This is a genomic window from Microbulbifer mixtoriginis (SeqCode) (assembly GCF_052467945.1).
In genome coordinates this window covers 2,897,844-3,013,186 of record NZ_CP174328.1, presented here as the reverse complement: position 1 = coordinate 3,013,186, position 115,343 = coordinate 2,897,844, and the positions used below count along the sequence as shown (strand labels likewise).

General features: G+C 52.2%; 105 protein-coding genes, 3 tRNA genes and 1 other RNA gene. 61 read left to right on the top strand and 48 right to left on the bottom strand.

What is annotated here, in order from left to right:
* The first annotated feature begins 164 nt into the window (after positions 1-164).
* Genes ACJJIJ_RS13275 through ACJJIJ_RS13265 form a run of 3 tightly spaced genes read left to right on the top strand, consistent with a single transcriptional unit; the run spans position 165 to position 2,245 of the window.
* On the top strand, positions 165-629 hold the full coding sequence (locus tag ACJJIJ_RS13275; RefSeq protein ID WP_444883998.1) for a hypothetical protein: 465 nt from the start codon (positions 165-167) through the stop codon (positions 627-629).
* Positions 630-684: 55 nt separating this feature from the next.
* Positions 685-1,926 (top strand): RHS repeat-associated core domain-containing protein, encoded by a 1,242-nt coding sequence (locus ACJJIJ_RS13270; RefSeq protein WP_444937588.1) that lies wholly within the window; start codon positions 685-687, stop codon positions 1,924-1,926.
* Position 1,927: 1 nt separating this feature from the next.
* Positions 1,928-2,245 carry a hypothetical protein gene (locus tag ACJJIJ_RS13265; protein ID WP_444884000.1) on the top strand — a complete coding sequence of 106 codons (318 nt, stop codon included), beginning with the start codon at positions 1,928-1,930 and terminating at the stop codon, positions 2,243-2,245.
* A 738-nt stretch (positions 2,246-2,983) separates the two neighbouring features.
* Here the strand turns inward: ACJJIJ_RS13265 and ACJJIJ_RS13260 are convergent.
* Positions 2,984-3,130: a hypothetical protein gene (locus ACJJIJ_RS13260; RefSeq protein ID WP_252083045.1), complete on the bottom strand. Its 147-nt coding sequence runs from the start codon at positions 3,128-3,130 to the stop codon at positions 2,984-2,986.
* Positions 3,131-3,158: 28 nt separating this feature from the next.
* On the opposite strand from ACJJIJ_RS13260, the gene ACJJIJ_RS13255 reads away from it, so the two are divergent.
* Positions 3,159-3,908: a zinc metalloprotease gene (locus tag ACJJIJ_RS13255; protein WP_444884001.1), complete on the top strand. Its 750-nt coding sequence runs from the start codon at positions 3,159-3,161 to the stop codon at positions 3,906-3,908.
* 989 nt (positions 3,909-4,897) lie between these two features.
* Here ACJJIJ_RS13255 and ACJJIJ_RS13250 read toward each other — a convergent pair.
* A complete protein-coding gene (locus ACJJIJ_RS13250; RefSeq protein ID WP_444937587.1) occupies positions 4,898-5,917 on the bottom strand; it encodes a Vgb family protein in 1,020 nt (339 codons plus the stop codon).
* Between the two features lie 406 nt (positions 5,918-6,323).
* Here ACJJIJ_RS13250 and ACJJIJ_RS13245 point away from each other — a divergent pair, with 406 nt between their 5' ends.
* The 5 genes from ACJJIJ_RS13245 (at position 6,324) to ACJJIJ_RS13225 (ending at position 12,170) form a co-directional block, all read left to right on the top strand.
* On the top strand, positions 6,324-7,505 hold the full coding sequence (locus tag ACJJIJ_RS13245) for an MFS transporter (RefSeq protein ID WP_444884004.1): 1,182 nt from the start codon (positions 6,324-6,326) through the stop codon (positions 7,503-7,505).
* On the top strand, positions 7,505-8,365 hold the full coding sequence (locus tag ACJJIJ_RS13240) for an alpha/beta fold hydrolase (protein ID WP_444884005.1): 861 nt from the start codon (positions 7,505-7,507) through the stop codon (positions 8,363-8,365). The genes ACJJIJ_RS13245 and ACJJIJ_RS13240 overlap by 1 nt, the downstream gene beginning before the upstream one ends.
* A 140-nt stretch (positions 8,366-8,505) precedes the next feature.
* A complete protein-coding gene (locus tag ACJJIJ_RS13235; protein WP_444937586.1) occupies positions 8,506-9,897 on the top strand; it encodes a S41 family peptidase in 1,392 nt (463 codons plus the stop codon).
* Positions 9,898-10,243: 346 nt separating this feature from the next.
* Positions 10,244-10,951 carry a SapC family protein gene (locus ACJJIJ_RS13230; protein ID WP_444884007.1) on the top strand — a complete coding sequence of 236 codons (708 nt, stop codon included), beginning with the start codon at positions 10,244-10,246 and terminating at the stop codon, positions 10,949-10,951.
* 151 nt (positions 10,952-11,102) lie between these two features.
* The gene (locus ACJJIJ_RS13225) at positions 11,103-12,170 is read left to right on the top strand and encodes a sulfite exporter TauE/SafE family protein (RefSeq protein WP_444937585.1); all 1,068 of its coding nucleotides are present in this window, start codon (positions 11,103-11,105) and stop codon (positions 12,168-12,170) included.
* A gap of 138 nt (positions 12,171-12,308) precedes the next feature.
* Here the strand turns inward: ACJJIJ_RS13225 and ACJJIJ_RS13220 are convergent.
* From ACJJIJ_RS13220 to ACJJIJ_RS13170, 11 genes are all read right to left on the bottom strand, one after another.
* A tRNA-Gln gene (locus ACJJIJ_RS13220) sits at positions 12,309-12,383 on the bottom strand.
* Positions 12,384-12,422: 39 nt separating this feature from the next.
* Positions 12,423-12,499, bottom strand: a tRNA-Met gene (locus ACJJIJ_RS13215).
* Positions 12,500-12,590: 91 nt separating this feature from the next.
* A complete protein-coding gene (locus tag ACJJIJ_RS13210; RefSeq protein ID WP_444937584.1) occupies positions 12,591-13,544 on the bottom strand; it encodes a DMT family transporter in 954 nt (317 codons plus the stop codon).
* Between the two features lie 63 nt (positions 13,545-13,607).
* Positions 13,608-14,699 (bottom strand): redox-regulated ATPase YchF, encoded by a 1,092-nt coding sequence (ychF, locus tag ACJJIJ_RS13205; protein ID WP_252083035.1) that lies wholly within the window; start codon positions 14,697-14,699, stop codon positions 13,608-13,610.
* Between the two features lie 205 nt (positions 14,700-14,904).
* On the bottom strand, positions 14,905-15,501 hold the full coding sequence (gene pth / locus ACJJIJ_RS13200) for an aminoacyl-tRNA hydrolase (RefSeq protein ID WP_444937583.1): 597 nt from the start codon (positions 15,499-15,501) through the stop codon (positions 14,905-14,907).
* 5 nt (positions 15,502-15,506) lie between these two features.
* Positions 15,507-16,130 (bottom strand): 50S ribosomal protein L25/general stress protein Ctc, encoded by a 624-nt coding sequence (locus ACJJIJ_RS13195; protein ID WP_252083033.1) that lies wholly within the window; start codon positions 16,128-16,130, stop codon positions 15,507-15,509.
* A gap of 188 nt (positions 16,131-16,318) precedes the next feature.
* Positions 16,319-17,248: a ribose-phosphate pyrophosphokinase gene (locus ACJJIJ_RS13190; protein WP_286037025.1), complete on the bottom strand. Its 930-nt coding sequence runs from the start codon at positions 17,246-17,248 to the stop codon at positions 16,319-16,321.
* A gap of 363 nt (positions 17,249-17,611) precedes the next feature.
* Positions 17,612-17,686: transfer RNA gene (locus ACJJIJ_RS13185), tRNA-Gln, on the bottom strand.
* A gap of 10 nt (positions 17,687-17,696) precedes the next feature.
* On the bottom strand, positions 17,697-18,599 hold the full coding sequence (gene ispE / locus ACJJIJ_RS13180) for a 4-(cytidine 5'-diphospho)-2-C-methyl-D-erythritol kinase (protein ID WP_444937582.1): 903 nt from the start codon (positions 18,597-18,599) through the stop codon (positions 17,697-17,699).
* A gap of 64 nt (positions 18,600-18,663) precedes the next feature.
* On the bottom strand, positions 18,664-19,302 hold the full coding sequence (gene lolB / locus ACJJIJ_RS13175; RefSeq protein WP_444884011.1) for a lipoprotein insertase outer membrane protein LolB: 639 nt from the start codon (positions 19,300-19,302) through the stop codon (positions 18,664-18,666).
* A complete protein-coding gene (locus ACJJIJ_RS13170) occupies positions 19,286-21,094 on the bottom strand; it encodes a tetratricopeptide repeat protein (protein ID WP_444937581.1) in 1,809 nt (602 codons plus the stop codon). The genes lolB and ACJJIJ_RS13170 overlap by 17 nt, the downstream gene beginning before the upstream one ends.
* 234 nt (positions 21,095-21,328) lie before the next feature.
* On the opposite strand from ACJJIJ_RS13170, the gene hemA reads away from it, so the two are divergent.
* From hemA to ACJJIJ_RS13150, 4 genes are read left to right on the top strand one after another with little or no spacing between them, the layout of a single operon-like run.
* Entirely contained in the window at positions 21,329-22,606 is a 1,278-nt protein-coding gene (gene hemA, locus ACJJIJ_RS13165; RefSeq protein ID WP_444884013.1) for a glutamyl-tRNA reductase, read from the top strand.
* Positions 22,603-23,685 carry a peptide chain release factor 1 gene (gene prfA / locus ACJJIJ_RS13160; RefSeq protein ID WP_252083027.1) on the top strand — a complete coding sequence of 361 codons (1,083 nt, stop codon included), beginning with the start codon at positions 22,603-22,605 and terminating at the stop codon, positions 23,683-23,685. Before hemA ends, prfA begins: the two co-directional genes overlap by 4 nt.
* 38 nt (positions 23,686-23,723) lie before the next feature.
* A complete protein-coding gene (gene prmC, locus ACJJIJ_RS13155) occupies positions 23,724-24,554 on the top strand; it encodes a peptide chain release factor N(5)-glutamine methyltransferase (RefSeq protein WP_444937580.1) in 831 nt (276 codons plus the stop codon).
* Positions 24,555-24,593: 39 nt separating this feature from the next.
* Positions 24,594-25,499 carry a cation diffusion facilitator family transporter gene (locus ACJJIJ_RS13150; RefSeq protein ID WP_252083025.1) on the top strand — a complete coding sequence of 302 codons (906 nt, stop codon included), beginning with the start codon at positions 24,594-24,596 and terminating at the stop codon, positions 25,497-25,499.
* 4 nt (positions 25,500-25,503) lie between these two features.
* On the opposite strand, the gene ACJJIJ_RS13145 is transcribed toward ACJJIJ_RS13150, so the two are convergent.
* The 3 genes from ACJJIJ_RS13145 to ACJJIJ_RS13135 all read right to left on the bottom strand — a co-directional run bounded on the left by ACJJIJ_RS13145 (position 25,504) and on the right by ACJJIJ_RS13135 (position 29,414).
* Positions 25,504-27,006: a succinylglutamate desuccinylase/aspartoacylase family protein gene (locus tag ACJJIJ_RS13145; RefSeq protein ID WP_252083024.1), complete on the bottom strand. Its 1,503-nt coding sequence runs from the start codon at positions 27,004-27,006 to the stop codon at positions 25,504-25,506.
* Positions 27,007-27,092: 86 nt separating this feature from the next.
* Entirely contained in the window at positions 27,093-28,484 is a 1,392-nt protein-coding gene (locus ACJJIJ_RS13140) for an MATE family efflux transporter (RefSeq protein WP_444937579.1), read from the bottom strand.
* Between the two features lie 216 nt (positions 28,485-28,700).
* Positions 28,701-29,414, bottom strand: a complete 714-nt coding sequence (locus ACJJIJ_RS13135) for an alpha/beta hydrolase (RefSeq protein ID WP_444884017.1) — start codon at positions 29,412-29,414, stop codon at positions 28,701-28,703.
* A 126-nt stretch (positions 29,415-29,540) separates the two neighbouring features.
* Between ACJJIJ_RS13135 and ACJJIJ_RS13130 the strand changes: the two genes are divergently transcribed.
* The 3 genes from ACJJIJ_RS13130 to ACJJIJ_RS13120 all read left to right on the top strand — a co-directional run bounded on the left by ACJJIJ_RS13130 (position 29,541) and on the right by ACJJIJ_RS13120 (position 33,136).
* On the top strand, positions 29,541-30,158 hold the full coding sequence (locus ACJJIJ_RS13130; RefSeq protein ID WP_444937578.1) for an HvfX family Cu-binding RiPP maturation protein: 618 nt from the start codon (positions 29,541-29,543) through the stop codon (positions 30,156-30,158).
* Between the two features lie 49 nt (positions 30,159-30,207).
* On the top strand, positions 30,208-31,740 hold the full coding sequence (gene rhlB, locus ACJJIJ_RS13125; protein ID WP_444937577.1) for an ATP-dependent RNA helicase RhlB: 1,533 nt from the start codon (positions 30,208-30,210) through the stop codon (positions 31,738-31,740).
* 265 nt (positions 31,741-32,005) lie between these two features.
* The gene (locus ACJJIJ_RS13120) at positions 32,006-33,136 is read left to right on the top strand and encodes a hypothetical protein (RefSeq protein ID WP_252083019.1); all 1,131 of its coding nucleotides are present in this window, start codon (positions 32,006-32,008) and stop codon (positions 33,134-33,136) included.
* A gap of 37 nt (positions 33,137-33,173) precedes the next feature.
* On the opposite strand, the gene ACJJIJ_RS13115 is transcribed toward ACJJIJ_RS13120, so the two are convergent.
* The 6 genes from ACJJIJ_RS13115 to gatC all read right to left on the bottom strand — a co-directional run bounded on the left by ACJJIJ_RS13115 (position 33,174) and on the right by gatC (position 38,923).
* Positions 33,174-34,265 carry a glycosyltransferase family 4 protein gene (locus tag ACJJIJ_RS13115; RefSeq protein WP_252083018.1) on the bottom strand — a complete coding sequence of 364 codons (1,092 nt, stop codon included), beginning with the start codon at positions 34,263-34,265 and terminating at the stop codon, positions 33,174-33,176.
* A 160-nt stretch (positions 34,266-34,425) separates the two neighbouring features.
* Positions 34,426-35,259: a sulfate transporter CysZ gene (gene cysZ / locus ACJJIJ_RS13110; protein WP_252083017.1), complete on the bottom strand. Its 834-nt coding sequence runs from the start codon at positions 35,257-35,259 to the stop codon at positions 34,426-34,428.
* 32 nt (positions 35,260-35,291) lie between these two features.
* Positions 35,292-35,591 carry a PA4642 family protein gene (locus ACJJIJ_RS13105; RefSeq protein WP_252083016.1) on the bottom strand — a complete coding sequence of 100 codons (300 nt, stop codon included), beginning with the start codon at positions 35,589-35,591 and terminating at the stop codon, positions 35,292-35,294.
* Positions 35,592-35,655: 64 nt separating this feature from the next.
* Complete coding sequence (gene gatB, locus ACJJIJ_RS13100; RefSeq protein WP_444884019.1) at positions 35,656-37,107, bottom strand: Asp-tRNA(Asn)/Glu-tRNA(Gln) amidotransferase subunit GatB; 1,452 nt, start codon at positions 37,105-37,107, stop codon at positions 35,656-35,658.
* An 11-nt stretch (positions 37,108-37,118) separates the two neighbouring features.
* On the bottom strand, positions 37,119-38,564 hold the full coding sequence (gatA, locus tag ACJJIJ_RS13095; protein ID WP_252083014.1) for an Asp-tRNA(Asn)/Glu-tRNA(Gln) amidotransferase subunit GatA: 1,446 nt from the start codon (positions 38,562-38,564) through the stop codon (positions 37,119-37,121).
* A 71-nt stretch (positions 38,565-38,635) separates the two neighbouring features.
* The gene (gatC, locus tag ACJJIJ_RS13090) at positions 38,636-38,923 is read right to left on the bottom strand and encodes an Asp-tRNA(Asn)/Glu-tRNA(Gln) amidotransferase subunit GatC (protein WP_252083013.1); all 288 of its coding nucleotides are present in this window, start codon (positions 38,921-38,923) and stop codon (positions 38,636-38,638) included.
* A 355-nt stretch (positions 38,924-39,278) separates the two neighbouring features.
* Between gatC and ACJJIJ_RS13085 the strand changes: the two genes are divergently transcribed.
* From ACJJIJ_RS13085 to msrB, 7 genes are all read left to right on the top strand, one after another.
* A complete protein-coding gene (locus tag ACJJIJ_RS13085) occupies positions 39,279-40,313 on the top strand; it encodes a rod shape-determining protein (RefSeq protein WP_444937576.1) in 1,035 nt (344 codons plus the stop codon).
* A gap of 129 nt (positions 40,314-40,442) precedes the next feature.
* Positions 40,443-41,285: a rod shape-determining protein MreC gene (mreC, locus tag ACJJIJ_RS13080; protein WP_444884021.1), complete on the top strand. Its 843-nt coding sequence runs from the start codon at positions 40,443-40,445 to the stop codon at positions 41,283-41,285.
* Positions 41,272-41,751 (top strand): rod shape-determining protein MreD, encoded by a 480-nt coding sequence (mreD, locus tag ACJJIJ_RS13075; RefSeq protein WP_252083011.1) that lies wholly within the window; start codon positions 41,272-41,274, stop codon positions 41,749-41,751. The genes mreC and mreD overlap by 14 nt, the downstream gene beginning before the upstream one ends.
* Before the next feature lie 96 nt (positions 41,752-41,847).
* A complete protein-coding gene (locus ACJJIJ_RS13070; protein WP_444937575.1) occupies positions 41,848-42,459 on the top strand; it encodes a Maf family protein in 612 nt (203 codons plus the stop codon).
* Positions 42,456-43,943 (top strand): ribonuclease G, encoded by a 1,488-nt coding sequence (rng, locus tag ACJJIJ_RS13065; RefSeq protein WP_252083009.1) that lies wholly within the window; start codon positions 42,456-42,458, stop codon positions 43,941-43,943. Before ACJJIJ_RS13070 ends, rng begins: the two co-directional genes overlap by 4 nt.
* Before the next feature lie 78 nt (positions 43,944-44,021).
* A complete protein-coding gene (locus ACJJIJ_RS13060) occupies positions 44,022-48,293 on the top strand; it encodes a YhdP family protein (RefSeq protein ID WP_444937574.1) in 4,272 nt (1,423 codons plus the stop codon).
* 108 nt (positions 48,294-48,401) lie between these two features.
* Positions 48,402-48,935, top strand: coding sequence for a peptide-methionine (R)-S-oxide reductase MsrB (msrB, locus tag ACJJIJ_RS13055; RefSeq protein WP_252083007.1), 534 nt, complete (start codon positions 48,402-48,404; stop codon positions 48,933-48,935).
* Positions 48,936-49,085: 150 nt separating this feature from the next.
* Here msrB and yjgA read toward each other — a convergent pair whose 3' ends face one another.
* From yjgA to ACJJIJ_RS12995, 12 genes are all read right to left on the bottom strand, one after another.
* Positions 49,086-49,595: a ribosome biogenesis factor YjgA gene (yjgA, locus tag ACJJIJ_RS13050; protein ID WP_252083006.1), complete on the bottom strand. Its 510-nt coding sequence runs from the start codon at positions 49,593-49,595 to the stop codon at positions 49,086-49,088.
* Positions 49,596-49,659: 64 nt separating this feature from the next.
* On the bottom strand, positions 49,660-51,027 hold the full coding sequence (gene mgtE, locus ACJJIJ_RS13045) for a magnesium transporter (RefSeq protein WP_435583621.1): 1,368 nt from the start codon (positions 51,025-51,027) through the stop codon (positions 49,660-49,662).
* A gap of 106 nt (positions 51,028-51,133) precedes the next feature.
* A complete protein-coding gene (locus ACJJIJ_RS13040) occupies positions 51,134-51,403 on the bottom strand; it encodes an HPr family phosphocarrier protein (RefSeq protein ID WP_252083005.1) in 270 nt (89 codons plus the stop codon).
* A 20-nt stretch (positions 51,404-51,423) separates the two neighbouring features.
* Positions 51,424-52,284 carry an RNase adapter RapZ gene (gene rapZ, locus ACJJIJ_RS13035; protein ID WP_252083004.1) on the bottom strand — a complete coding sequence of 287 codons (861 nt, stop codon included), beginning with the start codon at positions 52,282-52,284 and terminating at the stop codon, positions 51,424-51,426.
* A 127-nt stretch (positions 52,285-52,411) separates the two neighbouring features.
* Entirely contained in the window at positions 52,412-52,873 is a 462-nt protein-coding gene (gene ptsN, locus ACJJIJ_RS13030; RefSeq protein WP_444937573.1) for a PTS IIA-like nitrogen regulatory protein PtsN, read from the bottom strand.
* Between the two features lie 3 nt (positions 52,874-52,876).
* A complete protein-coding gene (gene hpf / locus ACJJIJ_RS13025) occupies positions 52,877-53,167 on the bottom strand; it encodes a ribosome hibernation-promoting factor, HPF/YfiA family (RefSeq protein WP_252083002.1) in 291 nt (96 codons plus the stop codon).
* A 181-nt stretch (positions 53,168-53,348) separates the two neighbouring features.
* Positions 53,349-54,794 carry an RNA polymerase factor sigma-54 gene (locus ACJJIJ_RS13020; protein ID WP_252083001.1) on the bottom strand — a complete coding sequence of 482 codons (1,446 nt, stop codon included), beginning with the start codon at positions 54,792-54,794 and terminating at the stop codon, positions 53,349-53,351.
* A gap of 193 nt (positions 54,795-54,987) precedes the next feature.
* Positions 54,988-55,713: an LPS export ABC transporter ATP-binding protein gene (lptB, locus tag ACJJIJ_RS13015; protein ID WP_444937572.1), complete on the bottom strand. Its 726-nt coding sequence runs from the start codon at positions 55,711-55,713 to the stop codon at positions 54,988-54,990.
* Between the two features lie 92 nt (positions 55,714-55,805).
* On the bottom strand, positions 55,806-56,354 hold the full coding sequence (gene lptA, locus ACJJIJ_RS13010; protein ID WP_444937571.1) for a lipopolysaccharide transport periplasmic protein LptA: 549 nt from the start codon (positions 56,352-56,354) through the stop codon (positions 55,806-55,808).
* Positions 56,341-56,907 (bottom strand): LPS export ABC transporter periplasmic protein LptC, encoded by a 567-nt coding sequence (gene lptC, locus ACJJIJ_RS13005; RefSeq protein WP_252082998.1) that lies wholly within the window; start codon positions 56,905-56,907, stop codon positions 56,341-56,343. The genes lptA and lptC overlap by 14 nt, the downstream gene beginning before the upstream one ends.
* Complete coding sequence (locus tag ACJJIJ_RS13000; protein ID WP_252082997.1) at positions 56,907-57,446, bottom strand: KdsC family phosphatase; 540 nt, start codon at positions 57,444-57,446, stop codon at positions 56,907-56,909. Before ACJJIJ_RS13000 ends, lptC begins: the two co-directional genes overlap by 1 nt.
* A gap of 62 nt (positions 57,447-57,508) precedes the next feature.
* Positions 57,509-58,480, bottom strand: coding sequence for a KpsF/GutQ family sugar-phosphate isomerase (locus tag ACJJIJ_RS12995; RefSeq protein WP_252082996.1), 972 nt, complete (start codon positions 58,478-58,480; stop codon positions 57,509-57,511).
* A gap of 414 nt (positions 58,481-58,894) precedes the next feature.
* Here ACJJIJ_RS12995 and ACJJIJ_RS12990 point away from each other — a divergent pair, with 414 nt between their 5' ends.
* The 6 genes from ACJJIJ_RS12990 to ACJJIJ_RS12965 all read left to right on the top strand — a co-directional run bounded on the left by ACJJIJ_RS12990 (position 58,895) and on the right by ACJJIJ_RS12965 (position 64,400).
* Entirely contained in the window at positions 58,895-59,548 is a 654-nt protein-coding gene (locus ACJJIJ_RS12990; RefSeq protein ID WP_252082995.1) for an MlaC/ttg2D family ABC transporter substrate-binding protein, read from the top strand.
* An 88-nt stretch (positions 59,549-59,636) separates the two neighbouring features.
* A complete protein-coding gene (locus ACJJIJ_RS12985; RefSeq protein WP_252082994.1) occupies positions 59,637-59,870 on the top strand; it encodes a BolA family protein in 234 nt (77 codons plus the stop codon).
* A 42-nt stretch (positions 59,871-59,912) separates the two neighbouring features.
* A complete protein-coding gene (gene murA, locus ACJJIJ_RS12980; protein ID WP_252082993.1) occupies positions 59,913-61,175 on the top strand; it encodes a UDP-N-acetylglucosamine 1-carboxyvinyltransferase in 1,263 nt (420 codons plus the stop codon).
* 59 nt (positions 61,176-61,234) lie between these two features.
* The gene (hisG, locus tag ACJJIJ_RS12975; RefSeq protein ID WP_444937570.1) at positions 61,235-61,870 is read left to right on the top strand and encodes an ATP phosphoribosyltransferase; all 636 of its coding nucleotides are present in this window, start codon (positions 61,235-61,237) and stop codon (positions 61,868-61,870) included.
* A 16-nt stretch (positions 61,871-61,886) separates the two neighbouring features.
* A complete protein-coding gene (hisD, locus tag ACJJIJ_RS12970; protein ID WP_444937569.1) occupies positions 61,887-63,194 on the top strand; it encodes a histidinol dehydrogenase in 1,308 nt (435 codons plus the stop codon).
* A 42-nt stretch (positions 63,195-63,236) separates the two neighbouring features.
* Positions 63,237-64,400, top strand: coding sequence for a hypothetical protein (locus ACJJIJ_RS12965; protein ID WP_444937568.1), 1,164 nt, complete (start codon positions 63,237-63,239; stop codon positions 64,398-64,400).
* Positions 64,401-64,424: 24 nt separating this feature from the next.
* Here the strand turns inward: ACJJIJ_RS12965 and ACJJIJ_RS12960 are convergent, their stop codons facing one another.
* The gene (locus tag ACJJIJ_RS12960) at positions 64,425-64,859 is read right to left on the bottom strand and encodes a nuclear transport factor 2 family protein (protein WP_252082989.1); all 435 of its coding nucleotides are present in this window, start codon (positions 64,857-64,859) and stop codon (positions 64,425-64,427) included.
* A gap of 26 nt (positions 64,860-64,885) precedes the next feature.
* A complete protein-coding gene (locus ACJJIJ_RS12955) occupies positions 64,886-66,028 on the bottom strand; it encodes a S1C family serine protease (protein ID WP_444886959.1) in 1,143 nt (380 codons plus the stop codon).
* A gap of 603 nt (positions 66,029-66,631) precedes the next feature.
* Between ACJJIJ_RS12955 and sat the strand changes: the two genes are divergently transcribed.
* Positions 66,632-67,822, top strand: coding sequence for a sulfate adenylyltransferase (gene sat, locus ACJJIJ_RS12950; RefSeq protein WP_444937567.1), 1,191 nt, complete (start codon positions 66,632-66,634; stop codon positions 67,820-67,822).
* A gap of 91 nt (positions 67,823-67,913) precedes the next feature.
* On the opposite strand, the gene ACJJIJ_RS12945 is transcribed toward sat, so the two are convergent.
* Positions 67,914-68,354: a Z-ring associated ZapG family protein gene (locus ACJJIJ_RS12945; RefSeq protein ID WP_252082986.1), complete on the bottom strand. Its 441-nt coding sequence runs from the start codon at positions 68,352-68,354 to the stop codon at positions 67,914-67,916.
* A 357-nt stretch (positions 68,355-68,711) separates the two neighbouring features.
* Here ACJJIJ_RS12945 and zapE point away from each other — a divergent pair, with 357 nt between their 5' ends.
* The 9 genes from zapE (at position 68,712) to ACJJIJ_RS12900 (ending at position 77,127) form a co-directional block, all read left to right on the top strand.
* Entirely contained in the window at positions 68,712-69,836 is a 1,125-nt protein-coding gene (gene zapE / locus ACJJIJ_RS12940) for a cell division protein ZapE (RefSeq protein ID WP_444937566.1), read from the top strand.
* Positions 69,837-69,963: 127 nt separating this feature from the next.
* A complete protein-coding gene (gene rplM, locus ACJJIJ_RS12935; RefSeq protein ID WP_152454552.1) occupies positions 69,964-70,392 on the top strand; it encodes a 50S ribosomal protein L13 in 429 nt (142 codons plus the stop codon).
* 15 nt (positions 70,393-70,407) lie between these two features.
* A complete protein-coding gene (gene rpsI, locus ACJJIJ_RS12930; protein WP_252082984.1) occupies positions 70,408-70,800 on the top strand; it encodes a 30S ribosomal protein S9 in 393 nt (130 codons plus the stop codon).
* A gap of 301 nt (positions 70,801-71,101) precedes the next feature.
* Entirely contained in the window at positions 71,102-71,701 is a 600-nt protein-coding gene (gene petA / locus ACJJIJ_RS12925) for a ubiquinol-cytochrome c reductase iron-sulfur subunit (RefSeq protein ID WP_444884041.1), read from the top strand.
* On the top strand, positions 71,698-73,899 hold the full coding sequence (locus tag ACJJIJ_RS12920) for a ubiquinol-cytochrome c reductase (RefSeq protein ID WP_444937565.1): 2,202 nt from the start codon (positions 71,698-71,700) through the stop codon (positions 73,897-73,899). Before petA ends, ACJJIJ_RS12920 begins: the two co-directional genes overlap by 4 nt.
* A 104-nt stretch (positions 73,900-74,003) precedes the next feature.
* Entirely contained in the window at positions 74,004-74,630 is a 627-nt protein-coding gene (locus ACJJIJ_RS12915; RefSeq protein ID WP_252082981.1) for a glutathione S-transferase N-terminal domain-containing protein, read from the top strand.
* A 25-nt stretch (positions 74,631-74,655) separates the two neighbouring features.
* Complete coding sequence (locus ACJJIJ_RS12910; RefSeq protein WP_252086012.1) at positions 74,656-75,051, top strand: ClpXP protease specificity-enhancing factor; 396 nt, start codon at positions 74,656-74,658, stop codon at positions 75,049-75,051.
* Positions 75,052-75,218: 167 nt separating this feature from the next.
* Entirely contained in the window at positions 75,219-76,397 is a 1,179-nt protein-coding gene (locus tag ACJJIJ_RS12905) for a GGDEF domain-containing protein (RefSeq protein WP_444937564.1), read from the top strand.
* A 106-nt stretch (positions 76,398-76,503) separates the two neighbouring features.
* The gene (locus tag ACJJIJ_RS12900; RefSeq protein WP_444889628.1) at positions 76,504-77,127 is read left to right on the top strand and encodes a Yip1 family protein; all 624 of its coding nucleotides are present in this window, start codon (positions 76,504-76,506) and stop codon (positions 77,125-77,127) included.
* 19 nt (positions 77,128-77,146) lie between these two features.
* Here the strand turns inward: ACJJIJ_RS12900 and ACJJIJ_RS12895 are convergent, their stop codons facing one another.
* Both ACJJIJ_RS12895 and ACJJIJ_RS12890 read right to left on the bottom strand, forming a co-directional pair.
* Positions 77,147-79,042, bottom strand: a complete 1,896-nt coding sequence (locus ACJJIJ_RS12895) for a M48 family metallopeptidase (protein ID WP_444937563.1) — start codon at positions 79,040-79,042, stop codon at positions 77,147-77,149.
* Positions 79,043-79,045: 3 nt separating this feature from the next.
* On the bottom strand, positions 79,046-79,642 hold the full coding sequence (locus ACJJIJ_RS12890) for a LemA family protein (protein WP_444884045.1): 597 nt from the start codon (positions 79,640-79,642) through the stop codon (positions 79,046-79,048).
* A 178-nt stretch (positions 79,643-79,820) separates the two neighbouring features.
* Between ACJJIJ_RS12890 and ACJJIJ_RS12885 the strand changes: the two genes are divergently transcribed.
* Entirely contained in the window at positions 79,821-81,011 is a 1,191-nt protein-coding gene (locus ACJJIJ_RS12885; protein ID WP_444937562.1) for a thiolase family protein, read from the top strand.
* Between the two features lie 128 nt (positions 81,012-81,139).
* Here the strand turns inward: ACJJIJ_RS12885 and ACJJIJ_RS12880 are convergent, their stop codons facing one another.
* The 4 genes from ACJJIJ_RS12880 to ACJJIJ_RS12865 all read right to left on the bottom strand — a co-directional run bounded on the left by ACJJIJ_RS12880 (position 81,140) and on the right by ACJJIJ_RS12865 (position 84,650).
* The gene (locus ACJJIJ_RS12880; RefSeq protein ID WP_252082975.1) at positions 81,140-81,730 is read right to left on the bottom strand and encodes a BON domain-containing protein; all 591 of its coding nucleotides are present in this window, start codon (positions 81,728-81,730) and stop codon (positions 81,140-81,142) included.
* Positions 81,731-81,733: 3 nt separating this feature from the next.
* A complete protein-coding gene (locus ACJJIJ_RS12875) occupies positions 81,734-82,324 on the bottom strand; it encodes an SIS domain-containing protein (RefSeq protein WP_226645585.1) in 591 nt (196 codons plus the stop codon).
* Between the two features lie 63 nt (positions 82,325-82,387).
* Positions 82,388-82,750 carry a YraN family protein gene (locus tag ACJJIJ_RS12870; RefSeq protein ID WP_252082974.1) on the bottom strand — a complete coding sequence of 121 codons (363 nt, stop codon included), beginning with the start codon at positions 82,748-82,750 and terminating at the stop codon, positions 82,388-82,390.
* A complete protein-coding gene (locus ACJJIJ_RS12865; RefSeq protein WP_444937561.1) occupies positions 82,737-84,650 on the bottom strand; it encodes a penicillin-binding protein activator in 1,914 nt (637 codons plus the stop codon). Before ACJJIJ_RS12865 ends, ACJJIJ_RS12870 begins: the two co-directional genes overlap by 14 nt.
* 39 nt (positions 84,651-84,689) lie before the next feature.
* Here ACJJIJ_RS12865 and rsmI point away from each other — a divergent pair, with 39 nt between their 5' ends.
* From rsmI to mutT, 21 genes are all read left to right on the top strand, one after another.
* Positions 84,690-85,532 carry a 16S rRNA (cytidine(1402)-2'-O)-methyltransferase gene (gene rsmI, locus ACJJIJ_RS12860; RefSeq protein ID WP_444900066.1) on the top strand — a complete coding sequence of 281 codons (843 nt, stop codon included), beginning with the start codon at positions 84,690-84,692 and terminating at the stop codon, positions 85,530-85,532.
* Between the two features lie 69 nt (positions 85,533-85,601).
* Positions 85,602-85,969: RNase P RNA component class A (gene rnpB / locus ACJJIJ_RS12855), an RNA gene on the top strand.
* Between the two features lie 465 nt (positions 85,970-86,434).
* A complete protein-coding gene (gene mraZ / locus ACJJIJ_RS12850; RefSeq protein ID WP_252082971.1) occupies positions 86,435-86,878 on the top strand; it encodes a division/cell wall cluster transcriptional repressor MraZ in 444 nt (147 codons plus the stop codon).
* A 12-nt stretch (positions 86,879-86,890) separates the two neighbouring features.
* Entirely contained in the window at positions 86,891-87,823 is a 933-nt protein-coding gene (gene rsmH / locus ACJJIJ_RS12845; protein WP_444937560.1) for a 16S rRNA (cytosine(1402)-N(4))-methyltransferase RsmH, read from the top strand.
* A gap of 4 nt (positions 87,824-87,827) precedes the next feature.
* The gene (gene ftsL, locus ACJJIJ_RS12840) at positions 87,828-88,103 is read left to right on the top strand and encodes a cell division protein FtsL (RefSeq protein WP_252082969.1); all 276 of its coding nucleotides are present in this window, start codon (positions 87,828-87,830) and stop codon (positions 88,101-88,103) included.
* A 165-nt stretch (positions 88,104-88,268) separates the two neighbouring features.
* Positions 88,269-90,029: a peptidoglycan D,D-transpeptidase FtsI family protein gene (locus tag ACJJIJ_RS12835; protein WP_444937559.1), complete on the top strand. Its 1,761-nt coding sequence runs from the start codon at positions 88,269-88,271 to the stop codon at positions 90,027-90,029.
* Positions 90,026-91,555 carry a UDP-N-acetylmuramoyl-L-alanyl-D-glutamate--2,6-diaminopimelate ligase gene (locus tag ACJJIJ_RS12830; RefSeq protein WP_444886948.1) on the top strand — a complete coding sequence of 510 codons (1,530 nt, stop codon included), beginning with the start codon at positions 90,026-90,028 and terminating at the stop codon, positions 91,553-91,555. The genes ACJJIJ_RS12835 and ACJJIJ_RS12830 overlap by 4 nt, the downstream gene beginning before the upstream one ends.
* A complete protein-coding gene (locus ACJJIJ_RS12825) occupies positions 91,552-92,931 on the top strand; it encodes a UDP-N-acetylmuramoyl-tripeptide--D-alanyl-D-alanine ligase (protein WP_444937558.1) in 1,380 nt (459 codons plus the stop codon). Before ACJJIJ_RS12830 ends, ACJJIJ_RS12825 begins: the two co-directional genes overlap by 4 nt.
* Positions 92,931-94,016, top strand: a complete 1,086-nt coding sequence (gene mraY / locus ACJJIJ_RS12820) for a phospho-N-acetylmuramoyl-pentapeptide-transferase (RefSeq protein WP_252082965.1) — start codon at positions 92,931-92,933, stop codon at positions 94,014-94,016. The genes ACJJIJ_RS12825 and mraY overlap by 1 nt, the downstream gene beginning before the upstream one ends.
* Positions 94,017-94,023: 7 nt before the next feature.
* The gene (gene murD, locus ACJJIJ_RS12815; protein WP_444937557.1) at positions 94,024-95,406 is read left to right on the top strand and encodes a UDP-N-acetylmuramoyl-L-alanine--D-glutamate ligase; all 1,383 of its coding nucleotides are present in this window, start codon (positions 94,024-94,026) and stop codon (positions 95,404-95,406) included.
* Positions 95,403-96,635: a putative lipid II flippase FtsW gene (gene ftsW, locus ACJJIJ_RS12810; protein WP_444937556.1), complete on the top strand. Its 1,233-nt coding sequence runs from the start codon at positions 95,403-95,405 to the stop codon at positions 96,633-96,635. Before murD ends, ftsW begins: the two co-directional genes overlap by 4 nt.
* Positions 96,635-97,732, top strand: a complete 1,098-nt coding sequence (murG, locus tag ACJJIJ_RS12805; RefSeq protein ID WP_444937555.1) for an undecaprenyldiphospho-muramoylpentapeptide beta-N-acetylglucosaminyltransferase — start codon at positions 96,635-96,637, stop codon at positions 97,730-97,732. Before ftsW ends, murG begins: the two co-directional genes overlap by 1 nt.
* Before the next feature lie 55 nt (positions 97,733-97,787).
* Complete coding sequence (gene murC, locus ACJJIJ_RS12800; RefSeq protein WP_435583648.1) at positions 97,788-99,230, top strand: UDP-N-acetylmuramate--L-alanine ligase; 1,443 nt, start codon at positions 97,788-97,790, stop codon at positions 99,228-99,230.
* Positions 99,231-99,236: 6 nt separating this feature from the next.
* Positions 99,237-100,043, top strand: coding sequence for a cell division protein FtsQ/DivIB (locus ACJJIJ_RS12795; RefSeq protein WP_444937554.1), 807 nt, complete (start codon positions 99,237-99,239; stop codon positions 100,041-100,043).
* A gap of 112 nt (positions 100,044-100,155) precedes the next feature.
* Positions 100,156-101,391, top strand: coding sequence for a cell division protein FtsA (ftsA, locus tag ACJJIJ_RS12790; RefSeq protein WP_252082959.1), 1,236 nt, complete (start codon positions 100,156-100,158; stop codon positions 101,389-101,391).
* Between the two features lie 88 nt (positions 101,392-101,479).
* Positions 101,480-102,739: a cell division protein FtsZ gene (ftsZ, locus tag ACJJIJ_RS12785; RefSeq protein ID WP_252082958.1), complete on the top strand. Its 1,260-nt coding sequence runs from the start codon at positions 101,480-101,482 to the stop codon at positions 102,737-102,739.
* A gap of 428 nt (positions 102,740-103,167) precedes the next feature.
* Positions 103,168-104,079 carry a UDP-3-O-acyl-N-acetylglucosamine deacetylase gene (lpxC, locus tag ACJJIJ_RS12780; RefSeq protein WP_252082957.1) on the top strand — a complete coding sequence of 304 codons (912 nt, stop codon included), beginning with the start codon at positions 103,168-103,170 and terminating at the stop codon, positions 104,077-104,079.
* A 201-nt stretch (positions 104,080-104,280) separates the two neighbouring features.
* Positions 104,281-105,216 carry a M23 family metallopeptidase gene (locus ACJJIJ_RS12775; RefSeq protein ID WP_252082956.1) on the top strand — a complete coding sequence of 312 codons (936 nt, stop codon included), beginning with the start codon at positions 104,281-104,283 and terminating at the stop codon, positions 105,214-105,216.
* Between the two features lie 162 nt (positions 105,217-105,378).
* The gene (secA, locus tag ACJJIJ_RS12770; RefSeq protein ID WP_252082955.1) at positions 105,379-108,123 is read left to right on the top strand and encodes a preprotein translocase subunit SecA; all 2,745 of its coding nucleotides are present in this window, start codon (positions 105,379-105,381) and stop codon (positions 108,121-108,123) included.
* 217 nt (positions 108,124-108,340) lie between these two features.
* Positions 108,341-109,543, top strand: coding sequence for a bifunctional glutamate N-acetyltransferase/amino-acid acetyltransferase ArgJ (gene argJ, locus ACJJIJ_RS12765; RefSeq protein ID WP_252082954.1), 1,203 nt, complete (start codon positions 108,341-108,343; stop codon positions 109,541-109,543).
* A 9-nt stretch (positions 109,544-109,552) separates the two neighbouring features.
* Positions 109,553-109,951: an 8-oxo-dGTP diphosphatase MutT gene (gene mutT, locus ACJJIJ_RS12760; protein WP_252082953.1), complete on the top strand. Its 399-nt coding sequence runs from the start codon at positions 109,553-109,555 to the stop codon at positions 109,949-109,951.
* Between the two features lie 65 nt (positions 109,952-110,016).
* Here the strand turns inward: mutT and yacG are convergent, their stop codons facing one another.
* The 5 genes from yacG to pilB all read right to left on the bottom strand — a co-directional run bounded on the left by yacG (position 110,017) and on the right by pilB (position 115,012).
* On the bottom strand, positions 110,017-110,232 hold the full coding sequence (yacG, locus tag ACJJIJ_RS12755; RefSeq protein WP_252082952.1) for a DNA gyrase inhibitor YacG: 216 nt from the start codon (positions 110,230-110,232) through the stop codon (positions 110,017-110,019).
* 73 nt (positions 110,233-110,305) lie between these two features.
* Positions 110,306-110,902 carry a dephospho-CoA kinase gene (gene coaE, locus ACJJIJ_RS12750; protein ID WP_252082951.1) on the bottom strand — a complete coding sequence of 199 codons (597 nt, stop codon included), beginning with the start codon at positions 110,900-110,902 and terminating at the stop codon, positions 110,306-110,308.
* A gap of 134 nt (positions 110,903-111,036) precedes the next feature.
* Positions 111,037-111,915 carry a prepilin peptidase gene (locus tag ACJJIJ_RS12745; RefSeq protein ID WP_444937553.1) on the bottom strand — a complete coding sequence of 293 codons (879 nt, stop codon included), beginning with the start codon at positions 111,913-111,915 and terminating at the stop codon, positions 111,037-111,039.
* A gap of 12 nt (positions 111,916-111,927) precedes the next feature.
* Entirely contained in the window at positions 111,928-113,145 is a 1,218-nt protein-coding gene (locus tag ACJJIJ_RS12740) for a type II secretion system F family protein (protein ID WP_252082949.1), read from the bottom strand.
* Positions 113,146-113,299: 154 nt separating this feature from the next.
* Positions 113,300-115,012: a type IV-A pilus assembly ATPase PilB gene (gene pilB, locus ACJJIJ_RS12735; protein ID WP_444937552.1), complete on the bottom strand. Its 1,713-nt coding sequence runs from the start codon at positions 115,010-115,012 to the stop codon at positions 113,300-113,302.
* Positions 115,013-115,343 lie beyond the last annotated feature (331 nt).

Below are 115,343 nucleotides of genomic sequence, written 5' to 3'. Positions count from 1 at the left end.
CAAAACCTACTTAGGCAGCGATACTGATCGGCTGATTAGCAATACCAAGAAAAACAATGTCTGGGCAAGGTCAACTGCCTGGAATAAGATCCGACTCAGGGCTCAATCCCTGAGTGCAGTTATTATTACGATGCCCTGGTCCGCCTGACCCAACCCCGAATGCTTTGTCCACGTTCCTACACAATATTCTTGTCGCCCCCAACTCGAAAGGCGAAGCAAATCAACAGGCCAGCGCCACTCAAGTCAAAGGCAACTGCCTCGCTTTTCGTGGTGATACCCACTACCGCTACGATATCCACGGCAACCGTATTGCCGAGCTACGCGGTAAAGGCCAAAAACTGCAAGCCCGCTACCATTACAACAGTCGCCAGCAGCTGGTGCGGGTAGAAAAGCTTAAGGTAGAAGATGGGGCAGAGCGGCTTCAACTAGAGATTCACTACCAATATGCCCCTCTAAGGCGCCTTATTAGTAAGGCTTCTAGCGATGATCAAACTGGCTTTCTTTGGGATGGTGATGTCCTCCTGCAAGAAATCAAAAGAGATCTCCAAGTTCAGCAGGATCTTAATAGCCGTACATACTACTTCGAACCGAAGACTTTCAAACCTGTTGCACTTAATGAAGATAAGTAGGTCTATTACTACCACCTAGACCACCTCGAAACCCCGGATACCCTCACCAACCAAGATGGTGAAGTGGTGTGGAGACGTTGCCTACAAGAGCTATGGCAATATCGCCGTGGCTCACGAAAACCAAATTGAACAGCCGATTCGCTTCCAAGGGCAGTACTTCGATGAAGAGACCGGGCTGCACTACAACCGGTTTAGATACTATGATTCGCGGGTGGGAGAGTTTACTCAGCAGGACCCGATTGGTTTAGTGGGGGGAATCAATTTATACCGCTATTGCTCTAATCCGATACATTGGGTTGATCCTCTTGGGCTTACTTCTAGCGAAGTAGTTTCAATTTGTCCTAAAAAAGCAGCAAGAGAACTTTCGGAAGGTAAGAAAACACAAGAAGTTTATGAAGTAAACGGGGTATGGGATGAGGAGCGTCAAGTTTTACATCATGACTTGGTTCAAGAAAAATTAAATCGTATTACAGGTCTAGGCCAATCAGTTGATGAACCAACAATATTCGCTATGCGAGGCAATTCTGGTAGTGGTAAGTCGCGTTTTGTTAACTCTGGCGGAGTGCAAGGCGTCGAAAGTATGAATGACATTGCAGTAATTAACCCTGATGAGTTCAAGAAATTACTGATTGATAACACAAAATTTCCTGTCACACATGATCAGGTACATGCTGAGAGTTCAATGCTTGCTAAACGAGTACAAGCCGAATTGTTAAAACAAAAGGATGTATTAGGAAAGCCTGTAAGCTTTATGGTAGATAAGCGTTTAGGTGATGTTGAAGATATTCAAAAGTTAGTTGATGCGGCGCAAAACACAGGAAGAAAACTTAATGTCTCTGATATGGATGCTCCGCTCGAAATCTCTTTAATCGGTGTTCTAATGCGAAAGCCTGGTGGTGAGGACCCTATAGTCCCTTTTCATGTTGTGGGAGAGACTAGTTTCAAACCAGCAAGAGAAAACAGAGAGAAGACAATAAAATTTTTTGAGGATAATCCGGAGCTTGGGGTTTACGAGCTTTATGGTACATCCCCTTCAGGAGATAAAAAGCTGGTCGCTAGAGTTGAGCAAGGTGAGTTGGATATTCTTGATCAATCTGAATACGTTAAACTTACAAGTGATCCAACTTTTGAAATGAATGAGTTGAAACATATTGAAATTGATGATGCTGAGATAGCAAGAATAACCGACCCTTTACCTGACGGAGCTTGGAAAGAGGATGTGGTTTCAACCTTATCCAAGTATAAGGGGAGAACTTGGGGTAAAGCTATTGAAGAGCATGGTGGGTTTGGAGATTGATATGAGGCTTAAAGGTGAAGCTGCAAAGCAATTTGTTGCTGAATTAAGGCGACGACACAAAAAAGAAAGGCAGGAAAGGCTGGAAAAGGCTAAGCAAAAAGCAAAATTAGATGGTAAAGAACCTTTTGATATTGATTTGGTTTTTAAGTATTTTCCAGTTTATGAACATGATAAAGAGGATATGGAAAATCCAAAAGTAATGCAGCAAAAAATAGAGGCTTTAGAGGAGCGTTACTATGTTAGCTTTCCAGACATCATGACTATAAAAGAGTTTGGTGAGAAAATGTGTGAGTTGAGAAATTGGGGGGCTTTTGATTGATTGTCTATTAGCCAGAAATTTTTATGGTGTCTGGAGGGCTCTCTGTATGTGTCCGTATCTTATAGTTCCTATTACTTGTGATCTATGGCGTGCTAAAGAGGCAGCTTAGAATGGTCATAAATTGAAGAGCTGAGATTTAGGTATGGGCAATAAAAGTATTGCCAGTACTTTATTAAGTGGTTAATTTAAATATCGGTTTACTCTGAATTGGGTAACGATGGTAAGAGTGTTACCGGTTGCCTAGATGGTGAGTAACGCTAGAAGCTGTTTTATAACTTCCTTAATGTAATTAACATGCAGGCAATATAAAAAAAGGAAGTTATAAAATGGCTTGTAGGATGTATCCCATGGATTTATATCACTTGTGAAATGGTAGTAAATATAGTTGGGTGCAGTGGTAGGTGATAATTGTCTTTTTAAAAGCGAAATTGTGTCGATTGGTACCTGTAGCAGCTGGGGCTTTAAATTGCGATTAATTTTTTAATCGTGTTTTGCCCAGGAATAATTACTTGTGAAACTATTTTTCCTGTCTTTATTGTGTTTCTGGTGTGGAAACTTCATTTGAAGTGGTCCTTGAATTTAATTCTTTTTATGCCATTTGGTTGAGCTTGCCGCCTAATTAAAGAAACCAATGTCATTATTCCTTTTTTGAGAGTTGGTACTATTGACAGTAGTTGTCTTCAGCATGGAAGGTGATCGGGCTGTCTGGGGTTGTCAATTTAATAAAAATATTAAGGTTCAAGTTATGAGAAAAGCTAATCTTTCAACTTCAATAAAAACTGCATTATCTTTATGTTTGCTAATATCACCTGCTATCAGTTTTGCTGAAAGTGATTCTTCACTTGAGCGTGCTAATGACAACGCTAAATTTAAACGTTGTGGCACTAATCACCCCTCTATTCAGGAGGCTGCTTTGAAAGAGCAGCATTTTACTGCGCTGCGCGGACAGTCTCATAGTATAAGCAGTGGAACTCATACGCTACGTCCAGCGGGTTCTGTAACTATTGATGTATATTTCCATGTTATTACTGATAACGCCAATAATGGGTCGCTACCCAGCAATGTAATTAATGCGCAAATGGCAGTACTTAATGATGCTTATGCGAGTACACCATTTACTTTCAATCTGGTTTCAACTTCAGTAACGGCTAATAATTCTTGGTATAACGTTGGATATGGTTCCTCCGCAGAGCGCGCTATGAAAAGTTCATTGCGTGTTGGTGATGCGGGAGACCTGAATATCTATGTGGCTGATATCGGCGGTGGTCTACTTGGGTGGGCAACTTTCCCAAGCAGCTATTCTTCAGATCCGCTGGATGACGGGGTAGTTATTTTAACCGGTTCTGTGCCTGGTGGCGATGCAGCACCTTACAACGAGGGCGATACTCTTACTCATGAGGTTGGCCACTGGTTAGGTTTGTATCATACCTTCCAGGGCGGCTGTGGTGGAAATGGGGATTATGTTTCCGATACTCCTGCCGAGAGGTCACCGGCTTACGGGTGTCCAGTAGGTAGGGATTCCTGTACTAGGGGGCGGAACGCAGCCGGTCTTGATCCGATTACAAATTTTATGGATTACACAGACGATAGCTGTATGTACGAATTCACAGAGGGGCAGGCTACTCGCGCAGATGAGCAAAGCAGTACCTACCGCGGTCTATAATAATTTTTTGGGGGGATTACTCCCCCCAATACACTGATAATTATGAAAAGTATCCGATTTTTTATCCTATTTGCTTTGATATCTATGAATACGGCTAACGTAACTGCCCAGAGGCTCGCTGTGCCAGGCTATGTTGCTTGTAATAGGAACCAGCTGACTTCCTGGCAGGGAGAGGTGACAAAATTAGTGCGGACAGGAAACAGCGTTAAAGTATGGATTTCCACCGATTACGACACCAAAGAATCATTAGAATTGACGATGCCTAGTTGGAAAGCACTTCTCGGTCAGTTCCGTTTACAAGGGAAAGAGTTTCTGGAGAGTGACTGGGGAAAGGTTACTGATTCACAAGCAGAACTTAGGCCTGGGATTCGAGCAGTAATTTGGTTGTGCGAGAATAAGGCCTATCCCGCTGTGATCAATTGGCAACCTCGGCCAGAGTAGGTGCCTGCATTCTTGCTTTATATGTAATCAAGATTTAATTAAATTTTTAGTACCGCCCTAATTAAGTCAAAGATATCTTCTCTGATGGTTGGTTATTTTTAAACCAAAGATTACAAGTTGTTGAAAAGTAACCCCTCAATAAGCTTTGGGAACTTACTCCTATATTGAGAGTTGTTTGTAGGGGGGGGATTTTTAAGAGAATTCAATTGCTGGAGTTCTCATCAATTAATCGATTTCTCCCGTCGTACAGAATTTTCTGCATTTCTTTTTGCGCTATGATCTACATCTACCCTGTGAACGTATTCTCGATATGGGTTGCTGGAGCTAACTGAATAGTCCTTAAGTTCAACTCCTTGCTTGAATATAAAATGAATATGTGCCTATTACTATCTGTATACCTCCTTCTGAGAAAAAAGAAGGGTGTGAGCATCGCTTGGGCTAAAACACCGTGTTGAAGGCATTAGATAGACTCCAGTTTTAGCAGGCTGCCCTCGGCGTCTCATGTTGGGAGTTTCTTCTATAAATTTATCTGTAATTTTGTAAAAGACTCATTTTTTTGGTATTCCCTGATCTAGAAATCCAGAATCGACACCGAACCAAAAGCTTCCATCTTTATTGTCAAAATACATATATCGAATGTTACCTCCGCTGGGTACAGTCGTTTGACTGACAAATTTTTGTGCTTCTGTATCAAAAGCAAAGATGATGTTAGGAATATCACCGGTGTCTGCTACCCATAGCCGGCCTTTGTTATCCATTGCGGTTCCGTAAGGGCGTGGATTTTCAGTGGGGAGCTTCCATTCTTTGAATTCTTTTGTACTGGGCGTATATCTGCCAAGATAGCCCTCTTGATAGTCCACATACCAGATATTGTTAGATGTATCGATTTCCAGCCTGCGAGGCCGAGCGTTTGGTCGGGGAATTGAGATTTCGTTTACCACCATGGTTTTAGGGTCTACCCAAGCTAGTTTATTCGTGCCAAATAGAGCAACCCAGGGGCGACCTTGTGAGTCTACCTTGATTCCATAAGGGCGTGCGTTGGCAGTTTGTGGTGTAGCTACTTTCACCTCTCCATTATTTACATCCAAAATACCTATGCGATTGCTCTGTTGGGCTGTAAACCAAATATTGCCCTCACGGTTGAATACCAGTGTATGTGGATCATTTACACCTTTAGGCATTGGGTATTGAGTGATTTTACCGGTCTCTGCATCCATACGCCCAATATGCGCATTGCGGTTGCCCGCATACCAAACCATGCCCTGCTTATCTACTATCAAGTTGTGAGGGTGGGTTCCTTCAGGGACCTCAAATTTTTTAAACGTCTGATCAGACGGAGAAAATCGACCGATGTAGTTGCCGGCCTGCCCACAGAACCAAACTTGCTGCCTGTTATCCACATGGGGGTCTCTGGGCAGTCCCTGCCAGGGGACCTTCCACTCGTTTAATTTGAGTCCGCCTGGCAGTTTATTTTCTTGTGCCGCAGTAATTAATGATGTCGACAAGAAATAAATGACGCAGATAGTGATTTTTAGTGACAGCGCAGGAAGTTTTGGGGAGATTTTCATTTGCCAATTCCAGTGATTAAGCCGTCAAGGAGAATTTATACGTATATGCCGTAGTGTGGGAAAATGGGTGATCTGAGTCCTGGTCAAAGCATAGGTGATAATTGATGCATATTGAAAATGGTTTACAGGATTAATGTTTCGCCGAAGAGTGATTTCAAACTGCTATTTAGCGATCAAGAATCTCATTGGGGCACTTGATCATATTTACGAAAGAGATACTGAAGTCTCAGAGCTCTATTTGTGTAAGTTCTAATTGACCCAGTGGGGTTTAAATGAGAAGAGCCTTGTCTTTACTACAAGGCAGAATTAATAGCTGGTTTGGTGGTGATTGGCAGTCATCTTAAGCTCAATTTACACGCCAGCGTTGTATAGCGTATATTGCTGTCCTCAGTGTAGGAGTCCCGCTATGTTACAACGCCTCCGTCGACCGGAAATTCTTCTGTTGATCCTTGCAGGCTCAATGCCACTTTCTTTTTCTGTCTGGAATACCCTCCTTAATAACTTTGTGATAGCCAAGGCTTCATTTACCGGGGCTGATATTGGCTTGCTGCAAAGTGTGCGGGAAATCCCAGGTTTCCTTGCCTTTACAGTGATCTTTGTTTTGCTGCTTATTCGTGAGCAGCGGTTGGCGCTTCTCTCACTTGTAGCAACCGGGATTGGTGTGTTGCTGACCGGTTTTTTTCCATCTCTCACAGGTTTATTACTCACGACATTATTGATGTCGATCGGTTTTCACTTCTATGAAACCCTGCAAACCTCTCTGGCTTTGCAGTGGTTTCCAAAGAAGACTTCGGCAATCTGGATGGGGCGAATGGCTGCAGCTGGCTCTTTTGCCGCATTATTGGCCTATGGGCTAGTTTGGGGCTTGATGGATTTTGGCGGGTTGGACTATTCCTGGGTTTACCTGATTGGAGGAGGGAGCACAGTTATTATTGCCCTGGTGGCCTGGATACTTTTTCCTCAATTTCCCCAGCCCCATAGCCAGAGAAAGCAGTTGGTTGTACGCAAACGTTATTGGCTTTACTACGCTCTGACAATGATGAGCGGTGCACGTCGGCAGATCTTTATTGTTTTTGCTGGTTTTTTGATGGTTGAGAAGTTTGGTTATAGCGTAGGGGAAGTTGCTGCACTTTATACCGTAAACCACCTGTTGAATTTATATATTGCCCCGAAAATTGGCCAGTTTATTGTTCGCTTTGGTGAGCGCCGAATCCTCACTCTGGAATATATTGGTTTAGCACTAGTCTTTGCTGGTTATGCATTGGTGGAGAGCGCGATGATGGCAGCTGCGCTTTATATTATCGATCATCTGTTTTTCTCTATGGCCATTGCCATCAAGACCTATTTCCAAAAGATCGTGGATGAACGTGACATCGCAGCCTCTGCAGGTGTCAGCTTTACCATTAATCATATCGCGGCGGTTATTATCCCCGTTTTGTTTGGTTTGCTATGGCTCACCTCTCCAGCGATGGTTTTCTTTGCTGGATCTTTGATGGCTTTGGTTTCTTTGGGATTGGCTCAGCTGGTACCGGAACACCCCGGACCAGGCAATGAAGCGCGCTTAGGGCAGGGTGTTGCTGCCACATAGTGGCTCTATTATTTTTTAAGTTTGGATTCTTTGATCGTTATTATGGGTTGTATATGCATCAAATCCTCCTACTCATAGTGCTTGCACTTCCGCTATATGCTTTTGCGTCGCCGGAACAGATTCCTGTGGGTGAGTACCGTATTGAATATGAGATCAAAGGATCTGGTAAGGCTATCCTGCTTTTAGAAGCGGGGGGCTCGGCTGGTATGTCTGACTGGAATCCAATCTATGACAGGCTAGCAGAGCATGCACGAGTTATACGTTACTCGCGTGTTGGCAATGGTAATTCTACAGCCATCAAGAAACATTTTAGCTCTGAGGATTATGCTCAAGGGGCCAAGGCGTTATTGGAGGCTTTGGGGGTTAAAGAGAAAGTTACTTATATTGCGCACTCCTATGGTGCTCATGTAGCCCGAACGTTTGCCGCACAGTACCCAGAAAGAATGGCAGCGTTGATGCTGATAGAGCCTTCTTCTGAGCATGATGTGGATATTATGCGATCTCTGAATCTGGAATTGGCCGAAGAGCAAATTGCTCAGGTAAAACTGGATGATATGAAGAACGGCATGTCGAATCAGTACCTGGATTTTTGGTCTAAACGCCCTTTACCTGACTATCCACAAATCCCAGATATACCCGTCACAGTAATTGCCTCAATTAAAAAGTATGACAATCCTCCTCTTCTTTTCTTTACTGATGAGGCCCGGGATAGATGGGGGGAGTTACATTCTAATTGGGCCAAAGCGTTTCCACGAGGCAAAGCTGTTTTGACTGAGAAGAGCTATCACTATCCTCAAAATGATGAGCCGGATATGGTATTAAATGAGATTCTGGCACTTATTTCCAGGACCTATAAATAGATGTTGAAGTCAAATAAAAAGCAAATGTAGCCATATTGCATTTCATATTTGACAAATTGCAGTCTTATAAAGGTGGCCTGTATTGACCATCCATCCCCTAGCCCTAAAATAGAAGTCCTTGCATCTATAGGGCTTTTATTGTGCTTAAAAAAATTATATTGGCTTTTTCTTTGACAACTTTCTCTGCAGGCATTGTATTTGCGAAGGGCATCAATAAAGTTCCAGAGAATTTATCTGATGCAGAAAAACTTTATGGTCTCTCCCTTTATTGGAGGGAAGTTAGCTACAACTTTGCTTTCTTTGATCAGGTTCCCGAGTTGGACTTTGATGCTAAATACCAGGAGTTTATTCCACGGGTTTTAGCAACACAAAACACCTATGAATATTACCGCGAGTTAAAGCGTCTCAATGCCTTTCTACAGGATGGACATACTAATATTTATTACCCAAAGGGTATGTCCTCCAGTTATGTAGACTGGCCAGCTATTCGCTTAGCTGAGACCGGACGTAAAGCAGTAATCACAGGTGTTGAGAAGGGCTTGGAGTCACATATTCCGCCGGGTTCAATTATTGTCGCAATCAATGGGCAGCCCATAGAAGCTCATTTAAAAGAACAGGTTTTGCCATATATTGCTAGCTCTACCCAGCATATTCTCTGGAATACCGCGGTTCGGGATGCTCTTGATGGAAAGCCGGGCAGCATGGTCCAGCTCACTATTGCAACCCCCGATGGGGCGACCAAGAGTATTGAGGTTAAGCGGGATGCGCGGGGTAGGAAGATCGAATATGCCTCAATTAAACAGCCCGCCTCCAACGGTGAGCTGTTTGAGTTCAAATGGCTGGAGAATGATATTGGTTATGTAGCGCTAAATGGTTTTCATGATGAGGCGATTGTTGCGCAGTTTAAATCTCACTACGATGAGATTACTAAGTCTAAAGGGCTGATTATTGATCTGCGTTTTAATGGTGGAGGTAATTCTGCTTATGCCGGAGAGATAATCTCTTATTTGGCTGATCGGAATTTACCAGGCTCTGTATGGAAAACTCCCAAACATGTTGCGGCTTATAAGGCCTGGGGCTCTTTTGCCGATCAGTTTGAAGATTTAGAAGAGTATCGGCCCTATGCAGAGGGTGCTTCGTGGGAATTTAGTGAGGACTCCGGGGATATAGTTGAGCCGAAATTGGATAGTAACCACATAGTGCCAACTTATGTACTAATTGGCCGAAATACCGCCTCTGCAGCCGAAGATTTCTTGGTGTATGCAGATTCTCTCGAGCACTTTACTACCGTCGGTGAGCCTACTTATGGCAGTACAGGTCAGCCAATGATTGTAGATCTTCCTGGAGGTGGTACTTTCAGGGTGTGTACCAAGCGGGACACTTACCCTGATGGGCGGGAGTTTGTTGGCTATGGTATCCAGCCAGATATTCTGGTGGAGCGCACCCTGGATATTGTGAGATCAGGTGAGGACAGGGTGCTGGATAGGGCTTTCATTGACTTGAAGAGCACAATCACTAGCTCAGCGCTCTGATTGCGGATTTATTGAACAATGTTGACTAACTTTCCCTACTGTTACGGGTCCCTTAAATAATTCTACTCTGATGGTTCCCTGTGCAAGCTTGGACTGTTATGCCTCACATTTCTATTATATGGCTGGAACCCAAGTCTTTGCTGGGAGAGGCATGCTCGCGGGATTTTGTCTTTAGATAATTTACTGGTGGTCGAGATTGCCTGTTGGCCCGCTTACCTGTTTAATGCTGACTTTGGTTTCCGGCGACTACAGGAAAGCGCTTGTCATCGTTTATAAGCCAATTAAGTGGTACGTTAGGGTATCTCTGAAAATTAAGTAACTATAAAAGTAGCTAGGAGTTGTACTTATGGCACAGATCAAAGCTTTGGATAAAAAGGCACACGCCAACCTGAAACTCACCCAGGACATCACTTTTGACCATGTGAGCAGCAATCATATTTTGCCGCTGGTGGTTCAGGAAATTGTTCAGGCGGCCCAGAGCTATCCGATCCTGTTCGTAAAAGACCAGAATACTGAGCAGTTTAAAGTGGTGGCTCTTACAGGCCTGCGTCCCGGTGAAAACCTGTTCTCTGGCGCTGAGGGCTGGAATGGCAGCTACATTCCTCTGCAGGTTCGCACCTACCCATTCGTGCTGGTGAAGAACCCAGAGAACACTGATCAGGCGGTACTGTGTATCGATGAAGACTCCAGTATGTTGAGTGAGTCCGCAGGCGAGGCTCTGTTTGACGGTGAGGGCGAGCAGACTGACTACCTGAAAAACCGCGCTCAGGCGGTGGTAGAAACTGCCCAGCGCGTATCTGTTACCGAGTCGTTTATCGAATTCCTGGTATCCAAAGACCTGCTGACCCAGAAGAAGCTGACTCTGCGTATTACCGAAGAAGATAAGCCCTACGATCTGACTGGTTTCTACGTGATTGACGAAGAGAAGCTGAACAAGCTGTCCGATGAAGACTTCCTGGAACTGCGCAAGCGTGGCGCTCTGCCGGCGATCTACGCTTCCATGATGTCCTCCATGCAGGTTCAGAATCTGATTCGCAAGAAGCGTCTGAACTAATCCTGTACAGCCCGGCAATTGCGGTTGCCGGGCTGCCTGCGCGCATCAGTATTACGAGATGCAGTTATCAGCAGTCATTATCCCTCCTTGATCCCGCCTTGCACTCGTACCACTATTAGCCCCTCTGACGTTTAAGTTCGCGAATAATAAAATGAAATACCTAGCGCGGCTCTCTCTCCGCTACTGGTTTGCCTGGTTGGCGTTATTTTACGGAGTCTGGCTGTTTCTCGTTATGCAGGGCAATAACTTGGCCCTAGCACTGGAGCATTGGTCCATGGCGCTTGCAATGGCGCTCGGCAGCTATGCCGCCGGTTCCACGCCCATGGGTGGAGGCACGGTGGGCTTCCCCGTGTTGGTGCTCTTATTTGATATGCCTGCCAGTCTCGGCCGCGACTTCAGTTTTGCGGTGCAGTCGATCGGTATGGTTAGTGCCAGCCTGTTTATTCTTTGTCGGCAGCAGCCGTTAGCCTGGTCGATGCTACGCGGCGCCTTGCTCGGTTCTTTATTGGCCACTCCTGCGGGCATATTGCTGTTTGCGCCGATGATTTCCGAGCTGTGGGTGAAGCTCTCTTTCGCGGTGCTTTGGGGCAGCTTTGGGATATTTCATTTGTATCGGCTCTCCGAGATCACCGACTGTGAGCACAAGGGTGATCCGCAGTGCCCAACGGATTTTCGTGTAGGTCTTCTGCTTGGGGCTTTTGCAGGCTTCTGTGTGGTCTCGGTAACCGGGGTTGGTGTGGATATGCTGGTGTACGCGGCTTTGGTGCTGCTGAGCCGTGTGGACCTGAAGGTAGCGATTCCCACCTCGGTAGTGATCATGGCCTTCTGCTCTGTACTCGGTGTGCTGGTGAAGTCGCTGGCCGGCGACTGGCAGCCAGGGGTTTTTGGTAACTGGCTGGCAGCGGCGCCGGTGGTGGCCTTGGGGGCGCCCCTTGGTGTTTTTGTTGTGAGCTTGCTGGGGCGCAAACCCACCCTGCTAATTGTGGCTCTACTGTGTGTTGTACAGCTTGTGTGGACCTGTGCGTCGGAACGGCAAGCCCTAAGCGGCCTGGGAGGACCTCTAGTGCTATTGGCGTTATTGCTGTGCTTACTGGGGTTCGAGTGGCTGCGGGTATTGGGGTTGCGCCGAGAGCGCAGCCGTGGCGCGGCAGCAAATGGGTCTGGTGCAGAGATTAAGGCAGTTGCGATAGAGGAGAGTTTGATACCGGGGGTTAAATAAGGGAGCTTGGCGAGTGCTGGCGCGCGACTGCGTGCCGGCGGCAAAGACTAGATGTTTTGCGATAAAAAATATCGGCTGCTAAGTAATCTGGCTTCGAGTGCTGCCCTGATTCGGGCCTGCGGGATAAATTCTGGAAGATGGCTGGGGCGGAAGGATTCGAACCTTCGCATGACGGGATCAAAACCCGCTGCCTTACCGCTTGGCTACGCCCCAGTTTCAAGGTTCACAAAGAATAGTCTCTGTGATTTGAAATGGTAGCAAGGGGGAGACTCGAACTCCCGACCTCAGCATTATGAGTGCTGCGCTCTAACCGGCTGAGCTACCTTGCCATTTCTTTTGTTGTCTCGGCTGTCCCGAGGGCGCGCATTATTAATCGATGGGCTGGGTGTGTCAACACTTTTTTGTATTCTTTTCAGGTAGTTAGCGATTTTTTTCATCTGGAGCCGCAGAGCCCGTGGCGCGATGCCCGGAACGGATAGCGGCGAGGGCGGAACCCAGTACCACCGCAGCGGCACCACTCCAGCTGATCCAGTTAAGCGGCTCCACCGCGATGTAATCGGGCCAGATACTGCTCACCAGGGTGCTGAACAGCAGCGTGATTACTGGTACCAGTGACAGAGTGGCACTGACACTGGAGGCTTCCCAGTGCGCCAGGGCCTTGCTAAAGGCGCCATAGGCGATCAGTGTGTTGGCGGTAAGAAATGCAAGTAGCAGCCAGTCCAGCCAGCCCAGATGGGTGACATCCAGTGGATCTGCCATGGGTAGGAAGCACAGGGTGCCAGCAATATAAATCAATACCAGCAAGTCCTGGGGTGTGGCGCGGCTGAGGATTTTCTTCTGGAAAAAGCCATATACCGCCCAGGATACCGCGGCGATCAGGATCAATCCGAGCCCCAGCAGGTAATCACTATCGGCGCCGCTCCCCAGCTCGGCGAGGCGCTGGTTGAAAAATAACAGTAGCCCCATCACCACTAGGGCCACACCGGCCCACTGTCTCGGAGAAAAGCGTTCATTAAGCCACAGAACACTGGAGATCAGCAGTAGTAGCGGGGCCAGCTGGATCACGATCTGTGCCGCACCTGGGGTGATGTGATTTAGGCCGCTGGCATAGGTGAGGTAATTCAACAGCAGCCCGGCCACGGCGAGTAGGGTGAACAGCAGCAGGCTGCGGCTGAACAGTGCCTTTAATTTCAATTGCCGTGCACGCCCGTAGTAGAGTCCCGCCAACAACGCCGCGCCAGCAAAACGATACCAGGTGGCGGTCTCAGGGCTGATGTGTTCCAAAAGGCCTTTGAGGGCGATGGGCAGGGCTGCCCACATAAAGACGGTGGTCAATGCCAAAGGCAGGCCGACTTTCCAGTTTGATTGCGCCATGGATCTTACGCCGCAGAGACAGCCTCCCCGGGGTGGGGAGGCGAAGGATAGATAGCAGGGGGATTAGACGTTGAAGCGGAAGTGAATTACGTCACCATCAGCGACAACATAATCTTTACCCTCCAGGCGCCACTTGCCTGCGTCTTTGGCTCCAGCCTCGCCATTGTGATCGACAAAGTCACTGTAGCTAATCACTTCGGCGCGGATAAAGCCTTTCTCAAAGTCCGTATGGATCTTGCCGGCGGCATTGGGTGCGGTGGCACCTAGCGGGATGGTCCAGGCGCGCACTTCCTTCACGCCGGCGGTAAAGTAGGTGTGCAGGCCAAGCAGTTGGTAACCGGCGCGGATTACACGGTTCAAGCCCGGCTCTTCCATACCCAGTTCTTCCAGGAATTCTTGCTTCTCATCGTCGTCCAGTTCGGCAATTTCCGCTTCAAGCTTGTTGCAGATGGGTACCAGTACAGCGTTCTCTTCAGCGGCGATGGCGGCAACGGCGTCCAGGTGCGGATTATTTTCGAAACCGTCTTCGTGCACGTTGGCAATGTACATGGTGGGCTTCACCGTGAGCAGGCTCAGTTCACGCAGGTCCGTCAGTTCATCTTCGGACAGGCCAAAGGAGCGTAGCGGCTTGGCTTCGTTCAGGTGTGGCAGGATTTTTTCCAGCAGCGCTTTCATCTTGATGGCGTGCTTGTCCTGCCCCTTGGCGGCGCGGGTAAAGCGTTGCAGAGCTTTCTCCACAGTGTCCAGGTCGGCGAGTGCCAGCTCGGTGTTGATTACTTCGATATCGGATACCGGGTGCACCTGATTGGCCACGTGGATGACATTGTCGTCTTCGAAACAGCGTACAACGTGAGCGATGGCATCGGTCTCGCGGATATTGGCGAGGAATTTGTTGCCCAGACCTTCGCCTTTGGAGGCACCTGCAACCAGTCCGGCGATATCGGTGAACTCCATGGTGGTTGGAATCACTTTTTGGGGCTTGACGATCTCCGCTAACTTGTCGAGGCGGGGATCCGGCACAGGTACCACACCGGCATTCGGCTCAATGGTGCAGAAGGGGAAGTTCTCTGCGTCGATTCCCGCCTTGGTCAATGCATTGAAGAGGGTGGATTTGCCCACGTTAGGCAGGCCGACAATACCGCAAGTAAAACCCATGGTGATATTTTTCCGTTTGCCTGAGGCGCGTAGCGCGCGCTCTGCTAATTGCGTTTGAAGTCCGGTAGTGATTGCGCTGGCGGGAGTCTGGGCGGGCTGGGTAGCGCGGCCTCCGAATGATCCGGGCCAGCCGGGAAAATACCGGCAATTTGGCGCAGCACACTATCGAGATTTCCGGGGCAAAAGGCAAGCCGCCCGGTGGGATCTATTTGGCGGTGTGCAGCGTTTTCATGGCTGCGCCCCAGTCGCCGCTGGCGGCGGTGGGTAGCACGTCGATCGAGTGATCGATGGCGTCAGCCAGAGTTTCCTGTTCCGCCCTGGGGGCGCGCTGAAGGACAAAGCGCGCCACTTCGCTGGCGCTACCGGGGTGGCCGATGCCGAGTCGCAGGCGCATAAAGTCCCGGTTGTTGCCCAGAGCGGCAATAATATCCCGCAAGCCATTGTGTCCGCCGTGACCGCCGCCAGCTTTCAGGCGCGCGATACCGGGGGCCAGGTCCAGCTCATCGTGAGCGACCAATATGGCTTCCGGGGGAATTTTGTAGAAGTTCGCCAGCGGGCCTACAGCCTGGCCACTGCGATTCATATAGGTGGTGGGAATCAGCAATCGGACTACCCGGTTGCCGATTCGCACACGGCCGGTGAGGCCGTGGTATTTGCTGTCGGAGCTGAGCTGAGTGCCATGGCGGCGTGCCAGTTCGACAACAAAGTCGGCACCGGCGTTATGTCTTGTCCGGTCATATTCCGGCCCGGGGTTGCCCAGGCCGACAATCAACTGGATCGGAGTATCCGGTGCCGCAGCCAAGGTGATTACTCTTCGCCTTCGCCAGCTTCTTCGGCTTCAGCTTCAACAGCGCCGCGAGGCTTGTGAATAGAAGCTACAACCAGGTTGTGGTCTTCGCCGTGGCTCAGATCCGCAGACTCAACACCTTCCGGCAGTTTCAGGTCGGAGATGTGCAGGATGCCATCCAGTTCCAGGTCCGCCAGGTCCACTTCGATGAACTCGGGCAGTTTACCGGCAGGAGCATTTACTTCCAGCTCGGTCAGGGTGTGAGAAACGATGCCGCCGGCCTTAACGCCTTTACAGGTTTCTTCGTTGAGGAAGTGCAGGGGCACTTTCACATGTACTTTGGTGCTGGCGGAAACGCGCTGGAAGTCAATGTGCAGAAGCAGCTGCTTTGCAGGGTGACGTTGCAGATCGCGCAGAATAACTTTCTCTTCTTTGCCGTCGACGTCGATGGTCAGCATGGAGGAGAAGAAAGCTTCGTTTTCCAGGGCCTTGAACAGGTCCTTTTGCAGCAGGGATACGGATTGCGGCTCAACTTCGCCACCGTAAACGATGCCGGGTACACGGCCTTCCAGGCGACGCAGGCGGCGGCTCGCACCTTTCCCTTCATCGCTGCGGGCAATGGCGTTCAGTTTGATATCAGACATGGGTAAAACCTCGGGTTGTCTGTCCAGAGAGACCTGCGACCGGACCGCTCTGGCGTTAGTGTAAATTGGGCGCTTGCCCAGAAGTAATAGCCCGGCAGTGCCGGGCGGGCGCGTATTCTACGGGAATCAGTCCCAAACGCAAAGTGCCCCGCTGCTGCGGGGCACTTTTCTATTTGCCGATGGAGTCCTTAGCGGAACATCGCAGAGAGGGATTCCTCATTGCTGATACGGCGCATGGACTCGGCCAGCATGGCAGATAAGGTCAGCTGGCGAATTTTTGGAGCCTTTTCCATTTTGTCACCCAGGGGGATGGAGTCGGTAACCACCAGCTCATCCAGAACGGAGTTGTTCAGGTTGCTGATGGCATTGCCGGACAGTACTGGGTGGGTACAGTAGGCGACAACTTTCTCGGCGCCGTGTTCTTTCAGGGCGTTGGCGGCGTTGCACAAAGTGCCAGCGGTGTCGACCATATCGTCTACCAGCAGGCAGGTGCGGCCACTAACTTCACCGATGATGTTCATCACTTCGGCAACGTTGGCGGCGGGGCGGCGTTTGTCGATGATGGCTAGGTCGCAGTCGAGGCTCTTGGCCACGGCGCGGGCACGAACAACACCGCCAATATCGGGGGATACCACAACTAGGTTCTGGTACTTCTGGCGCTCGATATCGTCGAGCAACACGGAAGAGCCGTAAACGTTATCCACAGGCACATCGAAGAAGCCCTGAATCTGCTCGGCGTGCAGATCGACAGTCAGCACGCGGTCGATACCCACGCTCACCATCATATCGGCAACCACTTTTGCGGAAATTGGGACACGCTGGGAGCGCACGCGACGGTCCTGGCGGGCGTAGCCGAAGTAGGGAACCACTGCGGTAACGCGGCCGGCTGAGGCGCGGCGCAGGGCGTCAACCAGTAGGATTAGCTCCATCAGGTTTCGATTGGTGGGCTGGCAGGTGGATTGCACTACGAAAACGTCGCGACCGCGCACGTTGTCGGTAATTTCAACTGCAATCTCGCCGTCGGAGAAGCGCTTGACCGTGGCTTCGCCCAGGGGGATCGCCATATGGTCGACAATTTTCTGCGCCAGTTCCGGGTTTGCGTTGCCGGTGAAGACCATTAAGTCAGCCACTGCGAGTTCCTTTAATTCTGTCTTGAAGTGAGTTGAAGTGTAGATGCCGGCATAATTTGCTAGCAGTTAGGATGCGATAGCACCACTTTTTATAGGGGGCGATAGAGCGGATAGCGAAGCTGTTAAATGTGCTGGCCGTGGCTCCTGGTCACCCAGGTGGTTGCTTTGATATTCGGAAAGCCTCCGGGTCGACGGCAGGGAGTTGCATGCAAAACTGCCTTCGACATTATTCTTTAGAATTCGGGGGTAGGCTTTTTGTAGCCCGCTACGAGTGGCCTCGGCCGGTTGGGTCAGTGTCGACTGAAACATGTCGGAACCGGTTTTTGCTGGTGCCACTGTATAAAAGGAAAATGGCTGGGGCGGAAGGATTCGAACCTTCGCATGACGGGATCAAAACCCGCTGCCTTACCGCTTGGCTACGCCCCAGTATCTTTCCTCAATTGCTTGAGGTTAATTTCGCGAGCTGCTGATGTGTCGGTGAAATCTGTACACCGGCCGCAACAAAACCCTGCCATTTTCGCGGTAGCCTGGCAAGTGCCGATCGGGCTGCTTGCTCAGTTTCGAAGGCGGCAAAAACGCAACCTCCGGTGCCGGTGAGTTGTGCTGGCGCAAATTGCTGCAGCCACTCTCGGGCATCGCGAACTTCAGGGTAGAGACTCTCAACAAGTTCCTGGCAGTCGTTACCGGAAAAAGCTTCCAGTTTTTTACTGCTGAGTGGCGTTTCATTGAGCTGCCCCTCGCGAAGGGCCGCTAATGTAATTGCGTCGGAATCTCTTGTCAAACGGGAATCGGAAAAAATTTTTGCGGTACTCACCTGGCAACCGGGAGCAAGGACTAAATAGTGGTGTTTTTCTGTGCAAAGTGGTGTGAGTTTTTCTCCAACACCTTCGGCCCAGGCGGTTTGCCCTCGCACAAATACTGGAATATCTGCGCCGAGTTGCCGGCCAAGCTCGGCGAGGGTATCGATGGATAGATGGCACTGCCACAGATAGTTGAGACCGAGCAGAGTAGTGGCTGCGTCGCTACTGCCGCCGCCGATACCGCCACCGTGTGGCAACTTTTTACTCAGGCGGATATCTGCACCGGGAAGCGATTTATTCTGCCACTGTACATTTTTGCGTAGCAATAGAGCTGCGCGGTAAACCAGGTTGTCCTGCTCGGGAACATCAAAAGCGCCTGCATCCACACGGATAATGCCGTCGTCCCGCAGGGAGAACTCAAGACTGTCGCCGTAATCGAGTATTTGAAAGAGGGTTTGTAGTTCGTGGTAACCGTCGGGGCGACGGCCGAGTATACGCAGAATCAGGTTGAGTTTTGCGGGGGCGGGTAAGGTTAGCATGCGGGAATGTTGGGCCGGTTAATTCTGTTGGGCGCATCATACCCGCATGCCGGGGCTTCGGCATTTAAAAAGCCCAGTCCTTAATTACCAGAGTGACTTGTACCGGCCCGGCGGCACCGTTGGTCTGGGCTTTAATACGTGTGGGAAGTAGGTAAGGGCCGTTTTGGCGATAATCGCTGAACCGCAACGACCAGCCGGATTGTTGCAGGCTCTGTAGCTCGCCCTGGCCGTTGTGTTTTTCAGCGCCTCTTGGACCGGGCGCGGGAAGACCGCGTACCCAGTAGAACATTTCCCTTGCGGGCAGTGGCCAGCCCAGAGTTTGCTGAGTGAGTTGGGCGGCATCGCGGGCGACTACCGGCGCTTCATTGCCGCGCACCAGACTGACACCGCCAGCGGAACCGGAAATTATCGTGGTACCAGCACCCAAGGGGCCGCTTAGGTGAATACGAAAATTTTGCGGGCCACTCTGTTGCCAGGTCAAATTGGCACTGCCGTTATCTGCCGGAGAGCGCACGCCGAGTTTTCCTTTGATAGTCCACTGTTTGAGCTGGGCTACCGAAGTGGGGGCCGCAGTTTCGCCGGGGGGCTCCTGAGCAACGGGCTCTTTGGTCTTTTGGCCAGCACACGCGGAGATCAGCAGAGTCAGTGCTGTTGCCAGGAGAAAATAAAACTTACGGGTAGCGGCGTCAGTTGTCGGATACATGTTGTTCCAGTGTTTCTTTGATTTGCAATCGTTTCATCGCAGCCGGAATAATTTTGCTCTCTGGATTGGCGGCCAGCCCATCGTTCCAGACTTTGAGGGCCGCTTCGCGATCCCCCTGGACCCAGAGTACCTCACCCAAGTGGGCAGAGATTTCGTGATCCGGCAGTTTTTCCAGGGCTTTGCGCAAATATTTTTCCGCGTCGCGATAATTCCCCAGACGGTACTGCACCCAGCCCATACTGTCGATAATGGCTGGATCCTCCGGTTCCAGCTCCAGAGCCCGGCTGATAAGTTGCAGGGCCTCCTGGCGGCGGGCCTCATCGTCGATCAGCTTGTAGCCCAGTGCGTTTAATACCGTGGCGTTATCCGGGTCGCGTTCCAGTAGTGTACGCAGGTCCTTCTCAAACGCTGCGGCATTGCCCAGCTGGTCGTTGAGCAGGGCGCGGCTATACATCAGGCGGCCGCTGTTATTCAGTTTAGAAATGGCCTGGTCTGCCACTTGTAGGGCCATCTGTGGCTCACCATTCCTGCGCAGCAGTTCGACCTCCATCAGGAAAAAATGTTCTACCTGTCCGGGGTGCCGCTCTCGCAACTTGGCAAACCACAGGTTGTTCTCACGGTGTTTACCGCTGGCTGCGAGTAGCTTGGTGCCCTTGGTGATGGCCTCCACGTAATCGTTGCCGGGTTGCACTTGTTGGAAGTGAGCGGCGGCAGTGTCGTTGTCACCCCGCTTTTGCGCGAGTCCGCCCAAGTAAAAGTGTGCTGCCGATTCGTGTTGTTTTAGTTCCAGTAGGCGGTCGAGTAGGGGTTTGGCTTCACCGAGCTGGTTGGTTTCATAGTGAATCAACGCCAGGGATAAAATCAGGTTGCCGTCCTCTGGACGCTGTTTGACTAATTCGGCGAATTGTTGGCGAGCAAGATTGAGGTCTTCGCGAATAAGCAGGCGCGCGTATTGTAGGCGCAGGCGGGTTTCATCTGGATAAATTTTGACTAAATTTTCCAATAACTGAATGGCTTCGTTGCGCCTATCCAAGTCCACCAAAAGATGGCTTTGTAGCAGCGGTGCATCGATTTGTTCGGGGTGTTGTTCCTGAATGTGGCGTACCAGTGCGAGGGCGCGCCTGTACTGCTTCGCATCACGCAATACCATGGCATAGGCCATAACGACTTCCTCGTTATTGGGGTAAACCCCAGCCAGCCGGGCAAATTCTGCACGAAGTTGTTCATCGAGTTGTTGGTGGCCGATGGCGGTGGCTGCGAGGGATTGCATCGGTGCTTTGCCGCCGAGAGCGAGCGCTCTCTCAGCGTGTTTCATGGCCTCTAAAAACTCTCCAGACAAGGTGAGCTCTGCGGTCAGTGCCAGTTGGGCATCCGCATTGTCCGGCTCCAGCTCAGCCCACAACTGTGCCGAACGCAGTGCGGCCTGACGCGCATTGAGAAAGCGTGCGATGCGGGTTGCACGCGCTGCCACGCCTGCATCTTTAGTAACTTCAGCCTGGTGGTAGTAGTTGGCCAGGGCCACATCGTACTGTTCGCGTATACCGGCGACTTCGGCTACCAACAGTGTGTAAAACGTATCTATGGGGAAGCTGCGCGCTGCATCCTCCCCGGCGGCGGCCGCCCCTTCATCGCGGTGCTGCTCCCGAGCTGAAGGCTCGGTTTCCTCATTGGTTGCCGTTTCAGGCGGTATTTGGGCGCAGGCACTCAGTAGGTAGACGAAGGATAGGCAGAGCGCACCGAGTGATAGAGTTTGGTTTTTGAGGAGGGGGAGCGGACGATGGGGTGGAAGCATAGATCGTATCCATACATGGCTGCTACTGGGATGCAGTGTCAGAGTGGCGTGTTTTAAACGTTTATCGCCATATAATTCTAGCCGTGAATCCGCTTCTGGAGCGCGGGCCCTGGGCCGGTTATTCAAATCAGCGCATAATTAAACCGCCTCATCAGCTTGCAAGCAAAGCGGTGGCCCGTGAAAATGCGCCCCGAATGCGGATGACGCGCCTCTAGATTTAGCCGACGGAATTCTATGCCAATTGTTACCCTGGGGATCAACCACGACAGTGCGCCAATCGAGGTGCGCGAACGGGTCGCTTTTGCACCCGAGGTGATGTCCGGTGCCCTGGGGGATGCGCGCAAGGCGCTCGACTGCCGGGAACTCGCCATTCTTTCCACCTGTAATCGCACCGAAATCTACGGCAATGTGGAGGCGGAGCCGCTGCTGCAGTGGCTGGCCGAGTACCATCAGGTACCGCTGGAGCAGCTGCGAGGTTGCAGCTATATCCACAGTGGTGAGGCGGCGGTGCGCCATATGATGCGCGTCGCCTGTGGGCTCGATTCACTGGTCCTTGGGGAGCCGCAAATTCTTGGCCAGATCAAGTCCGCCTATGCGGTGGCGCGGGAGTCTGGCAGTGTCGGCAGCGAGTTGCACCGGGTTTTCCAACGGGTATTTACCGTGGCGAAAAAGGTGCGCACAGAGACGGCGATTGGTGAAAACCCCGTCTCTGTTGCCTATGCGGCAGTATCCTTGGCTTCGCGTATTTTTACCGACTTGAAGCAACAGACTGCGCTGCTGATCGGTGCCGGTGAGACGGTGGAACTGGTGGCGCGCCACCTGTTAGATCAGGGCATTAAGCAGCTGATCGTGGCTAATCGGACTCTGAGTCGCGCGCAGTCTTTGGCGGAAAATTTCGGTGCTGAAGCGATACTGTTGGCAGATATTCCCGAGCACTTGTCCCGCGCCGATATCGTGATCAGCTCCACCGCCAGTCAGCTGCCGATTTTAGGGAAGGGGGCGGTGGAATCCGCGCTGCGCAAGCGCCGTCACAGCCCCATGTTTATGGTGGATATCGCGGTGCCACGGGATATTGAAACCGAGGTCGGCGAACTGGACGATGTCTACCTGTACAGTGTTGACGATCTGCGCGGCGTGATCGATGAGGGGATGCGCTCCCGCGAACGCGCCGCTGAGGCCGCCGGGGAAATTGTAGATAGCGCTGCGGCGGAATTTACCAAAGAGGGGCGTGCTCTCGGAGCGGTGGACACGATTCGCAGCTACCGCCAGCGCGCACAGCAGATAAGTGGCACCGAACTTGAGCGGGTACTGCTGCAGCTCGATAAGGGCGATGACCCCAGGCGTCTGCTGGAGCAGCTGGCCCGTTCACTGACCAACAAATTGATCCATGCTCCCACGATCAGCCTGAAAAAAGCGACTGCGGATGGCGATCTGGAGCGGCTGCGTATCGCCCGCGAAGTGGTGGGGCTCGATGATCTCGCCGATACCGAATTAGAGAAAAAACAGAAATGAAAGAATCCCTATTGAACAAGCTGGAGAATCTGCAGGAGCGCCACGAAGAAGTTTCCGCGCTGCTTGGTGACGCCAGCATAATTTCCGATCAGGATCAGTTCCGTGAGCTATCGCGGGAGTACTCCGAGCTGGAAGAAGTGGTCAAGTGTTACGGCCGTTACAAACAGCTGAAAGAGGATATGGCTGCGGCGCGGGAAATGCTTGGCGAGAGCGACCCCGAGATGCGTGAAATGGCCCAGGAGGAGCTGCGTGAGGCAGAGGTCCAGGTGGAGCCCATGGAGCGCGAGCTGCAAACCCTGCTGCTGCCCCGGGACCCCAATGACCGCAAGAATGTCTTCCTGGAAATTCGCGCTGGCACCGGCGGTGACGAAGCGGCGATCTTTTCCGGCGATCTTTTCCGTATGTACTCGCGTTATGCCGAAAAACAGGGCTGGCGTATTGAAATTGTCAGTGAGAATGCTGGCGAGCACGGCGGTTACAAAGAGATTATCACCCGTGTGGCCGGTGAAGATGTTTACGCCAGGCTGAAGTTTGAATCCGGTGCACACCGTGTGCAACGAGTGCCGGAAACTGAATCCCAGGGGCGTATTCACACTTCCGCCTGTACCGTGGCGGTAATGCCGGAGCCAGACGAGCGCGATGCGATCGAGATCAATAAGGCCGATCTGCGTGTGGATACCTACCGCGCTTCGGGAGCTGGTGGTCAGCACGTCAATAAAACCGACTCCGCTGTGCGCCTGACGCACCTACCCACCGGCATCGTGGTGGAGTGTCAGGACGAGCGTTCCCAGCATAAAAACAAGGCCAAGGCGATGGCACTATTACAGGCCAAGCTTTCCAGCGAGCAGGAGGCGGCTGCTGCACAGGAGATCTCTGATGCCCGTCGTAGCCTGGTGGGTAGCGGCGATCGTTCCGAGCGCATTCGCACCTACAACTACCCCCAGGGGCGTGTAACCGATCACCGTATCGGTCTGACCTTGTACAAGCTCGATGAAGTGATGCAGGGTGCCCTGGAAGAGGTGATTGAGCCGCTGCGTACCGAACACCAGGCGGATCAGCTGGCGGCGATGGGACAGTAGTTGCCGTGTTGTATGGCGATATTGGGTAGCGTTTTCCTATGAGCAGTGTGAAGGATAATCTCGCCCGTAGTATTGAACTTATCGACAGTGAGTCAGCGCGACTCGACGTAGAGGTCCTGTTGGCACATATTCTCGGTCGTGAGCGCAGCTGGCTGTATACCTGGCCGGAGTACGAGCTGAGCACGAGTGAGCAGAGTGAGTTCGATGGACTGCTGACGCGTCGTAAAGATGGTGAACCTGTGGCTCACCTGACCGGTGAGCGGGAGTTTTGGTCTCTCACCTTGAGGGTCGATACCTCTACATTAATTCCCCGCCCGGATACCGAACTGCTGGTGGAAGCCGCGCTGGAACTCTGCCCTCAAGAGAAATTGCGCGCACTCGACCTGGGTACTGGTAGCGGGGCAATTGCCCTGGCATTGGCCTCGGAAAAACCGGGATGGCAGATTATTGCGGCGGAGAAGTCTCCCGCTGCCCTGGCGTTAGCGGAGGATAACCGCAGGCGCCTCGGTTTCACCAATGTGCAGATCCTGGAAAGTGATTGGTTTGCCCAGTTGCCGCCCCAGCAATTTGGCCTGATCGTCAGTAATCCCCCCTATATCGATGCAGCGGATCCTCATCTGGCCCAGGGCGATGTGCGTTTCGAGCCACACTCTGCGCTAGTGGCTGAGCGCCATGGGCTGGCGGATATTGAAGAAATCGCCAATTGCGCGGGAAGTTTTCTGCAAGACGGCGGCTGGCTGATGGTAGAGCACGGTTGGCAGCAGGCAGAATCCGTATGGGAAATTTTTATTGCTGCCGGTTACAGAGCGGTGGAGAGTCGCAAAGACTATTCCGGCTGGGAGCGCATAACCCTGGGGCGAAAAAACTAGCCGGGCGGGTATTACTAGGATTTAAAAGGGAGGGAGCTCATGCACGATCACGTTCACCATCGCAATGGAAATGGCGCCCTCCGCCCGCTAATTATTGCTCTGATTCTGACGCTTAGTTTTTCAATTGTTGAGGCCATCGGTGGATGGCTGTCGGGCTCCCTGGCGCTACTCGGGGATGCCGCCCACATGCTCACGGATACTTTTGCCCTGGCACTGGGTGCTATTGCTGCGGTGCTGGCAAAAAAGCCCGCAGACCGTGAATTGTCGTTTGGCTGGGGGCGTGCGGAAGTATTGGCAGCAGTGACGAATGGCCTGATTATGTTGCTGATTGTTGTGGGAATCTCCTTTATGGCGATCAACCGCCTGCGCAACCCCCAACCGGTGCACGGCAGTACGGTGATGTTGATAGCTGCGGCGGGCCTGTTGATCAATATTCTGGCGGCTTGGGTGCTACTGCGTGGCGAGCGCACGCTCAATATTCGCGGCGCATTGCTTCATGTGATGGGGGATATGCTCGGCTCAGTAGCCGCCCTGGCTTCGGGTGCGGTGATTTACTTTACTGGCTGGGTGCCGATTGATCCGCTGTTATCGCTGTTGATCTGTTTTCTGATTTTGATTTCTTGTGTGCGTCTGCTGCGTGATGCGGTGGATGTGCTAATGGAGCGTGTTCCTCGGGAATTGAGCCTGCCAGTTGTGGGGGAAGCCCTGGCCGCGGAGGTAGGTGTGCGCTCAGTACACGATCTGCATATCTGGCGTCTGGATTCCAGCACCATCTCTCTGTCGGCACACATTGTGGTGGATGATTTAAGTGCTTGGCCCGCGGTGTTGGAGCGCTTGAGGAGGACCCTGACCAAGCGCTTTGATATCGAGCATATCACTTTACAACCGGAGCCCCTGGAGCAGCCCAGCCCAAGGGTTATCGATAAAGTGAGTGGCCCGCAGTAGCGGGCTAGTCCTCGTCCCCTTGGAGGTCCGCGGCGCTATTGTCGGATACTCTTGTTTTTTGGGCATCTGGAGATTGGGGTTTTTGTGCAGCCGTCTCTTCTGGGATGACCTCTTCGGGCGGGCTGATTTGTTCCTGCGGAGCCTGGATACCGATGTGGTAGGCGGCGAAGCCAGGTTGCACCACCTGATCCAGCGCCATGCCGAGAATACGGCCGTTGTGCTGCGAGCGAATTTCTGTGCGCACATTGGTGATGGGATTGGTCACTGTGCCCAGTAGATCTCCCTTGCGCACAAACTCTCCCAACTGAACCTCACTAAAAATAATGCCGCCAGTGGAGGCCCGCTGCCAGGTGGAGTTGTAGTATACGGGCTCGGGATCACCCCATAGGCGGAACTTGCTCACCATACCCAGTTGGTTAAGCAGGGTGCGAATCCCTTTCACACTGTGGCTAACGGAGCGCTCGTCCAGCACCATCGGCGCGCCGGCTTCCAGGGTTACGGTGGGGATACCCGCATCCACCGCGGCGCGACGCAGGGTACCTTTGGCCCCGGCGCTGTGGAGTACCACAGTGGAGCCAAAACCCTTGGTCATTTTCACGATTCTGGGGTTGGTGAGGTCGCCGCGTAACTGCGGCAGGTTGGTGCGGTAAAAAGAGCCTGTGTGCAGGTCTACCACTGCATTGCAGTGGCTGATGACTTCGTGGAAAAAGGAGTTGGCAATCCGTGAGGCAGAGGAGCCATTAGGGTCTCCGGGGAAGTGCCTGTTCAGGTCGCGGCGGTCGGTGAGGTAGCGTGAGCTGCGGTGGAAGCCCTGCAGATTAACGATAGGCACGCCGATTACCGCGCCACTTAACTGTTCAGCATCGAGGTCGTACATGACCCTGCGCACCGTTTCTACGCCGTTTAATTCATCTCCATGGACCGCTGCGGTCAGGCAAAGTACCGGTCCCGGTTTGGCACCGTTGACAACCAGGACGGCGGTGGGGCTGTAGACACCCTCAAAGTGTTGACTGGGAGACCAGGCCAGGCGGGTGGAGGTTGCCGGGGTTACCTCGGCACCGAGCAAGCGCAGGGGTTTGGCCTTTTCCACTTCTATAGAAATATTGCCGGTAGGGGATGATTCTGGCTGAGTGGATGTATCTACTGTAGGCCTGGTTTGCGGCTCTTTATTTGAAGGCGGTGCTTCCAGTTCATTGATGGGCTGGTCTAACTGCAGATTTTCCGCCTGGGGCAGTGATTTCTGAGGGGGGGCTTCCCCATTGGCCTGCGTATCAATAATTGGTTCCGCGGCGCCAGTGGGTGGGCCCAGCTCGGTAATCACCGGCTGGTCCAATTGCAAGTTTTCCGCCTTTGAGATGACGCCTTCCTGCTCTTTTTCCTGTGCCTTCACGTTGGGTTTTTCTTGCTCGCCGATGGTGGCACTCACTGCCCAGGCCTGGGCTGAGGCCAAAATCAGGGCAAGGCTCAACAGGCGCCGGGGCCTGCTGGGGAAAAGGCGCGGGATCATTGGGTAACTCCGATTAACTGCTTGTGCGGGCGGTGCCGGTTATTATTGTTGCCCGGCACGCTTGGAGACTTGGAGCGCCAGTATAGTCAAAGCGTTCCCTGGGAATGTGAACCAACCTGTATTCCCCAGGTTTTGGCAATGGCTTTGCGGCTGGTTCGGCGCAGTCGAAGCGCCAATAGGATCGAGGCGGTGCCCAGGCCGATACAGACACCAGTCCAATAGCCATAAACGCCCCAGAAGTTTTCGCCCAGCCAATAGGCGCTGGAGAGCCCTACCAGCCAGTAAGAGAACAGCTGTATATACATGGGAACGCGGGTGTCTTTATAACCTCGCAGTGCTCCCCAGGCCATGGCTTGAGCGGCGTCTACAAATTGGTAGGCGGCACAGAGCAGTAGTAGGTTGGTTGCCACTGCGATAATTTCCGCATTGTTGGTATAAGCCTGCACAAACAGGTGGCGAAAGGTGATCAGTAGTACACCTGTTCCGAGGGCATACACGACGCCACTACCAATCCCCACCTTGCCGGCAAACAGTGCCCGCTTGGGGCGCTTCTGGCCGAGTAAGTGAGCCGTACGGATGCTCAGGGCCTGGGCTAGAGCCAGGGCTACCAGGTAAAAAATCGAGCCGATACTCATGCCGATTTGATGCGCTGCCACTATGGCTGCGCCATAGGGAGCGAGCAGAATCGTCAAGCTGGCAAAAAATGTGACCTCACTGGCAGCGCCGACACATACTGGCAGCCCTACAGCCAAAAGATGTTTCAAAATGGGCCAGTTGGGCCTGGGCGGTATCAGTTTTAGCTTGAGTTGGTGGTATACCGGATCTGTGGCGGCATGCCAAAACAGGGCGATAGCAATCAGGGTGCTTACCGCTGCGGTTGCCCAGCCACAGCCGGCACCGCCCATAGCTGGTATAGGGCCGGCGCCAAATACAAAGAGAATGTCCAGGGGGATATTGAGCAGGGCGGCGGCCAGATAAATACGCATGACTGGGCGCACCTGTCCCATACCCTCACAATAGCCGCGCAGTGCGGTTCCGAGGGCAAAGGGTAGGGTGCCTACCGTGAGTGCCAGGATATAACCCTGTAAAACCTGTCGAACAGGCTCCTCGGTTTTGATCCACTGGCTCCACACAGGCACGGCGAGCAGGGCGAGTAGCACTAATATGCCGCCGATCAAGCCAATCCAGAGAGCTTGGTGTAACTGGGCAGCACAACCTTCCTCATCGCGACTTCCGCGCAAGTGGGCAACAACCGGGGATACTGCAGCGAGCAGGCCGATCAGGGTAACTGCGCATACAGCCCAAATACTTGAGCCCAGCGCCAAGCCGGCCAGGTCTACCTCCCCAGCGTTACCGGCGACAATGGTATCCACAACGCCCATGCTCACCACTGCCAAGTTACTGACTACTAAGGGCCCCCCCAGAGTGGTGAGGTGGGAGAGTTCGGTGGAGATGGCGCGTCGATAAATCTTGAGCAAGGGAAAAACCAAGTTTATTAAGGCAGAGCCTGTCGATGATTTTGGTATATCAGCCAAGTTCAGCCGGGGCTGGGCAGAAAATGTTATTGAGGCAGTCGGTTGTGCCAAATGATCTTTAAAGCAGAGCGGGGGAGCTGGATGGGAGCTGACAGCAAGAATTTCCCGTCGCCATAAAGGCGGAATATTCTACGGCTAAATCATGTTTTCTCCCAGCGGCTACAGAGGAATTTCCTGCAATAATCTGGCGACTTTGTGCGGTGTGAGAAAGATACAACCGTGGCTGACGGCAACTTCTCGGTAGTGCCAGCCGAGAATCTTTTGCGCGCGCTCACCGCTTACATTGGCTGGGGGGTAGTAGGGCTTGGTGCAGCGAATAAAAGTACAGCTCGGTCCTTGCTCGGGTGGGAGTCTCATTTGGATGGGATCCAAATAAGTTTTCACGGGGTGAGGGGTCATACGCCGGCGCAGCCAATTTTGAACATCCTGCTTCTTAATTCCCATTTGCGCCGGATCTATCGGTAAAAAACAGCGGGTGCCGTGAATTTCTTTTGCCTCTGCCAGGCGTTGTGTGAGGATATCTTGCGGTAGTTGTTCGGCAAAAGCGTGATCGGGATTGGGAATGGCACCATCCAGGTAAACGAGATGGCGAATGCGCTCGGGAAGTGCGTCAGCGGTGCCGGCGGCCGCCATGCCCCCAAAGCTGTGCCCCACTAAAATCACCCGGTTTAATTCCTCAAATTCGATTACGTTCACCAGGTCTTGGATAAAGGTATCCATACCTATTGTGGGTGAAAGTAAATGATGTCTCTCTCCCAGGCCTGTCTGGGTGGGGGTGAATACCCGGTGTCCGTTGGCAGTCAGCAGCCTGGCTACGGGGCCCCAGCACCATCCCCCGAGAAATAGGCCATGAACCAGTACGTAGGTATTCACTATGCATTTACTCCATTCCGCGATTCGGAAGAACAAGCTTAGTTGGAGGCAGTGTAAGAGATGCCTGGGCCGCTCGACTAAAGTGAACACATATACTGAAAAGAGAGTGAAAAGGATGGTTCTGTTATGAATACCCTGGGTCGTTGGTATGGCTGCTTTGTGCATTGGGTGCAGAAAATCGACTGGCTCGGGCCTCTGGCACTACGGATTTATTTGGCGCCGATTTTTATTTTGGCGGGCCTCAATAAAATGGGGGATATCAGTAGTGTGGCCGCTTGGTTTGGTAACCCCGACTGGGGTCTTGGCCTGCCGGCACCACTGTTTATGGCTTGGGCAGCGGCATTGACGGAGTTTTTTGGTGGTATTGCCATCCTACTGGGGTTTGCCACTAGGTTGGTGGCGATCCCCTTAATGTTTGTGATGGCGGTGGCGGCGTTTACCGCACACTGGGAGAATGGGTGGTCAGCCCTGCCTGATAAAACTCTGGTTGCTCCTTGGGAGTGGCGCGAGGACCTGATTGATGAAGCCATCACTCGCAAAGAGAAGGCTATAGAACTCCTAAAAGAGCACGGCAACTATGAGTGGTTATCCGAGAAGGGTAGTTTTACTGTTCTGAAGAACGGCATAGAGTTTTCTGCGACCTACTTCATTATGTTGTTGGCACTGTTATGTAGTGGGGCGGGGCGCTTCTTTAGTATTGATTATTGGCTGTGCCGCCACTGTAGTGGGCGAGAATCCACCTAGAGTGGTGGTATACTCGCCGATTATTTGAACATTTGAGCGAGTATTTCACTTGATAGGAAAGTTGTTCCGCCGTTCCTCCTCCTCTGAGGAGAAGACTCCCCGCCAGGGAGACGAGCACTCCCAGCAGCGTAAAAGTGGCCAGAATCCCTCTAAAAAGCCTCGTGGGGGCCAAAAAGCCGAGGGGAAGTCTGGCCAGAGCGAGGGAGGTTCGCGCCGGAGCGGCGGCAAAAGTTCCCAGAGGGGACGTCAGCGTTCTCGCTCTCCTAAGGCGGAGGCCTCGGCAACGCCCTGGTCCTTGGGTGATTTCAAGGTTCCAGAGCAAGAGGGCAAGGTCCGCTTCCATGACTTGGGCCTGCCGCCGGAGCTAATGCGCGGTATTCACGACCTGGGTTTCCAGTACTGCTCGCCAATCCAGGGCCATTCTCTACCTCACACCCTGAATGGCCACGACCTGGTGGGCAAGGCCCAGACAGGCACTGGCAAGACCGCAGCTTTCCTAATTACGGTCATTGATGATCTGTTGCGTCATCCCTTTGATGGTGAGCGCTACGCCGGTGAAGCCCGCGCCCTGGTCATCGCTCCCACTCGCGAGTTGGTAATGCAGATCGCCGATGATGCCAAGTCGTTGTGCAAATACACCGACTTGGAAATCCATACCCTGGTGGGGGGGATGGATTACGATAAGCAACAGCGCAATCTGAATGAGCGATTAGTGGATATTCTAGTGGCGACACCGGGGCGCCTGTTGGATTTTGTCGGCAACCGCGATTGCTTCCTGGATCAAGTGGAAGTGCTGGTGATCGACGAGGCCGACCGCATGCTGGATATGGGCTTTATTCCCCAGGTTCGTAGGATTGTACGCCAGACACCTCGCAAGACTCATCGCCAAACCATGTTTTTCTCTGCCACCTTCACCCCCGAAGTCGATGACTTAGTGGAGCAATGGACCGAAGAGCCGGTAGTGGTAGAAATTGAACCTGAACGGGTTGCTACCGATTCCGTCGAGCAGCATGTCTATCTGGCCGCTAGTGAGGAGAAGTACGCACTCCTCTACAATATTTTGCAGCGAGATGAGGTGGACAGCCTGATTGTCTTTGCCAACCGCCGCGACCAGTGTCGCCGCTTGCATGAACACCTGCTCGCCCACGGCATTTCCGCCGGTCTACTCTCCGGCGAAGTGGCACAGAACAAGCGTGTACGCACTCTCGACGACTTCAAGTCGGGTAAAACCAAGGTGTTGGTAGCCACGGATGTCGCCGGGCGCGGTATCCATATCGATGGCATTAGTCATGTGGTGAACTTCACGCTTCCTGAAGAGCCTGAGGATTACGTTCATCGCATCGGCCGCACCGGTCGTGCTGGCAAGACTGGAACATCGATCAGCTTTGCCTGTGAAGATGATGCTATGCGTCTGGAGCCGATCGAGCAGTTACTGGGACAGAAGCTCAAATGTGAAGTCCCACCCGAAGAGCTACTACAGGAGCCCCCGAGAGTCGAAGTGCGTCGCAGTGGTGGTGATAGGGACCATCGTGGAGGGCACGGTAACCGTCGCGGTGGTGGCCGGGGGCGTTCTCGCCATTGACTCCATTTAAGCTAATAGGCCGCTAAAGGCCTATTGGCGTTTCTAGTAATTGGAAACATACCTTATCTACTCAATAAGTAATGAGTGCATCAGTTTTTGCCTTTTTCCCTCTTCTGACCTCCCTTTTCTATCCTTGAACTACACTGGTATAGATTTTTCCTGTTGTTGGGATTTTCACTCCGTGGGCTGCCTCATTTGTTCAGATGTTTGACGCAGCCTTGCATTCGGATGTTTTTTTACCTATGTAAAATCAAAAAGTATTCGAATGCGAACTCTCTTCCTTCATATCGGTTTTCATAAAACTGGCTCTAGTGCACTGCAGCTTGCTCTAAAACAATCCACCAAACTATTAAGTTCAAAAGGTATAGAGTTTCTTTCCTTGGGGAAAAAGGGGAGTTCCTCTCGTACTGTCGATTTCCAGAAAAAAAATGGTCGAATGTCCTATCGTCTGAACCGGCGGCTTAGTGACTTACTGGCATCAAGTCGCGGTGATAATGTCGTTGTGTCTGCGGAGCACCTTTGTTTTCTGCATACGTTTGAAGATATTGACAGTCTCTACAAGGAGTGTCGAAGATTTTTTGACCGCTGCCAAGTCGTTGTTTATTTGCGACGGCAGGATTTACAGGCATTCTCATTTAAAAGGCAGGCTGCACGGGCGGCAGCACCTGATGTCAGCCCCTCCAGCTTGTTATTTGGGCATTGCGAAGGTGCTTTCCCACATCTCAATACTGACTTAATGGTGTATTTTGACTATTTTTCAAAGTTAAAAATATGGGCTGCAGTTTTTGGGGGAACTGCCCTGAATGTGCGGGATTTCTCTGCTGAGTTCTTGCGTGAAGGCGATGTGGTTAGTGATTTTTGCTCATTGCTTGGAGTGAATTTTTGCATCCCATCTGTTCGTGTGAATGAGGGAGTCGGTCGAAAGGAATTTCTGTTAACTAATAAGCTAATAGAGCTTGGCGTTTCTAAGTCGGAGATTAAAAAAATCAAGCCGATGATGAGGTTGGAAGTTTCAGAGCCTTTCCCTGCAAAAGTTGAGGCAGAGCGCTTCTTTAGACGATTTGAGTGCTGTAATAAATCGCTTAATAGTCATTTCCTCAAACATTCTTCGGGTTTGGCATTTAGTGATGATTTTTCTGGATATCCCGAAGAGGGAAATGACTATTTAACCCTGCAGGATTTATCCTCTTGGTTACCGCAGATTCTATCTGCCGGTGTGAGGCATCCCCAACAGTTGCGCGATGCTCTGTTAAGAGAGTCTCTGCAAAGCCTGATGGGAGAGTACCTCGAAAACCCATTGTTATTACGTGAGCTTGAAGGAATTATGAGATGCTTGTCCCCCGTAATTAAGGATAAGCCAGTTGATGTGCCCCGGTTGTGGTCTCTTCGCAGCTGATTTCTACTAAAAGTGCTTTCTTATACCAGCTGGTTTTCTATTTGCGAGTCAACTGTTTATAGTGAGTGAGTACTTGGTTGGCAACTTTCTCCCAGCTGAATTTCTCTTGTACCACGGCAAGCGCGGCATTCCCCATGCGATTATTCAAATTTCGGTCATTCATTAGTTGCTTAATGGCTCCTTGTAGATCTTCCACAGAGCCAGGCCTTGTCAAAATGCCTGTAATGCCATCGTTGACAATATAAGGCGTGCCGCCAACATTTGAGGCTATCAGGGGGAGTCCCGAGGCCATTGCCTCCAGGCCGGCGATACTCATTCCCTCCATAAAAGAAGGCAGCGAAGAGGCGTTTGCGGCGCGGTAAATGTTTGACATCTCCTTGTTGCTGACATTACCGAGAAAGTGTGCGTGTCCTGAGCTTATTTTATCTTTTAGTAACTCTTTAATTTCTGCTGACTCTTTACCCTCGCCAGCAACAACCAGATATAGTTGGGGGTCATCAATCGCTGCAACTGCCGCAGCCAAAAAACGCACACCTTTTACCCGTTCGAGTCGGCAGCCGATAGCAATAACATAAGCACTTTCTGGAATCGATAATTGTTCTCTGAGGGAGGATTCTCCCGGATGAAATACAGAAGTATCTACACCATTACAGGTAAAGCTTATCGGTTTTTGGTAACCCGTTTCTCTAGTGTTGGCAATAAGGGTTTCACTGACAGCAAGTATGCTAGAAGTAATATCCAATTGTTTGCGCATCTTCTTGAGCGCTTTCTTCCCTTTTTGTGCTCTTTTGACAAATGAGGAGGTGTGATTGGTGAAAATAACGGGAACATCTAGCCCCTTGCAGGCATTTAAAGGACGCATGCCGTGCACATGCACAATGTCAACTTTACGTTCACGTACTTGTTGGTGAATTTTTCTGCGTAATAGCCAGTCGTAGAGTAGGTGACTGTCTGGCAACTTCAGGCGCTCAACAGTTACATCGTCAAAGCAGTCAGTTTCGGGAGTGTTCTCATAAGGCTTTCTGGTCAGTACGTGTACTGAGTGATTAAGCTTGGCAAGCGCTCTAGAGAGTTCGAGCACATGAGTCTGAACCCCACCGATGGAGGGTGGGAATTCATTGGTAATCATTAGGATATTCATTAACGCTTGTACTAATAATTAGGTGGGTGAGTAACTGCCTAGCCAGTGTGATGCATTTTTAGTGAGAAGCAGACTCATTCTGCCACTCACTGGAGTCAAAGAAGCATTCATCTAGAGATCAAGAGACAGACAATTACCTTGTTTCTATCTAGGCTGGGTATTGGTGAGAGTTTGTGCCAGGATCTCCCTCCCTGCGCAGTCGCTCTACCCAGAGTGCGGTACCCCCTGCCACTGCCGCAGGCATTACGAAGATATTCAAAATGGGCACCATCTTGGCCAGCATTACGCTTCCACCAAAGGCGAGGCTGGTTAGTTTGCGCCTGCGTAGTACGCTCTTTAGTTCGTCAAAAGGACGCTGGTGGTTATCGAGAGGGTAGTCAACGTATTGTATTGCCATACACCAGGCACCCCAAACTGCAGCTAATACGGCAGGGATAATTATGGTCCAGCTGGTTACTGTGGATATCAGAAAAATGATCACTCCCCAGAAAATAAAATAACCTAACTTGCGCAGTTCCCGTCCCAGTGTACGCCATACCATCTGTATCATTGGTTCAGCAGGAGGTGCTTTACCGGTGAGAAGTTCTTCAACTTTCTCGGCCAGAAGGCCATTAAAAGGAGCCGCAATAATATTGGTGATTATCCCAAACAAATAGCCATAGGCGAGGAAAAATAAAAACAACACCAGAATTGCAATGATCCAGGCGAGCCAACGAAAAACGCTGGCGGTCCAGGCGGCACCTTTGGCCATCACGGCTTCCCACCAGGACATATTGGTAGTGTCCACTGGGGTGTGTGACAGCAGACTGCTGATAAACTCACTGAGACCACCGAGCTGGGTAATCATGATGCCGCTGATCACGATAAATAACACTAGGTTGATCAGCAGGGGGACCAGGATAAAGGGGCGTAGTTCACGCTTGGTTAATAGGCGGGCGCCGCGCATTAGCGCGTCAATACCATGGACTGGATTTGAAGTCATAAAGTTACCTCTCGCAGGTGCGCGGCGGCCAATCAGTGTTTAGCACCGGCGGCTTTTAGTATTTCTATGTACTCGCTGCTCTGGCGGTGTTCACTAATGCGGGTTAATAAGGTTTTTCCATCCGGATCCATACTGTTGAGGTCATGACCTTCGGCGAGAAATAGTTGTACAAAAGTGGCAAAACTCTCCGCTTTCATACTGCGGTAGGCGCGTTCAAGTAAATGGAAATCCCGGTTGGTATTTTTTGGTGCTTCCCCCACCAGAAAACCGGCAATTCGCTCCTCGTCAAATACTTCACCGAGGACTTTTTGTTTGTCTTTTTTTAGGCTCAAAATCTTTTCCTTAGTTAAGTGAAAGAAGCCAGGTAGATTGAACCTGGCCGCAGGTTAAAAAGGTTTAAAGGAGAGCGTCGAGCTTATCCTTGAGGATCTTGTTGATCATCTGTGGATTCGCCTGACCCTTCGAGGCTTTCATGATTTGGCCGACAAAATAGCCCATCATCTTGGGCCGCTTGGATTCGTCGGCTTTGCAGTAGTTATCTACTTGTGCGCTGCTGGCAGCAATAACTGTCTCTACCATCTCTTCAATGGCACCGGTATCAGATACCTGCTTGAGACCACGCTTTTCGATAACTTCATCCGCACTACCCTCTCCCTGTGCAATAGCTTCAAAAACCTGTTTGGCAATCTTGCTAGAGATGGTGTTGTCTTTGATACGCATGATTAAGCCCGCGAGTTGCTGGGCGCTAACCGGGGAATCCTGTATAGAGATTTCCTGACGGTTCAGCAGTGCGGCTAACTCACCGGTAATCCAGTTAGCGGTGAGTTTTGGTTCCCCGCAGGATTTGCATACTGTTTCAAAGTAGTCGGCGCTGGCGCGCTCCTGAGTGAGTTGGTCAGCGTCGTAGGCAGATAAGCCGTACTCTGACTGGAAGCGCTCGGCTTTGGCATCGGGCAGCTCAGGAAGTAGTTCATGCAGTTGCTCGACATAGTTATCGGTGAGTACTACGGGTAGTAGGTCTGGGCAGGGGAAATAGCGATAGTCATTGGCAACTTCTTTACTGCGCATGGAGCGGGTTTCATTTTTATCCGCGTCGTACAGTCGGGTTTCCTGCACTATGCTGCCACCATCTTCGAGAATATCGATCTGACGCTCGGCTTCAACTTTGATAGCTCGCTCAACAAAGCGGAAGGAGTTGATGTTTTTAAGCTCGGTGCGAGTGCCCAGCTTTTCCTCTCCCTTTAATCGCACAGAGACGTTGGCATCACAGCGGAGAGAGCCTTGAGACATATCTCCATCGGAGATGCCCAGATAGGTGACGATACTGTGGATTTTTTTCAGGTAGGCAACCGCTTCGGCAGCGCTGCGCATATCGGGCTCTGAGACAATTTCTATCAGAGGTGTGCCCGCGCGGTTTAAATCGATTCCAGACATGCCGTGGAAGTCTTCATGCAAGGATTTGCCCGCATCTTCTTCTAGGTGGGCGTGGTGCAAGCGTACTTTTTTACTACTGCCATCCTCTAGATGAATTTCAACTTCGCCAGCCCCAACGATAGGTTGCTCCAACTGGGTTGTCTGGTAGCCTTTGGGGAGATCTGGGTAAAAATAGTTTTTACGCTCAAAAACAGAGCGTTTACTAATATCCGCATTCATCGCTAGGCCAAACATAACCGCGTAACGAAAGGCTTCCTCATTAGGGACAGGCAGGGTACCGGGCATGGCCAAGTCAACGGCGCAGGCCTGGCTATTCGGTGCCGCACCGAAACGGGTACTAGCGCCAGAAAAAAGTTTGGATTGGGTGGATAACTGCACGTGAATTTCCAGCCCGATAACGATTTCCCATTCCACGATAGATCTCCTTATACGGCGCTGGCTTGGTGCCAGTCGGTAACCTGTTGGTATTGATGCGCAACATTGAGCATGCGGGATTCGTCCAGATAGTTACCGGTAATCTGAAGCCCTACAGGCAAATTATTTACCAATCCACAGGGGATAGACATGCCTGGTAGGCCCGCCAAATTGGTCGCGATGGTATAGATATCTTCCAGGTACATGGCTACCGGATCAGCCCCCTTGGCTCCCAACTCAAACGCTGGGGAGGGTGTGGTGGGCCCCATAATTACGTCGACTTTTTCAAAGGCCTGTACAAAATCCTGCTTGATCAGTCGGCGCACCTGCTGGGCCTTATTGTAATAAGCATCGTAATAGCCAGCGGATAGCGCGTAGGAGCCAACCAGAATGCGGCGCTGGACTTCTTCGCCAAAGCCCTCACCGCGGGAGCGCATATATAAATCTCGCAAATCTTTGGGGTTTTCACAGCGATGGCCATAGCGCACCCCATCGAAGCGGGATAGGTTGGCGGAGGCCTCGGCTGGGGCTATGACGTAGTAAGCGGGAATAGCCAACTCAGTATGTGGCAGACTGATATCCACCAGCTCGGCCCCGAGTTTTTCAAACTCCTTAAGGGCATCTTGTACGCGGGCGGCTGTTTCAGCATTCAAGCCTTCCCCAAAGTATTCTTTAGGGACTCCGATTTTGAGGCCGGCGATAGAGTCGCTCAGTCCCGCGGTGAAGTCTTCATGCGGACGGTTCAGGCTGGTGGAATCTTTTGGGTCGTGGCTGACCATAGCAGACAACAGATAAGCGGCATCCTCAGCATTGCGTGCAATAGGGCCTGCCTGATCCAAGCTGGAAGCATAGGCGACAATACCCCAGCGGGATACACGGCCGTATGTAGGTTTAAGGCCGGTGGTATTGGTCAATGCGGCGGGTTGTCGAATGGAGCCGCCGGTATCTGTGGCCGTGGCTCCAGGTACTAGCAGCGCCGCTACTGCTGCAGCGGAACCTCCGGATGAGCCGCCCGGTACACAACGGGTATTCCAGGGGTTTTTTACTGGGCCGTAATAGCTGCTTTCGTTGGAGGAGCCCATGGCGAACTCATCCATATTGGTTTTGCCCAGAGTTACGGTGCCGGCGCCGTTGAGGTTTTCCACTATGGTGGCATCGTAAGGCGGAATAAAATTGTCCAACATCTTTGAAGCACAACTGGTGCGTATGCCATTGGTGCAGATGATGTCTTTATGAGCAACTGGCACTCCGCACAGGGTGGGTGCTTCGCCTTTGGCAATACGTTGATCGGCGGCTTCGGCCTGCGATAGGGCGAGTTCTTCGGTTACGGTAATAAAGCTGTTATAGCTGCTGTCTAGTTGTTGGATTCGTGCAAGTAGATGGCGAGTTAACTCCATACTGGAGAATGCCTTGCTCTGCAGGCCGCGGATCATCTCGGCGATAGTAAGCTGGTGCATGTTATTCCCTTAAAGGCTTTGGGCGGGCTCAGGGCGAAATCGAATAATTGGGTGCTTGCCTGGGGGCCTGTTCAGTCGATGACTTTGGGGACTAGATAAAGCCCTTCTTCAGATTGGGGGGCCAAGTTCAGGAAACTCTGGTGCTGGTCAGTCTCTGTTACCTTGTCGGCTCGCAGGGTCTGCACTTCATCAAGTGGGTGCGCCATGGGTACGACCCCATCGGTGTTGACGGCCTGTAACTGGTCCACCAGTTGAAGAATATCGCCGAGGCGGCCGCTGACTTCCTCAATGGTTTCTTCGGATATGGCGATGCGAGCGAGTTCCGCCAGCTTCTCTACGGTTTGCGTATCCACAGCCATGGCAATAGAGCTCCTCCGGCTTCAGTTGCGAATCTGGGTTGCTCCGTATAAGGACGGGGCAGGGCCGGCAAATTTAGCACAATAGGCCGCTATTCTCACCGGCTCAGCTGTAGGGGGAAATCTGCAATCGATTAGCCGGGCTTCAGCCTTGCCCTGAACCGGTGCCGTTGTTAGAGTTTGCTCAATCCTGCCGGGCGCTCAGAGACTCCGGCGTATTGCGTAAATTCCGATTCGAAATGCGGCTCGGAACTCAGAATTATTTGCGCGGACTAACTAGGATTTGTATCCATAAAATAAGCCGCGCCCGCAGTGCCCGATCTGGGGGCTGACAATTAGTACAAGGTAATCGAATTCCATGTTTAAACGTTTGCGGGGCATGTTCTCCAGTGACCTCTCCATTGACCTGGGAACCGCCAATACGCTGATTTACGTTCGCGATCGCGGCGTAGTACTCGACGAGCCCTCTGTCGTCGCAATCCGTCACTACAATGGCCAGAAAATCGTTGAGGCAGTTGGAGTGGAAGCCAAACGTATGCTCGGCCGCACCCCCGGTAATATCACAGCGATTCGCCCACTGAAGGACGGGGTGATTGCCGATTTCCAAGTGACTGAAAAAATGTTGCAGCACTTTATCAAGAAAGTGCATGAAAACAGCTGGATGCGCCCAAGTCCCCGTGTGCTGGTATGCGTACCCTGTCAGTCCACCGAAGTGGAGCGTCGTGCAATTCGCGAATCTGCTTTGGGTGCCGGTGCCCGCGAAGTATCCCTGATCGAAGAGCCGATGGTGGCGGCGATTGGTGCTGGCCTGAACGTGGAGGAGGCCAGCGGTTCAATGGTGGTGGATATCGGTGGTGGTACGACTGAGATTGCTATTATCTCCCTCAATGGCGTGGTCTACTCCGACTCTGTGCGCATTGGTGGCGACCGTTTTGATGAAGCCATCGTCAACTATGTACGCCGCAACTACGGTAGCGTAATCGGTGATGCTACTGCTGAGCGTATTAAGGAAGAAATTGGCTGTGCCTACGCGGGCAGTGAAGTTCGTGAGATCGATGTACGCGGCCGAAACTTGGCGGAAGGGGTGCCCCGTAGTTTTACCTTGAATTCCGATGAAATTCTTGAGGCCTTACAAGAGCCGCTAACTGGTATTGTACAAGCGGTGAAAAGTGCCCTTGAGCAATCTCCCCCCGAGCTGGCTTCGGATATCGCTGAGCGCGGCATGGTATTAACCGGCGGTGGAGCCTTGCTGCGGGACCTGGATCGCCTGCTGATGGAGGAGTCAGGTCTGCCAGTGATCGTTGCTGATGACCCCCTTACCTGTGTTGCCCGCGGTGGTGGCAAGGCCCTGGATATGTTGGATCGCAGCCGTTTGTACCTGATGTCCAACTGAGTGGATTGAAGCTGGCGGGTTTTCCTAACAATTAGTGAGGTAGCCCTGCCGGCGGTTAGTTTCACGTTTCAGTGACATCCGATATATTGTGAGATCAATAATCATTGACCTGTACAAAGGTGGCTGCCCTTGAAACCGCTTTTTACCCGCGGCCCCTCCCCTGAGTTCCGCCTTCTATTATTGGTGCCGCTAGCAATCGCCTTGATTGTTGCAGACCACTACACCAATTGGTTCCAGTCTACTCGCGAGCGTCTTTCTGGTGTTACAGCGCCTCTTTACTGGATCACTGGTGCTCCAGAGCGTGTTGGCGATTGGGCTGGGGAGCAGTTTCGTTCCCGCGAGGAGCTGCTTGAAGAAAATGACCGTCTCAAGCGTCAAGTATTGCTGTTGGAGCAGCGCAGCCAATTATTGGCTGCGGTCAAGGCGGAAAATACGCGTTTGAAGGAGCTGATGAATTCGGCAGAAATGGTTGATGACCGAGTGCTGGTGGCCCAGGTTATCGGTGTCTCACCGGATCCCCTTGAGCATGTGCTGTTGATCGATAAAGGGCGCGATCATGGTATTGATGTGGGCACACCGGTGATGGATGCGAGTGGTTTGCTCGGGCAGGTGATTGAGGCTGGGGATGCGTTCAGCCGGATTCTCCTGATCACTGATTCCAGCCACGCAATTCCTGTCCAAGTGTTACGCAACAGTATGCGTGCCGTCGTTGAGGGCACCGGTGACCTCTATCGCCTCAAGCTCAGGCATCTTGCGAATACCAGCGATATCCGCGAGGGTGATCTGCTACTCAGTTCCGGTCTCGGTGGACGTTTTCCCGCAGGCTACCCAGTGGGCGAGGTTATGTCGATCTCCCGAGACCCGGGTCAACCATTTGCCGAGGCGGAAGTGCTCCCGCGCGGGCGTATGAGTCGCAGCCGCTTTGTTTTGGCGGTAATCGGGAGTGGGGGGCAGGGCCTTGCAAGCGAATAATCGCTGGTTTATCACGCTCACGCTCTTTCTCTCGATGTTACTTGTGGTTATGCCTTTACCACAGCAGTGGCTGTGGTTCCGACCAGCGTTTCCGGCCCTATTGGTTATTTTCTGGGTTACTCGTATGCCTCAGGCCTTGGGCGTTGGTTTTGCCTGGCTGGTGGGTATCCTGGAAGATCTGATCAGCGGAGCCAGTCTCGGTACCCATGCATTGGCTCTGGCAGTTTTGGCCTATTTCAGCCTATTAACCTACCAGCGTACCAGGGCCTTTAATCCAGCTCAGCAGCTTCTATGGGTGTTTGTTTTGGTGGGTATCCACCAGGTTGTGGGTAACTGGGTACATGGTTTGGAGGGAAAAACTGTTCCCGGCCTGACTTTCTTATGGCCGGCACTCACCACGGCCCTGCTATGGCCTTGGGTTGCTCCGCTATTGCATCGCCTCTGCAGTCGGCTGCAGGTTCGTTGAGCGTCTCGTCAGTCTGTAAATCAATGTAAAATTCTGATCATTTTTCGATCAGTATCGCTATAATCAGCCGCTGGCCCACAGGGAATATGTAGTACAGTGACAATTATCACCTCTTCGAACCGTCTTCTTCTTGCTTCGGGGTCGCCACGTCGAGCCGAATTGCTGGAGCAAATAGGCGTTGTGTTTTCCCAATGCCCGCCCTCGGTGCCTGAGCAGAAAGAAGCTTTAGAGACTCCCCAAGAATATATTCAGCGCTTGGCGCAGGAAAAATCTGTGGCTGGGTTATTGGCGACACCAGAACAGGCCGGGCTCTGGGCCCTGGGGGCCGATACAGTCGTACTTTGTGGTGAGCGTCTCCTGGAGAAACCGCGGGATTTTACTGACTTTGAGTCCATGATGTCGGCCCTATCGGGCAGAGAGCATTCTGTGCTGACTGCGATTTGTCTTCGCAGTCAGCACAGGCAATTCAGCTGTCTGGTGGAAACCCGGGTGCGCTTTCGCCAGTTATCAGTCCAGAGTATTCAAGACTATTGGCACACCGGTGAGCCCGCCGATAAAGCTGGAGGATACGGTATTCAGGGAATGGGAGCCGCGTTAGTGGAGTCTATCAGCGGCAGTTATAGCAATGTGGTTGGCCTGCCCTTGGAGGCGTTAGTTCCGATGCTGGAACAGGCCGGGATTTCTTACTGGCAGGAGGCCAAGTCTTGAGTGAAGAATTGCTGATCAATGTTGCCCCAACAGAGACCCGAGTGGCACTGGTAGAAAATGGTGTGCTACAGGAGGTCTACCTGGAGCGCAGTGCGCGTCGGGGCATTGTTGGCAATATCTATAAGGGCAAGGTGATTCGGGTATTGCCGGGGATGCAGGCGGCTTTTGTGGATATTGGCCTGGAGCGCGCCGGGTTTATCCATGCCTCTGATATCGCCCCCCTGGATGATGATGGGATGGAGTCCAGGGATGCTGAAGTTGCTGATATTCGCGCTCTTGTGCGGGAGGGGCAGCCCCTGGTCGTTCAGGTAGTAAAAGATCCTATTAGCAGTAAAGGCGCGAGACTGACCACCCACTTGTCAGTATCTGCCCGCTATCTCGTCTATATGCCGCAAACCCGTCATATCGGGATCTCCAATCGCATCGAGGATGAGGGCGAGCGCGAGCGCTTGCGTCAGCTGGTGGAGGCCGCCTCGTCACGTCTCGCCGAAGATGGCCTTTCCGCTGATGGAGGCTTTATTTTGCGCACCGTGGCTGAGGGTGTTAGCGAGGAGGAGTTGCTACGGGATATCCCCTTTCTTTACAAACTTTGGGGGGAGTTGGAGCAGCGCATCAAGGAGCGGGTAGTGCCCTCTGTAATTTACGAGGATTTGCCGCTATTTATGCGTGCCCTACGTGATCTTGCGCGCCCTTATACCGAGAAGATTCGTATAGACTCCCGCGAGGCGCACGGTCGCGCGGCAGAATTTGCAGGCAAGTATGCACCAGAAATAGCTGGACGACTCGAGCACTACCCCGGTGAGCGTCCCCTGTTTGATCTGTATGGGGTTGAGGAGGAAATTCGCCGCGCCCTACAGCATAAGGTGACGCTAAAGTCCGGGGGGTATTTAATTGTCGAGCAAACCGAGGCGATGAGTACTATTGACGTCAATACCGGCGCATTTGTAGGTCATCGCAACCTGGAAGAGACTATCTTCAAGACGAATTTGGAGGCGGCAACGGCAATCGCCCGCCAGCTGCGCCTGCGCAACCTCGGGGGAATCATCATTATCGATTTTATCGACATGAAAGACCCTGAGCATCAACGTCAGGTATTGCGCACCCTGGAGAAGGCTCTCGAGCGGGATCACGCTAAGTCGAGTATTACCGGGGTTTCCGAACTCGGTTTGGTAGAGATGACCCGCAAGCGCACGCGGGAATCTCTAGGGCAAATCCTGTGCGAGCCCTGCCCTGTGTGCGAGGGGCGCGGCACTTTAAAGAGTGCGGAAACAGTTTGCTTTGAGATCTTCCGGGAAATTATCCGTGAGGCGCGCGCCTACGATAGTGAAAAAATCATGGTTTTGGCCAGTCAGGTGGTAATCGATCTGCTGCTGGATGAAGAGTCGGCGAATGTCGCCGATCTGGAGGAATTTATTCGCAGGCCCATACAGTTCCAAGTAGAGCCCATTTACAATCAGGAGCAGTACGACATTGTTCTTGTGTAAATCATTATTAGCCTCCTCGCAGTTTTTCGATGCTGGTCGTTGCGATGCCTACGACAGCACCGTGGAAGAGTGGGGGTGATGATGATCTTATTGCGCTGGCTTGCGCGAAAGTTTTGGCTGTTATCGGTAAGCTTGGTGATTGCCCTGGCAATCCTTGTACAAACCGGGCGCCTGCTATCGCCTCAAGTTGAGGAATATCGCCCGCAGATCAGCCGCTGGCTCAGCGGTCAGCTGGGGGTTCCGGTACAGATGGATCGTATCTCCTTGCGCTGGGAAGCTCTGCAAGTCTCATTACAGCTCGATGGCCTACGCCTTGGGCAGAAGGGCGAGTTGCGTATGGGACACGGCCTGTTCCAACTGGATTTGCTCGCCAGCCTATGGAGTCGTGAGTTGGTGTGGAAAGATCTGCAAATGCATGCCTTTTCGGCTGGACTCAGCCGAGATGAGCAGGGCGAGTGGCGTCTGGACGGCTTCCCCGATATCTCCCTAAAGCCTGACGGCAGGGTTGTGTCCAATCCCAAGGCAGCGGACCCGGCACAACTTTTCCAGTTGAGCCCCAAGGTCTGGATTAGCGATGCGGCAATCACTGTCAGGCTGCCTGATGAGCAGGTTGCCGAGCTCAACTTGCCACAAATTTCTCTGGAAAACCGAGGTGATTTTCATCGTCTTACGGCCCGCGCTTTTATCTCCCGCGAAGGCGAAGAGCAGGCTAGCAACACTGAGACTCTCCGCCTGGTGCTGGAGGGGCGTGGTAACCCGCGCAATAAAAAACAATTTTCACTGCGAGGTTATATGCAGCTTAATGAGCTGCTGTTGGACCAGGATATTGTGTCACTACTCCATCAGTTGACCCCGCTACCCGACCGATTTCATTGGAATGGGCGCAAGTGGGCGGATGGACGCCTGTGGCTGCACAGCGATGCGAGCAGTGGTTATCGGTTGGTCGGACGAGTAGACCTTGCTCAGGTATCAAACTTGGATCAGCCAGAAGAGGCGCCGGAGAAAAGCAGTCAGGGTAAAAGTCAGCATGAAAGTAGTGATCTGGTACAAAACAGAGATCACATAATGGCACCTTTACGGGCGCTTTCTGGAGATATTTCTGGTCGCTGGCTGCCCGGTGAACATTGGCGTTTGGCTTTACAGGATACCCAAATCGATTGGCAGGGCTTGCAGATGCCGCCGCTAAACCTGCAGGTTAGTAACGACCTTCAGGGAGTAGCACTGTCCGCAGATGCGATCGATTTAGCGGGATGGAGCGATATTCTCACTCGGTTGGATGTTTTGCAGGGTGCTGCAGGCGAGTGGTTGACGTCCCTGAAGCCTTCGGGCCAGTTGCGACGCTTGCAGCTGCGCAAAGAAGCGCAAGGTGCGGTGAGCCTGAGTGCCAATTTGCACAATATCAGCACGCAGGCATTCCGCGGTGCGCCATCAGTGGCCGGCTTGAGTGGCTACATGGAGTTTGCCGGTAACGATGGCCGGGTGGAATTGGATGGCTCGAACTTGCAAGCAGGGTTTCCAAATCTTTACTCCGAGGCATTCTCTTTTGAGCAAGCCAGCGGTACTTTGGCCTGGAGCCTTAGTAAGGATTCGAATGAAATCAATGTCTTCTCTGGCCCTTTGCTATTAGATGGAAATCTGGGCGAAGTTCGCGGGCAGTTTTTGTTGTCCCTGCCTTTCCGTCCTCAGAGCCGTCCAACGGATTTACTCCTGTCGCTTTCTCTGCGTGATGCGGATGTTGGCGTTCAAGAGAAGCTGGTGCCTACAAATGTCAGTGAAGACTTGCGCAGTTGGTTGAATGAGGGGCTGGGCAACGGAAATCCTGGTCGGGTTGAGACTGCCGCATTTATTTACCGTGGCAGCAGTTATCGCAAAAATGGCAAGGATGAGTCTCTACGTGCGCTGGGGGCTCACAATAAGCGTCAAACAGTACAGTTGGTTGCAGACTTTTCTGGCGCCAATCTTAAGTATGCCGACGAATGGCCTAAGGTTCAGTCTGTTGATGGCCTACTCAGGCTGGATGATGGCAATGTTTCTGTCAGCGCAGACAAGGCCCGTGTTTGGGGAGTGGATGCGCATAAAGTTTTAGTGGAAGTAACCCCACAAAGAGATAAAGGCTCACGTCTGGATGTGACCGCCCAGCTTCAGGGGCCGGCTGCTGATGGTTTGCGCTTGTTGCGCGAATCCCCATTGCGCAAACAGCTCGGCAATGCTTTTGATGAGTGGTTGTTGTCGGGAGATATTCGCGGGCAGCTGAACCTCACTCAGCCCCTGGGTGGCGCTTCAGTATCACCAGCTCAAAGAGTTGAATTGCAGTTGAGTCGTGGTGATTTACAGCTGCAAAATCTGCGCTTGCATGCTGAGGCTCTGGCTGGTGATGTCATTTTTGACAGCGATACTGGCCTCGAAGGTACTAAACTGAAAGGTCAGCTCTGGGGGCGGCCAATAAATGCGAGCATCCGTCATATAGGTGATGCCGATGCGCGCGATACACAGGTGGTCGTGGATGGCAGTGCCAGTACTGAGTCGATCTATAGCTGGAGCCAGCGTCCTGAGCTGAGATGGCTTGAAGGTACCATGGGTTACCAGGCACTTATTACTATCCCAGCAAAATCCAAAGAGGCTCCCTATGCTGCAGTTTTCGAGCTGACCTCAAATCTTGCTGGTGTGGCGGTAAACCTTCCGGAGCCCCTGGCTAAGCCCTCTGAAAGTAAAACGAATTTTGTATTGCGAGCTCCCATTGGTGATCAGGGCAGCTTATTTCACCTGAACTACGGTGAGCACCTGCAAGGGCAGTTTTGGCTGGTGGACGGAGCTCTTGAGCGAGCGGCTATTGCGCTCAATGCCGAGGCAAAATTACCTGAAGAAAGAGGGGTGAGTATCCTTGGCGACATTTCCAATGTTGATTTACCCCGCTGGGAAAAGCTATTGGGCGTTTACCAAGATGACTCATCGGTTGTCGAAGAGTCATCCGCTCGGCCCGAACAAGCACTATCACTGCTTCATAAGGTGCAAGCAAGCAACCTGGATGGCCTGACTGCACTTCCCCAAAGTGGACAGACAACTGACAATGTTTCCAGTCCACTGCCGATTAGTCTCGACCTAAGCACGGATAGCCTGCAATTGGGCACAGTGGCTATTGAGCATATTCATGTCACTGGTGGAGGAGTGGGTTCAAAGTGGCAGTTAGATTTTGATAGTGAAATGGCGGCGGGAAGACTTTCGGGAACGCTCGGTGGGCAAAAACCTCTGCGTTTAAAGTTGGCGCATTTACGCCTTCCTGCTCCTGAAGAAAGGCAGACTATTTCCGGCGCTACATTGGCTGAGCAGCCCTTTGCGGAAGAGTTGTTGGACCCCTGGGCAGATTTTAATTTTCAGACGCTGCCAGCTCTGGATTTCAGCACGGAAAGCCTGCGAGTGGGGGGTGAGGAGCTCGGGCGCTGGTCTTTTGAAGTTCGGCCATCCGAAGACCGCCTGGTTCTAAGCGATATTCGCGGTAGTGTCCGCGGGTTTCATCTGCAGGGACGTGGTGGTGGTGAAAAAGCCTTGGGAGCGCAATTGATGTGGATGCGCGATGCGGAGGGCAATAATTCCTCTCAATTTATTGGGCGCCTGGCAGCCGATGATCTCGCTGATATTCAGCGTGAGATGGGGCATGAACCGCTTATTGAAAGTAAGTCTGCGACCTTTGATACAGCCTTGCGCTGGGATGGGTCTCCGGCCATGGCCAAGGGTAGTTTGCTCTCCGGAGATTTGAAAATAGATATTCGTGATGGCCGCTTCCTTCGTTCCACCGGTACTGCTGGCTCAACGGTCTTGCGGTTGTTATCGCTGTTTAATTTCGATACCTGGGCGCGCCGCTTGCGCTTGGATTTCTCCGACCTTTATAAGAGTGGTATGGCATTCGACCGGGTGCGAGGAGAGGTCGTGTTTGAAGGGGATGGGCAATTGTTGATTGCAGTGCCTATTCAGGTTGAGGGGCCAACCAGTGAGCTGCAGATGGCGGGAAGGGTCAATTTATTGCGGGAAGATTTGGATTTGACCCTGGTGGCGACTTTGCCAGTAAGTAACAACCTAGCCCTGGTTGCCGCTCTTGCTGGGGGATTGCCGGCTGCGGCAGGCGTTTATCTCATTAGTAAAGCGTTTAAAAAGCAGGTGAAGAAGATGGCCAGTGTGAGTTATCGCATCAGCGGTGACTGGGCTGCCCCTCAAATGCGTTTTGAGAGACTCTTTGATGGAGATGGTGCAGAGCGTCAGGGGGCCGCCTCTGAGGCTGCTGGGAAACAGGCAAAACCGGATCGGGGAATCAGTCGTGCACCAACGCCTCTTTTGGCGGATGAAGCGGGCTCTTAGCCTGTTTATTGGGAGGATACACTTCCAGAAAGAGCTCACAATTGCATGTGCATCTAGTTCTCTATCCTATTAGGTAGGTATAACTGAGTGAGGACAGGAGTTTGCAAGATGGTGAGGTCCCCGGCCTTATGGCCCCTGTTGGTGTTTGCCCTGGTTCTATCGGCCTGCTCTGAGGCTGATGACCAAAGAATCCAGAATATGACAGTGGCGGAAGCCAAATCACGTATAGCCGAAGGCAAAGGGCTAGAGCAGATCCCCAAGTCGGTATGGAAGCAGCTACTCCCCGAGGACCGTTACAAGGTTCTCTGGCAGGGAGATACGGAGCGGGCTTTTAGTGGCAAATTGTTATACAACGAAAAAGAAGGTGTTTATGTCACCGCAGGCTGCCGTCTGCCGGTTTTTAGTTCAAAGCACAAGTTTAAATCGGGTACTGGTTGGCCCAGCTTTTGGGATGTGGCCTATCCGCAGAATATCGTATTAAAGGATGATTTCAGTTGGGGGCTCAGGCGCACAGAGGTATTGTCCAAATGTGGAGAGCACCTGGGGCATGTGTTTAAGGATGGTCCACCACCGACAAACCTACGGTATTGCTTGAACTCGCTGGCCTTGGATTTTGAGCCGGCCGGGGATGTCAAACAATAATCGCTAGATCTCATACTATCTTTGTCTGATTTTTGGTTTGAGCGAGTCTCTTTTGTAGTTTTAATTGATGCAATTTGGCTTTGGTATAAGTCAATGGAGTTTATGGGCGGAGCAGGGCCGCCCGTGTGATATGCGCTGGGTGAATGAGAACTACTGTGATGCCTGAATAAAGAAATCACGCAGGTAGCGGAACAGCTTGCGCTGATTGCTGGGTGGTTTGCTGTTTTTGATCTCGCGCAGGGAGTCGCGTACCAATTGCCGTAAATGCTGATGGTCTATCTGAGGGTACTGGTCAAAAAAGGTACCCTGGGCACTATTACCTTCTTCGAGTAGGCGTCTGCGCCAGTCTTCGGCCATTTTGTCGAAGCGCAGGTGCTGCTGGTCTCGCTCTTTAAATTTATTCAGCACGGCTTCTATCGCTTCGTGATCTGCACTGCGCATCAGCTTGCCAATATATTGCATTTGGCGACGGCGAGCCTCGTTGGACTTGATTCGTCCCAAGGTGTCTATTGCCTCGCGCATATCCTCATCAATGGGCACCTCGGCGAGCTGGGCTTTAGATAGTTCGGTTAATTGCTTCCCCAGGGCCTGCAGCTCGTGCATCTCCTGTTTTACCTGCGTTTTGCTCTTGGGCAGGTCTTCATCGTCGTATTCGTACATCTTCAGTTCCGTATAAAAGTTCCGGATTGTACCGGCTCTGTTTGAGCGGGGAGTGTATTGCCTTTCAGCCAAAATACCAGGTGGCGAGGCCAAGGAAGGACATGAACCCCACCACATCGGTGACGGTTGTCAGTGCGACACTACCGGCTAATGCTGGATCGATTTTTATTGCCCGCAATACAACCGGTAAGATTGCTCCTGCCATCGCTGCCACAATCAAATTGATTACCATGGCCGCAACAATAATGACCGCAATGGTAATGTCGTCAAACCAGAGTGCAGCGATTAGCCCCATCACCAGAGACCAAAGCAGGGCATTAAGGCATGCAGAGCCGAGCTCCCGCGAGAGTAGCCAACTGAGGTTACTTTTGCCAATCTGGCCCAGAGCCATACCCCTGATCACCACGGTGAGTGTCTGGCTGCCGGCCACCCCCCCCATACTTGCGACAATCGGCATCAATACCGCCAGGGCAACGACCTTTTCCAGCGTATTCTGGAACAGACTGATTACCCATGAGGCGAGAAGGGCTGTGAGCAGATTGATACCGAGCCAGAGGGCGCGCCTGCGCGCAGTGCGCCTTACCGGAGCAAAGGTGTCCTCTTCTTCATCGAGGCCCGCCATACTCATCAGGGAGTGGTCGGCGTCTTCGCGAATAACATCGACGATATCGTCGATTGTAATTCGACCCAGCAGGCGGTTGTGTTCATCCACTACTGGTGCGGTGATCCAGTCATACTTTTCAAACAACCGGGCCACCTCTGTATCGCGCATATCGGCGGGAATTGGCTCCACATCAGTATTGACGACCTCGCGTACCGTGACAGAGGGGTCTGTAGTGAGAAGCTTTGAAAGCGGTAGCAGCCCGATATATTGGCCACGTCGGTTGACTACAAATAAGCTATCTGTGGATTCCGGCAGCTGCTCATGGCGGCGCAGGTAGCGCAGCACCACATCCAAGCTTAAGTTGGGGCGCACCGAGATAGTATCGGTGTCCATTAAGCCGCCAGCGGTATTCTCATCGTAAGCGAGTACGCTTTCCACCCGCAGGCGGTCGGTTTCGCTCATTGCTGAGAGGACTTCAGAGACGACGCGTTCGGGGAGCTGCTGAAGGATATCCGCGATATCGTCCGCATCCAGCCCCTCCATAATCTCCACCATCTCCTCGGTATCCATGGTATCGAGGATTTGACTGCGCACTTCATCGGTGAGCTCTTGCAGTACCTCACCTTCGACATCCCGATCGATCAGATTCCACAGAACCTGGCGAATACGCGGGGGGGAGCTTTCCAATAGCTGCGCAATACTCTGCGGGGTCAGGGTTTTGAGCATGCGCCGGACTTCCTGCCCGGTGCCACTATCGAGGGCGGCGAACAACTCGCTGAGCTGGTTTTGCGCGCGGAACTTGATTTCGGCTTGGGGTGGGCTGGACACGATAAATCCTTACTGCTCAGCGGTGTTTAGGGAGTAGAGACCATAAGAAAGTCGCGGCGTTATTACGCCATGGCGGACTCTATCCAGAGCCGCTCGCCTTTGCAAATTACTCGGCTTCTCCAAAGCGCTCTGAGACGAGAGTGCTGATAGCTCCGAGTGCGTCACTCTCATCACGGCCCTCAACCTCCAGCTCCAACTCTGTGCCCTGCCCGGCGGCAAGTAACATAAGTGCCATAACACTCTTGCCATCCACCGATCTATCGCCACAGTGCACTTTGATGTTGGAGGAAAAGCGGGCAGAGGTTTGGGCAAACTTACTGGCTGCGCGAGCGTGCAGCCCGAGCTTGTTAATGATGGTGAGGCGCTGTTTTTGCATAGGTAGCGGATTTGTATGGACTATCTCTGTTGCTCGCGGTGACGGACTTGAATATTGCCAAATTTGTGGAGAAAAGTGCGTGCCAGTTGTTCAACCATATAAACTGAGCGGTGTCTTCCTCCGGTGCAGCCAATGGAGATACAGGTGTAGCTGCGATTGCTCTCTTGGAAAGAGGGTAGCCAGTTCTCTAAGAAACCGGTGATATCTGCTTCCATCTTGTTAGTTTTGGGGTGGGAGCGTAAAAATTCGGCTACTTCATGGTCCAACCCGGTTTTTTTCCTAAGATTGGGTTCCCAGTAGGGATTTGGTAAGCAGCGTAAGTCGAACATCAGGTCGGCATCCACTGGCACCCCATATTTAAAGCCGAAAGACTGGAAAAGTATTGCCATCCCTTCCGAATGTCCGCCCACCACGCGGCTTCTAATCAGCTCCCGTAACTCGTGCAAACCGAGGCTACTGGTATCTATCACCATATCCGCTATGGCTGAGACGGGTGTTAGCAGCTCTCTTTCTTGTTTCAAGGCTTCGAGTAAGTGGGTGCAATCATTGCTCAGGGGGTGTTTGCGGCGGGTCTCGCTGAAGCGTTGTACCAGTACAGGTTCGCGGGCGTCCAGGTAGATTACATCACACTCTACGCCGGTACTGCGCAGGGCTTCAATAACACGGGGGGCCTGTTTGATATCCTGCCAGAGGTTGCGAGCGTCTATTCCCAGGGCAAGGGGGGTGTCCCCTTTAGTCGTTTGCTGCTCAGCCCGCTTGATGAGTTCGGGTAGTAGGCTAATCGGCAGATTGTCGATGCAGTTAAAGCCCGCATCTTCGAGCAGTTGAAGTGCGGAGCTTTTACCAGAGCCGGAGCGGCCGCTGATGATAATCAAGCGCATGGGGACCCCCTCTTTTTAGCTCTTTATACCATTTAATCGTTAATTAAATGGTGTTTATATTCCTGGCGGTAATTTATAAGTCGTGACTCTGGAATCGGATTACCAGGATATGAGCGCAAAGCTAGAATCAGGCTGCTGCGGCTGAGTCTATAGCTAGGGCATAGAGTGCGTCGCTAGTGTCAGCCTGCCTCAACTTGTCCCGGACCTGGCTGTTAGAGAAGAGCGCAGCGATTTCTGCCAGTGTATCTAGATGTTGTTGTTCCGAATCTTCAGGAACCAGCAAGACAAAGAGCAGATCGACAGGCTGTCGGTCGATAGCGTCGAAATCTATGGCGGGTTCTATAGTGCAAAGTACGCCAATGGGGTGCTCACATCCAGGAAGACGGCAGTGGGGGATAGCCACACCTTCGCCAATTCCTGTGGAGCCTAGACGCTCGCGCGCGATCAGTTGGTTGAATATGATGTCAGAGTCATGCTGTGGATATTGTTCGGCTACAGCCTGGGCGATATTGAGCAGCAATTTCTTTTTGCTGCTCCCCGCCAGATGGCAAAGGCTGAGGCGGGGAGAGAGTAAAGCTTCCAGTGTCATAGTTCAGCGGTGGTTCTGCAACTTCTCTTTGTGTTTTTTCAGTTGGCGGTCCAGCTTGTCTGTAAGCGAATCAATGGCCGCATACATGTCCTTGTCTTCCGAACCCGCGCAAAGGTCGTGACCATTGATATGTACCCGGGCTTCGGCTTTCTGGATCAGCTTGTCTATGGATAGGATGACTTGCGCGTTGGTTATATTGTCATAATGCCTTGAGAGCTTTTCCAGCTTGTTCTCACAGTAGCTGCGCATTGGCGAGGTAACGTCGACGTGGTGACCACTAATATTGATCTGCATGGATTTCTCCTTACCAGGTGCATCACATTACGGCGAGCCTCCTTTCGGGTCGCAACCCTACTAGGAAGTGGCCCAGAATGGAAGGATACACTCAAAGTTTGGAGTTCGGTTGCGAAGGTGTAGTAATTTGTGCCAGGTTATGACTTGGCCTACCTCATGAGTCGAAACCCAAGCGGCCCCTTCAGACCAAGCGTTTTCGCTCGCTGGAGGAGGGAATTCCCATTGACTCGCGGTATTTCGCCACAGTGCGGCGGGCTACTTTAATACCTTGTTTATCGAGCTCTAGGGTAATTTTGTTATCTGAGAGCGGCTTGCGCGGGGTCTCTGCGTCAATCAGCTTGCGGATCAGTGCACGGATAGCAGTTGAAGAGGCATCCTCACCGGAGTCTGTGCTGACGTGGCTCGAAAAGAAATACTTGAGCTCAAACACGCCGCGAGGCGTGAGCATGTACTTCTGGGTGGTCACCCTAGATATGGTCGATTCATGCATGCCAATAGATTCAGCAACATCTGCCAGCACCATAGGTCGCATGGCTTCCGGACCTTCCTCAAAAAAACCTTGCTGCTTTTCGACAATACAGTTGGCTACTTTCAGTAAAGTCTCGTGGCGACTCTGCAGGCTTTTCATAAACCAGCGTGCTTCTTGCAGGTGATCCCGCAAAAAATTGTTATCTCTGGAGTTGTCGGCACGCTTGACCAGGGAGGCGTAGTGGTCATTGATACGGATCTTTGGGGTGATCTCTGCATTCAATTCTACGTGCCAGCGAAGGGTTTTGCGGGAAACGACAATATCTGGAATTACATAGTCCGGCTCTTGCCCACCATAGCTCTCTCCCGGACTGGGGTTTAAGGTCTGGATTAGGCGAATGGCCTCGCCTAGCTGGGCTTCAGTGAGTCGTGTGCGTCGACTCAACTGGCGAAAATCCCTTTTGCCAAGTAAGTCCAAGTGTTTCTCAATAATGTTTTGCGCTTGGCTTAGCCAAGGGGTATTTCGCGGCAACTGCTGCAGTTGTAATTGCAGGCATTCTTTGAGATCCCGAGCCCCGCAGCCAGCGGGATCAAACTGCTGAATAGCCTTCAGAACCGCGAGCACCTCATCTTCATCGATCGATAAAGAGGTGGCGACATCCTGCACAGAAGTACCAAGGAGGCCGCTGGGGGCTATGCCATCAATTAAGTTTTCACCGATCCATTTATCCTGCTCAGATAAGGGGGTCAAGTTCAGCTGCCAGCGTAGATGATCCTGAAGGCCGATGGAGGTGGAGTTACGCTCATAGCTGGAGGAATCTAACTCGTGGCTGCCGCTGTTATTGGTGTAGATATCATCCCAGCGCGAGTCGACGGGCAGCTCATCAGGAATTGCCTGGTCCCAGTCCCCCTCGGCCAGTTCGCGCTCTTCTACCGGCTGTGTTGTGTTTTCCGGTGTTTGTTCAGACTGTGGCTGATTTTCATCCACCTTGACGGATTGCTCTTCGCTATCCGCTTCCAGCATTGGGTTGTTGTCCAGTGCTGCCTGGACCTCCTGCTGCAGATCGAGTGTGGAGAGTTGCAGTAGGCGAATTGCTTGCTGCAACTGGGGGGTCATGGTCAGCTGTGTGCCGAGCTTGAGCTGGAGAGACTGCTTCATAGTGGAGCGCCGCAGGCCGATAAGACAGGGTGTCGATCAAATTGTCCTAAGATGGCGCAGACTACCCCTCTCTTCAATCTATTACAAGCAATAAGCGTGCCGGTCCTGGCATGATAGCTGGTGCTATGTTTCCAGAATTATGATTATTCCCGTCTTAAGTGAAGAATTTAAGGACAGAAATTGGTGGTTAGCCTCAAATAGTGAATTCGTGTCCCAAATAAACTTCGCGCACCTGTTGGTTGGCGAGAACCTCATCCGGCGTGCCTGCAGCGATGATATGACCTTCACTGACAATGTAAGCGGTCTCACAGATATCCAGCGTTTCGCGAACATTATGGTTTGTGATTAGTACGCCAATATCGCGATCACGCAGGTGGCGGATTATCTCCTTGATATCGTTCACCGATATGGGGTCTACCCCAGCAAAGGGCTCGTCCAACAGGACGAAGCCGGGGTTGGTGGCCAGAGCGCGGGCAATCTCAACTCGGCGTCGTTCTCCACCAGAGAGGGCCATACCCAGGCTTTGCGCGATATGGGTTATATTAAATTCCTCAAGTAGTGCTTGGGCCTGTTGTTGCCGCTCGTCTCTTGAGAGGTCCTTGCGGGTTTCAAGGATTGCTAAGATATTGTCTTTTACCGTCAAGCGGCGAAATACAGAGGCTTCTTGGGGGAGATAACCGATACCTTTGCGTGCGCGTCCGTGCATGGATAGCCGGGTTATATCCTCATCGTCGATCATCACCCTGCCAGCGTCGGCCTGCACCAGCCCGGCAATCATATAAAAGCAGGTTGTTTTGCCGGCACCGTTGGGGCCGAGGAGGCCGACAACCTGTCCACTGGAAACACTGACGGTGACATCCTGGACAACTTTTCTTTTTTTATACTGTTTCGCGAGATGTAACGCTTTGAGCGTTGGCATAGTGTGTACCGAATCTATCCATGCCGCGGGCAGAGTGATGCCCGCTGGTGCAATAATATTTGTTACTTATGATGAGGTATTAAGTAGAGGGTTTACTGGCCTTGATTATCATTGGCGTCTTGCGAGCTCTCTTTCTTCTCGGGTTTCCAGGTCATCTCTACACGCCCTTTCCCAGTTTGGCCCTTGGCGCTCATTTGCTCGGTAGTGAGGTCGTAGTCAATTTTTTCCGCTGTCAGTGTGTTGCCTTCCCGGTCAACATGGGCTTTACCGGTTAGTTGCAACTCCTCAGAGCCCACTTGATATACAATGCGTTGGGCTCTGGCTTTTACGGGGTTCTCGCCCTGGAGGATCTTTTGCTGGAAATGTGCGGGTTTGCCCACGGCCACTACACGACTAATCTCCTTTTCTGGAGTGAAATAAACCTCAACGCGGTCTGCCCGTATTTTTAAAGAGCCCTGAGTTATAACAACATTATTGCTATATACCACCAAGTTATTATTTAGACCTGCATTCATTGCATCAGAGCTGATATTGATCCGCTGTTGGCGGTCCTCAGGCAGTGCAAAAGCTGATGAGGCTGTGAGCAGGAGCGCTGCGATGGTGGAGACTTTTAACAGGTGGTGGTAATTAGTCAGTGTCATAGATGCTCTTTACATCGGATAGGATTTCCATCCGGTCTTCATTCAAGTAAGCGCGCATGCCTTTGCCGGTGGTGCGGTTTGGGCCAGAGCTTATAGTAACAACTTTGTCTGTCTCGGCGAATTCCTTCGCGGGGAGAATCGTAATACTGGATGTTTCCAATTTGATGCCACCTGGGGTGGGTAGTTCATCAATTTCTACATCGCCACTCAGGACTACTCGTTCACCGCGATTGTGTGCCACCCCTTCTCGGGACTCGGTACGCCATTTAGGCTGGTCATCTTGGTAAAAAACCATGCGAGGTTCGGTCAGGTCTGCCCGGTCACGGCGTTTAAACTGGTAGTAGGTTATCTGGTCCGCGTCCACGCGATAGGCTAGATTTCCTTCCTCATTAAAGTGGCGTGTTTTGGCATTTCGGATGATTAGCTCTGCCGCTTTGTCATGCTGCTGGGGGGTAGGTCGAACCCCCAGCAGCTGATCAGGTGGGCTCTCTGAAAGCCACAGGCCAACACTGATTAGCGATATTACTAATAGCAGCGGTAGCCAGGTGCGCATTATTTCTCTCCAATGTAGGGGGCGAGGGCAGAATCAAATGTTCCCTGGGCCAGCATAATTCGATCACAAGCTTCGCGCACTGCACCTTCACCACCGCAGGCTCGAGTTACCCACAGGGCACGTTCCATGACTGGAGAAGCTGCATTGGGAGGAGCTATGGGGCAGCCGATACGGGTCATAACCAGTAGGTCAGGATAGTCGTCGCCAATATAGGCGATATCTTCCAGGCGGCATGACTCGTCGGACAAGAGTTCCTGCAGTGCAGTAAATTTGTCCTCGCGCCCTTGGATCAGTTTAGTGATGCCAAGATCGTGAGCGCGGCGTTCCACTACTGAGCTGCGTCGCCCTGTAATAATGGCTACTCGAACCCCGGAATTTTGCAGCATTTTAATGCCGTGCCCATCGAGTGTATTGAAGGTCTTCAGCTCATTGCCGTTATTGTCGAAATAGAGCTTGCCATCGGTGAGGACGCCATCTACATCCAATACCAACCAGCGTACCTTCTGCAGTGCAGAGTTTATTTTTTCTTCTGAAACCACCAGGTTAATCCTTCCGAAATGTCTGTGAGGTGCTAATTTGCGCCGTCATTTATTTGATTATCTCAGATTACGCCGGCGCGTAATATATCGTGCATATGTAAAACACCTACGGGGTGGTGGGCTTTATCCTCCACGACGAGTGCGGTGATTTTGTAGTCTTCCATAATTCGCAGTGCTTCAGCAGCCAGGGTTTCGGCAGATACCGTTTTGGGAAGGCGGCTCATCACTTGATCCATTGTGGCCTTACCCAGCTCGATTTTGTGGTCGATCACTCGTCGTAGATCCCCGTCGGTGAACACACCGAGCAGCTCACCTTTGGAATCGACAATAGTGGTCATACCAAACCCTTTACTGGTCATTTCTAGTAGGGCCTTAGATAGCAAAGTATCGGGTTGGACCTGGGGTAACTCCTCTCCTGCGTGCATAACATCTTCAACCTTGAGTAACAGACGTCTACCGAGGGCTCCTCCTGGATGGGAAAATGCGAAATCTTCAGCTGTAAAGCCTCTCGCTTCCAGTAGGGCTACAGCTAGAGCATCACCCATAACCAGTGTGACAGTGGTTGATGAGGTTGGTGCTAGATTAAGAGGGCAGGCTTCCGTTTGCACCGAAATATCCAGGTTTACCTCTGCAGCTTGTGCTAATGGCGAATCCGTCTTCCCTGTCATGCTGATCATGGGGATACCCAGGCGTTTCAGTAATGGCAGTAGAGTAAGTACCTCTGCGGAAGAGCCTGAATTAGAGATAGATATCACTAAGTCGTCGCGAGTGATCATTCCCAGGTCGCCATGGCTCGCTTCCCCTGGATGAACGAAAAAACTTGGGGTGCCAGTACTGGCAAGGGTGGCCGCTATTTTGCGTCCGATATGCCCTGATTTACCCATGCCAGTTACGATGGTACGTCCGGGGCACTGTAGGATCATCTCGCAGGCGCGCTGGAAGTCGCCGTTGATCCGGTGTTCCAGTGCGGCAACAGCTTCCGTTTCCATTCGCACGGTGCGCTGCCCGGCCTGCAATATCAAATCCTGGGTCATTGGGTGCCTCTGAATTACTGACTTCTAATTTAAGAGTTTCTAATTTTATAAGGTAAAAAAGTGATGACTTATCTTCGTCCGGTTTTATGGTGAGCCCTTTGAGCGTTAGGGGGCAGACTTTATCAACTATGTTTGACGCAGTTGTCCCTGCGATTGTCGTGCTAATCTAAATACGAACACCCAACAGGCACGTATGGAAACCGGTCGCCTGCCGGAGTGTCAAATGACACGCTCGTACACTGCCACACCACCGGGCGCGGTCATGGTATAGTCTGCCGCCGCTGCTGTCAGCTATGTCACTCAGCGGATGAACGACAAATTCCCATTTACTGGGACTGATTGCCAGCAGCTTCGTCATGGCACTTATTTACGCTGTGTGCGTCCAAGGAATGATTTGCTAATTGGAGAGTATTTGTGAATACATCATTTTGGATTGGTCGGTACGGTTTTTCCCGGTGGCTAAGATTTGTACTTTGCGCAGTATTGGTATCTGCTGTGGTCCCCGCTGCAAATGCCGATCAAAACCCCTATGTAATGATTGAAGGGGTTTCCCAAAAACTGTTGAGTGTGATTCGCTCAAATGCCCAATATGCCAACTCTGATCCGCAGAGATATTACAGCGCTATTGAGGGGGTCCTGACGCCGGTTGTGGATTTTGATTTTATCGCGCGCGGTGTTATGGGGCGTTATGCCAAACAGGCGACTGCATCCCAGCGCTCCCGTTTTTCCAGTGCTTTTCGTCGAGATCTGGTGGCAACATTTGCTCGGGGTGTAGCAAATTTTGGCGACCTCGATGTGAAAGTGGTCAACCCGGGAACTTTGCCCAGTGGGAACCGGGTTAATGTTTTACAGGAAGTGCGCAGCAAAGAGGGTATTACCAAAGTTTCTTATACTCTGGTGCGTAACCGCGCGGGAGAGTGGAAGCTGATTAACGTTATCTTAAATGGCGTTAATTTGGGTAAAACTTTCCGCAGTCAGTTTTCTCAATCTATGCAGTCTTATGGGGATATCGACAAGGTAATCTCCAACTGGTCCGCAGGACAGGATGTTGCCGATAAAGTGAGCTAGTCGGCGAACTTCAGGGTGCGCAGCTGCGCACCCTTCATGATTCAAGTACACTTGCGTGATGTTTTTTTAACTAACGCAAATCCCACCTATGCAACCAGATGAAATCAAAACCCTCATTGAGGGTCATATCCCCGAGAGTAATGTCGAGGTCTCCTTTGAAGGTAGCCACCTAATGGTGACTGTGGTGAGCAGCGCCTTTGAAGGCCTAAGCCGCTTGAAAAAGCAACAGCTAGTTTATGCGGCGCTAAATGACAAAATTGCCGACGGCACTTTACACGCCGTGCAAATGCAGACCCTTACTCCAGAAGAAGCCAGTCGATAACCTGTTGCCTGTATTTAGGCGACTCCCGAAATACGAGACCGAATGGATAAGTTAATAATAGAGGGTGGTAGCCCAGTTTCCGGCACCCTGCGAATTTCTGGTGCGAAGAATTCCGCTTTGCCAATTTTGGCCGCAGCACTTTTGGCCGATGGTCCGGTACATATTCATAACCTGCCACACCTTAATGACATCACCACGATGATCACCCTGCTGCGCTGTATGGGGTGTGATGTCACAATTGATGAGAAGCTGGGTGTTGAAATAGACCCCCGTTCGGTCAACGATCTGACGGCGCCCTACGAGCTGGTGAAAACCATGCGCGCCTCTATTTTGGTTTTGGGCCCGCTATTGGCCCGCCACGGCGTAGCTAATGTCTCTTTCCCTGGCGGCTGTGCGATCGGCAGTCGTCCGGTGGATATCCACCTGAAAGGGCTGGAGGCGATGGGTGCAGAAATAACCATTGACGGGGGTTTTATCCGGGCCCGCTCCAATGGCCGCCTTAAAGGCGCCAATATCGTTATGGAGAAGGTTACTGTCGGTGGTACAGAAAACCTGCTGATGGCGGCAGTTTTGGCAGAGGGCACCACGGTGTTGCACAATGCCGCGCGCGAACCTGAGATCGTCGACCTGGCAGAATTCCTAATTGCCATGGGAGCACAGATAGAGGGTGTTGGCACTGACACTATGCGCATCCACGGCGTCCCCAAGTTGACCCCTTGCACCTTTACCGTTATGCCGGATCGCATCGAAACTGGCACTTTTCTTGCCGCTGCGGCAGCAGCTCGTGGCAAGGTTCGGCTTCTGCATACTCGTGCGGACATCCTCGATGCGGTATTAGTGAAGTTTGAGGAGGCTGGCGCACACCTGAGCTGTGGTGATGACTGGATTGAGTTGGATATGAAGGGCAACCGCCCTAAGGCGGTGAGTTTCCGCACCGCACCTTACCCAGCTTTCCCCACCGACATGCAGTCGCAGTTTACCGCTATGAATGCCGTAGCTGAGGGTAAAGGCGCTGTGGTGGAGACTATTTTTGAGAATCGACTGATCCAGGTTCATGAGTTGAACCGTATGGGTGCTGATATCACCCTTGAGGGTAATACGGCTTTCGTCACAGGTGTTGAGAAGCTTAAAGGAGCACCCGTGATGGCCTCGGATTTACGCGCTTCGGCAAGCCTGGTGATTGCGGGTATGGTTGCTGAGGGCACTACCACAGTCGACCGTATCTACCATATAGACCGGGGTTATGAATGTATTGAGGAAAAATTACAGCAACTGGGGGCGAGTATTCGCCGAGTACCTGGTTAGCAAGTTGAGACGGCCGCCCCTTAGGTCGGGGCGGCTCTCGAAGAAGAGCCGGCTTAATAATGACTATGCAAATCACCATCGCCTTGACCAAGGGGCGTATCCTGCAAGAAACCTTACCTTTGCTCGCAGCGGCGGGTCTGGAACCACTTGAAGACCTAGGGAAAAGCCGCAAGCTGATTTTCCCCACCAACTGCGAGGGGGTGCGTCTGCTTCTCTTGCGTGGTGTCGATGTTCCCACGTATGTGCAGCATGGCGCTGCGGATATGGGGGTTGCTGGTAAAGATACTCTGCTGGAACATCATGCCGACGGTATTTATGAACCTCTTGATCTCGGTATTGCGCGCTGTCGTCTGATGACCGCAGGGGTGAAGGGGGCGGTTCTGCCGACGGGGCGGATAAAAGTGGCAACAAAATTTGTTGAGAGCGCCAAGCGACATTACGCTGCTCAAGGGCGGCAGGCGGACATTATTAAGCTGTATGGCGCAATGGAGTTAGCTCCATTGATGGATCTTGCCGATGAAATTGTAGATATAGTCGATAGTGGCAATACCTTAAAAGCCAATGGCCTTGAAGCTCGTGAAATGATTGCGCATATCAGTAGCCGCTTGATTGTCAATAAGGCCGCCATGAAGATGAAGTATCAGCCAATCAGTGAGCTGATTGAAAAATTGTCGACAGCTGTCGCGCAGAACTAGAAGATTTTTAGACGTTATGACTCGCAAGTTTATTGGTCGGCTAAGTGCCGTTGACACGGATTTTGATGGGCAATTAAAGCAGTTGCTCGCTTGGGAGGCGGTGGCCAATAAACAGGTCGAGGAGATAGTTGCAGAAATTCTGCAGCAGGTGCGCAATCGAGGGGATGCTGCGGTTATTGAATATACCAACCGTTTTGATCGCCGTAATCTTATTGGAGCAGAAGACTTTTGTTTAACTCCACAAGCGCTGACTGAGGCTCTTGCCCGTATTGGAGTTGAGGAGCGTGAGGCCCTTGAAGTCTCCGCCCGGCGCGTACGTGAATACCATGAACACCAAAAGCAGGGCTCCTGGCGCTATACCGAGGCAGACGGCACAGTACTGGGTCAGCAGATTACTCCAATGGAGCGTGTTGGCATTTATGTACCTGGGGGTAAAGCCAGTTACCCTTCATCGGTATTAATGAATGCTATTCCGGCAAAGGTTGCTGGCGTGGATTCAGTGGCTATGGTGGTTCCGGCTCCCGAGGGCGAGATCAGTGATTTGGTTCTGGCCGCGGCAGCGATTGCCGAAGTGGATCAAATGTTCACTATTGGTGGTGCACAGGCGGTGGCCGCACTGGCTTATGGCACCGAAACGATTGCCTCGGTAGATAAGATCGTTGGCCCCGGTAATATCTTTGTGGCTAGTGCCAAGCGCGCGGTCTTTGGCCATGTGGCAATAGACATGATCGCCGGGCCCTCGGAAATACTTGTTATTTGTGATGGGGCCACCGATCCAGATTGGATCGCGATGGATCTGCTGTCCCAGGCCGAACACGATGAGCAGGCGCAGGCGATTCTGCTATGCCCTGACGCAGAATTTCTCGATGCGGTGGAGTCATCCCTTGAAAGGCAGCTGGCAGAGTTGCCTCGCGCAACAATAGCAGCCAAGTCACTAATGGATCGCGGTGCTCTGATTCTGGTGGACTCTCTTGAGCAGGCAATAAAAATCTCTAATCGTATTGCTCCCGAACATTTGGAAGTTTCTGTGGCTGATCCTGAATCTTTGTTGCCGCAAATTCGCCATGCCGGTGCGATTTTCCTGGGCCGCTATACTGCAGAAGCTCTGGGGGACTATTGCGCGGGGCCCAACCATGTGCTGCCTACCAGTGGTACCGCAAGATTCTCCTCACCCCTGGGTGTTTACGATTTTCAGAAACGCAGTTCGATTATTTATTGTTCCCCACAAGGTGCCGATCAGCTTGGTCGTGTAGCTGCCACCCTCGCTTGTGGTGAAGGGTTGGAAGCCCATGCTCGCTCTGCCACCTTTCGGATCAAGAAATAAACGAATACCTTATCGCGGTAACTGGCACCAGTAAGGCACATCATGCGTAAATTACTTCTGTGTTTAGTCGCCCTTATCCTGGTTGGTTGTGTGACGGCTGATGAATATAGCGTTGAAAAATATTCAGGGTTTGAGCAGAGCCTTCCCGCCCTATCCCTATTCGCCAAGATGCCTGGTGAGGATTTTGAACGGCGCTGTAACGACTATTCCGAAAGTTCTCTGCTCAAATATTGTCAGTATGGTGTAGTGGACTACACGGAACTATTGGGGCAGCTGGAAGCCTCCACGGCCTTTAGTTCTGTGTACTCTGGTAACGACGATATTCCTTACCAATTACTGGTAACTTCTGCCGGTTATTCTGAGGAGGGGATAGAGGATATCGGTGAGGCGGTTATAGCAGGTGCCACTTTGATGTTGGCTCCTATGCGTACCACGCAGGATATCCATATCGATGCAATCCTGACTTGGCACGGCCTACCCTTGAAGCGTTATCAATTAGAGTTTCCGTTCACAACGAAAATAAGCCTGTTTACTTCTCCGCTTGCCGCAAAGCGAGATTTAGCCAAAGTGGTAGCAGGGGAGCTGATAGCTTTACTGCAGGAAGATAGGGTTATGGCTCCAGAATATCTCTATCAATCCATTGGAGCGAGTGACTACCACTCGGCTCTGAATTTGCCGGAGTCTGTCGGTGAGTATGTGAGCAACCCCCTTGTGCTTGCTAGCCACCCGTTATTTGGGGCTCAAACGCGCTACGTGCACCGTCAGTTTCAGTTCGATTCTGTAGATGTTTTTGTCTACCCAATCCCCAATTGGGAGTGGGGAGATCTGAAGCAGGCGCAGGTTGAGGAGCTGGATAGGGTTCGCCAGGAACTTGAGCTGGTCGAGAGGGAAGCTCAGTGGCAGGTGTTGGATCTCAGCGAGGAGGCTTCAGAAATATGGCGCGTACAGGGGCAGGACATGCCCGTGACCAGGCTTTCCGGTTATTTCCTCGCCGCAGATGGGGAGCGCTTTGATACCCATACCTATTTATTTGTACGCAAGGATAAATTTATTAAGGTGCGAGCTTCTTTTTCCGGGGAGGGGAGAAGCAGGGAGGAGGTAGAGACTTTTGCTAGGGGGCTAATTGCCCAGGCGAATGTACCCAGTGAATCCCGATTTATGGCTAATGTTCGCGAGAATTGGCGGGAAAAGCGGGCCGGGGACTAGCCTGGCCCACGCAATATCCTATTTCTACTGGCTTCCTTCTCTGGGAATTTGGGTTGCCTGCCAGGCGATTACAAACCAGTCTCCCTGGCGTTTCACAAAAGTGCCTGTATTTAAATAATAGTTTTTCTTTCCTTTGACACTATCGTTGGCGACTAATTTGAAAGCTACTACTGCCGTATCTCCAAGTAGGCGAATATCGATATCCTCTGCGGCGTAGTTCACTGTTATGGGCTCATCGCCAGCTGTCTCCATGCCCTGCATGATTTTTGCTTTGCCAAATCGCTTTCCCGCGGAGCTGGTATAGACAAGGTCATCAGCCCAAAAGCGCTGATGGGCCTCGGCACTGCTGGCAGCATTATCGATAAAATAATGTAGTAGTTTTTGGAGTTCCTCTTTGTCATCGGCCCAGCATTGCCCGGCAACAAGAATCGCGAGGATGGTAAGGATGATTGTGCGCATAGGTTGTCTCCCTGTTCCCCGGCAGGCTATTCCACAGGGGTTGTTGTATCTGGTTTGACTGACACGGTAGCTTCCACGGTATGAGACTGCCCCTCTCGAGTAAAGGTAATGGAGATGGTGTCTCCAGGACGCAGGGTTGCCATGGTGGCCTCACCTTGCTTTCCGTCGCCAATGGGGAGTCCATCGATATGGGTGATCACATCTCCAGGTTTGAGTCCGGCGTTATGAGCTGGGCTCTCATTGTAGATGGCAGTAATCATGACGCCGCCGGTGGAGAGGAGATTGAATTCCTTAGCCATCTGCGGGCTGATTGCGCTGGCTTCGATGCCTAGCCAGCCGGGTACAACGCGGCCGTAAGCAATAATGTCCTGCATTACTTTAAAAGCGATATTGGCGGGAATGGCGAAGCTGATCCCGCCGGAGTAGCCGGACTGGTTGAGAATAGAAGTGTTAATGCCGAGCAGGCGCCCGCGAGAGTCCACCAATGCGCCACCGGAGTTACCCGGATTCACGGCAGCGTCAGTTTGCAAGAAATTCTGTAGGTGGCTTCCGGTGCCGGAGTTTTCCAAGTGGCGTCCCTTGGCGCTAATGATGCCTTGGGTGACCGTCTGGCCAACCCCAAAAGGGTTGCCAATAGCCAGAACTACATCGCCTACTTGAGCGGATTCGGGCTCACCAACTGAGATAGAAGTTAGGTTGTCGAGTTCGATTTTCAAAACGGCCAAGTCAAAGTCGGCATCGCTACCGACCATGCGAGCCTGTGCCTCGCGGCCATCGGCGAGCAAGATGACAATAGCGTCTGCCTGGTCGACCACATGGTGGTTGGTGAGAATATAGCCGTTGTCACTGACAATAACCCCAGAACCAAGGTTCGACTGCATGCGTTCCCTCTGTGGGACGTTCATATTGTCGAACAAACGGCGAAAAAGGGGGTCATTAAACAGTGGGTGTTGCCGCTGTGGTAGTGCCATGCGGGTATAAATGTTAACTACAGCGGGACCAGCCATATTGACTGCTTGGGCATAGGAAACCGGCCCCTGCCAATCCTCCTGGGGAGGTGTAGGGTTTGTGCCGCGCAACTGCGGAAATATGACCAATAGTAGTGCGGCCATAGCCAAACCTATCAGGGCAGGCAGGGCCCAATCCTGTAAAAAGCGATTTTGGGACACTCGAGACTCCTCATTTGCGCTGATTATACACACCTCTCGCTGGGGATTCGCCGAGTACAGCCTTGCTGCAGTTTCGGTGATTGGTTCAGGGTGAGTTAGGGGGCTGCGAGGAGTTTTCTATCCCCCTAGTGACTATTGAGGGTGCGTTAGTGGGGGTATTTAAAAGATCAGCATCAATGACTTCTGTTTAGAAGCCTTCAAGGCAGTCCATTCATATGCTTGCCAGTGTTTATAGTTACCCTGTGCTCCCCAGAAGGCTTATTGAGCTTGATCGGGGGGGTAAGCTGACTTTTCTCGCCCCAGTTCTTATATCTATGCCCTATTGATGTTGACAGCCCCAAACGGATATTCGGGGATATTTTCCCAGTGTTTATTTCCTGGCTAGATTACCCGCAGCCTTTACTTCGAATATATGTACGATCTTTTAAAAATTGTGTTTTGGTAGAGCATCAATTCCTTAGAGCATTATTGTTGTTTGGTGGGCTATAGGGGGAGCTATACTCCCCCACTCTGTATAGGTTTGACATTGGTCAGCCTTTATAGATGCGTATAATGGCCAGCCGATAATTGACTAACCGGCAAATTTTGTATTTGGAGACCAAAATGTCCTTAGTTCGTCCCCACGGCAGTGTTGAGCTGCAGCCTCGCTTTGTTTATGACAGCGAGCGGCATCACCAGCTGATGCATGAGGCGGAGTCGTTGCCCTCTATTGTGGTTAGCTCTGCCGCTGCTGCTAATGCAGTCATGCTGGGAGCGGGCTATTTCAACCCCTTACACGGTTATATGAACTTGGCCGATGCGCTGAGTGTTGCTGCCACCTTGCGCACAGTCGACGGCCTCTTTTGGCCTGTGCCGGTGTTGAATGTTGTTGAAGACACCAGTGCTATTGAGGGGGCATCTCGAATCGCTTTGCGGGACCCGAATGTTGAGGGTAACCCGGTGCTGGCGATCATGGATGTGGAATTGATTGAAACCGTATCCGATGAGCAGATGGATGCTATGGCCGAGCAGGTCTTTGGCACCCTGGATGATAAGCATCCCGGTGTAGCCACCTTTAAATCCGCTGGTCGCCAGTTAATTTCTGGCCCTATCGAAGTACTGAACTTTAGTTATTTTATTAACGACTTCCCGGATACCTTCCGCACAGCGGTAGAAATTCGCAATGAATTTGCCGAGCGTGGTTGGAGCAAAGTGGTGGCCTTCCAAACCCGCAACCCTATGCATCGCGCCCATGAAGAGTTGTGTAAGATGGCTCTTGAAGCGGTAGAGGCAGATGGTGTCCTGATTCATATGTTGCTGGGGCAGTTAAAGCCCGGTGATATCCCCGCGCCGGTACGCGATGCCTCGATTCGCAAGATGGTCGAGCTCTACTTCCCTGCTAATACCGTAATGGTGACCGGTTACGGTTTTGACATGCTCTATGCTGGTCCTCGCGAAGCCGTGCTGCACGCGTTGTTCCGCCAGAACTGTGGTTGTAGCCACCTGATTGTAGGTCGAGATCACGCTGGTGTTGGAGATTACTACGGTGCCTTCGATGCGCAGACTATTTTCGATGAGAAGGTACCTGAGGGTGCTTTGGAAATCGAAATCTTCCGAGCCGATCACACGGCCTACTCAAAGAAGCTCAATAAAGTTGTGATGATGCGTGATGTACCAGATCACACTAAGGAAGACTTTATTCTGCTGTCTGGAACCAAGGTACGTGAAATGCTGGGGGATGGCATTGCGCCGCCTCCGGAGTTCTCCCGCCCGGAAGTGGCGCAGATCCTGATGGATTATTATCAGAGTCTGTAAGTTTACAACTTAATGAAAAAGGCGGGATATCCCGCCTTTTTCGATTTTACACCGTTGCGAAAAATAGAGCTTATTGGGTTCTTGTTACTTGTTAGCTGCCTGCGTGGGCCTCTTTCTCCAGGCCATAATCTTCATCGAGGGTGCCTTTGGCGCCGGGCTCTTTCGGTGCCCAGTCTTTCGGTGGTTCCATCTCTTGAAGTTGCTTGTCGTCTTCTTTCAGTTTGCCGCTACCGGCTTCAAGCATTTGTCGGCCTATATCCTGGTTGGAGAGGCGTAAAGCGCTATTGGATAGATACTCGTGAACGTCTTTGTAACTTTCGGTCAGGTTGTGAACCAGCTGAGAAGTTTGGTCAAAGTGTTCATTGACCTGTAGCTGGAAATCCTCGAGCTTGCTATTGGCCTCTCGCAGGCGCTGTTCCAGCTCTTGGGTGCGGTCAATACTGGAGCGCCCGCGAATCGCCAGGTAGGCTAAAAAAGCACCCAGCGTCATTCCGAGAATGCCAACTAAAATTAATACCGATGTAGAGTGCACTTCCTACCTCCCGAACTTGCTCTTATATGGCACTGGCGATCCCTGGTGCATGATTATGGATGGCGGTTATTTGGACCGCGATACTGTCTGAGGCCCTGGATGGTCAACGTTAAGTGACTGTCGCCCAATGTTAGCGGGCCCAGTATACGCGATTATTAATCTGACAATTAAGGTTGTTAGTTATTTGCGACACGCCAATTTACCGCCAGTTCCGAATTGCCGGTATAGGCTGGCGAATCGGACGCGGGTAGGACTTGGCTGGGTTCGCCGATGCTGTACCTTTGTCGCCTAGGCGGCTTTGTGGTGAATTTGGTAGAGTGCGCGCCTGTGATTTAGCTGTTGAAGAAATTTTCATCTATGTTGCCCGCCAAACCTCTCTTACTTTCCCCTCTTGAGCGCTATGAGAATGACCTACAGCGCCCTGAATTTTTGGAGGACTCGTCCCAGAGGGCAGCGGTTCAGGAGCTGCAAGATCTGCACCTGCGCCTGGTGGCAAGGGTTGAGCGAGGGTTTCTTGCCGGGCTAGTCTCACGTCTGCGCGGCGCCGATGTTGGGCCTGAGCGCGGGCTCTACTTCTGGGGTGGGGTGGGGCGCGGTAAAACCTATCTGATGGATGCCTTTTATGAGTCCCTGCCGTTTGAGCAGAAGCAGCGCACCCATTTCCACAGGTTTATGCGCCAGGTTCACCAGGATCTGAAGGAGTATGCCGGGGAGAAAAACCCGCTGGAAAAGGTAGCTGACAAGATTGCGCGAAGGGCGCGTGTGCTCTGTTTTGATGAGTTCTTTGTCTCAGATATCGCTGACGCTATGATCCTGGCGGGCCTTTTGGATGCCTTGTTCCGCCGTGGGGTGGCTCTAGTGGCCACCTCTAATATCGTGCCGGAAGGGCTCTATAAAGATGGTCTACAGCGAGCCCGTTTTCTGCCAGCTATAGAACTCCTTCAGCAACACACCAAGGTGGTGAATGTCGATGGTGGCACCGACTACCGGCTGCGCACCCTGGAGTTACTGGAGCTATACCATGCTCCACTCGACAGAGCGGCAGACGAAAACCTGTCCAACAGTTTCTCCCGTCTGATCGTGGATGGTTGTGAGGTGCGCAGTGATGTCGACTTGCAGGTTGAGGGGCGTCCTATCCGCGCACTGAAGGTGGCAGATGATGTTGCCTGGTTCAATTTTACAGATCTGTGCGATGGTCCTCGCTCACAAAATGACTATATAGAGTTGGCCCGGGAATTTCATACAGTGCTGTTGGCGGCGGTACCGAAGTTTGATGAGCGCATGGATGCCCAGGCGCGCCGCTTTATCAATTTGGTAGATGAATTCTACGATCGCTGCGTCAAGTTGGTGATCTCTGCAGAGGTACTGGCCGAAGAGTTATATGGAGGGCAGCACCTGCGTTTTGAGTTTGAGCGCACGGTCAGCCGGTTATTGGAAATGCAGTCCAGGGAGTACCTGGAGAGGGCGCATCGCCCGGAATAGCCTCGCTTGCCGAGAAGGGTGGGCGCCCCAGAAATCGCTTGAAAAGCGAGCACTCCTTTTGTACTATCCGCGCTCTTTTGTGGGACGGCCCCTAAAACCAGGGGGTCATATTACAGGTGTTTATAACATGAAGACATACAGTGCCAAGCCAGAAGCGGTAAAACGCGACTGGTACATTGTTGACGCTGCGGACAAGACCCTCGGCCGTATTTCTGCCGAGATCGCACACCGCCTGCGTGGCAAGCACAAGCCTGAATACACGCCCCACGTGGACACTGGTGATTACATTATTGTGATCAATGCCGAGAAGGTTCGCGTGACCGGCAATAAGGCCAAAGACAAGATCTACCACAGCCATTCCGGCTACCCCGGTGGTCTCAAGTCCATCAGCTTTGAAAAGCTGATCGAGAAAGCGCCCGAGCGTACCATTCAAAGCGCCGTTAAAGGCATGCTGCCGAAGGGTCCTCTGGGTCGCGCCATGTTCAAGAAGCTGAAAGTATACGGCGGTAGTGAACATCCTCACGCGGCACAACAGCCGATTGAACTGGCGATCTAAACGGGAAGAAATCTGATGGCAACTACTCAATACTACGGTACCGGCCGCCGCAAGACCTCCACCGCTCGTGTATTTATCGTGCCCGGTGAAGGAAAGATCAGCGTAAATGGTCGCGACCTGGACGAATACTTTGGCCGCCAGGTAGCTCGCATGATCGTGCGTCAGCCGCTGGAAAAAGTAGACATGGTCGAGAAATTCGACATCATCGCAACTGTAAAAGGTGGTGGTTCCTTTGGCCAGGCGGGTGCAATCCGTCACGGCCTGACCCGCGCCCTGATGCAGTACGATGAGGAGCTGCGTCAACCGCTGCGCGCCGCTGGTTTTGTTACCCGCGACGCCCGTGAGGTTGAGCGTAAGAAAGTGGGTCTGCGCAAAGCGCGTAAGAAGCCGCAATTCTCCAAGCGTTAAGCTTTCTTTTGGGCCCGGCAATTGCCGGGCTTTTTTCTATCCGGTAGTTGTGACTTTGAATACCCATTTGGGAATTGTTCAATTTCTCGCAATTTCACCGCGCAATTCCAGGCGTTCCCCAGGTCTTTGCCTTGTATCAAAATGGCATTTTCTTTAACATTGCGCGGATTTGTATCCGCTTGATTTGTGGGGTTTATTCGCGCGGGCAATCTGCCGGAGCGGGACTTCTTTCAAGACTTTTTGGGTTTGGGCCAGCGCATTTCCGGTCTGTCCGGGATCGCTGTGATGGGAGAACTACGTCATGAGTGATGACGGTGTAAATGTAGGACGGCGCCGTTTTTTAACCGCTGCTACCTCTGTAGTTGGTGGTGCGGGTGCGGTTGGGGTGGCCGTGCCTTTCGTCGCTTCCTGGAAACCGAGTGCCAAGGCGAAAGCTGCGGGCGCTCCGGTTAAGTACAACATTAGCAAACTTGAGCCGGGTCAGATGGTCACCGTTGAGTGGCGCGGCAAGCCGGTATATGTGGTCCGTCGTACTGACGAGATTTTACAGGACCTGGAAAAGGTGGAGCCGCTATTGCGAGACCCCAATTCCGAAGAGTCTATCCAGCCGGCTTATGTAAACCCGGAAAACCGCTCTATCAAGCCGAAGTTGTTGGTTCTGGTTGGTCTGTGTACTCACCTGGGCTGTGCGCCTATGTACCGTCCCGAAGTCGGTGCTGCCGACCTGGGTGGTGACGAATGGATGGGCGGTTTCTTCTGTCCCTGCCACGGTTCTAAATACGATATGGCTGGCCGTGTATACGCCGGTGTTCCGGCGCCTACCAATCTGGAGGTTCCGCCTTATTCCTATGAGAGCGATGCTGTAATCGTGATTGGTGTAGACCAGGAGGGCGCTGCATGAAATGGCTAGCAAATTTCGGTGACTGGGTTGATCAGCGTCTGCCGATCTACCAGGCCTGGGATAAGCATATGGGCAAGTACTATGCGCCCAAAAACTTTAACCTCTGGTACTTCTTCGGCGTATTCTCCCTGCTCGTACTGGTCAACCAGTTGTTGACCGGTATTTGGCTGGTAATGAGTTTTAACCCCTCTGCAGAGGGCGCCTTTGCCTCCGTTGAATACATCATGCGCGATGTGGAGTGGGGCTGGTTGATACGCTATCTCCACTCGACAGGTGCGTCTGCCTTCTTCGTGGTGGTGTATTTGCATATGTTCCGCGGTCTGATGTACGGCTCTTATAAGCCGCCCCGCGAGCTGGTGTGGATCTTCGGTATGTGTATCTACCTGGTGCTAATGGCCGAAGCCTTTATGGGTTACGTACTGCCCTGGGGTCAGATGTCCTACTGGGGTGCCCAGGTGATCGTGTCCCTGTTTGGTGCGATACCCGGTATCGGTGACAGCCTGGTGGAGTGGATTCGTGGTGATTACCTGATTTCAGGTATTACCCTGACCCGATTCTTCTCTCTGCACGTCATTGCGTTGCCGTTGGTGCTTGTATTGTTGGTGGTATTGCACATTCTGGCGCTGCACGAAGTGGGCTCTAACAACCCAGACGGTATCGAGATCAAGAAGAACAAGGACGAGAACGGTATCCCCAAAGACGGCGTGCCTTTCCACCCCTATTACTCTGTTCACGACCTGGTAGGTATTGCAGTATTCCTGTTTATCTTCGCCACCGTTGTGTTCTTCTTCCCAGAAATGGGCGGTTTCTTCTTGGAGTATGCTAACTTCGAAGAGGCAAACCCGCTGAAGACACCGCCACATATTGCTCCGGTTTGGTACTTCACACCGTTCTACGCCATCCTGCGTGCGGTAACTATGGATATCGGCCCGCTTACCGCCAAGTTCCTTGGCTTAGTAGCGATGGGGGCGGCTATTGCGGTGTTGTTTGTACTGCCCTGGCTGGATAAGAGTCCTGTGCGCTCCATCCGCTACAAGGGTTGGTTGCCTAAGGCGTTGCTGTTGGTATTTGCTGCAGTATTCATCATCCTGGGTTACCTGGGGGTTAAATCTCCTACTCCGGATCGCAACTTCCTGTCTCAGGTCGCGACTCTGTTCTACTTCGCCTTCTTCCTGACCATGCCGGTCTGGACGAATCCGAAGAGCAAAAAAGGCATTGGTTCCTGGGTTGTAAGCATCGGCTTCGGTGTGCTGTTCCTGTGGATGGCCGTTGCCAATCTCTCTGTGAATACTTTCATGGCTGTGGTAACCCTTCTACTGGCTGGCTTCTTTGCCGCTCTGCCGTGGATTACTAACCGCGATGACGTATATCCGGAGCCTGAGCGTGTAACCAGCCCGTCTGGCGCCAAGACTTTCGGTATCCTGTTTATTGGTATCGTGGTTGTCGGACTGCTGACCCTTATCCCGATTAAGGCGGTAGGTGCCGAGTCCAGTGTTGAGCTGGACCACATCAATATCGACCTACAGGACAAGCCGTCTCTGCAGCGCGGTGCCAAGTACTTCGTCAACTACTGCATGGGTTGTCACAGTGCCAACTATTCCCGCTGGGAGCGCGTTGCCACCGATCTGGATATCCCCAATGAGTTGATGATGCAGAACCTGGTTCTGGGCAACGATAAGATTGGTAATCTGATGGAGATCTCCATGCGTCCGGATGACTCCAAGGTGTGGTTCGGTGCCACACCTCCGGACCTGACGCTGGTGGCCCGCTCCCGCTCCCCAGAATGGCTCTACACTTATCTCCGCAGTTTCTACAAGGATGACAGCCGGGCTACCGGTGTGAACAACCTGGTATTCCCCAGTGTCGCTATGCCCCATGTTTTGATGGAGCTGCAGGGTTTGCCGGAATGTGCCCCGGGTCCTAAGCGCGACCACGGCAAGATTGTGCGCGATGAGTTGGGCAACCCCATTATGGATGCCGATTGTGGCAGCCTGAAAGTCGGTAGTGTGAAGGGCTCCATGAATCCTGAAGAGTTCGACCAAGCTATGTATGACTTGGTTAACTTTATGGAGTACATTGCTGAGCCTATGGCTGAAGATCGCAAGCGCATTGGTTTCTACGTGCTGGCGTTTATTTTTGTATTCTTTATCTTCGCCTGGCTGTTGAACCGCGAGTACTGGAAAGACATACACCACTAAGTTTCGCCGGTTTCTCTTTGATGGGTGGTGGAGTTGCTCCGCCACCCTTTTATATTTTGAAAAGGTTGGCGCTCGCCGACCAACTAGTTTGAGGTAGATTGAACATGGGTGTGCCTACCAACAAGCGCTCCTCGATGACCTTCTTTTCCGATGGTCGCAGTCACTACAGCCACCGCGTGCGCATTGTGCTTGCAGAAAAGGGAGTTTCCGTCGACATCATTGATGTTGATCCCGATGATAAACCAGCCGAGCTCGCTGACCTCAATCCCTATAATTCTTTGCCCACCCTGGTAGATCGCGATTTAGTATTGTTCGAAACCAAGGTAATGATGGAATATCTGGACGAGCGTTTCCCGCATCCGCCGTTGCTGCCTGTGTATCCGGTTGCCCGTGCACAGAGCCGCCAGATTATGCACCGCATCGAGCGTGACTGGTGCCCGCTGGTAGATAAAATCTTGGCCGGCGGCAAAGATGTAGCTTCTGCGCGTAAAGAGCTGCGCGATAGCTTCGTTGGTATTGCGCCGATGTTTACCGAGTTGCCCTATTTCTTTAATGAAGAGTTCTCTCTGGTCGATTGCTGCATGGCCCCGCTGCTGTGGCGTCTTGAGCAGTTTGAAGTCAGTTTGCCTAAAACCAAGCAGGTTAAGCCGTTGCTGGATTATATGGATCGCCTATTTGCTCGCGAAGCCTTCCAGCAGAGCCTGACTGAGTACGAACGGGAAATGCGTTGAGGACACTTTTGTGAGTAAGCCGGCTATGACATCCAATCGCCCTTACATTTTACGGGCGTTCTATGAGTGGATAACCGATAACCGGTGCACTCCCTATATTCTGGTGGATACCCATTTGTCTGGAGTCTTGGTGCCTCAACAGCATGTTAACGACGACGGCCAGATTGTGCTGAATGTCTCGGAAAGTGCTGTGGTTGGCCTGACCATGGATAACTATGCGATCAGATTTAATGCGCGTTTTGGTGGCGTGCCTACCGATATACAAGTCCCGGTAGGGGCGGTTATCGGTATCTATGCCCGTGAAAATGGGCAGGGCATGGTGTTCGAGCCTGAAGAGACCCCGGAACCGCCGGAGCCGACACCGCCTACCAGTTTAGGCAAAAAGTCGGTGAAAAAGCCCTCTTTAAGGGTGGTGAAGTAGTCGCATCAGGATTTCGAAGGGGGCTGTTTTGCCCCCTTTGTTGTTTTTACTCTAGCTTATCTTCGCTCCTCTCTTTTTCTGTGAGTTATTTCTGAGAATACGTGCTTGCTAGTTGCGTAAAATTGCCTGTTATTTTTTAGTTCCTATTCATCACCATGCCGTCGTATTTGCAGTGGCTGCGTTTTAGCTGGATACCTGGGCTGCTTCTGGGTTTACCGCTTGTCCAATACTTACCCTGGCTTGATTTGGCCTTTCTGCACAATGCCCAGCTGCCATTTCTCCTGTTGGTAGGGGCGCTGCTACTCAGTTTTTTTTATCACTCCAGCCGGGTTGGTTTGGCCGCATTGCTGCTGATGGCTTTCTATGGGGCGACTCGCCTGGACTGGTTATTGGGGTGGGAGCAGGACCTACCCATTTACCTGGGGTTGATAGCTCTCAATCTGATGCTATTTAGTTGTAGCCGCGATCGTAGTATCTGGGGCTATTTGGGTGGTGTCTGGCTATTGGCGCTTCTTGGGCAGGGGATGGGGCTCTTTTGGATGCAACAGAACTTTGGTCCACTGTTGCAGCAGTTCTCGTTGCCACACTTGCCGGCTTGGTCGTTTGCCTTTGAATCGTTCACCTCCCCGCTACCACTTTTGGCCTGTATGGCGGCTTCAATGGGGGCATTCGCTCTATTGATCCTTTACCCAGGACCAACGGCCATGGGGTTGCTAAGTTGCAACCTGCTTATGCTTTATGGGGTCTGGAGTGGGATGCCCTTGATTCCTCTGATGTCTGTAGCGGGCTTACTTCTTCTAACTTCGTTGCTTGGGAGTAGTTATGAGTTGGCTTTTCGCGATGAATTGACCGGGGTTAAGTCTCGGAGGGCGTTTCGCTATCAAATGCTTACACCGGGGTGGCACTATTGCATTGCGATGATTGATATCGATCATTTTAAAAAGCTGAACGACCGCTTTGGGCATCAGCTTGGAGATCAGGTGTTGCGGATGGTGGCTACCCAAATCGCCAGATATGCACCGGGGCAATTATTTCGCTACGGTGGTGAGGAATTTGTGTTGCTGATACCGGGGCGTGACCGGGAAGCGGCAGAGAAACAGCTGGAATTTATGCGGGAGGAAATTGCCTCTTACCCTATGCATCTGCGCTCAGGAAAACGTAGCTCTGGGAATAAATTTTGGCGTTCTGAGAACCGTACGGGCCAGCAAGTCAAGGTAACCGTTAGTATCGGCCTTGCCCAGAAAAGCAGGAGATTGAGAAGGGCTGAGGAGATTCTAAAAGCTGCGGACCAGGCACTTTATAAAGCTAAGCGCAGTGGTCGAAATCGCATGAGTATCCACCTTTGATATAAATCAACCTGATTTGAAAGTGGCGCTTAATTTCTTATTTGCATTGGTTATTTTCGCGCCGACCCCCGATACTGCAAAGCAGGGTATTAAAGGGAGAATAAGCGTGCGGTTACTCAGTCACACTATTGGTATTTTGACCAACCCAGAGAAAGAGTGGAAGGCTATACGGGCGGACAGGCATTCTTTCTTCCAGGTGTTCATGACCCATGTGCCATTTCTAGCTTTGATACCTACAGTTGCCGGTTATTTTGGTGTAACTAGGGTCGGGTTTGAAGTAGGCGGGCACTTGGCGAAGCTGACCCCTGAGAGTGCGGCGGTTTTATCAATCGTTACCTATTTTGCTCTTTTGGTTGGTGTTTATTTCCTAGGGGAATTTATCAACTGGATGGCCAGGTCCTATGGGGTCGAGGGGGATGAGCCCACTAGGCACTATGAAGGTACAGCACTCGCCGTTTTTATCACCACACCGATTTTTCTTGCCAGCATTGTCGTGCTTTTCCCACACCCCTGGTTGACCATGGCTGCGGTCGGAATTGCGGGTATGTATTCCATCTATCTGGTGTTTGCAGGCATCCCCATTTTGATGAATATGAATAAAGAGCGGGCCTTCCTTTATGCTTGCGCAGTGTTGACCGTGGCCTTGGTGTTGATGGTCACAGTGCTAATCACCTCCGTTATTTTATGGAGTGTGGGCATAGGCCCAATCTATCAGCACCACGCGCCTTAAGAGTAAATAATTTGCCAGGCTAGTTTTCTTTTAATACTAGGGGCGGCATAGGGCAATCCAGGCTGTCCGCTACCGCTCTGAGCAACTCAATCTCTTCCGCCTTGATAATGCCATTGTGGTTTAGAGTGTAAACCAAAGCTTTTAGCAGTAAGGGCTTTTCTAAAGGCTTCATTTGACTGGCTATAGCGATCGCTTTGTCCAGATGCTGCAGATCGATATCTTTGCGGCTTGGCAGCGGGGTGACCTCTAGCTGTAAAAACTTTAGCCCCTGCTCGTAGGCGCGTTTTGCCGGTAGGTACTCGCTATTACCCGCATGGGCAATGGCTGCGATCAGGAAACGAGATGCATCGGTACCAGCGCCTTTCTTGTTGGAAAGACGCTGCCGATCGGGACTCTCTTCCATGGCGTGCATCAATACTCGATACAGGGCCCACTCCCAGATCTCAATCTTTCCATCGCTGCGCAATAGTTTAATCAGGTTTCTCTTGAATACCTGGTATTGCTGTGGAACCAGTACTTTGAGTGCGGGTACGCAGAGATCTAAAAGCGGCAGGCGCGCATTGTCGGGCAGGGCTTTTAGTTGTGGAGCTAACCTGTGCATTTCTCTTACTACCGCGGGATGGGCGATTTTCTTCAATAGCACCATCTGGGCCTCGCGCTCGCTCTCCCCGCTGTGCAGCAGCAGATGATAAATCAGGGCACGAGCGATGAAGGGGTCGTGAGCAGCCTGCAGGATAGCGGAGGGGATAGATTCCAGTAGCTGACGGCCGTATTGCACTTGTTGTGCACTGGGGCAGGCAATACTGTTGTCCACCGCTTCCAGGGCGACCTGGAAGGGGGCTGAGTCGACGAAACGGATAGTTGACTCGGAATTTGTTTCTTTAGTTTGCGTTTGTGCAGTGGAGCTTCGCTCATTGAGGTAGAGGCCATTCCAGCTAGGTTCTAGCCGCGCTATGCGTTTACTCAGGGGAGGGTGGCTGGCGAACAGGTTGAAAAATGAGCGCTTTAGGCCACTGCTAAAAAACATATGACTGAACTCAGCCGCTCTGCCACTGCTGAGGTTTGAGCCAGTGCTGTAGCCGCCAATTTTTTTGAGGGCGTTGGCAATACCTGCGTTGTTGCGGGTGAACTGGACCGCAGAGGCGTCTGCAAGATATTCCCGTTGCCGACTCACAGCGGATTTGATTAGGTTGCCGAGTAATGTGCCTGCATAGCCCAACATCATCAGGGCTAGGCCCAAAGCAAACAGGGGTATACGGCCGCGGTTATTACTGCTGTTGGGGTAGATGCAGCGCACCAGCCAGTGACCCAGCAGGCCGATAATCAATATGCCGTTCAGTAGGCCGACGATACGGATATTCAGACGTGTGTCGCCATTGAGGATATGGCTGAACTCATGCGCCACCACGCCCTGCAGCTCGTCTCGGTTGAGATTTTCAATGCAGCCGCGTGTAAGACCGATCACCGCATCGCAGGGCTTGTAGCCAGCGGCGAATGCATTGATGGCTTGATCTTCAATCAGGTAAACATCCGGCACCGGGGTGCCGGATGCGATGGCCATCTCCTCCACCACATTCAGGGCGCGCTGTTCGGCAGGGCCCTGAGGGGCGATATTGAGTTTGCGCCCGCCCAGCGACTCCGCCACCACTTTACCGCCGGCGGCCAGCTGCTGCAGTTTGTAAAAGCTGCCCAGGGCCACGATAGTCACAATGGTAAGTGCTATGTAGCCCACTGTCTGCCAGCCGAGCAGTTGCTCGATCGCCAGTGGGGAAAAAGCCTGGCCGCGGGAATACGAAACCACAGCGGCAGCCACCAAGGTGGTCAATCCAACCAGCAGAATTAACGCCAACGTAAAGAGTCCGACTAACAAGCCGCTGTTGCGCCTGGCCTTATCCTGGTACTCGAAGAAGTTCATCGCTTAAAACTCAATTCGTGGCGCTACCTGGATGGCTTCGCTGTCGGCAAACTCCAGTAAGCGGCCGTCGGCGCGGTGACCAAAGAATCCCGCCAGTAGAACGGGGGGAAAGCTCTGTTTGTAAATGTTGTAATTGGTGACTGCGTCGTTAAAGGCTTGGCGGGCAAAGGCAACCTTATTTTCGGTGCTGCTCAGCTCCTCGTTGAGCTGCATCATATTCTGGTTGGCCTTTAGATCTGGATAGGCCTCCATAACAGCATTGAAGCGGCCCAGAGCGCTGTTTAGGGCACTTTCAGCACGGCCGAGGTTGTCGATCGCGCTGGCGTTGGAAGGGCTGGCTGCCGCGGCCTTCAGGTCGCTAATGGCGGTGTTGCGTGCACTGACCACCGCTTCAAGGGTATCCCTCTCATGCTGCAAGTAGCCCCTGGCGGTTTCCACCAGGTTGGGGATTAGATCGTGGCGGCGCTTAAGCTGCACCTCAATCTGAGCGAAGGCATTCTCGTTGCGATTTTTTAGGGATACCAGCCGGTTGAAGATGCCGATCCCGTAGAACAACAGTGCGGCCAAAACAACCAGAACGACGATGCTTGAAATCTCCATAATCCCCTCGCCACTTTTTCTTGTGATTGGCGTCGATAGTAACATGCCCCGGTGGCGATCGAGACGTATTGCCCCGGGGTTCTGGCGGAACGGGGTATGGCTTCGGCTATAATGCCGCGACATTAAAAACAATTGCCGCCACGACAGGGATGGCGGCGCTGAACTGGGAGCAGACAGAATGAGCGATGTAACCTCAGATCCAGTAGTGATCGTTGGAATGGCACGCACCCCAATGGGTGCTATGCAGGGGAGCCTGTCGGCGTTGAGCGCGCCGCAGCTGGGCGCCGCGGCCATTCGCGCGGCGCTGGAAGACGCCGGCGTGTCTCCTGCCGATGTCGATGAAGTACTGATGGGCTGTGTGCTTCCGGCCGGTGTCGGGCAGGCGCCTGCCCGTCAGGCTTCCCTGGCTGCGGGTATTCCCGAAGGCACGCCCACTACCACAGTTAATAAGGTCTGCGGCTCCGGTATGAAGACCGTGATGATGGCCCGCGACGCGCTACTCTTGGGTGAAGGCAAAGTCATCGTTGCCGGCGGTATGGAGAGCATGAGTAATGCCCCATACCTGCTGGCCAAAGCTCGCTCCGGCATGCGCTTGGGGCACGGCGAGGTCAAGGATTCAATGTTTCTTGACGGCCTGGAAAACGCGGCAGATGGCAAGTTGATGGGCACCTTTGCCGAGAGCACGGCCGAAAAATATGGCTTTACCCGTGAGGAGCAGGATGCTTTCGCACTGGAATCCCTGGCTCGGGCTCAGGCAGCCATCGAGAGTGGCAGTTTCGCTCGTGAGATCGCCCCAGTGACCATCGCTTCTCGTAAGGGTGATGTAAAGGTTGATACTGATGAGGCCCCCGGCAATGCCCGCCCAGATAAGATTCCCCAGCTGAAGCCGGCCTTCCGCAAGGATGGTACTGTCACCGCGGCCAACTCCAGCTCTATTTCTGACGGCGCCGCCGCCCTGGTGCTGATGCGCAAGAGCGAAGCGGAAAAGCGCGGTCTCAAAGTGTTGGCGGTGATCAAGGCTCAGGCTCAGTTTGCCCGCGAGCCCGAGTGGTTCACCATCGCTCCGGTGGGCGCGATGCACAAGCTGATGGAAAACTCCGGTTGGTCCGTCAGTGATGTAGACCTGTTTGAAATCAATGAGGCCTTTGCTGTGGTGACCATGTCGGCCATGCGCGAGCTAGATTTGCCCTGGGAGAAGGTCAATGTGAATGGCGGCGCCTGTGCATTGGGGCATCCCCTGGGCGCGAGCGGTGCCCGCATCCTGACCACCCTGCTGGCGGCGATGGAAAAGCGCGATGTGAAAAAAGGGGTGGCGAGCCTCTGCATCGGTGGCGGTGAGGCCACAGCAGTAGCGATTGAGCGGGTATAGGTCCCGCGCGATAGTTAGAAATAAAAAACGGAGGCTTTTGCCTCCGTTTTTTTGCGCTTGTTCTTTTTGACCGATATCACCAGGCTCTTATTAAGGCCTAGCTGCAGTAGCGCGCAGTGGATGTGTTGTTAGTTGATATATTCCACCGCTTTCACCACTTTCTGAACCCCGCCAATCGAGCGGGTGAGGTCAGCAGCGCGCTCGGCCTCGGCTGGGGTGAGCAGTCCCATCAGGTAAACTACTCCGTTTTCCGTCACGACTTTAATGCGCGCACCATCAATTTCTTTGTGAGCGAGTAAGTTGGTTTTTACTTTGGTGGTCAGCCAGGTATCGCTGGTGGAGGCTAGAAAAGTAACTTTACCGCGAACCTGAGTTTCATTGTAAACCTGGCGAACATTTTGTACTTGGCTGGCAGTGCGCCCGGCGAGTAGGCGCAGTTCCTGATCGGGCACCTGTCCAGTGAGTAGCACGACTCCGTTAAAGGAGGTCACATCGATATTTGAGGTCTTCAGATCCGGGTGTGCCTTATTGATATTGACCGTCACTATCGTTTCGATTCTCTCGTCATCGATATAGGTGCCCAGTGAGCGTTTGCCGGGATCTTGTTGAATGGGGCCATCGTGGGTGGCCTCCATAACGGTGCTACAGCCACCGAGTAATGCGGTTGCGGCAAGGGCAGAGAGAAGGCGTTTTCCCAAGGAAAGTTGGTTTTTTTTCATGGTTCAGTCCTCGTAGCCACCAAAAAGGCTGCTGTCGATTAGATCACACAGGCAAAAAATAGTCAGAAGGTGCACCTGGTGTACCTCTGCTGCGACATCAGAAGGCACTCGCAGTTCAATATCGTGTGTGTCTAGCAGGGCTGCACAATCGCCACCGTCGCCACCGGTCAGCGCCAGTATGCCCATATCGCGATCTCGTGCAGCGCGCATGGCTTGAACGAGATTTGAGTCGCGACCATCACTGCTGATAATTACCAAAAGGTCGCCGGGTTGTCCCAGTGCGCGCACTGGGTGCGCAAAGGTATCGGCGCTGCCGTGATTTTGCGCAACGGTGCCCATGGAGACGCCGTCACTGTTAAGGGCCATGGCGGGCAGGCCTGGGCGCTCGCGCTGGAACCCCCCGGTAAGTTGAGAGCAAAAACTCTGTGCCAGGGCGCCGCTGACCCCATTGCCGCAGAGCAGCACCTTGCTCTCTGCCAGCAGTGTGTGCACCACCATCTCACTGGCTTCCGCAATCAGGGGCGCCAGTATCTCACCGGCGTTCATGGTGGCTTCCAGGCTGTGGTGAAAAAGGGTTACGACTCGCTGTTCCATTGTGTCCTTAATACTGGCGAACTGGGGTTCGCCATACTTGGCAAGGTAAATCTCGGTTTTGCCTCAAGCTTCGAAGGCGTTTTTAATCCACTGAATGTTTTGCGCATCGCCCTCTATAGCAAGGACATCGAAGCGGCAGGGACAGTCCAGTTTGTGTTGTTGCAAATAGCCGTGAGCAGTGGCGAGCAGTTTCTGTTGCTTGCGAATATCTACACTGGCTCCGGCCCCGCCGAAACGGTTGTTGCGGCGGAAGCGCACCTCCACAAACACTACAGTATCGCTTTCACGGGCGATAAGGTCTATCTCTCCGTGTCGACTTCGGTAATTTCGTTCGATCAGGGTGAGTCCGGCACGCTGTAAATAGCGTGCCGCGGCGCCCTCCATGTGGGCGCCGATACTGCCTGCGGAGCCTTTAAAAAGTTTCACTATTATCCGCTTGCAGGCTGGGTTGCCGCGCTGGCATCGGGGGTTCTATGGTTGTAATCGGTACCGGCACACCTTTTTCAATTTGAGCCCACATCTGCTCGCGCACTATGCGTCCGTCGGTGCTTAGGCTCAGTGCGCCGGTGAGGCCGTGTACTTTTTGGTCTGGGAATTGGCGCAACATTGGCAGACGCGGGTAGAGGCGGAAAGCATCTGCGCCCAGAGCGTAAAGGCGGGCGAATGCTGCCTGCGGGGCTACCTGCTCTTCGATTTTCCGTTTGGTTTCACTGTCTTCAAACAGCCAGGGCAGTGCGGTAAAGCGCACGCCATTGATATCGCGATCGCGATTTGGGTTAGCCTGGCCGGCAAAAACATGTGAGGTCGCATAAACCGGCAGGTCTCCAGCATAGAAGTAGGTCAACATGGGGTTGAGCTGTCGTGCCTGCTGCGGCAGGGCGGTAACAAAGATCATGTCGACATCACCGCGTCGGCGTGGGGTGAACTCCAGTGGCGCCGACAGGCGTCCCTGGAGTGCCTTCTTGCGTGCCTTACTGTCGGGAATGAGTAGGACATCGCTGACCAGGTCAGAAAATTTGCTGTTATTAGTGAAGGTTTCATTGATGCTTACGGAGCCGCCAAGTTGCTGCCATTCCTCCACGAACGTTTCGGCACCACGCTGTCCCCAGCTGCTATTGGTGCTCAAAACCATCGCTTGGCGATGTCCTTGGCGATAGGCGTGGCGAGCAATCTGGCGAGCTTCATCCTCAACTGCCAGTCCAAATTGGACTAGGTCGCCAGTAAGTCGGCCCCTGTCGCCATAGTTCAGCGCGAGTGTGGGGACGGGTAACTTTTCAGTGGCCAGTAAATTAGCGACCTTACTTTTATCGAGTGGGCCGACAATAAACTGCGCTCCCGCATCTACAGCATTTTGATAAATCTCCTCGAAAGGTTGCTCGGTACCGGTGTCGTACACCAATACCCGAGGCGTTGCTGCACCAGCTTTTAAGGCGGTGTAGTGGGCGGCCATAAAACCATCGCGAATCGCGCGGCCGGCACTGCCCAGTGAGCCACTGATAGGCAGTAATAAGGCAATATTATCTGCCCGCTGCGCAGCTAGGCGTTCCAGTAGTTGCAGTGCCTCGGGTGGGTGGGAATTGGCACTGTGTGCTGGCCAGCGCTCCCGCCAGCGGCTCAGTGCGGTGAGTTGAGAGCTGATATCGGCCTGGGTATCGCGCCCCAGCAGGGCGAGCTGATACCAGCCGCGCATCTGGGTATCGCTGCTACTGTTAACGCGCTGCTGAAGTTCGCTGGAGGGCAGCTGGGTCAGCAGCTGCCAGAAACCGTTGTTGTTCTCGGTGATGCTTTCATCAGATTGGGCCAGGTAGGAAATCTCGCGGCGCTCAGATATAGCGCTATCCAAGTCTCCCAAAAGCCCCCATAGGTCGGCACGCAGGTTTCGCAACGGCAGGGCGGTATCGCGGGGTAGTTGCCTCCAGACGCTGTCGAGGCGCGTCGAGGTTGCTAGGTCTAAAGCCTCGAAGAAATCGTCATTATCAACCAGTAGATGGCCGTAAACCTGGGCGTAGCTGGCAAACAGAGTGTCGTCGAGCTGCTCGGGAATTATTAGGGTTACTGCGTCTTTGGCCGTCTCTTTGTCGCCCAGCTCGTATAGAATAGCTGCCGCTTGCAGACGCTGTTGGTCCCTAGTGGGTGCCGGCAGGGTATTTGCGCGGCGAAGCAGCCGCAGGGCATCACTGCGGCTGACTTGGTGGTTTGCCGGATAGGAGGGCTGGTAGCCCCCTGGCCGTGAGGCTGGAGTCTGGCAGGCAGCTAAGGCCAGTGTCAGGGCGGCGGCTGCCACGCTGGTGATCACAGTAGAGGTACGCCGGGAAGAGGCGAACATATTCTTCTCCCGCAATATTTATATTTGGAGTGAACAGCTATGGGGCCGGATCAGGCGCTGCTATATATTGTTGCTACGCCCATCGGTAATTTGGCCGATATGGTACCGCGAGCGATTGAAGTTCTACAATGCGCCGATCTGGTTGCGGCAGAGGACACACGTCACAGTCAGAGACTCTTTTCCCATTTCAATATCGATACGCCGCTAATGGCCTATCACGATCATTCCGATGGCAAGCGTACGGGACAGATACTACAGCGCCTGGAGCAAGGGCAAACGGTGGCGCTGATCTCCGATGCCGGTACCCCACTAATCTCCGACCCCGGCTATCGTCTGGTGCGCGAGGCGCGAGAAAAGGGTATTCGCGTGGTGCCAATCCCGGGTGCCTGTGCCTTTGTCGCCGCACTGAGTGCTGCCGGCTTACCCAGTGACCGATTTAGCTTTGAGGGTTTTCTACCCGCTAAATCCGGCCCCCGTGAGCGAGCATTACAGGAGTTGGCATCAGACAGTCGAACTCTGGTTTTCTATGAGGCGCCCCATCGGGTCGCAGATACCTTGCAGGCGATGGCAGAGATTTTTGGCGCTGAGCGCGAAGCGGTCATAGCGCGGGAGGTGAGCAAGGCCTTCGAGACATTCCAGTTGATGCCTTTGGGTGAGTTGGTAAATTGGGTGCGTTCCGACAGTAATCAGCAGCGAGGAGAGATTGTATTGTTGGTGCGTGGTGCTGAGCGTCGCCACGACAACGAGCTGGATGGAGAGGCGCAGCGAGTGATGACTCTGTTGCTGGCCGAGTTACCACCGAAAAAGGCCGCCGCTATTGCTGCGGAGATTACCGGTGTTAAAAAGAAGGCTCTGTATAACTGGAGCCTGGAGCAAAAATAAGGCGCTGTCTTTCGCGGTTCAGGGAAAATGCCTGTTGCATTCCGGCTGTCGCCTCATTACTCTTCGCCGCGAGCTGGCCGGGCAATCGCTGTCGCCTTGTGCGATGGAGGAAAGTCCGGGCTCCATAGGGTGGAACGCCAGGTAACGCCTGGGGGGCGCGAGCCTACGGAAAGTGCAGCAGAGAGTAGACCGCCGATGGCTTCCCTCGATTTTGGTCTGGGGAAGCACAGGTAAGGGTGAAAGGGTGCGGTAAGAGCGCACCGCGCGGCTGGTAACAGTCCGCGGCACGGTAAACCCCGTTCGGAGCAAGACCAAATAGGCCCTCTATAGGTGTGACCCGCACTGAGGGCGGGTAGGTCGCTTGAGGTGTCTGGTGACAGGCATCCCAGATGAATGGTTGTCCTCGACAGAACCCGGCTTACAGGCCAGCTCACACATTTCTAAAGCCCGGCATTCGCCGGGCTTTTTATTTTGTTCCCTCTAGCTTGGCATAGTCTTTGGCGGAGAATGGAACGGATGTACCTCTGTTTTTGATCGTGGCGCGCTTACTGGTGCTGTGGCGGCTAGTTTAATATGGTTGACTATTTTGTAAGTGGGCGCTCACTCCATTTTGTTACTTTGTGACAGTGATTTATATGTCATTACTCCCATCTTTGCTGTAGACCCCGATTTTACTGGGGCTTATGCGGACTTTGCGGTCGATTTCCTTGACTTTGCGTCGACCAGTTTTATAGTGTCGAGAGTGGGTAAAAGTGGAAATTCGTGGAACTTTGTGGTTTATTCGTCGCCGGTAAGTGGGCATTTACACAGTGCGGCGTAAGTTTAAATTTTTCCCGCTATCGGCCTGCTGGATGAAGGGGCCTTCCGCGACAATCGCCTAGCAGAGCGAGTGAACTCACAAAGTGTATTTAGGCAGCCATGCAATCAATATGGACGCCAAGGGGCGTCTGGCGATACCGGCGAAGGTCCGCGACCGCTTGCTGGAGGAGTGCGCTGGTAGCCTGGTGATCACAGCTCATACAGAGGAGCGTTGCCTGCTGGTCTATCCGGCGCCGCAGTGGCAGCAAATATTGCCTAAAGTCGAGGCTCTTCCCAGCTTTAATAAGGTGGCGCGCCGGGCCCAGCGATTACTGATTGGTTATGCCTGTGAGCTGCAGGTTGATGGCAATGGCCGCGTTTTGATCCCTCCCACTCTGCGCGAATATGCGGGGCTGGAGAAAAAGCTGATGCTCGTGGGGCAGGGCAAGAAATTAGAACTTTGGAGCGAGGAACGATGGATGTCCTGGCTCGATAATAGTGACGACGAGGAGGGAATGCCCGAGGAAATGGCTTCCCTTTCTTTATAAGGAGTACACCGAGTGTCTCAAGAATTGCATCGCAGTGTGTTGTTGCGCGAGGCCGTGGACGCTCTGGTGACTGACACCGAAGGTTTCTATGTGGATGGGACCTTCGGGCGCGGTGGACACAGCGCTGCGATCCTCGAACAACTGGGCCCCAAGGGGCAATTGTTGGCTGTGGATAAAGACCCCCAGGCGATTGACTATGCGCAGCAGCGTTTTGCTGCTGAGCCGCGCTTTTCAATTTGGCACGGCTCCTTTGCCGATATGGATCTCGCTGTTGGCGAGAGGGCGGGAAGTGTTAACGGAATCCTGTTGGACTTAGGGGTTTCATCGCCCCAGTTGGATCAGGCTGAGCGCGGCTTTAGCTTTATGCAGGACGGGCCGCTGGATATGCGTATGGATACTAGCCGGGGTATCAGCGCAGCGCAGTGGGTGAATACCGAGGCCGAGGATGAGATGGTCCGGGTGTTTAAAGAATATGGCGAGGAGCGTTTCGCGCGGCGAATGGCTGCAGCCATCGTTCGCCGTCGCACTGAAAAGCCCTTCGAGCGAACTTTGGATTTGGCTGAGGTAGTGAAGGCAGCCAATCCAGCTTGGGAAAAGGGTAAGCACCCGGCTACTCGAGTCTTCCAGGCTATTCGCATTCATGTGAATGGTGAGCTGAACGACCTGCAGAGTACGTTGGAGAAGTCTCTGCAGTTGCTCGCGCCGGGAGGCCGGTTGGTGATTATCAGCTTCCACTCTCTGGAAGATCGTATGGTTAAGCGCTTTATCCGGGAAAAGGAACGCGGGCCAAGATTGCCCCGCGGGCTTCCGGTGATGGATAGCGAGATCTCTAAACCCCTGCGTTCAGTGGGCAAAGCGGTCAAGGCTAATACCATTGAGGTGGATGAAAACCTGCGCTCGCGCAGTGCGGTGATGCGGGTTGCCGAAAAGCAGGGTGGGTGCTGATTCTGTGCCTATACGGTCGTTTCTTGGCATTGCTGTGCTCTGGGTAGGTGCAATTGCCTCGGCGTTGGCAGTGGTGTATTCGACTCAGCGCAGCAGAGAATTGACCGCAGAGCTAGGCCGCGCACAAAAGACCCGCGATGAATTGCGTTATGAGCAGGAGCGCCTGCTGCTTGAGCGGGGGGCCTGGTCTGCCTATAGCCGTGTGGAGAAAGTGGCCCGGGAAGAATTAAAAATGCGCATGCCGAGCCCTTCAGAGCAGATCTTGGTGCCAGTGGAGTGATTGGCTTGGTCGGAGTGTAGGCGGCTCTTTTAGGCAGTGTACACCGGAAATTGACTTAATAAGCATAAGAAAATTTGTTTATCGATGCGCTGTCGGGGTACCGGTTAAATCGCCCCGCTGAGAGGTTTGTCCTCAGGATGACAATATAACGCCAATTGGAAAATTATGGGCGCAGTAAAGAAAAAGCAAGTTCAACCGGGAATCGCTCGCTGGCGCTTTGTGCTGGTAGCGGTTCTGTTGTGCCTGCTCGCCCTGGCACTGGTGTCTCACTTGGCGCGGTTACAGGTGGTTCCTGCAGCGGAACGGGGATATCGCTTCCTGCAGGATCAAGGGCGCGCGCGCACCATCCGTACCGAGGAGATAGCCGCCTATCGGGGTTCCATTGTCGATCGCAACGGAGAGCTGTTAGCGGTTAGCACCCCGGTGCACAGCCTCTGGGCCAATCCCAAATTATTGCGCGAGAGCAGTCCCGAACAGGTAAAGCAACTGGCTAAGACGCTGAGGTTAAAGTCGGATAAGTTGACCGCGCGCCTGGAAAAATACCGCAATAAGGAATTTATGTATCTGCGTCGCCACCTGACCCCAGAGCAGGCGGAGCGGGTCTTGTCTCTCGATTTGCCCGGTGTCTATAGCAAAAAGGAATACCGCCGCTTCTATCCCGCCGGCGAGGTGGTTGCGCAGCTATTGGGCTTTACCAATATCGACGATCGCGGTCAGGAGGGCATTGAGCTTGCTTACGATAACTGGTTGTCCGGAGAGCCAGGTGCGCAGCAGGTGGTTAAGGACCTGAAAGGTCGTACGGTGCAAGAGCTGGCTATTCAGAGAGAGGCTCAACCCGGTCAGGAGTTGCGCCTCTCGATTGATATGCGTCTGCAATACCTCGCCTATCGGGAATTAAAAAGTGCTGTGGCAGAAAATGGTGCCGCTTCCGGTTTTATGGTGATTTTGGATATCCACAGTGGCGATGTCCTCGCCATGGCTAACCAGCCCTCATTTAACCCCAATAACCGCAAGGGAGTTAGGGCGGCGGCCATGCGCAATCGTGCCCTGATTGATCAGTTTGAGCCGGGCTCTACGGTAAAGCCTTTGACGGTATTGGCGGCGCTGGAGACAGGTCGCTACAAGCCCCATACCCAAATAGATACAAGCCCGGGTTATATCCGCGTGCCCGGTAAAACTTTGGTGGATCCGGTCAACTACGGCAAGTTGGATCTAACCAGCATTATCACCAAGTCGAGTCAGGTGGGTATTACAAAAATTGCCTTGGATTTGGAACCAAATACGCTTCGAGAACTCTTTTACCGCCTGGGTTTGGGGGAGGCGGTTGGCAGTGGTTTTCCTGGTGAGACGCCGGGAATCCTACCTAGCCGCAGCCGCTGGCACCCAATCGAGCGGGCTAATTTTGCCTTCGGCTACGGTTTAACCGTGAATGGGGTGCAATTGGCCCAGGCCTACAGCGTGTTGGCTAACGGTGGGCTTAAACGTCCGGTTTCCCTGATTCTATCTGACGATAAGCCCGATTCTGAGGCGCAGCGGGTAGTCGAAGGGCCGCTCGTTAAGGATGTGAGTGCCATGCTGGAGACCGTAATTGGCAGCCGCGGCACTGGCCGTCAAGCCGCTGTAGAGGGTTACCGAGTGGCGGGCAAGACTGGCACTGTTCACAAGGTTGGTAGTGGTGGTTATGCCGATAATCGCTACCGCTCAGTATTTGCGGGATTTATTCCCGCAGACAAGCCGCGCCTTGCCGCGGTTGTAGTAATAGACGATCCCAGCCAGGCGAAGTACTACGGCGGTGAAGTGGCAGCGCCGGTATTTGGCGCTGTGATGGCTGGGGCTATGCGCCTGCTGCAAGTACCGCCAGAGCTTAAAGAGCCGGCGGAACGGCAGTTAGCCGCGCAGTTAACCGGAAGGGGTTCAAAGTCGTGACTCAGCGCGAACAATCATTTATCTCCCTGCAGGAATTGGTGCCCGGATACGCGAGCATACCCGATGTACCTGTTAGTGGTGTAGCTTTGGATAGCCGCAAGGTGAAAGCTGGCGATGCTTTTATGGCGTTGCGCGGCTCTGTCGTGGATGGGCGGGAATATATTGATGCCGCAATAGAAGCTGGCGCCGCCGTAGTGTTGGCCGATGGGGACAAACTGGAATGTAAAACCCACAAGGATATCCTTGTGGTTACCGTACCCGGGCTTGCTAAGCGGGTGGGGGAAATAGCCGCGCGCTTCCACGATAATCCCAGCGGAAAAATGCATTTGGTGGGAGTGACCGGCACCAATGGTAAAACTACCTGCGCTTATCTCACCTCCCAGTTATTGGCTCGGCATTTTGGCAGCGCTGCCCTGATCGGTACCATTGGCAATGGCATATGGAATCACGGGGTGATTGAGCTGCATGAGACGGGTCTCACAACTCCTGATCCTGTGCGGCTACAGGAGGACTTTGCTGATTTTTGCCGACGCGGAGTAGGTGCTGCGGCGATGGAGGTTTCCTCCCATGCCCTGTCACAGGGCAGAGTACATGGTCTTATTTTTGATACCGCAATTTTTACCAATCTTTCCCGCGACCACCTGGATTATCACGGCAATATGGCAGCCTACGGGGCTGCCAAAGAGAAATTATTTGGCCTGCCAAAATTAAAGCGCGGCATTATAAATCTGGATGACCCTTTCGGCGCTCAACTGGCGGAGCGTTGCAGATTGCGCGGGTTGCGTGTATTGACCTATGGCTTGCAGGCGGGCGACCTGCATGTGACAGATTTACGTCGTCATGAAAAAGGCTTTTCTGTCCAGCTCAGCTCTCCCTGGGGGAGTGGTGAACTCAATGCATCGCTGATTGGCGATTTCAATATTTATAACGCACTTGCAGTTATCGCTGCTGCTGCTTCGGCGGGCATGCCGTTCGAGGAAATTCTCACGGTTTTTCCCTCTATTCAGGGGGTACCCGGTCGTATGGAGCGGGTTCAAGTCGAAGGTGTCTATGAAGTGGGAGTGTTGGTCGATTACGCCCATACTCCAGATGCATTGCGAGCGGCGTTGGCCGCTGCACGCCCTTATTGCCGTGGGAAATTGTGGTGTGTATTTGGCTGTGGCGGAGATCGTGATACTGGCAAGCGCGCTTCAATGGGGCGTATAGCTTCGGAAATGGCCGATCGGGCCATTGTTACCAGCGACAATCCCCGCAGTGAAGAGCCGCAAAAAATTATCGACGATATCCTCGAAGGTGCTGCCAGTAATATTGAAGTAGAAATTGATCGGGCCAAGGCTATTGGCCAGGCAGTGGCTGCGGCACAGCCGGGAGATATAGTGCTGATCGCTGGTAAGGGCCATGAGAATTACCAGATTATCGGCAGCGAAAAAATTCATTTTTGCGATCGCGAGCAGGCAGCTTCTGCGTTGCTTCGGCGTATGGGTAAGCCCCTCAAGGTTGAAGGGATGAAGGGGGAAGCCCAGTGATTGGGTCGTTATCTCTTAAGCAACTGCAAGAGCGCTTCGGTGGTGAGTTGATCAATGGCTCGGTCGAATTTTCTGAGGTGTGCACAGATACTCGTAAATTAAACCCCCAAGCATTGTTTGTTGCATTGGTTGGTGACAATTTCGATGCTCATGATTTTGTCGGAGAGCTTGATGGTCAGGCACTTGGCTTAGTTGTTGATCGGGAGGTTCGGGGTTGTAGCCTGCCTCAGTGGCGGGTGAAAGATACTACCGTAGCACTCGGACAAATTGGTCTGCTGTGTCGTGAGAAATTCTCTGGTCCAGTAATTGCGATTACTGGTTCCTGTGGCAAGACCACGGTTAAGGAAATGCTATCGGCGATTTTTTCCCAACGCCACACACCTTGTGTGACTGCAGGCAACCTAAACAACCAGTACGGTCTGCCGATAACCCTTTTCGGCCTCAGTGAAGAGCACGATGTACTGATTTTGGAGATGGGGGCGAATGGACCTGACGATATTGCTTATCTGTGTAGTATCGGCAAGCCACAAGTGAGTGCCGTCAATAATGTTATGCCCGCTCATGTTGAAGGGTTTGGTTCTATTGACGCCATCGCCAAAGCTAAAGGTCAAATTTATACAGGGTTGGATGTCGGTGGAACCGCAATTATCAATGCCGATGATAATTACGCAGACTATTGGCGCGGGCGAATGCCCGAAGGTGTGCGCACTTTAGAGGTGGGGCTTGCCAGCCAATGTGAAATCTTTGCGGAAAATATTGTCCTGAATAATAGTGGCTGTGCCGGATTTGACCTAGTGATTGAAGGGCTTAGCTACCCGTTGCAGCTTCAGCTACTTGGAGAGCATAACGTGCACAACGCTCTAGTAGCGGCAGCCTGTGCTTTTGCCGCGGGGATATCGGCAAAAGAAATTGTTCAGGGGCTATCAAGCCTGAGAGGTGTCAGCGGTCGCTTGCAGGAGCAGCGCGGTATTTGTGGAGCCACAGTTATCGACGATAGCTATAACGCGAATCCGGGTTCTGTGGGTGCGGCTATTGAGCTATTGGCACAACGACAAGGAAAACGAATCCTGGTGCTTGGGGACATGGCGGAGTTGGGGCCGGATGCTGAGGATATGCATCGCGATGTAGGTGATCTGGCGCGAGAGCGTGGGCTTGATGCGCTGTTTACCCTGGGACCATTAGGCACTGCTGCCAGCTTGGCATTTAGCCATGGGGGCAATGAGCCCCTGCAGAATTATCGGGAGCGGGAGCCGTTGATCGCGGCTCTGACCCATGAATTAGATAACAACACCACTGTTTTGGTGAAGGGTTCTCGTAGTGCCCGTATGGAACTGGTTGCTCAGGCCCTGCTTGGCAACAGCAGAGGGGAGTCGTAATGCTGCTTTGGCTGGCGGAATTATTACAACAACATGTGAGCACCTTTTCGGTGTTCAATTATTTAACTGTCCGCGCAATTCTTGCGGCCCTTACCGCACTGGGGATTTCCCTGATTGTTGGACCACGTATGATCAACTGGCTGAACCATTTACAAGTGGGTCAGGCGATTCGCGACGATGGCCCTGAAACACATTTGAGTAAATCCGGTACGCCCACTATGGGCGGCACCCTGATTCTCGCCTCGATCTTTGCTTCGGCGCTGCTATGGTCGGATCTTGGTAATCGCTATGTGTGGGTCACATTACTGGTGACCTTTGTCTTCGGCGCGGTAGGTTTTGTCGATGACTATAAAAAAGTTGTACACAAGAACCCCCGTGGCCTCATCGCGCGCTGGAAATATTTTTGGCAGTCCATTGCCGGTTTAGGGGCGGCCATATATTTATTTATGAGTGCGACCAGCCCGGCGGAAACCCAGTTCTTTGTGCCTTTCTTTAAAGACGTCGCTATTAATCTTGGGCCCGTCACCTTTATTTTGCTGACCTATTTTGTAGTGGTGGGTTCCAGTAATGCGGTTAATCTGACCGATGGTCTTGATGGCCTGGCAATTATGCCTACGGTGATGGTAGGCGGGGCACTGGGAATTATTGCTTATTTATCTGGACATGCGGAATTTGCCGATTATCTACATATTCCTGCGATTGCTGGTGCGGGGGAACTCGCCGTATTTTGTGCCGCTCTGTGCGGTGCAGGCTTAGGGTTCCTATGGTTTAACACCTATCCGGCGCAGGTGTTTATGGGGGATGTAGGTGCCCTGGCCTTGGGTGCGGCACTGGGCATCATTGCGGTGATCACTCGCCACGAGATTGTGCTGTTTATTATGGGAGGCGTGTTTGTGATGGAAACTGTTTCAGTCATCCTGCAGGTTGCGTCCTTCAAGTTGACGGGTAAGCGTATTTTCCGCATGGCCCCGTTGCATCACCATTTTGAATTGAAAGGTTGGCCCGAACCGAGGGTAATCGTGCGCTTCTGGATTATCACGGTAATTCTGGTTCTGGCTGGACTGGCAACACTGAAACTCCGATAAAAATACAATGAGCCTGATCGCGACTTCCTCGCAGCATAAAGTGGTAATTGGACTGGGCGCTACCGGGCAATCGGTGGTGCGCTACCTGCTGCGTCATGGTCATACCCCGGTGGTGGTGGATAGCCGTGATAACCCTCCAGGGCTTGCGGCTTTTCAGGAGGAGTTTCCTCGGGTCGTGGTGGAAACCGGCCCGCTACGTCCAGACACTTTACTTGCGGCCAGTTTAATTATTGTCAGCCCAGGTGTGCCCTTGGCGGAGCCGGTTTTGCAAAAGGCCGTTGCCGAGGGTATTCCGGTTGTTGGTGATATTGAATTATTTGCCCAGGCTTTACTGCGAAAGCAGTCTAAAGCGAAATTGGGCGCGATTACTGGTTCTAACGGCAAAAGCACGGTCACGACACTACTTGGCAGAATGGCTGAAGCCGCCAACATTTCTGTGCGGGTGGGTGGCAATATTGGCGTACCGGTGCTCGATTTATTGGATGACCCCTTACCGGAGTTGTTTGTACTGGAGCTTTCCAGTTTCCAATTGGAGACAACTTATTCCCTCACTCCAACAGTAGCGACTGTTTTGAATATGAGTGCGGACCATATGGACCGCTATCCCAGTATGTTGGAGTATCACCGGGCGAAGCAACGGATTTATCGTGGTGCAGAAGTATTTGTGGTTAATCGCGAAGACCCCCTGAGCCAGGGACCTCTGTCGCGAGAGCGGCGTGAGTGGACTTTCGGCCTTGATCGACCGGACTTGAAACAGTTTGGTGTGTGCTTATCTGGGGAGCGTGAGTGGTTGGCTCAAGGAAGTGAGAAGTTATTGCCGGTCGATGAGCTGGCGATGGTGGGCAAGCATAATATTGCCAACGCCCTGGCTGCATTGGCTATGGGTAGTGTAGTGGGACTGCCCATGGCGGCAATGCTGTCGGTGCTGCGTAGTTTTCCTGGCTTGGCACATCGCTGTGAGCGCGTGGCGGATTTACATGGCGTAACTTATGTCAACGACTCTAAGGGCACTAATGTAGGTGCAACTCAGGCCGCGTTGGATGGATTGGCGACCTCAACCCGTAAAATAGTTTTAATCGCAGGTGGAGATGGTAAAGGCGCAGACTTTTCCGCATTGAAGAAAAGCGTAGGCTCCTTGCGTGCAGTGGTTTCAATCGGTGTTGATGGCGACAAAATTGCCAGCGTGTTTGCCGGTCAGTGCAGGACACTCAATGCTGATTCCATGGCAGATGCAGTCAATAAGGCCCGAACTTTGGCGCATAGCGGAGACTACGTGTTGCTCTCCCCGGCGTGTGCCAGCTTTGATATGTATCGCAATTTTGAAGCGCGTGGTGAAGACTTTCGCAATATTGTAGCGGCGCTGTGTGAGTGCTCACAGGAGGGGCAATGAGTGAATTGCCCTCCCTAAATAGCAGGCGTGATTTTCTCGATGCTCTTTTACCTTTTAGCGTTTTGGCGCTGGTGAGCATTGGCGTTGTGATGGTGGCTTCAGCGTCGATCGCTTTTGCTACAGATATTTATGCAGACCCTTGGTATTTCCTGAAGCGTCACTTGGTATTCTTGTTAATTGGGGCAATTGCGGCGTTATTGGTGAGCCAGATCCCATTGGCTATTTGGTCGCGCCTATCTTGGCCGCTGCTACTGTTTTCCTGTCTGCTTTTAATCGTGGTATTGGTGCCAGGTATTGGTCGAGAGGTAAATGGTAGTCGACGCTGGTTGGTGTTTGCGGGAATTACTATCCAACCTGCAGAAGTGGCGAAGTTTTGCATGCTGGTATTTTTTGCCAGTTTTCTAACCCGGCGCAGCAAGCAATTACACCACTGGAGCAGCTTTATGGTACCGGTGGTTATTCTCACGATGGTTGCTTTTTTACTGTTATTGCAACCGGACTTCGGCTCTGTGGTAGTACTTTCCGGCACAGTGCTGGCGATGGTGTTTTTGGGTGGTGCACGCTTACCCCACACGTTTTTACTCGTGGCGGCAGCGGCTTGCGGTTTGGCCTTGATGGCGCTGATGAGCCCCTATCGTTTGCAGCGCCTGCTAACGTTTCTAGACCCCTGGGGAGACCAGTTTGCCAGTGGCTATCAGTTGACCCAATCGCTTATCGCTTTTGGTCGTGGTGAATGGTTTGGCGTGGGGTTGGGTAATAGCGTGCAAAAACTGTTTTATCTGCCCGAGGCCCATACCGACTTTATTTTTGCCATCCTCGCCGAGGAGTGGGGCATGTTTGGCGGCTTGGTTGTTGTTGGGCTTTTTGTGCTCCTGACCTGTTCGTTATTGCGTTTGGTCCGTGAAGGCCTGGCGCAACAAAAATTTTTTGCGGCTTTACTGGCATTTGGTATGGCAATACAGATTGCTGGCCAGGCTTTTGTGAATATGGGAGTGGCTTCAGGGTTGTTACCGACTAAGGGGCTGACCCTGCCGTTTGTCAGTTCCGGTGGTAGTAGTTTGATTATTTGCTGTGCCCTATTGGGGTTGGCTTTGAGGATTCGCACTGAATTGCGAGGGCAATTTGGGCAAGCCGGGGATAGTGAGGAAAGTCCTGGTTTGTTTGGGAAGTTGCCAATTTTTGCCCGGCGCCGCACCAGTGCTGGCGTTGGTAGTGGGGAAGTAGTCTGATGTCCCATGAAGAAAAAATTTTCGCCAATAAGAAGTTTTTACTGATGGCCGGAGGTACCGGTGGCCATGTATTTCCAGCACTGGCAGTGGCAAAAGCCTTGCAGGAGCGCGGTGCCAGTGTTGAGTGGCTGGGTACACAGCGCGGTATCGAAGCGCGTTTAATTCCCGAGGCGAATATTCCACTGCACTGTATTCGTGTGGAGGGTGTGCGTGGCAAAGGCAAATTGGCCCTGTTCAAGGCACCTCTGCAGGTTTTGCGCGCGGTGGTCCAAGCCCGTGCCGTGGTAAGGGCAGTAGCACCAGATGCGGTGCTCGGGTTCGGTGGTTTTGCCACCGGTCCCGGTGGTGTAGCAGCACGACTCAGTGGAATTCCCCTGATTATTCACGAGCAGAATGCGGTTGCCGGCACCACTAACCGCCTGCTTGCTCGAATCGCGAGTAGGGTATTGGAGGCTTTTCCCAGTGGTTTGCCTGGTGCTAAGCAGGTTGGCAATCCGGTACGCACTGAGATTGCGAGTTTGCCTGAGCCGCAACAGCGTATCGGAAATGAGGCACCACTGCGCCTGCTGGTGCTCGGTGGCAGTCTCGGCGCTGTGGCAATTAATGAGCTGGTGCCAAAAGCTGTGGCTCTTTTGCCGTTATCCCTACGGCCGAAAGTGGTTCATCAGGCGGGTGAACGTCATGCAGCGTTGGCCCAAGAAGCTTATAAGGCTGCGGGAGTAGAGGCAGAGGTTGTACCTTTTATTGCGAATATGGCCGATGCCTATAGCGTTGCAGATTTGATCATTTGTCGCTCCGGGGCGCTAACTGTGTCGGAAATCGCTGCCGCTGGTGTGGGCGCAATTATGGTGCCTTTTCCCTTTGCGATTGACGATCATCAGACACGCAATGGCGAGTGGTTACAGAATGCCGGTGGTGCTGTGGTAGTTCAGCAGAACACCATGGATGCACAGAGTCTGTCAGAATTATTGCAGAAGCTTCTCTCAGACCCTCAAGCGTTGCTTGCGATGGCGAAAGCTGCGCGCAGTGTGGCAAAAATTGATGCAACCGAGCAGGTAGTAGGTGCCTGCGCTGAACAGCTGGCTCTTGTCAGATAGCAAATAAAAAATGAGTGGATCAAGGTTGGAAAGTATGGCTTCTGAGCGTGCCAATATGGAAAAAAGTTATGCTGTACCGACGATGCGCCGCATTCGTCGCATCCACTTTATCGGTGTGGGTGGTGCAGGCATGAGCGGCATTGCCGAAGTACTGCAGAATCAGGGTTACGAGGTTTCTGGTTCCGATTTGCGCGAATCAGCTGTAACAGACCGTCTGCAAAAGCTCGGTGTTAGGGTTGAAATTGGACACAGTTCGGAAAATATCCGCGGTGTCGATGTGGTTGTTAACTCTTCGGCCGTGCATGACGACAATCCAGAGTTGGTCGCCGCCCACGAAAACCGAATTCCGGTGGTGCGCCGTGCGGAAATGCTCGGGGAACTGATGCGTTATCGCTATGGTATTGCCGTGGCGGGTACACACGGAAAGACTACAACTACCAGCCTGATAGCCTCGATTTTTGCTGCGGATAAAAAAGATCCGACGTTTGTGATTGGCGGTTTGGTCAATTCGGCAGGTGCCAATGCGGCATTGGGCGAAAGTCGTTATCTAATTGCCGAGGCAGATGAAAGTGATGCATCTTTTATTCATCTGCAACCGATGGTGACGGTGATCACGAATATTGATGCGGACCATATGGAAACCTATGGTGGGGACTTTGAAAAGGTCAAACAGATCTTTATTGATTTTGTCCATAACCTGCCTTTTTATGGCCTTGCTGTGGTCTGTGGCGATGATGCCAATGTGCAGGAAGTAATTCCCAAGTTTTCCCGGCCGGTGCTGACTTATGGGTTTGCTGAGGGCAATGATTTCCGCATTGTCGAGGTTAAACAGGAGCCGTTGCGAAGCCATTTTAAAGTGCAGCGCCCGGCGGGTGATCTGCTTGAGGTCTCGGTAAATACTCCTGGTATCCACAATGTATTGAATGCTACTGCGGCAATTGCTGTCGCTACCGATGAGGGTATCGGTGATGAAGCTATTCAAAAGGGATTACAAGGTTTTCAAGGAGTCGGTCGTCGCTTCCAAATTTATGGAGATTTCTCTATTAGTGACGACAGTAACGCAGAAAAAGTGATGCTGGTGGACGATTATGGCCACCACCCAAGGGAAGTGGCAGCAACCATCAGGACTGTACGCGACGGCTGGTCCGATCGGCGCTTAGTGATGGTTTACCAACCGCATCGCTATACCCGAACCCGAGATCTGTTTGAGGATTTTGTTCAGGTGCTGTCCGAGGTGGACAAATTAATTTTGCTGGATGTTTACAGTGCTGGGGAGGCACCGATAGCCGGCGCGGATGGGCGGACTTTGGCTCGTAGCCTGCGCAATCGAGGCCAGGTCGATCCCATTTTTGTCGAAACCGTTGATCAGGTTCCCCCGATCCTGGCTGATCTACTGGAACCCGGCGATGTGGTTCTGACTCAGGGCGCGGGTAATGTTGGGGCTCTTTCACAGAGGTTGGCGGAATGGCGTCTGGGTGAGAAAGACCTCGAGGCTTGAGTGGTAGTGAGGTCTGCACAGAAAAAAAATACAGGGACTCAGCGGGCCCCGGTTCGTGGTGCCAGCCCTCTCAAAGAGAGAGAGAAGCGGGGATTCCACTGGCGCCCCTGGTTATTTACCAGTGTCTTTATGTTCTTGCTTGGTGGGCTGCTTAGTGGGGGCTACTGGTTGTGGCAGCACCTACCGGCGATTCAGCTCAGTCGAGTTGATGCACTGGAGCAAGTTGAGGTTCGCGGAACCTTTAATGCTGTAACTGAAGAGCAGATTAAAGAAATTTTACTGCCGTATTTGCAAGCGGGTTTTTTTTCTGTTGATATCCGCGCGATGCGCGCAGCATTGCTGGAGAAACCGTGGATTACCAAGGTTTCCATAAGTCGCCGCTGGCCCAAAGGCGTTGTTGTTGAAGTCAGCGAGGCGCAGCCACTTGCCATCTGGGGCCGTGATCGTTTGTTGGTTGCTAGTGGTGCACTGCTGCCACGGCCGAAACAAATGCAGGTGGGTACACTACCCGAGCTCGCCGGGGATGAAGAGTTGGTTGGGCAAATTATGTCCCAATACCAAGCGCTTGCGGGGCTTTTGACTACGCGGGATATGGAAGTGAAGCGCTTGTCATTTGATGACCTTAGTGGCTGGCATCTGGAGTTGATGTCGGGAATTGAATTAAAACTCGGTCATGAGGCACTGCTGGAGCGTGTTAACCGCTTTCTCACTTTGAGCCGCGGGTTACTTGCTCCTTATTTGCAAAAAGTAGCCGAGGTAGATACTCGTTACGGTAACGCGGTAGCGGTTCAGTGGAAGAACGAGCAAGAGTAAACAGGGACGCGGCAGTAGCCGCTGTGGAAAGATAAAGTTTAAAAGCGAAGGCGCTGATCCGGTTGATAATGAAAGGAAAGCCGGGGTATGGCCTAGCGAGGTTGGAACAAAAATGACACAAGTATCCGATCAGCGCATGATTGTTGGGCTGGATATCGGCACCTCCAAGGTGGTTGCCATCGTTGGTGAGGTATCTGCTAACGGGGACCTCAATATTGTTGGTATTGGCTCCCATCGCTCCACCGGGATGAAAAAAGGTGTGGTGGTAAACATTGAATCCACCGTGCAATCTATTCAGCGTGCGGTGGAGGAAGCAGAACTCATGGCGGGGTGTGAAATTCACTCTGTGTATGCCGGTATCGCGGGCAGCCATATTCGCAGTCTCAATTCTCACGGCATTGTGGCTATTAAAGATCGTGAAGTAACCCAACAGGATTTGGATCGGGTAATTGATGCAGCTCGTGCAGTTGCTATACCCGCGGATCAGAAAATTTTACATACGCTGCCGCAAGAATACCTGATCGACAACCAGGAGGGGGTAAAAGAGCCTCTGGGGATGTCTGGTGTGCGCCTCGAAGCAAAGGTGCATTTAGTCAGTGGTGCCGTCAATGCGGCACAAAATATTGAGAAGTGTATCCGCCGCTGTGGTCTTGAAGTGGAGGATGTCATTCTCGAACAGCTGGCTTCCAGTTACGCAGTACTGACTGAAGATGAGAAAGAGCTCGGAGTATGTATGGTGGATATCGGTGGGGGCACCACCGATATTGCTGTATTTACCGGTGGCTCAATTCGTCATACTGGAGTGATTCCCATCGCTGGGGATCAGGTGACTAACGATATTGCGATGGCATTGCGTACCCCGACACCGCACGCCGAAGATTTAAAAATAAAATATGCCTGTGCTCTTGCAAAACTTGCGCGGGAAGGTGAAACCATAAAAGTACCGAGTGTCGGAGATCGGGAGCCCCGGGATTTGTCCCGTCAGGCCCTGGCTGAAGTAGTCGAGCCGCGCTATGACGAGCTGTTTACTCTGGTGCAGGCGGAATTGCGCCGCAGTGGATTTGAAGATCTGTGCGCAGCAGGAGTGGTTTTAACAGGAGGCTCTTCAAAAATGGAGGGTGCGGTAGAGCTGGCTGAGGAAATTTTCCATATGCCGGTACGTCTCGCAGTGCCTCAAGGAATTTCTGGATTGAGCGATATCGTGAGCAATCCAATTTACTCCACCGGAGTTGGATTATTGATGTACGCAATGCAGCAGGAAGAGGCTGCAGAGGGAAAAACTCAGCCCGTGCGTAACGATAATCAGTGGTGGGACAAAGTAAAGCACTGGTTTCGTGGAAATTTGTAATAGCATGCAACCAGAATTAGCCGTCCCATAAGGGATTTTTTTTAGGCGTGGCTGTAAAATTCGACATGAGCAAGAAAGGGGAACAGCGATGTTCGAGCTAGTTGATAGCGTACAGGATAAACCTGTCATCAAGGTAATAGGAGTCGGCGGCGGCGGTGGCAATGCTGTTAAGCATATGATTGCCAGCGACGTGGAGGGCGTAGACTTTATCTGCGCGAACACTGACGCTCAGGCGCTGAAAGATATTGAAGCGCAAACTATCCTTCAGCTTGGTAATACGATTACCCGTGGACTAGGTGCTGGGGCCAATCCCGATATCGGTCGTCAGTCCGCTCTGGAAGACCGCGATCGCATCGCTGAAGTCTTGGGCGGTGCTGATATGGTGTTTATTACCGCTGGTATGGGGGGCGGCACTGGTACCGGTGGAGCGCCGATTGTAGCCGAGATTGCCAAAGAGCTCGGTATTCTCACCGTGGCTGTTGTTACTCGCCCGTTCAAAATTGAAGGCCGCAAGCGCACTGTCGTAGCCGAAGAGGGTATTCTCGAGCTGCGCGACAAAGTGGATTCCCTGATTACTATCCCTAACGATCGCCTGCTGGAAGTATTGGGTAGCAAAATCACCATGAAGTCTGCCTATAAAGAGGCTGATAACGTGTTACTCGGAGCGGTGCAGGGTATTGCCGATCTGATGATCCGCCCCGGCATTATGAATGTGGACTTCGCCGATGTACGCACGGTGATGTCTGAAATGGGTATGGCGATGATGGGCTCTGGCTCTGCCATTGGCGAGAATCGCGCTCGTGAAGCGGCGGAGAAGGCTGTACGCAGTCCGCTGTTGGATAACGTTAACCTTGCTGGTGCACGCGGTATTTTGGTCAACATCATTACCGGCAGTGAAGAAGCTGGCTGTCAGGAGTTGACCCTGGGTGAATACTCCGAAGTGGGTGAGATCGTGCAAGAGATCGCCTCTGATGAGGCCACAGTGGTTATTGGTACGGCGGTGGATGATAAGCTGGGTGATGAAATGCGGGTGACTGTAGTAGCCGCTGGCCTGGGTGAGGGAACTCCTGCGGCTCGCCCAGCTAAAGTGGTAGATAACACACGTCGTCCAGAAGTGCGTGAATCCCGCGATGTTCGCGAGACTCGAGACATGCGTGAGAGCCGGGATATGCGCGATATGCGTGAAAGCCACGGTGCCGCAGGGCTAGTCTCTCGTGAGAGCGCGGCCGACACCCGTCCAAGGGTGGATGTAGAGCGTCCCAAGCGCCCCGCTCCGTCGCTCAGTTCTGCTGATGCCGATATGGAATATTTGGATATTCCGGCCTTCCTGCGCCGCCAGGCAGACTGAGAGTAGCCGCCGCAGAGGCAGTACACTGCTCATGTCCACCCAGCTTATTGTTGGGTGTCGCCTCTGCGGGGCGGCTTATCGCAGAATTTTGTATTTGATATCACTTTTGGTATTGCTAGATCAGAAGTTTGCCCAGTTCCATAAGACCTGCTATCAGAGTTACTCTCTGCTATGAGGGGCAAGGAAATAGGCAAGTAAGAGTTTAATTAACAATTTTTTACAGTGATCCCGGCGCTCATGGTCTTAAAATGCTGTCTCAGCGACTGAGATGTGGCGCTCCAATCTTTATTTAAACTATCCTTAGAAGGACGGTGGCGGTGTGTTAAGTTGACCACACGCCCACAATTGGTATTGGCGTCGCAATTGTGCTAATATCGGCGGCTTGCTGCGCGTTTTGCGTAGACCACCGACTGGGAAAAGATAGTTTCATGATCAAACAGCGCACGCTTAAAAATGCTATTCGCGCCACTGGCGTAGGTCTGCACACTGGCAAAAAGGTCATCCTGACCTTGAAGCCGGCTCCCGTAGACACCGGCATCGTGTTCCGTCGAACGGACTTGGACCCGGTGGTCGAAATTGAAGCCCGCGCAGAGAATGTGGGCGATACGCTACTTTCCACTACCCTGGTCAAGGGCGATGTTCGTATCGCTACCGTGGAGCATTTGCTCTCAGCGATGGCGGGCCTGGGTATCGACAATGCGATTGTCGAACTATCCGCTCAGGAAGTACCGATTATGGACGGCAGTGCCGGTCCTTTTGTGTTCCTGATCCAGTCCGCTGGTATTCAGGAGCAATCTGCGCCGAAGAAATTCCTGCGTATTAAGAAGCCGATTACCGTGGAAGAGGGCGATAAAGTAGCCAGCTTCCTGCCTTTTAATGGTTTCAAGGTCTCCTTTACCATCGACTTTGACCACCCGGTATTCCAGGGGCGTAACCTAACCTCTTCCGTGGACTTCTCCAGTACTTCTTTTGTGAAAGAGGTGAGTCGTGCGCGTACATTTGGATTTATGCACGAAATTGAGTACCTGCGCTCTAAGGGTTTGGTTCAGGGTGGTTCTGTGGATAACGCCATCGTGATTGACCAGTATCGCATTCTGAATGAAGGTGGATTGCGTTACGAAGACGAATTTGTGAAACATAAAATTCTCGATGCCATTGGCGACCTTTATCTTCTGGGTACCAGCCTGATCGGTGAGTTCAAAGCCTTTAAATCCGGCCACTCCTTGAACAATAAGTCTCTGCGTCATTTGATGACCCAAAAGGACGCATGGGAGATGGTGACATTCGAGGGAGAGCAGGAGGCTCCAATCTCCTACGTTAAGCCAATACTGGCAGTTTAAACTCTCAATAAAAAAGCCGGCATTATATTGCCGGCTTTTTTACGTGACAGATTCGCCAGAGAGGGTTGGGGTAATTCTGGTAACCTTGTTTCCCTTTGGGTATTTGGATGGCCGGTCTTTTAGTGTGAGGTATTGCACTGGAGCCTCGTCTCACTTACAGAGACAGCAAAATTACAAGATATCGGACTTCTCCTGCTTGTTATGAAAGTAATTCTGGTCAATGAGCGCGGTGCAACCCGCAGCTTCAACTTTGGTGGGCTGAGCAAGGCGCTATTGAGCTTGTGCCTCTTGGGCCTCCCGGTTGGTGCCTTCTTCCTGGGTGCCAATCTTCCCGTGACCAAAACGGATTTATTTGATGCGCGTACAGCCAAGGCTTGGGAGCGCGCTTTACGTAAGCAGCAGCAGGAAATTGAGGAGGCCGATCGCGAGGCTCACGAGCAACTTGCTGCGCTCACGGTAAAACTGGCTGAATTGCAGGCGCGCCTTACCCGATTGGATGCTGTGGGTGAGCGCCTAACCGCAGCGGCCAATCTCGATCAGGGCGAGTTTGAGTTTAGCGCTGTGCCTGCAGTGGGTGGTCCGGAAGATCCCGGCATCGCCGGAGCTTCAGATTTACCCTATCAACCCCCCGAGTTTCTCGAAGTGATTGGTGACTTGTCTCACAAAGTAGATGATCGCCAAATGCAGCTCAATACGCTCGAGTCCCTGATGGCAAACCTGCAGCTCGAGGATGAGCAATTTATTGCCGGGCGCCCGATCACCAAAGGCTGGATGTCCTCGCGCTATGGTTATCGCACCGACCCTTTCACAGGGCGCCGCACTTGGCATAAAGGTGTGGACTTTGCCGGTAAGATGGGGTCAGACGTAGTATCTGTAGCCGCCGGTGTTGTTACCTGGGCTGATGAGCGTCACGGCTACGGACATATGGTGGAAATCAATCATGGTAATGGTTATTCCACCCGCTACGGCCATAACAGTGAACTCAATGTTGGGCTCGGTGATGTAGTTAAGAAGGGGCAGGTGATTGCCCAAATGGGGTCCAGTGGGCGCTCCACTGGTCCCCATGTACACTTTGAGATCTTTAAGAACAATCGCACGGTCGACCCGGCCAGCTATATCCGCCGTACAGGCAGATAACAACTATCCTTCCTTTACGCGTATTTGCTGGCAGCTTGGCATAAGAGTTGCCAGCGCTTACGCCTTCCTGTTTACTTGCACCCCTCGCATAAAGGAGTATCGGTGCAATATCTGCCCAGCATTAGCGCCGATAGCGCACATAAGATAAGTGGTTTCTAGATAATGATTGGCAAACTGATTAAATCGGTCTTTGGTACAAAAAATGACCGCGAGCTGAAGCGCATGCGACGCGTCGTGGAAAAAGTCAACGCGCTGGAAGAGGATTTCCAGAAGCTGGATGATGCAGCTCTTCGTGCCAAAACAGAAGAGTTTAAAAAGCGTATTGCAGATGGGGAAACTCTAGACCAGCTGCTGCCGGAAGCTTTCGCTGCAGTGCGTGAAGCGGGTCGGCGCACAATGGGCATGCGTCACTTCGATGTACAGCTAATCGGCGGTATGACTCTACATGAAGGTCGTATCGCTGAAATGCGTACCGGTGAAGGTAAGACTCTGGTAGCGACCTTACCGGCTTATTTGAACGCGCTCGAAGGCAAGGGCGTGCACATTGTTACGGTCAACGATTACTTGGCATCCCGCGACGCCAATTGGATGCGCCCAGTCTATGAATTTCTCGGGCTGACTGTTGGGGTGATTATCTCCCAGCAGCACCCGGACGATAAAAAGGCCGCCTATCAAGCCGATATTACTTACGGCACCAACAACGAATTTGGTTTTGATTATCTGCGTGACAATATGGTGTTACGCAAGGAAGATCGTACCCAGCGCCCACAAAACTTCGCCATCGTGGATGAGGTGGACTCAATCCTTATCGATGAGGCGCGTACCCCGCTGATTATTTCTGGTGCGGCGGAAGATTCCTCTCACCTTTACTTGGCCATGAATAAGCTGATTCCACAGCTGGAGCGTGCCGAAGAAGGTGGTGATGGACACTACACCGTAGACGAGAAGACCCGCCAGGTAGAGCTGACCGAGCAGGGGCATCAGTTGGTGGAAGAACTGCTGTCTCGCAGCGGCTTGATGAAAGAAGATCAATCTCTCTACGCCCCTGGTAACCTGGGCCTGCTGCACCATGTGCATGCCGCATTGCGTGCCCAGGTACTGTTTAACCGGGACGTGGACTATATCGTGCAAAACGGTCAGGTTGTCCTGATCGATGAGCACACCGGCCGTACTATGCCGGGCCGTCGTCTCTCCGAGGGGTTGCATCAGGCGCTGGAAGCCAAGGAGAATGTTCAGATCCAGTCTGAAAGTCAGACGCTAGCCTCCACTACCTTCCAGAATTTATTCCGTTTCTATCCAAAGCTCTCTGGTATGACAGGTACCGCAGACACTGAAGCGTTTGAATTCCAGCAGATTTATGGTCTGGATGTGGTAGTAATCCCCACTAATAAGAATATTCAGCGGGATGACCTCAACGACCTGGTCTACCTGAGTAAAGAAGAAAAAATGGATGCCATTATCGAGGATATTAAGTTTTGCCGTGATAAGCAGGCACCGATCCTCGTAGGTACCGCCTCTATCGAGACTTCTGAAGAGATGTCGCGCATGTTGCAAAAGGCAGGCATCAAGCATCAGGTACTAAATGCCAAATACCATGAACGTGAAGCACAAATAATTGCTCAGGCTGGCCGTCCCGGTACTGTCACCATTGCAACCAATATGGCCGGTCGCGGTACTGATATCGTGCTGGGTGGTAACTGGGAGGCTGAGGCCGAGGCGCTCACTCAGGAGAAAGGTAGTGACTTGAGTGAGGCCGAAGTGGCCAAGGTGAAGGAGCAGTGGAAGAAGCGCCACGAACAGGTGATCGAGGCTGGCGGCTTACATATTATCGGCACCGAACGTCACGAGTCGCGTCGTATCGACAACCAGCTGCGCGGCCGTGCCGGGCGTCAGGGTGACCCGGGTGTAACCCGTTTCTACTTGTCTCTGGAAGATAATCTAATGCGTATCTTCGCCTCCGATAGGGTGAAGAACTTTATGCAGATGCTGGGAATGGAGCGCGGGGAGGCTATTGAGCACCGCATGGTCTCCAATGCGATTGAAAAAGCCCAGCGTCGCGTTGAAGGGCGTAACTTCGATATTCGCAAGCAGCTGCTGGAATATGATGATGTGGCTAATGATCAGCGCCAAGTGATTTACAGCCAGCGCAATGAGCTGCTAGAAGCCGGTCAGATCAGCGATACCATCAACGCTATTCGCGAAGATGTTGTGAATGAAATTATCTCCGCTTCTGTACCGCCACAGAGTGTTGAGGAGCAGTGGGATATCCCGGCACTGGAACAGCAGTTGGCCGGTGAACTGGGCATTGAGCTGCCTATTCAGAAATGGTTGGATGAGGACCGCAATCTGCACGAGGAGACGCTGCGCGAGAAGGTTGTTGCCGAAGCTCAAGCCGCTTACGCTACCAAGGTGGAGCGTATCAGTGAATCTTCTGGCGATGCCAATCTGATGCCGACAGTGGAGCGTCAGATCATGCTGCAAGTGCTGGATCAGCTATGGAAGGAACACCTCTCCAGCATGGACCACCTGCGAGCGGGTATTGGTTTGCGTGCCTACGCCAACAAGAACCCTAAGCAGGAGTTCAAACGCGAGTCTTTCCACCTTTTCCAGAGTATGCTGGAAAACCTCAAGCACGAGGTGGTACGTATCCTGGCCCATGTGGAACCTATGACCCGCGAGCAAATGGACGAGTTGGAGCAGCGCCGCCTGGAAGAGCAGCGTAAGCAGCAGCTGGAGCTTCAGCATGCCGAGGCCTCGGCGCTTCCTGAAAGTCAGCCGCAGCAGCAGGCGGCACCTGTGCCAGAGCGCCGTGGACCCAAGGTTGGCCGTAATGACCCATGCCCCTGCGGTTCTGGCAAGAAATACAAGCAGTGCCACGGTAAGCTGGCATCCTCTACCCAGAGCTAAGGCCTTCAGACTGTAGTGTTTAAGTTAGAAAATACCCCGCTATATGCGGGGTATTTTTTTGCCTGACAAGAAAATATTCTGCGGAATTTATATTTTTACCCGCATTAAGTGCGGATAATTGTTGATTCGAAAGAGGTAGGATCTAATAATGGCGCTTTTCTACCTACAGCTAGCTTTAACTAACTAGAGCCGAAGCCGGTGCTAGAGTCGAACAGATATGCCTGAATCATTACTTCCTCCCGTAAAAGGGATTCGCCTTGCCAGTGTTCCAGCCAAGATCAAAGATTGGTCCCGTGATGACCTGTTGTTAATAGAGGTCGCCGAGGGTGCATCGGTCTCGGCCACCTTCACCCAGAACAGCTTCTGCGCCGCGCCGGTAATGGTAGCCAAAGAGCATATCGCACAGGGGAATATCCGCGCCTTGCTGGTTAATGCGGGTAATGCCAATGCGGCTACAGGCGCACGTGGTCTAAGCGACGCCAGAGCCTGCTGTTCAGCAGTAGCTGCAGCGATGAATGTTCGAGCAGAGCAGGTATTGCCATTCAGCACTGGGGTGATTGGTGAGCACCTACCTTTGCAGCGTTTATTGGATGCTATCCCCAGCGCTGCTGCAGAGCTAATCGAAAGCGGGTGGGAGCGGGCAGCAAAAGCCATCATGACTACGGATACCCGTCCGAAAAAAGCCCAGCGCCTCCTAAAAATTGGCAGTGAAGAAGTTACAGTGGTGGGAATCGCCAAAGGATCCGGCATGATTCAGCCAAATATGGCGACCATGCTGGCCTATGTCGCCACCGATGCCTGCATCGCCCAGCCTTTACTGGATCAAATGGTGAAGGAGGCCGTAAATGTCTCCTTTAATCGCGTAAGTGTAGATGGCGATACCTCTACCAATGATGCCTGTGTACTCATTGCCAGTGGAGTAAAAGGCAAGCCTATCCATTCCCCTGCTGATGAAGGTTATAGCGCATTGATGGAAGCTATTACCCAGGTGCATATTGAGCTGGCCCAGGATGTGGTTCGGGATGGTGAGGGGGCCAACAAATTTGTCACGATTCAGGTGGAAGGTGCAGAGAGTAGTGAAGAAGCTCTTAAAGTTGCTTTCGAAGTGGGTAACTCCCCTCTGGTAAAGACTGCACTTTACGCTTCAGACCCCAACTGGGGGCGTCTGGTGATGGCTGTTGGCAATGCAATAACTCATAGTCTGGATACTGAAAAGGTCAATATTTACCTGGATACTGTGCAGGTAGTACAGGCCGGAGGTCGCGCGGTGGACTATCGGGAAGAGTTAGGCGAGCAGGTGTTTTCTCAGCCTGAATTCACCATTCGTATAGAGCTGGGCCGTGGCAACGCCAGTGAGTATATCTGGACCTGTGACTTCTCCCACGAGTATGTCACCATCAACGCTGAATATCGCACCTGAGGAGTTGTTGTGAGCCGTGTTATTCATGTTGCTGTTGGTGTAGTCCGTCGCAGCGATGGCAAAATTTTAATTGCCCGCCGCCCCGATCACTTGCATATGGGCGGGCGCTGGGAATTTCCTGGTGGCAAGGTGGAGTCCGGGGAAAGCGTACAGCAGGCCCTGACCCGTGAGCTACTTGAGGAAGTGGCAATTGAGGTTGATCAGCTACAGCCCTTGGTGGAAATCCAGCATGAGTATGCGGAAAAGACCGTACTTCTCGATACCTGGCAGGTAACGGCATTTTCCGGTGAGGCTCAGGGGCGTGAGGGGCAGGAGACCGCCTGGGTGGCGGTACAGGAACTAAACAATTATCAGTTCCCAGATGCCAACCAGGCGATTATTGAGGCTATCAAGGCTGTGGAAGTTTAAATCGAGCACGCCTATGTAAAGTCTTGGCAGAGTCTTATGCATAGGCTGCAATCATAGATCTCGACTTAATGGCGCTGCTTGCCCGGGTCTAGGTCATCACTCAAAACGTCATCATAAATAGACTCGCCTGGTATCTTGTGCCCCTCGCTGGCCCACTCGCCAAGATCAATTAATTTGCAACGTTCGCTGCAAAAAGGTTTAAAGGGAAACTTATCGCTCCACTCTATCGGCTTTTTACAGGTGGGGCAGTTTAGGCTTGGGGCTTCTTTTGGCTTGGGCATATTAGGTTTGGTACAGCTTCTTCGATGTTTGGGGTAGTCTCGGGGTCTATTATTTTACATTAGTAGAGTCGTGCTAAGACTTCGCTAATTGCAAATATTTCTGATGCAAAGCTTGTACCTGGCTGCGTAACTCCGTCAATCCTATAGAATTGTCCAGTACATCATCAGCCTTGGCCAGGCGGTCCTGTCGGTTAAGCTGTGCCGCCATAATTTTGCGTATTTGTTCTGGGTGATTTTCATCTCTACTGCTGGCCCTCTCCAGCTGTAAGCTTTCCGGCAAATCTACCACGCAGATTCTATCTACCAGCTGATATTGGCCGGATTCGATCAATAGTGGTGACTCCAGTATCGCGTAAGAGCTAAAACTCTGTTCCAGCGAGGTAATGATTTCCTCGCGTATCAAAGGGTGCAATAGCTTTTCCAGCCAGGCCCGCTCTTCATCATGATCAAACACTAAGGCACGCAGTTGCGCTCGATCCAACTCACCATTTTCTAGTAATACATTTGTGCCAAAGTGTCGGGCTATCTGCTCCAGCGCAGGTCTGCCAGGTTGTACCACTACCCTTGCGGCCCAGTCAGCGTCCACCACGTGAATGCCCAGCTCGCGAAAGTACCCCGCGGCGGCGGACTTGCCACTGCCGATACCTCCAGTTAAGCCTACTCGAAACAATGGCTTGTCTCCCTGCAATTAAAAGTTTGGAGCTAAAAACAAGAAACCCGGCCAATGAGTGGCCGGGTTAATGGTAATTCACTTGCCTCAGATGGGCTAATCGGGTCCTGGAAGTAGCTGGTATGGCTGGCTACCTATAGGCCGGAAAAGCTCAGGTACCAATCAACAATCTGCTCACCCCATAGCATAGCAATCCAGCCTGCACCGGCCAGATAAGGACCAAAGGCAATCGGTAGACTGCGATCCCGTCCAACCGCCAGGCTCCAGGAAATACCTGCTATAGCACCAACTCCGGCAGAGAGCAGAATTACCAGAGGCAGCATCTGCCAGCCAAACCAGGCCCCGATAGCTGCGAGTATCTTGAAGTCCCCAGCTCCCATACCTTCCTTGCCGGTAACCAGCTTAAAGATATGAAACACCAGCCACAAAGAAAGATAGCCCGCGATAGCTCCAATAACGGCATCTTGCAGTGGAACAAAAATACCCCAAAGGTTTATCAGTAAGCCGCCCCAGAGCAACGGCAGGGTAATGCTGTCTGGTAATAACTGCTTATCGAAGTCGATACCAGTAAGTGCGACTAAAGCCCAAGTAAAGACACAGCCCGCCAGCGCCTGCCAAGTAAAGCCCAGCTGCCAAACCACTACGGCGGTGAGAATTCCAGTAGCCAACTCAATCAAAGGGTAGCGTTTGGAAATCGGCGTGCCACAGGAGCTACATTTACCGCGCAAAAATAGATAGCTGATGACAGGAATATTTTGCCAGGGCTTAATTTCAGTTTTGCATTTAGGGCAGTGGGAGTGTGGCAACACCAGGTTGAACGGTTTATTCAGCTCCTCTTGCTCGGCCTTGTTAGGCTTTGAGTCAAAATAGCTATAAAAATCCCGTTTGTATTCCCGCTCCATCATTACAGGCAGGCGCAGGATAACGACATTGAGGAAGCTGCCTATAAGTAAGCCTAAAATAAAGGTACTACTAATAAGTAGCGCTGGATATAAAGATAAATACTCAAACATCTTTTTAATTATTTATTTTATTACTTGGCCCATTTGGAATATAGGTAGGTACATGGCTATCAATAGCCCCCCGACCAGTACCCCGAGGATAGACATAATCATTGGTTCAAGAAGTGTGGTTAAGTTATCTACATCATTGTCTACTGCTTCTTCATAGAAAGTGGCGGCCTTACTCAGCATTTCATCTAGCGCTCCTGATTCTTCGCCGATGGATGTCATTTGGACAAGCATTACAGGATATAGTCCGGACTGGCGCATGGCGGCATTTAGTGGGATGCCCGTAGCAACAGAGTCACGAATTTTGAGTGTTGCCTCTTCATAAATATAATTGCCTGTTGCCCCAGCTACTGATCGCAATGCGTCGATGAGGGGGACACCGGCTGCAAAGGTTGTAGAAAGAGTTCGAGCAAAACGAGCAGCAATAGAGTTGTAAGTTATTTTGCCAATAATTGGTAGCTTTAAAGCTAGCTTTCCAAAAAAACGATCAACTGTTTTATTTCTCTTTTTTGCTTCGAGGATGCCGCCAACTGTAAGGGTAGTGCCAATTAAGGCAATGAACCAATAAGCCTGCATCCACTCAGAAATACCAACTACAAACTGGGTAAATGCAGGGAGCTCTGCTCCGAAACTTTCAAAAGTATCTGCAAATTGTGGTACGACCTTGATAAGAAGTATAGAGGTAACAATAACTGCTACGACGATAACCGCTAGCGGATAAGTCATCGCTTTTTTAATTTTTGCTTTTAGGGCTTCGGTCTTTTCCTTATACGTGGCGATGCGGTCGAGCATCACTTCTAAGGCGCCCGATTGCTCTCCTGAGGCGACTAAGTTGCAAAATAAATCATCAAAAAAGAGAGGATGCTTACGAAGGGCATCAGCGAATGCGGTACCAGAGGCCACATCGTCACGGATCTTTAAAATTAGTTCCCTAACCCCTTCGTTGTCTAAGCCATCGGCAACGATCTCAAAGCTTTGTACAAGAGGCACCCCTGCTTTCATCATTGTGGCTAGCTGCCGAGTAAATAGGGCGATATCTGCAGGTTTTACCTTCTTCTTGCCACCACCAAATAATGGTTTGGGCTTTTTCTGTACACGGTTGGCTATAATGCCCTGCTTACGCAGTTGCGCCTTAACTAGTGCGGGGCTGGTACCGCTTATCTCACCTTGAACCTTAGCCCCTTTGCTATCTACACCTTTATAGATATATGCGACTGCTGCGGCATTGGCCATACTTTTTATCCTGATTCTTTCATTCGTTGGCTGGTCTGACGCCATGCCTAGTATCTATTTACTCTGGGAACTCCAGAAGCTCAGAGGTAATCTGAGCACGGTAGTTTGATAACATCACCGGGGACTTTAACTTCAAGAGGTTAGCTGTACGAGTTTAATCTTTGGTTACTCGGTTGGCTTCCTCCAGGCTGGTAATGCCCATTACCACTTTGCGCAATGCAGAAGTCCTTAGATTATTAAAACCCTCTTTGCGCGCCTGATCGGCGATCTGAATGGAATTGCCGCCCTCCATTATAATTCTGGAGATGCCATCAGTGATGCGAACCACTTCATACACACCCACGCGGCCCTTGTAGCCTTTTGAGCAGTGCTCGCAGCCAACAGGCTGGTAAATGGCCCAGTCGTTCCTTGGAATATTCACTGCAGAGAAACCCTCGGCTTCCAAGACCTCACTGGGAAGAGTAGTCGCCTTTTTGCATTCATTACACAAACGCCTCGCCAAGCGCTGGGCGATAATAACACTGACGGAAGTCGCAATATTAAAAGTGGGAACCCCCATATTCATCAGGCGCGTAAGGGTTTCTGGAGCTGAGTTGGTATGCAGGGTTGAGAGTACCAGGTGCCCAGTTTGCGCTGCTTTGATAGCAATTTCTGCGGTTTCCAAATCCCTAATCTCTCCTACCATGACGATATCAGGGTCTTGTCGCAGGAAAGAGCGCAGGGCTTCAGCGAAATTTAGCCCAACTTTGCTGGAGACATTAACCTGATTGATCCCTTCCAGGTTGATTTCTACCGGGTCTTCAGCGGTAGAAATGTTGAGCTCAGGAGTGTTGAGAATATTGAGGCCGGTGTATAGAGAAACTGTTTTACCTGAACCAGTGGGGCCGGTAACCAGGATCATCCCTTGGGGTTGTGCCAGGGCATCCATGTAGATCTTTTTTTGTTCCTCTTCATAGCCGAGGGCATCAATTCCCATTTTTGCTGAAGAGGGGTCGAGAATCCGTAAAACAATCTTTTCTCCCCATAGGGTTGGCAAACTGTTTACCCGGAAGTCGATAGCCTTGGTCTTGGACAGCTTCATTTTAATCCGGCCGTCCTGGGGCACTCGCCGTTCCGAGATATCCATCTTGGACATCACTTTCAAGCGGGCAGATAGGCGTGTTGCTAACTGAATCGGAGGCCTGGCAATTTCATGCAATACGCCATCGGTGCGAAAACGAACCCGATAAGATTTTTCGTAGGGTTCAAAGTGAATATCGGAGGCACCAGTGCGAATTGCATCTAGAAGAACCTTATTGACAAACCTTACAACGGGCGCTTCATCCCCACCCGGTTCGCTTTCATCGTCGGATTCAGATTCGCTTTCGCCTACATTGAGGGAGTCTAGCTCTTCATCATCGATACCCTTCAGGCCTCCCCCGATATCTTGGCTATCAGAGAGGTAGCTTTCAATAGCCTTTCCCAGCTTATCGGTTTCTACTAAAACCGCATCAGTACTGAGGCCAGTATTAAAATTGATCTCGTCCAACCCTGACAGGTTGGTGGGGTCTGCGACAGCGATAAATAAGCGATTACCACGCCTATAGAGGGGGAGCGTAAAATGTTTGCTGATTAATTTTTCGTCGATGATACCCTTGGGGATCATCTCGAAATTGTAACTGCCAAAATCAAATAACGGTGTGCCGAAGGCTTGGGAAGCAATATTGGCGAGCTCCCGGCTTTTTACTAGCTTGGCTTCTACCGCATGTTGGGCGAAACTCTGGCCTGAACGATGGGCAGCCTTAAGTGCAGAAATTGCTGTGGCTTCGTCGAGAATTCCATCTGCTACCAAGCGTTTTGCCAGGCCGTTAAGGGAGGGGCTAGTCATGGGTGAAACCGCTGCTGTTACTGAGTACTCGCGTGAACGAGAGATCTTGTTTGTTTTTTGAGCTGACGATATTTAAGTCAAATGAGCTAAGAGTGAAGCAAATATAGCGAATAAAGTTAATGGAGCCAATAAAGGTATAAGAAGAGACTTGCACAGTATTGTCAGCGTCTAAAGGTGACACTTTTTGTCAGATACTTGAGTAGGGCGTCAATAAGTTTTGATGGCACATTATTAAAATTGAGTGGCATTACTTGTTGGTAAGGTTGTTTGTATAAAGGCTGGAGTCATGTCTTGCCAAACTTGGCACGAACCTTGTATCTTGTCTGGCGAC

Excerpts from the sequence above, each read along its gene's own strand:
- ACJJIJ_RS12885 (WP_444937562.1), top strand. The coding sequence starts at position 79,821 with ATGAGCGATGTAACCTCAGATCCAGTAGTGATCGTTGGAATGGCACGC.
- msrB (WP_252083007.1), top strand. The coding sequence starts at position 48,402 with ATGGTGAGGTCCCCGGCCTTATGGCCCCTGTTGGTGTTTGCCCTGGTT.
- mraY (WP_252082965.1), top strand. The coding sequence starts at position 92,931 with ATGCTGCTTTGGCTGGCGGAATTATTACAACAACATGTGAGCACCTTT.
- zapE (WP_444937566.1), top strand. The coding sequence starts at position 68,712 with ATGTTGCCCGCCAAACCTCTCTTACTTTCCCCTCTTGAGCGCTATGAG.
- ftsW (WP_444937556.1), top strand. The coding sequence starts at position 95,403 with ATGAGTGAATTGCCCTCCCTAAATAGCAGGCGTGATTTTCTCGATGCT.
- cysZ (WP_252083017.1), bottom strand. The coding sequence starts at position 35,259 with ATGACTTCAAATCCAGTCCATGGTATTGACGCGCTAATGCGCGGCGCC.
- ACJJIJ_RS12745 (WP_444937553.1), bottom strand. The coding sequence starts at position 111,915 with ATGTTTGAGTATTTATCTTTATATCCAGCGCTACTTATTAGTAGTACC.
- ACJJIJ_RS12920 (WP_444937565.1), top strand. The coding sequence starts at position 71,698 with ATGAAATGGCTAGCAAATTTCGGTGACTGGGTTGATCAGCGTCTGCCG.
- ACJJIJ_RS13225 (WP_444937585.1), top strand. The coding sequence starts at position 11,103 with ATGAAATACCTAGCGCGGCTCTCTCTCCGCTACTGGTTTGCCTGGTTG.
- ACJJIJ_RS13120 (WP_252083019.1), top strand. The coding sequence starts at position 32,006 with ATGCGAACTCTCTTCCTTCATATCGGTTTTCATAAAACTGGCTCTAGT.
- gatA (WP_252083014.1), bottom strand. The coding sequence starts at position 38,564 with ATGCACCAGCTTACTATCGCCGAGATGATCCGCGGCCTGCAGAGCAAG.
- ACJJIJ_RS13060 (WP_444937574.1), top strand. The coding sequence starts at position 44,022 with ATGATGATCTTATTGCGCTGGCTTGCGCGAAAGTTTTGGCTGTTATCG.
- prfA (WP_252083027.1), top strand. The coding sequence starts at position 22,603 with ATGAAAGAATCCCTATTGAACAAGCTGGAGAATCTGCAGGAGCGCCAC.
- rsmI (WP_444900066.1), top strand. The coding sequence starts at position 84,690 with ATGGGGCCGGATCAGGCGCTGCTATATATTGTTGCTACGCCCATCGGT.
- ACJJIJ_RS12910 (WP_252086012.1), top strand. The coding sequence starts at position 74,656 with ATGACATCCAATCGCCCTTACATTTTACGGGCGTTCTATGAGTGGATA.
- ftsZ (WP_252082958.1), top strand. The coding sequence starts at position 101,480 with ATGTTCGAGCTAGTTGATAGCGTACAGGATAAACCTGTCATCAAGGTA.
- ACJJIJ_RS12890 (WP_444884045.1), bottom strand. The coding sequence starts at position 79,642 with ATGGAGATTTCAAGCATCGTCGTTCTGGTTGTTTTGGCCGCACTGTTG.
- ACJJIJ_RS13150 (WP_252083025.1), top strand. The coding sequence starts at position 24,594 with ATGCACGATCACGTTCACCATCGCAATGGAAATGGCGCCCTCCGCCCG.
- pilB (WP_444937552.1), bottom strand. The coding sequence starts at position 115,012 with ATGACTAGCCCCTCCCTTAACGGCCTGGCAAAACGCTTGGTAGCAGAT.
- gatC (WP_252083013.1), bottom strand. The coding sequence starts at position 38,923 with ATGGCTGTGGATACGCAAACCGTAGAGAAGCTGGCGGAACTCGCTCGC.
- lpxC (WP_252082957.1), top strand. The coding sequence starts at position 103,168 with ATGATCAAACAGCGCACGCTTAAAAATGCTATTCGCGCCACTGGCGTA.
- hpf (WP_252083002.1), bottom strand. The coding sequence starts at position 53,167 with ATGCAGATCAATATTAGTGGTCACCACGTCGACGTTACCTCGCCAATG.
- lptB (WP_444937572.1), bottom strand. The coding sequence starts at position 55,713 with ATGCCAACGCTCAAAGCGTTACATCTCGCGAAACAGTATAAAAAAAGA.
- ychF (WP_252083035.1), bottom strand. The coding sequence starts at position 14,699 with ATGGGTTTTACTTGCGGTATTGTCGGCCTGCCTAACGTGGGCAAATCC.
- yacG (WP_252082952.1), bottom strand. The coding sequence starts at position 110,232 with ATGCCCAAGCCAAAAGAAGCCCCAAGCCTAAACTGCCCCACCTGTAAA.
- yjgA (WP_252083006.1), bottom strand. The coding sequence starts at position 49,595 with ATGTACGAATACGACGATGAAGACCTGCCCAAGAGCAAAACGCAGGTA.
- rapZ (WP_252083004.1), bottom strand. The coding sequence starts at position 52,284 with ATGCGCTTGATTATCATCAGCGGCCGCTCCGGCTCTGGTAAAAGCTCC.
- murC (WP_435583648.1), top strand. The coding sequence starts at position 97,788 with ATGGAAAAAAGTTATGCTGTACCGACGATGCGCCGCATTCGTCGCATC.
- ACJJIJ_RS13040 (WP_252083005.1), bottom strand. The coding sequence starts at position 51,403 with ATGCAAAAACAGCGCCTCACCATCATTAACAAGCTCGGGCTGCACGCT.
- ACJJIJ_RS12965 (WP_444937568.1), top strand. The coding sequence starts at position 63,237 with ATGCGTAAATTACTTCTGTGTTTAGTCGCCCTTATCCTGGTTGGTTGT.
- ACJJIJ_RS12915 (WP_252082981.1), top strand. The coding sequence starts at position 74,004 with ATGGGTGTGCCTACCAACAAGCGCTCCTCGATGACCTTCTTTTCCGAT.
- sat (WP_444937567.1), top strand. The coding sequence starts at position 66,632 with ATGTCCTTAGTTCGTCCCCACGGCAGTGTTGAGCTGCAGCCTCGCTTT.
- hisD (WP_444937569.1), top strand. The coding sequence starts at position 61,887 with ATGACTCGCAAGTTTATTGGTCGGCTAAGTGCCGTTGACACGGATTTT.
- ACJJIJ_RS13270 (WP_444937588.1), top strand. The coding sequence starts at position 685 with ATGGTGAAGTGGTGTGGAGACGTTGCCTACAAGAGCTATGGCAATATC.
- lptC (WP_252082998.1), bottom strand. The coding sequence starts at position 56,907 with ATGCGCACCTGGCTACCGCTGCTATTAGTAATATCGCTAATCAGTGTT.
- argJ (WP_252082954.1), top strand. The coding sequence starts at position 108,341 with ATGCCTGAATCATTACTTCCTCCCGTAAAAGGGATTCGCCTTGCCAGT.
- ACJJIJ_RS12895 (WP_444937563.1), bottom strand. The coding sequence starts at position 79,042 with ATGAACTTCTTCGAGTACCAGGATAAGGCCAGGCGCAACAGCGGCTTG.
- ACJJIJ_RS13115 (WP_252083018.1), bottom strand. The coding sequence starts at position 34,265 with ATGATTACCAATGAATTCCCACCCTCCATCGGTGGGGTTCAGACTCAT.
- ACJJIJ_RS12880 (WP_252082975.1), bottom strand. The coding sequence starts at position 81,730 with ATGAAAAAAAACCAACTTTCCTTGGGAAAACGCCTTCTCTCTGCCCTT.
- ACJJIJ_RS12995 (WP_252082996.1), bottom strand. The coding sequence starts at position 58,480 with ATGACCCAGGATTTGATATTGCAGGCCGGGCAGCGCACCGTGCGAATG.
- prmC (WP_444937580.1), top strand. The coding sequence starts at position 23,724 with ATGAGCAGTGTGAAGGATAATCTCGCCCGTAGTATTGAACTTATCGAC.
- lptA (WP_444937571.1), bottom strand. The coding sequence starts at position 56,354 with ATGACACTGACTAATTACCACCACCTGTTAAAAGTCTCCACCATCGCA.
- ACJJIJ_RS12960 (WP_252082989.1), bottom strand. The coding sequence starts at position 64,859 with ATGCGCACAATCATCCTTACCATCCTCGCGATTCTTGTTGCCGGGCAA.
- ACJJIJ_RS13195 (WP_252083033.1), bottom strand. The coding sequence starts at position 16,130 with ATGTCTGATATCAAACTGAACGCCATTGCCCGCAGCGATGAAGGGAAA.
- lolB (WP_444884011.1), bottom strand. The coding sequence starts at position 19,302 with ATGTATCCGACAACTGACGCCGCTACCCGTAAGTTTTATTTTCTCCTG.
- secA (WP_252082955.1), top strand. The coding sequence starts at position 105,379 with ATGATTGGCAAACTGATTAAATCGGTCTTTGGTACAAAAAATGACCGC.
- ACJJIJ_RS13085 (WP_444937576.1), top strand. The coding sequence starts at position 39,279 with ATGTTTAAACGTTTGCGGGGCATGTTCTCCAGTGACCTCTCCATTGAC.
- ACJJIJ_RS13250 (WP_444937587.1), bottom strand. The coding sequence starts at position 5,917 with ATGAAAATCTCCCCAAAACTTCCTGCGCTGTCACTAAAAATCACTATC.
- murD (WP_444937557.1), top strand. The coding sequence starts at position 94,024 with ATGAGCCTGATCGCGACTTCCTCGCAGCATAAAGTGGTAATTGGACTG.
- ispE (WP_444937582.1), bottom strand. The coding sequence starts at position 18,599 with ATGCTAACCTTACCCGCCCCCGCAAAACTCAACCTGATTCTGCGTATA.
- ACJJIJ_RS13130 (WP_444937578.1), top strand. The coding sequence starts at position 29,541 with ATGAATACCCTGGGTCGTTGGTATGGCTGCTTTGTGCATTGGGTGCAG.
- ACJJIJ_RS13145 (WP_252083024.1), bottom strand. The coding sequence starts at position 27,006 with ATGATCCCGCGCCTTTTCCCCAGCAGGCCCCGGCGCCTGTTGAGCCTT.
- ACJJIJ_RS12835 (WP_444937559.1), top strand. The coding sequence starts at position 88,269 with ATGGGCGCAGTAAAGAAAAAGCAAGTTCAACCGGGAATCGCTCGCTGG.
- ACJJIJ_RS13245 (WP_444884004.1), top strand. The coding sequence starts at position 6,324 with ATGTTACAACGCCTCCGTCGACCGGAAATTCTTCTGTTGATCCTTGCA.
- ACJJIJ_RS12740 (WP_252082949.1), bottom strand. The coding sequence starts at position 113,145 with ATGGCCAATGCCGCAGCAGTCGCATATATCTATAAAGGTGTAGATAGC.
- hemA (WP_444884013.1), top strand. The coding sequence starts at position 21,329 with ATGCCAATTGTTACCCTGGGGATCAACCACGACAGTGCGCCAATCGAG.
- murG (WP_444937555.1), top strand. The coding sequence starts at position 96,635 with ATGTCCCATGAAGAAAAAATTTTCGCCAATAAGAAGTTTTTACTGATG.
- ACJJIJ_RS13190 (WP_286037025.1), bottom strand. The coding sequence starts at position 17,248 with ATGGTCTTCACCGGCAACGCAAACCCGGAACTGGCGCAGAAAATTGTC.
- ACJJIJ_RS13230 (WP_444884007.1), top strand. The coding sequence starts at position 10,244 with ATGGCACAGATCAAAGCTTTGGATAAAAAGGCACACGCCAACCTGAAA.
- ACJJIJ_RS12875 (WP_226645585.1), bottom strand. The coding sequence starts at position 82,324 with ATGGAACAGCGAGTCGTAACCCTTTTTCACCACAGCCTGGAAGCCACC.
- murA (WP_252082993.1), top strand. The coding sequence starts at position 59,913 with ATGGATAAGTTAATAATAGAGGGTGGTAGCCCAGTTTCCGGCACCCTG.
- ACJJIJ_RS12775 (WP_252082956.1), top strand. The coding sequence starts at position 104,281 with ATGAAAGTAATTCTGGTCAATGAGCGCGGTGCAACCCGCAGCTTCAAC.
- ftsA (WP_252082959.1), top strand. The coding sequence starts at position 100,156 with ATGACACAAGTATCCGATCAGCGCATGATTGTTGGGCTGGATATCGGC.
- rpsI (WP_252082984.1), top strand. The coding sequence starts at position 70,408 with ATGGCAACTACTCAATACTACGGTACCGGCCGCCGCAAGACCTCCACC.
- rplM (WP_152454552.1), top strand. The coding sequence starts at position 69,964 with ATGAAGACATACAGTGCCAAGCCAGAAGCGGTAAAACGCGACTGGTAC.
- ACJJIJ_RS12865 (WP_444937561.1), bottom strand. The coding sequence starts at position 84,650 with ATGTTCGCCTCTTCCCGGCGTACCTCTACTGTGATCACCAGCGTGGCA.
- ACJJIJ_RS13020 (WP_252083001.1), bottom strand. The coding sequence starts at position 54,794 with ATGAAGCAGTCTCTCCAGCTCAAGCTCGGCACACAGCTGACCATGACC.
- ACJJIJ_RS12985 (WP_252082994.1), top strand. The coding sequence starts at position 59,637 with ATGCAACCAGATGAAATCAAAACCCTCATTGAGGGTCATATCCCCGAG.
- hisG (WP_444937570.1), top strand. The coding sequence starts at position 61,235 with ATGACTATGCAAATCACCATCGCCTTGACCAAGGGGCGTATCCTGCAA.
- ptsN (WP_444937573.1), bottom strand. The coding sequence starts at position 52,873 with ATGACACTGGAAGCTTTACTCTCTCCCCGCCTCAGCCTTTGCCATCTG.
- ACJJIJ_RS13210 (WP_444937584.1), bottom strand. The coding sequence starts at position 13,544 with ATGGCGCAATCAAACTGGAAAGTCGGCCTGCCTTTGGCATTGACCACC.
- ACJJIJ_RS13265 (WP_444884000.1), top strand. The coding sequence starts at position 1,928 with ATGAGGCTTAAAGGTGAAGCTGCAAAGCAATTTGTTGCTGAATTAAGG.
- petA (WP_444884041.1), top strand. The coding sequence starts at position 71,102 with ATGAGTGATGACGGTGTAAATGTAGGACGGCGCCGTTTTTTAACCGCT.
- ACJJIJ_RS13170 (WP_444937581.1), bottom strand. The coding sequence starts at position 21,094 with ATGCTTCCACCCCATCGTCCGCTCCCCCTCCTCAAAAACCAAACTCTA.